This window comes from Paenibacillus donghaensis (genome assembly GCF_002192415.1).
Taxonomy (GTDB): domain Bacteria; phylum Bacillota; class Bacilli; order Paenibacillales; family Paenibacillaceae; genus Paenibacillus_AQ; species Paenibacillus_AQ donghaensis.
This window is the reverse complement of the sequence record NZ_CP021780.1, coordinates 6,629,078-6,744,420: the sequence shown is the minus strand read 5'-3', so window position 1 is coordinate 6,744,420 and position 115,343 is coordinate 6,629,078. Positions and strand designations below refer to the sequence as shown.

General features: G+C 52.9%; 108 protein-coding genes, 1 pseudogene and 2 riboswitches (2 of these 111 running past the window's edge). Of the genes and pseudogenes, 69 read left to right on the top strand and 40 right to left on the bottom strand.

Annotation, left to right across the window (positions count from 1 at the left end; all coding sequences use genetic code 11):
* Window positions 1-267, bottom strand: the 5' end (the start) of a protein-coding gene (locus tag B9T62_RS30535; protein ID WP_087918704.1) for a DUF4352 domain-containing protein. It extends 309 nt beyond the left edge of the window; only the first 267 of its 576 coding nucleotides appear in the window; it begins with the start codon at window positions 265-267; its stop codon lies beyond the left edge, outside the window.
* A gap of 230 nt (window positions 268-497) precedes the next feature.
* Between B9T62_RS30535 and B9T62_RS30530 the strand changes: the two genes are divergently transcribed.
* A complete protein-coding gene (locus B9T62_RS30530; RefSeq protein WP_087918703.1) occupies window positions 498-1,193 on the top strand; it encodes a hypothetical protein in 696 nt (231 codons plus the stop codon).
* 257 nt (window positions 1,194-1,450) lie between these two features.
* Here the strand turns inward: B9T62_RS30530 and B9T62_RS30525 are convergent, their stop codons facing one another.
* On the bottom strand, window positions 1,451-2,863 hold the full coding sequence (locus B9T62_RS30525) for a sensor histidine kinase (protein ID WP_087918702.1): 1,413 nt from the start codon (window positions 2,861-2,863) through the stop codon (window positions 1,451-1,453).
* On the bottom strand, window positions 2,853-3,566 hold the full coding sequence (locus tag B9T62_RS30520; protein ID WP_087918701.1) for a response regulator transcription factor: 714 nt from the start codon (window positions 3,564-3,566) through the stop codon (window positions 2,853-2,855). The genes B9T62_RS30525 and B9T62_RS30520 overlap by 11 nt, the downstream gene beginning before the upstream one ends.
* Window positions 3,567-3,729: 163 nt before the next feature.
* On the opposite strand from B9T62_RS30520, the gene B9T62_RS30515 reads away from it, so the two are divergent.
* The 7 genes from B9T62_RS30515 to B9T62_RS30480 all read left to right on the top strand — a co-directional run bounded on the left by B9T62_RS30515 (window position 3,730) and on the right by B9T62_RS30480 (window position 13,024).
* The gene (locus tag B9T62_RS30515; RefSeq protein WP_087918700.1) at window positions 3,730-5,310 is read left to right on the top strand and encodes an alpha/beta hydrolase; all 1,581 of its coding nucleotides are present in this window, start codon (window positions 3,730-3,732) and stop codon (window positions 5,308-5,310) included.
* A gap of 501 nt (window positions 5,311-5,811) precedes the next feature.
* Complete coding sequence (locus B9T62_RS30505) at window positions 5,812-6,519, top strand: response regulator transcription factor (protein ID WP_087918698.1); 708 nt, start codon at window positions 5,812-5,814, stop codon at window positions 6,517-6,519.
* A complete protein-coding gene (locus tag B9T62_RS30500) occupies window positions 6,516-7,517 on the top strand; it encodes a sensor histidine kinase (protein ID WP_087918697.1) in 1,002 nt (333 codons plus the stop codon). The genes B9T62_RS30505 and B9T62_RS30500 overlap by 4 nt, the downstream gene beginning before the upstream one ends.
* 107 nt (window positions 7,518-7,624) lie before the next feature.
* Complete coding sequence (locus B9T62_RS30495) at window positions 7,625-8,392, top strand: ABC transporter ATP-binding protein (protein ID WP_087918695.1); 768 nt, start codon at window positions 7,625-7,627, stop codon at window positions 8,390-8,392.
* A complete protein-coding gene (locus tag B9T62_RS30490; protein ID WP_087918696.1) occupies window positions 8,364-10,244 on the top strand; it encodes an FtsX-like permease family protein in 1,881 nt (626 codons plus the stop codon). Before B9T62_RS30495 ends, B9T62_RS30490 begins: the two co-directional genes overlap by 29 nt.
* Before the next feature lie 160 nt (window positions 10,245-10,404).
* Window positions 10,405-11,172, top strand: a complete 768-nt coding sequence (locus B9T62_RS30485) for an ABC transporter ATP-binding protein (protein WP_087918695.1) — start codon at window positions 10,405-10,407, stop codon at window positions 11,170-11,172.
* On the top strand, window positions 11,144-13,024 hold the full coding sequence (locus B9T62_RS30480) for an FtsX-like permease family protein (RefSeq protein WP_087918694.1): 1,881 nt from the start codon (window positions 11,144-11,146) through the stop codon (window positions 13,022-13,024). Before B9T62_RS30485 ends, B9T62_RS30480 begins: the two co-directional genes overlap by 29 nt.
* A gap of 22 nt (window positions 13,025-13,046) precedes the next feature.
* Here the strand turns inward: B9T62_RS30480 and B9T62_RS30475 are convergent, their stop codons facing one another.
* Window positions 13,047-13,475: a MarR family winged helix-turn-helix transcriptional regulator gene (locus tag B9T62_RS30475; protein WP_087918693.1), complete on the bottom strand. Its 429-nt coding sequence runs from the start codon at window positions 13,473-13,475 to the stop codon at window positions 13,047-13,049.
* Window positions 13,476-13,619: 144 nt separating this feature from the next.
* Here B9T62_RS30475 and B9T62_RS30470 point away from each other — a divergent pair, with 144 nt between their 5' ends.
* On the top strand, window positions 13,620-14,207 hold the full coding sequence (locus B9T62_RS30470; RefSeq protein ID WP_087918692.1) for an NAD(P)H-dependent oxidoreductase: 588 nt from the start codon (window positions 13,620-13,622) through the stop codon (window positions 14,205-14,207).
* Between the two features lie 98 nt (window positions 14,208-14,305).
* Here B9T62_RS30470 and B9T62_RS30465 read toward each other — a convergent pair whose 3' ends face one another.
* The 6 genes from B9T62_RS30465 to B9T62_RS30440 all read right to left on the bottom strand — a co-directional run bounded on the left by B9T62_RS30465 (window position 14,306) and on the right by B9T62_RS30440 (window position 20,333).
* On the bottom strand, window positions 14,306-15,391 hold the full coding sequence (locus B9T62_RS30465; protein ID WP_087918691.1) for an ABC transporter ATP-binding protein: 1,086 nt from the start codon (window positions 15,389-15,391) through the stop codon (window positions 14,306-14,308).
* A 16-nt stretch (window positions 15,392-15,407) separates the two neighbouring features.
* Window positions 15,408-16,190, bottom strand: a complete 783-nt coding sequence (locus tag B9T62_RS30460) for an ABC transporter permease (protein WP_087918690.1) — start codon at window positions 16,188-16,190, stop codon at window positions 15,408-15,410.
* A gap of 1 nt (window position 16,191) precedes the next feature.
* Window positions 16,192-17,049 carry an ABC transporter permease gene (locus B9T62_RS30455; RefSeq protein WP_087918689.1) on the bottom strand — a complete coding sequence of 286 codons (858 nt, stop codon included), beginning with the start codon at window positions 17,047-17,049 and terminating at the stop codon, window positions 16,192-16,194.
* Between the two features lie 41 nt (window positions 17,050-17,090).
* Window positions 17,091-18,182: an ABC transporter substrate-binding protein gene (locus B9T62_RS30450; RefSeq protein WP_087918688.1), complete on the bottom strand. Its 1,092-nt coding sequence runs from the start codon at window positions 18,180-18,182 to the stop codon at window positions 17,091-17,093.
* Window positions 18,183-18,254: 72 nt separating this feature from the next.
* The gene (locus B9T62_RS30445; RefSeq protein ID WP_157794069.1) at window positions 18,255-19,424 is read right to left on the bottom strand and encodes an amidohydrolase family protein; all 1,170 of its coding nucleotides are present in this window, start codon (window positions 19,422-19,424) and stop codon (window positions 18,255-18,257) included.
* A 258-nt stretch (window positions 19,425-19,682) separates the two neighbouring features.
* Window positions 19,683-20,333, bottom strand: coding sequence for a GntR family transcriptional regulator (locus tag B9T62_RS30440; RefSeq protein WP_169834453.1), 651 nt, complete (start codon window positions 20,331-20,333; stop codon window positions 19,683-19,685).
* Window positions 20,334-20,500: 167 nt separating this feature from the next.
* Between B9T62_RS30440 and B9T62_RS30435 the strand changes: the two genes are divergently transcribed.
* Both B9T62_RS30435 and B9T62_RS30430 read left to right on the top strand, forming a co-directional pair.
* A complete protein-coding gene (locus tag B9T62_RS30435) occupies window positions 20,501-21,052 on the top strand; it encodes a sigma-70 family RNA polymerase sigma factor (RefSeq protein ID WP_087918685.1) in 552 nt (183 codons plus the stop codon).
* A complete protein-coding gene (locus B9T62_RS30430; RefSeq protein ID WP_087918684.1) occupies window positions 21,027-22,094 on the top strand; it encodes a DUF4179 domain-containing protein in 1,068 nt (355 codons plus the stop codon). The genes B9T62_RS30435 and B9T62_RS30430 overlap by 26 nt, the downstream gene beginning before the upstream one ends.
* A 3-nt stretch (window positions 22,095-22,097) precedes the next feature.
* Here the strand turns inward: B9T62_RS30430 and B9T62_RS39585 are convergent, their stop codons facing one another.
* Together B9T62_RS39585 and B9T62_RS30425 are read right to left on the bottom strand one after the other, a co-directional pair.
* Window positions 22,098-22,247 (bottom strand): hypothetical protein, encoded by a 150-nt coding sequence (locus B9T62_RS39585; protein ID WP_157794067.1) that lies wholly within the window; start codon window positions 22,245-22,247, stop codon window positions 22,098-22,100.
* Between the two features lie 581 nt (window positions 22,248-22,828).
* On the bottom strand, window positions 22,829-23,581 hold the full coding sequence (locus B9T62_RS30425; RefSeq protein WP_087918683.1) for a YoaK family protein: 753 nt from the start codon (window positions 23,579-23,581) through the stop codon (window positions 22,829-22,831).
* A 155-nt stretch (window positions 23,582-23,736) separates the two neighbouring features.
* Here B9T62_RS30425 and B9T62_RS30420 point away from each other — a divergent pair, with 155 nt between their 5' ends.
* From B9T62_RS30420 to B9T62_RS30390, 8 genes are all read left to right on the top strand, one after another.
* Window positions 23,737-25,152, top strand: coding sequence for a hypothetical protein (locus B9T62_RS30420; protein ID WP_087918682.1), 1,416 nt, complete (start codon window positions 23,737-23,739; stop codon window positions 25,150-25,152).
* A gap of 45 nt (window positions 25,153-25,197) precedes the next feature.
* Entirely contained in the window at window positions 25,198-25,359 is a 162-nt protein-coding gene (locus tag B9T62_RS39580; RefSeq protein ID WP_157794066.1) for a hypothetical protein, read from the top strand.
* A gap of 40 nt (window positions 25,360-25,399) precedes the next feature.
* Window positions 25,400-26,239 (top strand): EcsC family protein, encoded by an 840-nt coding sequence (locus B9T62_RS30415; protein ID WP_087918681.1) that lies wholly within the window; start codon window positions 25,400-25,402, stop codon window positions 26,237-26,239.
* A gap of 96 nt (window positions 26,240-26,335) precedes the next feature.
* Complete coding sequence (locus tag B9T62_RS30410; RefSeq protein ID WP_087918680.1) at window positions 26,336-27,157, top strand: methyl-accepting chemotaxis protein; 822 nt, start codon at window positions 26,336-26,338, stop codon at window positions 27,155-27,157.
* Between the two features lie 261 nt (window positions 27,158-27,418).
* Window positions 27,419-28,159: a Bax inhibitor-1/YccA family protein gene (locus B9T62_RS30405; RefSeq protein WP_087918679.1), complete on the top strand. Its 741-nt coding sequence runs from the start codon at window positions 27,419-27,421 to the stop codon at window positions 28,157-28,159.
* A gap of 193 nt (window positions 28,160-28,352) precedes the next feature.
* Window positions 28,353-28,907: a TetR/AcrR family transcriptional regulator gene (locus B9T62_RS30400; RefSeq protein ID WP_087918678.1), complete on the top strand. Its 555-nt coding sequence runs from the start codon at window positions 28,353-28,355 to the stop codon at window positions 28,905-28,907.
* Window positions 28,908-29,036: 129 nt separating this feature from the next.
* Window positions 29,037-30,002: an NAD-dependent epimerase/dehydratase family protein gene (locus tag B9T62_RS30395; protein ID WP_211296369.1), complete on the top strand. Its 966-nt coding sequence runs from the start codon at window positions 29,037-29,039 to the stop codon at window positions 30,000-30,002.
* A 65-nt stretch (window positions 30,003-30,067) separates the two neighbouring features.
* On the top strand, window positions 30,068-30,424 hold the full coding sequence (locus B9T62_RS30390) for a nucleotide excision repair endonuclease (RefSeq protein WP_087918676.1): 357 nt from the start codon (window positions 30,068-30,070) through the stop codon (window positions 30,422-30,424).
* A gap of 100 nt (window positions 30,425-30,524) precedes the next feature.
* Here the strand turns inward: B9T62_RS30390 and B9T62_RS30385 are convergent, their stop codons facing one another.
* Window positions 30,525-31,514 carry a BadF/BadG/BcrA/BcrD ATPase family protein gene (locus tag B9T62_RS30385; RefSeq protein ID WP_087918675.1) on the bottom strand — a complete coding sequence of 330 codons (990 nt, stop codon included), beginning with the start codon at window positions 31,512-31,514 and terminating at the stop codon, window positions 30,525-30,527.
* A 117-nt stretch (window positions 31,515-31,631) separates the two neighbouring features.
* Between B9T62_RS30385 and B9T62_RS30380 the strand changes: the two are divergent.
* From B9T62_RS30380 to B9T62_RS30360, 5 genes and pseudogenes are all read left to right on the top strand, one after another.
* Window positions 31,632-31,938: pseudogene (locus tag B9T62_RS30380) on the top strand (epimerase); the annotation flags it as partial.
* A 256-nt stretch (window positions 31,939-32,194) separates the two neighbouring features.
* Window positions 32,195-32,917: a hypothetical protein gene (locus B9T62_RS30375; RefSeq protein WP_087918674.1), complete on the top strand. Its 723-nt coding sequence runs from the start codon at window positions 32,195-32,197 to the stop codon at window positions 32,915-32,917.
* 5 nt (window positions 32,918-32,922) lie between these two features.
* Entirely contained in the window at window positions 32,923-34,209 is a 1,287-nt protein-coding gene (locus tag B9T62_RS30370) for a polysaccharide deacetylase family protein (RefSeq protein ID WP_087918673.1), read from the top strand.
* A gap of 195 nt (window positions 34,210-34,404) precedes the next feature.
* Window positions 34,405-35,481, top strand: coding sequence for a dual-specificity RNA methyltransferase RlmN (gene rlmN, locus B9T62_RS30365; protein WP_087918672.1), 1,077 nt, complete (start codon window positions 34,405-34,407; stop codon window positions 35,479-35,481).
* A gap of 364 nt (window positions 35,482-35,845) precedes the next feature.
* The gene (locus tag B9T62_RS30360) at window positions 35,846-36,133 is read left to right on the top strand and encodes a DUF6509 family protein (protein WP_087918671.1); all 288 of its coding nucleotides are present in this window, start codon (window positions 35,846-35,848) and stop codon (window positions 36,131-36,133) included.
* A gap of 65 nt (window positions 36,134-36,198) precedes the next feature.
* Here B9T62_RS30360 and B9T62_RS30355 read toward each other — a convergent pair whose 3' ends face one another.
* Both B9T62_RS30355 and B9T62_RS30350 read right to left on the bottom strand, forming a co-directional pair.
* Complete coding sequence (locus B9T62_RS30355; RefSeq protein WP_087918670.1) at window positions 36,199-36,948, bottom strand: esterase family protein; 750 nt, start codon at window positions 36,946-36,948, stop codon at window positions 36,199-36,201.
* Window positions 36,949-36,961: 13 nt separating this feature from the next.
* Window positions 36,962-38,137: an ATP-grasp domain-containing protein gene (locus tag B9T62_RS30350; RefSeq protein ID WP_245864145.1), complete on the bottom strand. Its 1,176-nt coding sequence runs from the start codon at window positions 38,135-38,137 to the stop codon at window positions 36,962-36,964.
* Between the two features lie 174 nt (window positions 38,138-38,311).
* Here B9T62_RS30350 and greA point away from each other — a divergent pair, with 174 nt between their 5' ends.
* Window positions 38,312-38,791, top strand: a complete 480-nt coding sequence (gene greA / locus B9T62_RS30345; RefSeq protein ID WP_087918669.1) for a transcription elongation factor GreA — start codon at window positions 38,312-38,314, stop codon at window positions 38,789-38,791.
* A gap of 305 nt (window positions 38,792-39,096) precedes the next feature.
* Here greA and B9T62_RS30340 read toward each other — a convergent pair whose 3' ends face one another.
* Together B9T62_RS30340 and B9T62_RS30335 are read right to left on the bottom strand one after the other, a co-directional pair.
* Window positions 39,097-39,939 (bottom strand): aldo/keto reductase, encoded by an 843-nt coding sequence (locus tag B9T62_RS30340; protein WP_087918668.1) that lies wholly within the window; start codon window positions 39,937-39,939, stop codon window positions 39,097-39,099.
* Window positions 39,940-39,984: 45 nt separating this feature from the next.
* A complete protein-coding gene (locus tag B9T62_RS30335; protein WP_087918667.1) occupies window positions 39,985-41,220 on the bottom strand; it encodes an MFS transporter in 1,236 nt (411 codons plus the stop codon).
* Window positions 41,221-41,352: 132 nt separating this feature from the next.
* Here B9T62_RS30335 and B9T62_RS30330 point away from each other — a divergent pair, with 132 nt between their 5' ends.
* Entirely contained in the window at window positions 41,353-41,760 is a 408-nt protein-coding gene (locus B9T62_RS30330) for a winged helix-turn-helix transcriptional regulator (protein WP_087918666.1), read from the top strand.
* 133 nt (window positions 41,761-41,893) lie between these two features.
* Complete coding sequence (locus B9T62_RS30325) at window positions 41,894-42,052, top strand: S-layer homology domain-containing protein (protein ID WP_087920487.1); 159 nt, start codon at window positions 41,894-41,896, stop codon at window positions 42,050-42,052.
* 243 nt (window positions 42,053-42,295) lie between these two features.
* Here B9T62_RS30325 and B9T62_RS30320 read toward each other — a convergent pair whose 3' ends face one another.
* Both B9T62_RS30320 and B9T62_RS30315 read right to left on the bottom strand, forming a co-directional pair.
* Window positions 42,296-43,471 carry an ATP-binding response regulator gene (locus tag B9T62_RS30320; protein ID WP_087918665.1) on the bottom strand — a complete coding sequence of 392 codons (1,176 nt, stop codon included), beginning with the start codon at window positions 43,469-43,471 and terminating at the stop codon, window positions 42,296-42,298.
* 46 nt (window positions 43,472-43,517) lie between these two features.
* Window positions 43,518-45,449, bottom strand: a complete 1,932-nt coding sequence (locus tag B9T62_RS30315) for a response regulator (protein ID WP_245864143.1) — start codon at window positions 45,447-45,449, stop codon at window positions 43,518-43,520.
* A gap of 377 nt (window positions 45,450-45,826) precedes the next feature.
* Here B9T62_RS30315 and tnpB point away from each other — a divergent pair, with 377 nt between their 5' ends.
* The 24 genes from tnpB (at window position 45,827) to B9T62_RS30195 (ending at window position 69,646) form a co-directional block, all read left to right on the top strand.
* Window positions 45,827-46,906, top strand: coding sequence for an IS200/IS605 family element RNA-guided endonuclease TnpB (gene tnpB / locus B9T62_RS30310; RefSeq protein ID WP_087918664.1), 1,080 nt, complete (start codon window positions 45,827-45,829; stop codon window positions 46,904-46,906).
* Window positions 46,907-47,124: 218 nt separating this feature from the next.
* A riboswitch (purine riboswitch) is annotated at window positions 47,125-47,228 on the top strand.
* Window positions 47,229-47,402: 174 nt separating this feature from the next.
* Window positions 47,403-48,017 (top strand): xanthine phosphoribosyltransferase, encoded by a 615-nt coding sequence (locus B9T62_RS30305; protein WP_087918663.1) that lies wholly within the window; start codon window positions 47,403-47,405, stop codon window positions 48,015-48,017.
* Complete coding sequence (locus B9T62_RS30300; RefSeq protein WP_087918662.1) at window positions 48,011-49,333, top strand: nucleobase:cation symporter-2 family protein; 1,323 nt, start codon at window positions 48,011-48,013, stop codon at window positions 49,331-49,333. Before B9T62_RS30305 ends, B9T62_RS30300 begins: the two co-directional genes overlap by 7 nt.
* Before the next feature lie 379 nt (window positions 49,334-49,712).
* Complete coding sequence (locus B9T62_RS30295; protein ID WP_087918661.1) at window positions 49,713-51,056, top strand: MFS transporter; 1,344 nt, start codon at window positions 49,713-49,715, stop codon at window positions 51,054-51,056.
* Between the two features lie 60 nt (window positions 51,057-51,116).
* Entirely contained in the window at window positions 51,117-51,332 is a 216-nt protein-coding gene (locus B9T62_RS30290; protein WP_087918660.1) for a hypothetical protein, read from the top strand.
* Between the two features lie 26 nt (window positions 51,333-51,358).
* Entirely contained in the window at window positions 51,359-52,060 is a 702-nt protein-coding gene (locus B9T62_RS30285; RefSeq protein ID WP_087918659.1) for a hypothetical protein, read from the top strand.
* Window positions 52,057-53,259: a glutathionylspermidine synthase family protein gene (locus tag B9T62_RS30280; RefSeq protein ID WP_087918658.1), complete on the top strand. Its 1,203-nt coding sequence runs from the start codon at window positions 52,057-52,059 to the stop codon at window positions 53,257-53,259. The genes B9T62_RS30285 and B9T62_RS30280 overlap by 4 nt, the downstream gene beginning before the upstream one ends.
* A 6-nt stretch (window positions 53,260-53,265) precedes the next feature.
* Window positions 53,266-53,925: a hypothetical protein gene (locus tag B9T62_RS30275; protein WP_211296532.1), complete on the top strand. Its 660-nt coding sequence runs from the start codon at window positions 53,266-53,268 to the stop codon at window positions 53,923-53,925.
* Entirely contained in the window at window positions 53,922-54,314 is a 393-nt protein-coding gene (locus tag B9T62_RS30270; protein ID WP_087918656.1) for a DUF350 domain-containing protein, read from the top strand. Before B9T62_RS30275 ends, B9T62_RS30270 begins: the two co-directional genes overlap by 4 nt.
* 29 nt (window positions 54,315-54,343) lie before the next feature.
* Window positions 54,344-55,357: a potassium channel family protein gene (locus B9T62_RS30265; protein WP_087918655.1), complete on the top strand. Its 1,014-nt coding sequence runs from the start codon at window positions 54,344-54,346 to the stop codon at window positions 55,355-55,357.
* A 574-nt stretch (window positions 55,358-55,931) separates the two neighbouring features.
* Entirely contained in the window at window positions 55,932-57,062 is a 1,131-nt protein-coding gene (locus B9T62_RS30260; RefSeq protein ID WP_087918654.1) for a hypothetical protein, read from the top strand.
* Window positions 57,063-57,093: 31 nt separating this feature from the next.
* Window positions 57,094-58,632, top strand: coding sequence for a glycan biosynthesis hexose transferase WsfD (wsfD, locus tag B9T62_RS30255; RefSeq protein WP_087918653.1), 1,539 nt, complete (start codon window positions 57,094-57,096; stop codon window positions 58,630-58,632).
* Entirely contained in the window at window positions 58,632-60,197 is a 1,566-nt protein-coding gene (locus B9T62_RS30250; protein ID WP_087918652.1) for a hypothetical protein, read from the top strand. Before wsfD ends, B9T62_RS30250 begins: the two co-directional genes overlap by 1 nt.
* 15 nt (window positions 60,198-60,212) lie before the next feature.
* On the top strand, window positions 60,213-61,463 hold the full coding sequence (locus B9T62_RS30245; protein ID WP_087918651.1) for a glycosyltransferase family 2 protein: 1,251 nt from the start codon (window positions 60,213-60,215) through the stop codon (window positions 61,461-61,463).
* A gap of 39 nt (window positions 61,464-61,502) precedes the next feature.
* The gene (locus B9T62_RS30240; protein ID WP_087918650.1) at window positions 61,503-63,587 is read left to right on the top strand and encodes a cellulose biosynthesis cyclic di-GMP-binding regulatory protein BcsB; all 2,085 of its coding nucleotides are present in this window, start codon (window positions 61,503-61,505) and stop codon (window positions 63,585-63,587) included.
* Window positions 63,584-64,438, top strand: a complete 855-nt coding sequence (locus B9T62_RS30235) for a diguanylate cyclase domain-containing protein (RefSeq protein ID WP_087918649.1) — start codon at window positions 63,584-63,586, stop codon at window positions 64,436-64,438. Before B9T62_RS30240 ends, B9T62_RS30235 begins: the two co-directional genes overlap by 4 nt.
* A 283-nt stretch (window positions 64,439-64,721) precedes the next feature.
* Window positions 64,722-64,976, top strand: a complete 255-nt coding sequence (locus tag B9T62_RS30230; RefSeq protein ID WP_087918648.1) for a type B 50S ribosomal protein L31 — start codon at window positions 64,722-64,724, stop codon at window positions 64,974-64,976.
* Between the two features lie 150 nt (window positions 64,977-65,126).
* Window positions 65,127-65,648, top strand: a complete 522-nt coding sequence (locus tag B9T62_RS30225) for a YcxB family protein (RefSeq protein WP_087918647.1) — start codon at window positions 65,127-65,129, stop codon at window positions 65,646-65,648.
* A 94-nt stretch (window positions 65,649-65,742) separates the two neighbouring features.
* The gene (locus B9T62_RS30220; protein WP_087918646.1) at window positions 65,743-67,320 is read left to right on the top strand and encodes a sensor domain-containing diguanylate cyclase; all 1,578 of its coding nucleotides are present in this window, start codon (window positions 65,743-65,745) and stop codon (window positions 67,318-67,320) included.
* A gap of 69 nt (window positions 67,321-67,389) precedes the next feature.
* Complete coding sequence (locus tag B9T62_RS30215; protein ID WP_087918645.1) at window positions 67,390-67,827, top strand: hypothetical protein; 438 nt, start codon at window positions 67,390-67,392, stop codon at window positions 67,825-67,827.
* Window positions 67,828-67,842: 15 nt separating this feature from the next.
* Window positions 67,843-68,559: an HAD family hydrolase gene (locus B9T62_RS30210; protein ID WP_245864141.1), complete on the top strand. Its 717-nt coding sequence runs from the start codon at window positions 67,843-67,845 to the stop codon at window positions 68,557-68,559.
* Between the two features lie 30 nt (window positions 68,560-68,589).
* The gene (locus B9T62_RS30205) at window positions 68,590-68,868 is read left to right on the top strand and encodes a hypothetical protein (RefSeq protein ID WP_087918643.1); all 279 of its coding nucleotides are present in this window, start codon (window positions 68,590-68,592) and stop codon (window positions 68,866-68,868) included.
* A gap of 262 nt (window positions 68,869-69,130) precedes the next feature.
* Window positions 69,131-69,331: a cold-shock protein gene (locus B9T62_RS30200; protein ID WP_019914790.1), complete on the top strand. Its 201-nt coding sequence runs from the start codon at window positions 69,131-69,133 to the stop codon at window positions 69,329-69,331.
* An 84-nt stretch (window positions 69,332-69,415) separates the two neighbouring features.
* Window positions 69,416-69,646 carry a cold-shock protein gene (locus B9T62_RS30195; protein ID WP_087918642.1) on the top strand — a complete coding sequence of 77 codons (231 nt, stop codon included), beginning with the start codon at window positions 69,416-69,418 and terminating at the stop codon, window positions 69,644-69,646.
* A 122-nt stretch (window positions 69,647-69,768) separates the two neighbouring features.
* On the opposite strand, the gene B9T62_RS30190 is transcribed toward B9T62_RS30195, so the two are convergent.
* On the bottom strand, window positions 69,769-71,154 hold the full coding sequence (locus B9T62_RS30190) for an MATE family efflux transporter (RefSeq protein ID WP_087918641.1): 1,386 nt from the start codon (window positions 71,152-71,154) through the stop codon (window positions 69,769-69,771).
* Window positions 71,155-71,490: 336 nt separating this feature from the next.
* Here B9T62_RS30190 and hxlA point away from each other — a divergent pair, with 336 nt between their 5' ends.
* From hxlA to B9T62_RS30170, 4 genes are all read left to right on the top strand, one after another.
* Window positions 71,491-72,123 carry a 3-hexulose-6-phosphate synthase gene (hxlA, locus tag B9T62_RS30185; RefSeq protein ID WP_087918640.1) on the top strand — a complete coding sequence of 211 codons (633 nt, stop codon included), beginning with the start codon at window positions 71,491-71,493 and terminating at the stop codon, window positions 72,121-72,123.
* An 8-nt stretch (window positions 72,124-72,131) separates the two neighbouring features.
* Window positions 72,132-72,689, top strand: a complete 558-nt coding sequence (hxlB, locus tag B9T62_RS30180) for a 6-phospho-3-hexuloisomerase (protein ID WP_087918639.1) — start codon at window positions 72,132-72,134, stop codon at window positions 72,687-72,689.
* Between the two features lie 139 nt (window positions 72,690-72,828).
* On the top strand, window positions 72,829-73,221 hold the full coding sequence (locus B9T62_RS30175; RefSeq protein ID WP_087918638.1) for a winged helix-turn-helix transcriptional regulator: 393 nt from the start codon (window positions 72,829-72,831) through the stop codon (window positions 73,219-73,221).
* Window positions 73,222-73,348: 127 nt separating this feature from the next.
* Window positions 73,349-74,470, top strand: coding sequence for an NADH-dependent flavin oxidoreductase (locus tag B9T62_RS30170; protein WP_087918637.1), 1,122 nt, complete (start codon window positions 73,349-73,351; stop codon window positions 74,468-74,470).
* Between the two features lie 862 nt (window positions 74,471-75,332).
* Here B9T62_RS30170 and pepT read toward each other — a convergent pair.
* The 4 genes from pepT to B9T62_RS30150 all read right to left on the bottom strand — a co-directional run bounded on the left by pepT (window position 75,333) and on the right by B9T62_RS30150 (window position 80,383).
* The gene (pepT, locus tag B9T62_RS30165) at window positions 75,333-76,565 is read right to left on the bottom strand and encodes a peptidase T (RefSeq protein WP_087918636.1); all 1,233 of its coding nucleotides are present in this window, start codon (window positions 76,563-76,565) and stop codon (window positions 75,333-75,335) included.
* Window positions 76,566-76,649: 84 nt separating this feature from the next.
* The gene (locus B9T62_RS30160) at window positions 76,650-77,330 is read right to left on the bottom strand and encodes a sortase (RefSeq protein WP_087918635.1); all 681 of its coding nucleotides are present in this window, start codon (window positions 77,328-77,330) and stop codon (window positions 76,650-76,652) included.
* Between the two features lie 30 nt (window positions 77,331-77,360).
* Window positions 77,361-78,359 (bottom strand): hypothetical protein, encoded by a 999-nt coding sequence (locus B9T62_RS30155; protein WP_087918634.1) that lies wholly within the window; start codon window positions 78,357-78,359, stop codon window positions 77,361-77,363.
* A gap of 1,010 nt (window positions 78,360-79,369) precedes the next feature.
* The gene (locus tag B9T62_RS30150) at window positions 79,370-80,383 is read right to left on the bottom strand and encodes an LLM class flavin-dependent oxidoreductase (RefSeq protein WP_087918633.1); all 1,014 of its coding nucleotides are present in this window, start codon (window positions 80,381-80,383) and stop codon (window positions 79,370-79,372) included.
* A 362-nt stretch (window positions 80,384-80,745) separates the two neighbouring features.
* Here B9T62_RS30150 and B9T62_RS30145 point away from each other — a divergent pair, with 362 nt between their 5' ends.
* A complete protein-coding gene (locus tag B9T62_RS30145; protein ID WP_087918632.1) occupies window positions 80,746-83,706 on the top strand; it encodes an ABC transporter substrate binding protein in 2,961 nt (986 codons plus the stop codon).
* Between the two features lie 600 nt (window positions 83,707-84,306).
* Here the strand turns inward: B9T62_RS30145 and B9T62_RS30140 are convergent.
* Together B9T62_RS30140 and B9T62_RS30135 are read right to left on the bottom strand one after the other, a co-directional pair.
* Window positions 84,307-85,698 (bottom strand): aldehyde dehydrogenase, encoded by a 1,392-nt coding sequence (locus tag B9T62_RS30140; protein WP_087918631.1) that lies wholly within the window; start codon window positions 85,696-85,698, stop codon window positions 84,307-84,309.
* Window positions 85,699-85,764: 66 nt separating this feature from the next.
* Window positions 85,765-86,073 carry an ArsR/SmtB family transcription factor gene (locus tag B9T62_RS30135; RefSeq protein ID WP_087918630.1) on the bottom strand — a complete coding sequence of 103 codons (309 nt, stop codon included), beginning with the start codon at window positions 86,071-86,073 and terminating at the stop codon, window positions 85,765-85,767.
* Window positions 86,074-86,180: 107 nt separating this feature from the next.
* On the opposite strand from B9T62_RS30135, the gene B9T62_RS30130 reads away from it, so the two are divergent.
* Window positions 86,181-86,492, top strand: coding sequence for a hypothetical protein (locus B9T62_RS30130; RefSeq protein WP_087918629.1), 312 nt, complete (start codon window positions 86,181-86,183; stop codon window positions 86,490-86,492).
* On the opposite strand, the gene B9T62_RS30125 is transcribed toward B9T62_RS30130, so the two are convergent.
* Window positions 86,489-87,463: an aldo/keto reductase gene (locus tag B9T62_RS30125; RefSeq protein ID WP_087918628.1), complete on the bottom strand. Its 975-nt coding sequence runs from the start codon at window positions 87,461-87,463 to the stop codon at window positions 86,489-86,491. The genes B9T62_RS30130 and B9T62_RS30125 overlap by 4 nt on opposite strands.
* Window positions 87,464-87,556: 93 nt before the next feature.
* Between B9T62_RS30125 and B9T62_RS30120 the strand changes: the two genes are divergently transcribed.
* Window positions 87,557-88,171 carry a flavin reductase family protein gene (locus tag B9T62_RS30120; protein WP_087918627.1) on the top strand — a complete coding sequence of 205 codons (615 nt, stop codon included), beginning with the start codon at window positions 87,557-87,559 and terminating at the stop codon, window positions 88,169-88,171.
* A 94-nt stretch (window positions 88,172-88,265) separates the two neighbouring features.
* Here the strand turns inward: B9T62_RS30120 and B9T62_RS30115 are convergent, their stop codons facing one another.
* Both B9T62_RS30115 and B9T62_RS30110 read right to left on the bottom strand, forming a co-directional pair.
* Window positions 88,266-90,116 (bottom strand): flagellar assembly protein A, encoded by a 1,851-nt coding sequence (locus tag B9T62_RS30115; protein ID WP_157794064.1) that lies wholly within the window; start codon window positions 90,114-90,116, stop codon window positions 88,266-88,268.
* 76 nt (window positions 90,117-90,192) lie between these two features.
* Window positions 90,193-90,284: riboswitch (cyclic di-GMP riboswitch) on the bottom strand.
* Window positions 90,285-90,506: 222 nt separating this feature from the next.
* Window positions 90,507-91,607: an FUSC family protein gene (locus B9T62_RS30110; RefSeq protein WP_157794063.1), complete on the bottom strand. Its 1,101-nt coding sequence runs from the start codon at window positions 91,605-91,607 to the stop codon at window positions 90,507-90,509.
* A 317-nt stretch (window positions 91,608-91,924) separates the two neighbouring features.
* On the opposite strand from B9T62_RS30110, the gene B9T62_RS30105 reads away from it, so the two are divergent.
* From B9T62_RS30105 to B9T62_RS30090, 4 genes are read left to right on the top strand one after another with little or no spacing between them, the layout of a single operon-like run.
* Window positions 91,925-93,031: an ABC transporter ATP-binding protein gene (locus B9T62_RS30105; protein WP_087918624.1), complete on the top strand. Its 1,107-nt coding sequence runs from the start codon at window positions 91,925-91,927 to the stop codon at window positions 93,029-93,031.
* A complete protein-coding gene (locus tag B9T62_RS30100) occupies window positions 93,021-93,827 on the top strand; it encodes an ABC transporter permease (RefSeq protein ID WP_087918623.1) in 807 nt (268 codons plus the stop codon). The genes B9T62_RS30105 and B9T62_RS30100 overlap by 11 nt, the downstream gene beginning before the upstream one ends.
* On the top strand, window positions 93,824-94,648 hold the full coding sequence (locus B9T62_RS30095) for an ABC transporter permease (protein WP_087918622.1): 825 nt from the start codon (window positions 93,824-93,826) through the stop codon (window positions 94,646-94,648). The genes B9T62_RS30100 and B9T62_RS30095 overlap by 4 nt, the downstream gene beginning before the upstream one ends.
* Window positions 94,645-95,715: an ABC transporter substrate-binding protein gene (locus B9T62_RS30090; protein WP_087918621.1), complete on the top strand. Its 1,071-nt coding sequence runs from the start codon at window positions 94,645-94,647 to the stop codon at window positions 95,713-95,715. Before B9T62_RS30095 ends, B9T62_RS30090 begins: the two co-directional genes overlap by 4 nt.
* A gap of 636 nt (window positions 95,716-96,351) precedes the next feature.
* Here B9T62_RS30090 and B9T62_RS30080 read toward each other — a convergent pair.
* From B9T62_RS30080 to B9T62_RS30065, 4 genes are all read right to left on the bottom strand, one after another.
* Window positions 96,352-97,023 carry a hypothetical protein gene (locus B9T62_RS30080; protein ID WP_087918620.1) on the bottom strand — a complete coding sequence of 224 codons (672 nt, stop codon included), beginning with the start codon at window positions 97,021-97,023 and terminating at the stop codon, window positions 96,352-96,354.
* A gap of 155 nt (window positions 97,024-97,178) precedes the next feature.
* Window positions 97,179-98,024: a class I SAM-dependent methyltransferase gene (locus B9T62_RS30075; protein WP_087918619.1), complete on the bottom strand. Its 846-nt coding sequence runs from the start codon at window positions 98,022-98,024 to the stop codon at window positions 97,179-97,181.
* 46 nt (window positions 98,025-98,070) lie between these two features.
* Complete coding sequence (locus tag B9T62_RS30070; RefSeq protein ID WP_087920485.1) at window positions 98,071-98,910, bottom strand: 1,4-dihydroxy-6-naphtoate synthase; 840 nt, start codon at window positions 98,908-98,910, stop codon at window positions 98,071-98,073.
* 13 nt (window positions 98,911-98,923) lie between these two features.
* Window positions 98,924-99,601 carry a futalosine hydrolase gene (locus tag B9T62_RS30065; protein WP_087918618.1) on the bottom strand — a complete coding sequence of 226 codons (678 nt, stop codon included), beginning with the start codon at window positions 99,599-99,601 and terminating at the stop codon, window positions 98,924-98,926.
* Between the two features lie 282 nt (window positions 99,602-99,883).
* On the opposite strand from B9T62_RS30065, the gene B9T62_RS30060 reads away from it, so the two are divergent.
* From B9T62_RS30060 to B9T62_RS30045, 4 genes are all read left to right on the top strand, one after another.
* Entirely contained in the window at window positions 99,884-100,351 is a 468-nt protein-coding gene (locus B9T62_RS30060) for a MarR family winged helix-turn-helix transcriptional regulator (RefSeq protein ID WP_087918617.1), read from the top strand.
* Between the two features lie 215 nt (window positions 100,352-100,566).
* Window positions 100,567-100,971, top strand: a complete 405-nt coding sequence (locus tag B9T62_RS30055) for a DoxX family protein (RefSeq protein WP_087918616.1) — start codon at window positions 100,567-100,569, stop codon at window positions 100,969-100,971.
* A gap of 238 nt (window positions 100,972-101,209) precedes the next feature.
* Window positions 101,210-102,160 carry a ring-cleaving dioxygenase gene (locus B9T62_RS30050; RefSeq protein ID WP_087918615.1) on the top strand — a complete coding sequence of 317 codons (951 nt, stop codon included), beginning with the start codon at window positions 101,210-101,212 and terminating at the stop codon, window positions 102,158-102,160.
* Entirely contained in the window at window positions 102,157-102,759 is a 603-nt protein-coding gene (locus tag B9T62_RS30045) for an alpha/beta hydrolase (RefSeq protein ID WP_087918614.1), read from the top strand. The genes B9T62_RS30050 and B9T62_RS30045 overlap by 4 nt, the downstream gene beginning before the upstream one ends.
* Before the next feature lie 880 nt (window positions 102,760-103,639).
* Here the strand turns inward: B9T62_RS30045 and B9T62_RS30040 are convergent.
* Window positions 103,640-105,388 (bottom strand): glycosyltransferase family 39 protein, encoded by a 1,749-nt coding sequence (locus B9T62_RS30040; protein WP_245864140.1) that lies wholly within the window; start codon window positions 105,386-105,388, stop codon window positions 103,640-103,642.
* 203 nt (window positions 105,389-105,591) lie between these two features.
* Between B9T62_RS30040 and B9T62_RS30035 the strand changes: the two genes are divergently transcribed.
* Window positions 105,592-106,497, top strand: coding sequence for a DMT family transporter (locus B9T62_RS30035; protein WP_087918613.1), 906 nt, complete (start codon window positions 105,592-105,594; stop codon window positions 106,495-106,497).
* Window positions 106,498-106,735: 238 nt separating this feature from the next.
* Window positions 106,736-107,593, top strand: coding sequence for a nitroreductase family protein (locus B9T62_RS30030; protein ID WP_087918612.1), 858 nt, complete (start codon window positions 106,736-106,738; stop codon window positions 107,591-107,593).
* Here the strand turns inward: B9T62_RS30030 and B9T62_RS30025 are convergent.
* Window positions 107,590-109,470: an ATP-binding cassette domain-containing protein gene (locus B9T62_RS30025; RefSeq protein WP_087918611.1), complete on the bottom strand. Its 1,881-nt coding sequence runs from the start codon at window positions 109,468-109,470 to the stop codon at window positions 107,590-107,592. The genes B9T62_RS30030 and B9T62_RS30025 overlap by 4 nt on opposite strands.
* Window positions 109,467-110,279 carry an energy-coupling factor ABC transporter ATP-binding protein gene (locus tag B9T62_RS30020; RefSeq protein WP_087918610.1) on the bottom strand — a complete coding sequence of 271 codons (813 nt, stop codon included), beginning with the start codon at window positions 110,277-110,279 and terminating at the stop codon, window positions 109,467-109,469. Before B9T62_RS30020 ends, B9T62_RS30025 begins: the two co-directional genes overlap by 4 nt.
* Window positions 110,280-110,403: 124 nt before the next feature.
* Between B9T62_RS30020 and B9T62_RS30015 the strand changes: the two genes are divergently transcribed.
* The gene (locus B9T62_RS30015; protein ID WP_087918609.1) at window positions 110,404-111,015 is read left to right on the top strand and encodes a biotin transporter BioY; all 612 of its coding nucleotides are present in this window, start codon (window positions 110,404-110,406) and stop codon (window positions 111,013-111,015) included.
* A gap of 1,216 nt (window positions 111,016-112,231) precedes the next feature.
* On the opposite strand, the gene B9T62_RS30010 is transcribed toward B9T62_RS30015, so the two are convergent.
* The 4 genes from B9T62_RS30010 to B9T62_RS29995 form a co-directional block, all read right to left on the bottom strand.
* On the bottom strand, window positions 112,232-113,746 hold the full coding sequence (locus B9T62_RS30010) for an alpha-amylase (RefSeq protein WP_087918608.1): 1,515 nt from the start codon (window positions 113,744-113,746) through the stop codon (window positions 112,232-112,234).
* A gap of 191 nt (window positions 113,747-113,937) precedes the next feature.
* Window positions 113,938-114,783 carry a DUF72 domain-containing protein gene (locus tag B9T62_RS30005; protein ID WP_087918607.1) on the bottom strand — a complete coding sequence of 282 codons (846 nt, stop codon included), beginning with the start codon at window positions 114,781-114,783 and terminating at the stop codon, window positions 113,938-113,940.
* A gap of 167 nt (window positions 114,784-114,950) precedes the next feature.
* Window positions 114,951-115,124, bottom strand: a complete 174-nt coding sequence (locus B9T62_RS30000; protein ID WP_087918606.1) for a CsbD family protein — start codon at window positions 115,122-115,124, stop codon at window positions 114,951-114,953.
* Window positions 115,125-115,247: 123 nt separating this feature from the next.
* Window positions 115,248-115,343 carry the 3' portion of a histidine kinase N-terminal 7TM domain-containing diguanylate cyclase gene (locus B9T62_RS29995; protein WP_087918605.1) on the bottom strand. It continues 1,491 nt past the right edge of the window, so the window shows 96 of its 1,587 coding nt (coding positions 1,492-1,587); its start codon lies off the right edge, out of view; the stop codon is at window positions 115,248-115,250.

Genomic DNA, 115,343 nt, shown 5'->3' with positions numbered 1-115,343 from the left:
TTCTCCATCTTTTATTTTTTTTGTAGTCGAGATCTTGTTTACCTTAAAGACGACATCCCCTACTTTTAATTCCTCACCAATAGCCGCTAACTTTTTTTCTTCTGTTTTCTTGTCTTCGGATTTTGTATTACTGTTAGATGCTGAAGAATCTTGTGTTGGAGCCTTGTTTGTTGTATCGTCGTCATCAGTGGAGACAATATTAATTATTATGACTAAAGCAATTAAAGCAATAAATCCTAAACAGCCCATCTTGAACAGCTTTTTCAAATAAAACCCTCCTGGTTAGGTAATTTTACCTAATGTAATAGATATCCAATATATCGGCAGGAAAATAAAGATATTTATAGGAAAAAACCCTTTTTTTAAAATTATTTTCATTTTTGGAGTGAAAATAGGAGGGGAATGTGCAAACTCTACTTAGTGCTAACGATAGAACGTAACCTTTCCGATTCATAAGCGTCGGATAGGGTGAATTTCAATTAAAGAGGAGGGGTACTATGTATCTTATAAAAAGATTGGGATTGACCATTTCCATAGCAGCGATGCTGCTGCTTGCCGCTTGCAGCGGGGAGCCGGAGGCCACCCCTGAACCGTCACCAACACAGACGCCGCAGCAGACGGCGGCACCTCAGGAAACGGCTGCACCGACCGCGACTGCGGCAGCAGAAACGGCAGCACCTGAAGAAGGCACACCACCTACGGTGACGGAGGCCGCGACCACGATTATGCGAGCGATTAAGGGCAACGATATGCAGCAGCTGTCAGCATGGGTGGATGTGGAGGAAGGCGTACGCTTCTCGCCGTATGCTTCCATCGACAAGCAGAACGATCTGATGTTCACTGGAGAGGAATTGGCTGCATTGCCGGAGGATGCCACCAAGCTGGTATGGCGTACGCTGGTAGGGTCGGATCAGGTGATTGAGCTGACTTTTGCAGACTATTACAAGCAATATATTTATGATGCTGACTTCTTTACAGAAGGTGAAGTATCAGTCAACAAGCCGCTGGGTGAAGAAGCGAACATTGGCAATCTGCGTGAGATTTATCCCGCCGAGAGCTATGATTTCGTAGATTATCACATTGCTAGCGATGGCACGGATGACAGGGATTGGCGCACGCTGCGTTTAGTTCTCAAAAAAGTAGGATCTGACCACTCACTGGTGGGAATCATCCACAACCAATGGACTCCGTAAGGAGGCTGGTATGAGACATAAGACGGGGTAGTGTTCAAAAAAGGCCGCAGCATCATGAGATGCTTTGCGGCTTTTTTTGTGTGAAGTGGGATATCGGTTGTGTTAAGATGTGCCTGGTGTATGAAGGCATATTTGGGTGTTTAGCGGACTCCAGGGTCCGCAAGTCAAACATTCACTCACCACGCCCTACGTTACGGACTCCACAGCCGCTATTACGGCAAAAACCAGTGTGTTGCTGCTCATTTGAGGAATAAGGGCTAACCCGGACCACTCTCCGGCAGCACAAGCAGGAACCGCGTCCATCCGCCGCCTGTCTCCAGACGCAGGCTGCCGCCATGCTTCTCCACGATATGCTTCGCGATGGTCAGGCCGAGTCCAGTGCCGCCGTCGCTTTTGCGGGCGGCATCACCGCGGACGAAGGCATCGAATACCTTGTCCTGCAGATGCTCGGGAATCCCGATTCCGTTATCGGCAATCTCGATAATCACCTGATCCCGCGCCTCTTTCAGTGCAATCCGTACCTCTGTTCCGGCCGCGTTGTACTTCAACGCATTGGCAAGCAGATTCGATACGGCACGGTAGAGCAGCTTGGCGTTAAACGCTGTGGTAACCTCCTGTGCGGGAATGTCGTATTCGAATCGGAAGTGCTGATCCTCAAACTGCTCATAATAGTCAACGGCTATCTGCCGCACGAATTCAGCGATGTCAGCTGGGGTCTTAGTCAGCGGATAGTCGGGGCTTTCCAGCTTGGACAGCTCAAACACATCATCGATCAGCTCGGTAACGAGCTGGCTTTTGTCATAGATAAGGTTTATCGTCCGTTGTTTCTTGGCTTCCTCCTCAATCATGCCCAGCTGCAGCGCCTTCGCGTAACCTTGAATAGTAGTAATCGGTGTCTTGAGGTCATGGGAAATATGCACCAGCATCCGCTGCTTGCTCTCCTCGAGCAGACGATTGCCGGTCTCCGCCTTATCCAGCCGCTCAGCCATCAGGTTGAAGTTCTCCTGAATCTGCGACAGCTCGTAATTGGCCTTGAAGTGAAGCCGCTCATAATATCGCCCCACAGCAACGCTGCGGATCCCTGCGGCAATCGCACTTAGCGGATTCGTAATCCGGACGGCTGTAAACCGGCTGTAGACATAGACATTAAGCCCGAACAGCAGCAGAAACAGCACACCGGTCTCCAGAGAAGTGCGCCAGAAGATACGGCGGTTCTCCGCTGTCGACAGATTGACCGTCACCTCGACCACAACCTTGGATTTCGGCAGCTTCACCATGTAATAACGCGATTGCCCCTCTTTAGTAAGGTATGGCGTGATCGAGGTATAGTAGAGGTTCTCCTTCAAGTCATATAACAGACGGTTCATCTCCTCCGCACTATACGCAAAAGGACTATCCAGCTTATCCCCGTGTACCTCAATCACCTGCCGCTGATCATTGAGAATTTCCACCCAGCCGTGAAAGTCGGCGATTGTCTCCAGGGGGATGTTCAGGCTGCTCTGGCTGATCAGCTCGGCGGCCCGCAGCCGCGACAGCTCCTTGCCGGGGATTCGCTCGTCGGTGCGGGCGGTGAAGAAGAGCAGCAGCAGGAAGGCACAGATGCCCACCGTGAGCGAGAAGAAGATGTAATTAAGGACGAGACTGTCAAAAATCTTCCGTTTACGGCGCATTCAGCTCATCCTTTTTGGCAAACCGGTAGCCCAGTCCGCGCACGGTGATCACATAAGCCGGCTCCCGCGGCGTATCCTCAATCTTCTCCCGCAGCCGGCTCATCTGCACCATAATCGTATTGTCATCAGCCAAATAAGGATCAGACCAGACATTCTCAAAAATCTGCTTCTTCGTATAAATTCGTCCCGGCTTGCCCATAAACAGCTTAAGCAGCTTGTATTCTATGGCGCTGAGCGCGATCGGCTGCCCCCGTTTATAGAGCATGCAGGCTTCATGGTCGAGGACCAGCTCGCCTACCCGTGTTTCAGAGGGCGGTTCCTCCGCCACCCTATCATTAAATTCATAGCTCCGGCGCAGCTGGGCCTGAATTCGCGCAACCACTTCGAGCGGGTTAAACGGCTTGGCAATGAAATCATCGGCTCCGAGGCCAAGCCCGGAGATTTTGTCAGTGTCCTGATTCTTGGCCGAGAGCACGATAACCGGCAGCTTGGAACGCTTGCGAAGCCATTGCAGCAGCTGAAACCCGTCAATCTGCGGCATCATAATATCAATCACGGCCAGATCGATGTCGTGGTTCGAGAACAGCTGAATCGCGGCCTGGCCATCTTCGGCGGTAAGCACCTCGTACTCCTGCTCCAGAAAAAGCTTCAGGATTTCCACGATATCCGGCTCATCGTCGACAAGTAAAATGGTTTTGCGCATCAAAATACCTCCTGTTTCAGTCTAAATCTAGTTCGATCTGCACAACCTATCTCCTGCACTGTAAGGATAATGTAAGAAAAGTGAAAGTGGAGGGAAAGGGACGGCCGTTATAATGAAACCTATTATACAGATCAAGAACTACGGATAGAGGAGAGGTTATGAGATGTCAAAAGCGGGATTCAAAACGGCAGGCCGGCAGCCGCGAAGGTTCAGCCGCCATCCGCTGGCGGCAGGATGGGCAGGCTGCTCGCTGGTGTTTGCCCTTGCCGCATTTGTGCTGGGGATGGCAGAGGAGGCTGGGCTTCCCGGCAGACGCGGCACCGGCAAACCGCTGAGCCGATGGATTGGGAAGATGCTGCTGGGGATTCTTGCGGCGACTGCTTTTGCGGGTATCTTCAACGTGGCTGATGCGGTTCCTTCAACGTATATATGGTTCGCCTTCACTTCAGTAGGCTTACTGCTGCTAACTTTCACCGGTCCGGTACAGCTGCTGCTGGTGGTTCTCCTCTCACTGTCCATCACCTGTTCGGTCACCGGAGTGTTCCTCCAGCGGCTGCTCGGCTGGATTTGCCGCCAGGCCGTATTCTCCGCCGGATTGCTGGCCTCGGGGCTGGCGGCCATGAAACCGGAGTCCGGCGGAAGCGGAAGATACTGGCTGCTGCTGGAGCCTGATCGGGCAACGGACACGGAGCCTGGCGCCAATCAGGCCGCCACATGGACATATGGCGGCGTAGACAGCTATCGTAAGGAATTTACCGCTGCGAGCTCACTTCCAACACCGGCGGTGGACGGATCAGACCTGCTGGCGGCCTGGTCGCCTGCCCGCCGCGCCTTCTTCGGATTCGGCCCCACGCAACTGCCGCTGAACGGAAGAGTCTGGATGCCGGAGGGTGAGGGGCCATTTCCGCTGGTGCTTGCCGTTCACGGCAATCATCCGGCCACCGAAGCTTCAGATCGGGGATTAGCTTATCTGGGTCAGCTGCTGGCGGCCCGCGGGTATATTTGTGCGTCGATTGATCAGAATTTCCTGAATACCCTGCCGAATGATGAGCTGTACACACTTGAACAGCTGAAGCGGGAGATCGGGCTGCGGGGAAGGCTGATTCTGGAGCATCTGGGTCTGTGGCAGCACTGGAATGAGAGCGAAGAACATAGACTATGCGGCACTATCGACCTGAGCCGGATTGCACTGATTGGACATGGACGCGGCAGCGCGGCGGTGATTGCAGCCGCGCTACAGAACTATGTCTCCCGTAAGGCTGCCCATGAAGCGGCCACCTGCTTCGAGATTGCTTCCGTAGTCTCGCTGGCAGGGACGGATGCAGATTGGCGGCAGGAGGGTACGGCACTGGAGGAAGCGGACTTCAGCTTTCTGGCTCTGCAGGGCAGCGAGGACATGGAGGTCAGTCCGCTGTGGGTGGAGCGCCAGTACCGGCGGATCGGCAGCTCCGCCGAACACGCGGGCTGCAAAGCCTTGATCAATATCCAAGGCGCAGACCACAGCTCCTTCAATACGGTATGGGGACGGCCGGACGGCCAGCGGCGGCTGGCCGCGAAACGGCTGCTCTCCCCGGCTCGGCAGCAGCAGGCTGCTGCGGTGTTCATCTCCGCTTTTCTGGATGCGACTCTGAGGGGAGAGGATTCGGCCCGCAGGGTATTCAGAGATTCAGGTAAAACCCGGCAGCGGCTACCAGGCTTTAGGTATTCCTGTAGAAGTGAGGGGTTCACTGAAACGAACAACTAAACAGCGATGCTCCGTGTACAGGGGCGCCGCTGTATTTTGTATGGGCTTCGTTCGTAATAAGGGTCTTTTCGGTGTTCTACTGTAACACCTGCACATGCGTCAACTTAATGCAGAGGAATACCTGCAATAATGCAGGTATTTAGCCGTGATCTCACTGCACCGCAACAATTCCTGCAAAACTGCAGGAATTTCGTATACAAACCGCAAATGGAAGCTCATCTGGCCGAAAAGCCTGCAGATTCGCAGGTATTCATCGCTGTGAGGCATCTATCCAACTAAAACCTGCAGATTTGCAGGCTTTTGCTCCGCTGATCCCAGCCGAGTCCGTTGGTCCTTGCTGAGTCCGCTGAGTCCGCTGAGTCCGCTGAGCCCGCAGAGCCCTGCTGATCCCTGCTGAGTCCGCCTGCATTCGCAAGTCGGAACGAGTTGCAGCTTACAACTCTGTCCGTGATATAATTTTCCATAACTGATATCTGATACCTTACAGGGGGAACGACTGAGATGCAGAAGATTATGATTGTCGAAGATGATCCCAAGATTGCAGAACTGCTGCAATCTTGTATTGAGCAATATGGTTATGAAGCTACACGGGTTACCGATTTCGCCCATGTGCTTGAGGCGTTTCAACGGGCGGAGCCGGATCTGGTGCTGCTGGATATCAATCTGCCCAGTTATGACGGCTATTACTGGTGCCGCCAGATCCGCAGCGCTTCCACCTGTCCGGTCCTGTTCATCTCTGCCCGGGACGGGGAGATGGATCAGATCATGGCGCTGGAGAACGGCGGGGATGACTACATCACCAAGCCGTTTCACTCCGGGATTGTATTGGCTAAGATCCGCAGTCAGCTGCGCCGCGCTTACGGGGAATATGCGGCCAGGAGAGAGGAGCGGGTGCTGGAGCAGGGCGGATTGCGGCTCTATCCCGAACGGCTGGAGCTGAAGCTGGGCGAGCAGGTGGTGGCGCTGACGCGGAAGGAGTCCGATCTGATCGAGAGCCTGATGGAGCGTTATCCGCGTGTAGCCAGCCGCGAGGCGCTGCTGGAGAAGCTGTGGGATGAGCAGCTCTACGTGGACGAGAATACGCTCAACGTCAATATTACCCGTGTGCGCAAGAAATTTCAGGAGCTGGGTGTGGAGGATGCCGTACAGACGGTCAGGGGCAGTGGCTATCGGCTGAACATCGGCTGGCTGAAGGAGGAAGGCCAGTGAAGCTGTTCCTGCGCGAGCATCTGCTGCTGATTGCCGTTCAGCTGGTCCAATTCGTGGCCATCCTGTCGCTTTGCGGGCTGGATGGTTATTTTAATGTCTGGATTGCGCTCTATGCGATATTTATCGGATTCTTCTTCCTAGGCTGCTATCTGTGCTACCAGTTTGTCAGCCGCCGCCGTTATTACCAGCGGCTCAATCAGCCGCTCGAAAGCCTGGATGCGTCCTATCGGAGGCTGGAGAAGACCCCGGTGTCCGATGCGCTGGAGCAACTGCTGCATACCCAATACCGCTATTACATGCAGCAGCTGGAGCAGTTGATCAAGCAGCAGGAGGAGCACCTCACCTTCATGGACCAGTGGGTGCACCAGATGAAGACCCCGCTGTCCATTATTGAGCTGACGGTGCAGAATATGGATGAGCCGGAGTTCGCCAGTATCCGCGAGGAGCTGGAGCGGATGCGCTCAGGGCTGCAGACGGTGCTGTATATGGCTCGGCTGCGGGCCTTCGAGCAGGATTTTCATGTGAAGTCGGTGGGACTGGAGAGAATTATTCGCGCTGTTGTCCATGATAACAAACGTCTGTTCATCCAGAACCGGATATACCCGGAGGTTCATGTCGCCGAGTCAGGCATTGCTGTGGAGACGGATGAGAAGTGGCTGTTCTTCATGCTAACCCAGCTGGTGACCAATGCGATCAAATATTCAGCGGGTCAGGCCGAGGATGGCGGCAGAATTGTCATTTCCTGCGGAATACGTGGCGAGGAAGCCTTCGCTACGGTGAAGGACCGGGGAATCGGAATTCCGGCAGCCGATCTTAAGCGGGTGTTCGAGCCGTTCTATACAGGAGATAATGGCAGAACTGCCCGGGAATCGACGGGAATGGGACTGTATCTGACGAAGGAGGCGGCGGCAAGGCTGGGACATCGGGTGGACTTGTCCTCCGAGGCAGGCAGCGGCACTGAGGTGAGCATTGTGTTTGGTTCTTTCCATATGGCTTAGCTTACAGGCGTGTAATAAAAGTGAAAGTTAAATCGATAGTTACACCCGGCCGACCGCAGTACACTGGTCTCATATCAAAGGCTGCTTGTTTGAAAGGGGATTTACGAATGCTTAATGTAAGTAAGGTAAGTAAGATTTATGATGGCAAGCTCGCCTACCGCGCGCTGACAGATATCGACTTAACGATAGCCGGCGGTGAATTTGTAGGAATTATGGGCCCTTCCGGGAGTGGCAAAACAACACTGTTGAACATGATTGCCACGATCGACCGGCCCACTACCGGTGAGATTACCATTAGCGGCAAGGATACCAGCAAGCTGGACCGCAATGAGCTGGCGGTCTTCCGCCGCCGGGAGCTGGGCTTCGTATTTCAAGATTTCAACCTGCTGCATACGCTGACCGTAGGCGAGAATATCGTGCTGCCGCTGACACTGGACGGGAGCAAGGTCAGTGAGATGAAGCAGAAGGCAGCGGCTATCGCGGACAGGCTGGGTATCACTCAGATCATGAATAAACGGGTCTATGAAATATCCGGCGGCCAGGCCCAGCGGGCGGCGATTGCCCGGGCGATGATTCATTCCCCCAAGCTGCTGCTTGCCGATGAGCCGACAGGCAATCTCGATTCCAAGGCGGCGAAGGATGTGATGGAGCTGCTCGAGAGCATCAATCAGGAGCAGCAGACAACGATGATGCTGGTCACGCATGATGCGGTAGCGGCCAGCTATTGCCACCGGGTGGTGTTTATTAAGGACGGCAGGTTCTACACAGAGATCCACAGGGGAGACAACCGCCAGGCCTTTTTTCAGAAAATCATAGATTTGCTTTCGTTGTTAGGGGGATATAGCCATGACCTTTCGTCAATTCGCCTTTCGTAACGTTACGCGGAATAAACGGCTATATGCGGCGTATTTTCTGAGCAGTTTGTTTACTGTCATGGTGTTCTTCACCTTCGCGGTGTTTGCGTACCATCCGGTGATTGGGGGGAAGGATATGCATCGCAGCGCGGCGACAGCGCTGTCGGCATCCAAGTGGGTGATTTATGTATTTTCCTTTTTTTTTGTACTGTATTCGATGAGTGTATTTCTGCAGTCGCGCAAGCGTGAATTCGGGCTGCTGATGATGCAGGGGATGTCCACGGTTCAGCTGCGGAAGATGATTTTCCTGGAAAATATGATGATCGGCTTCATGTCCATTCTCGGCGGCATCGGTCTGGGGCTGGTGTTCGCGAAGGGGATTCTGCTGGCCGGGGAAAATGTGCTGAGGATCGAAGAGGAGCTGTCGTTCTACTTCCCGCTGCGCGCTATCGGGCTTACACTGCTGGTCTTCCTGGTGCTGTTCGTGTTGATCTCGCTGTTTATTTCGTCAGTTCTGCGCAGTAGAAAGCTGATCACGCTGATTAAGGCGGACCGCCAGTCCAAGGGAGAGCCGAAGGCGTCTTTCCTGCTCTCGGTGTTGGTAGTGGTGTTGCTTGGAGTGAGTTACTTCCTGGCCCTGAAAGCCCAGGGAACGGCAGCATTGGCACTGCTGCTGCCGATTATTGGCATGGTCAGCCTGGGAACGTATCTGTTATTTACACAGTTTAGTGTGTTTGTTCTGCGCTTGTTGAAAAGGCGGGAGTCTTTCTTTTGGAAGAAAACCAATATGCTGCTGTTCTCGGACCTGACCTTTCGGATGAAGGACAATGCACGCACGTTTTTTCTGGTGGCGATTATTTCGACGGTCTCCTTCTGTGCGATAGGTGCGTTGTATGGCTTCAAGACGATTATCACCGAAGGGGTAGCCGAGAAGAATCCGTACTTATTCACCTATCTGGCGATGGATCAGGACAAGGCAGAACAGTCTCATGTTCAGGATATTGAGCGCACGCTGGAGAAGCATGGGCTGAATACCCGTCAAGGAACGCTTAGGCTGGATAATTTCAGCACGGCCGGCACCGGGGAGAAGCTGAAGGTTGTGCGTGAATCCGATTATAATACGCTGGCTGCATTAATGGGAGTGGATGAAGTGCAGCTGAAGGCGGACAAGGCGGCCGTAGTGGATTTCGGAGTGTCCCGGGAAGGAGAGCGGATGCTGAATCTGCCTGTACACCTGGTCAATGGTGCAGTTCTTGAAGCCGACCAGGCGATTCTCTCCCCTGCGATCCACGGGGTCAGCAGCTACTTCGTCGTAGACGATGACAGCTATGCCAAGCTGGGAACACCGGACAACACCTACCATTATTATGCATGGCATGGTGCGGCAGGGCAGTCCGGAGCCGAGCAGGCCGGTGCCGAATTGATCAACCATTTGCCTTATTCTGAGCAATATGAGTTCTATCCACTGGATTATCGGAATGTGCAGTTGGAGAAGGGCTTCGCCCCTGCTATGTTTGTCGGCTTGTTTATCGGCATTGTCTTCTTCGTCTCGGCGGGGAGCTTCCTCTATTTCCGCCTCTACAGCGATCTGGATGAGGATAAGCAGAAATTCAAGTCCATCTCCAAAATCGGGCTCAGCGACAAGGAACTGACCCGGATTCTGAACCGGCAGATCATGCTGCTGTTCTTCGCCCCAATCGTTGTAGCGCTTATACATGGGGCGGTCGCCTTGACCACGCTCTCGAACATGTTTCATTATTCCTTATTCAAGGAATCACTGCTGGTGCTCGGGGTCTTCACCCTGATTCAATTTCTCTACTTCTTTATTGTCCGGTTCTTCTATATCAAGCAGGTGAAGTCTGCACTTCCTTGATTTCGAAGCCGCTATATGCCGCTTAATAGTTTGGTTCTTTCCATATGGCTTAGCTTACAGGCGTGTAATAAAAGTGAAAGTTAAATCGATAGTTACACCCGGCCGACCGCAGTACACTGGTCTCATATCAAAGGCTGCTTGTTTGAAAGGGGATTTACGAATGCTTAATGTAAGTAAGGTAAGTAAGATTTATGATGGCAAGCTCGCCTACCGCGCGCTGACAGATATCGATTTAACGATAGCCGGCGGTGAATTTGTAGGAATTATGGGCCCTTCCGGGAGTGGCAAAACAACACTGTTGAACATGATTGCCACGATCGACCGGCCCACTACCGGTGAGATTACCATTAGCGGCAAGGATACCAGCAAGCTGGACCGCAATGAGCTGGCGGTCTTCCGCCGCCGGGAGCTGGGTTTCGTATTTCAAGATTTCAACCTGCTGCATACGCTGACCGTAGGCGAGAATATCGTGCTGCCGCTGACACTGGACGGGAGCAAGGTCAGTGAGATGAAGCAGAAGGCAGCGGCTATCGCGGACAGGCTGGGTATCACTCAGATCATGAATAAACGGGTCTATGAAATATCTGGCGGCCAGGCCCAGCGGGCGGCGATTGCCCGGGCGATGATTCATTCCCCCAAGCTGCTGCTTGCCGATGAGCCGACAGGCAATCTCGATTCCAAGGCGGCGAAGGATGTGATGGAGCTGCTCGAGAGCATCAATCAGGAGCAGCAGACAACGATGATGCTGGTCACGCATGATGCGGTAGCGGCCAGCTATTGCCACCGGGTGGTGTTTATTAAGGACGGCAGGTTCTACACAGAGATCCACAGGGGAGACAACCGCCAGGCCTTTTTTCAGAAAATCATAGATTTGCTTTCGTTGTTAGGGGGATATAGCCATGACCTTTCGTCAATTCGCCTTTCGTAACGTTACGCGGAATAAACGGCTATATGCGGCGTATTTTCTGAGCAGTTTGTTTACTGTCATGGTGTTCTTCACCTTCGCGGTGTTTGCGTACCATCCGGTGATTGGGGGGAAGGATATGCATCGCAGCGCGGCGACAGCGCTGTCGGCATCCAAGTGGGTGATTTATGTATTTTCCTTCTTTTTTGTACTGTATTCGATGAGTGTATTTCTGCAGTCGCGCAAGCGTGAATTCGGGCTACTGATGATGCAGGGGATGTCCACGATTCAACTGCGAAAGATGATTTTCCTGGAAAATATGATGATCGGCTTCATGTCCATTCTCGGCGGCATCGGTCTGGGGCTGGTGTTCGCGAAGGGGATTTTGCTGGCCGGGGAACATGTGCTGAGGATCGAAGAGGAGCTGTCGTTCTACTTCCCGCTGCGCGCTATCGCGCTTACGCTGCTGGTCTTCCTGGTGCTGTTCGTGTTGATCTCGCTGTTTATTTCGTCAGTTCTGCGCAGCGGGAAGCTGATCACGCTGATTAAGGCGGACCGCCAGTCCAAGGGAGAGCCGAAGGCGTCTTTCCTGCTCTCGGTGTTGGCACTGGGGTTGCTTGGAGTGAGTTACTTCCTGGCCCTGAGAGCTCAAGGCCAGGAAGCATTGGCACTGCTGCTTCCAATCATCGGGATGGTCAGCCTGGGAACGTATCTGCTGTTTACGCAGCTTAGTGTCTTTATCCTGCGCTTGTTGAAGAAACGGGAGTCTTTTTTTTGGAGGAAGACCAATATGCTGCTGTTCTCGGACCTGACCTTTCGGATGAAGGATAATGCGCGCACGTTTTTTCTGGTGGCGATTATTTCGACGGTCTCCTTCTGTGCAATTGGATCATTGTATGGCTTCAAGACGATTATCACCGAAGGGGTAGCTCAGAAGAATCCGTACTTATTCACCTATCTGGCAATGGATCAGGACAAGGCAGAACAGTCTCATGTTCAGGATATTGAGCGCACGCTGGAGAAGCATGGGCTGAATACCCGTCAAGGAACGCTTAGGCTGGATAATTTCAGCACGGCCGGCACCGGGGAGAAGCTGAAGGTTGTGCGTGAATCCGATTATAATACGCTGGCTGCATTAATGGGAGAGGATGAAGTGCAACTGACGGAGGACAAGGCGGCCGTAGTGGATTTCGGAATGTCCCGGGAAGGGGCGAAGAAACTGAATCAGTCTGTACACCTGGTCAATGGTGCAGCTCTTGAAGCCAACCAGGCCGTCCTCTCCCCGACAATCCGCGGAGTCAGCGGCTACTTCGTCGTAGCTGATGACAGCTATGCCAGGCTGGGAACACCGGACAGCACCAATCATTATTATGCATGGCACGGCGCGCTGGGACAGCCCGGTGCAGAGCAGGCCGGTGCCGAGTTGACCAACCGCCTGCCTTATTCTGAGCAATACGTGTTCTCTCCACTGGACTATCAGAACATTCAGGTGCAGCAGTGGTACGCTCCGGCTATGTTTGTCGGCCTGTTTATCGGCATTGTCTTCTTCGTCTCGGCAGGCAGCTTCCTCTATTTCCGCCTCTACAGTGACCTGGACGAAGATAAGCAGAAATTTAAGGCCATCTCCAAAATCGGGCTGAGCGATAAGGAGCTGACCCGGATTCTGAACCGGCAGATCATACTGCTGTTCTTCGCCCCAATCGTTGTAGCGCTTATACATGGGGCGGTCGCCTTGACCACGCTCTCGCACATGTTTCATTATTCCTTATTCAGGGAATCACTGCTGGTGCTCGGGGTCTTCACCCTGATTCAATTTCTCTACTTCTTTATTGTCCGGTTCTTCTATATCAAGCAGGTGAAGTCTGCACTTCCTTGATTTCGAAGCCGCTATATGCCGCTTAATAGAATACTTTGCTGTGCAGGAGATCGAGCGCTCGCTCGATCTCTTTGCGTTCCTCCCCGGACAGATGTCCAATCCGGTCCTCGAGCCGGTTCTCGATCTTGGCGAACGCCTCATTCATCATCGCTTGTCCATCCTGGGATAAGCGGATGAACTGCTTGCGGCGGTCCTCGTCGTCGGTGATTTTCTCGCAGAGCCGCTGCTCGGTTAATTTGCGCAGCTCGCGGCTAGTATTCGGCATCGACATATGCATACATTCGCTAATCTGGCTCAGGGTTACCGGCTCGCTGACTGCAATGTATTCCAGGATCTTGTATTGAACTGGCGTAAGCGCCGCAGATCGGACATCTACGCTCATGTCATTGGTTATTTCGTATACGGAGGCCGTGAAGGCCACAAACTTCTGAAACAAGCTGGCTTGGTTCATAGGATCACCTCTTCCTGCAACGATAACAAAATAATTATCAAAATACAATTATCAAATAATAATTATCAATTGACAAGTAAATCGATGATATGTTACTGTTTGGTTATCAAATGATAACTAATGATAACTAAGGGAGTGTCCACGATGAAAATTTTAATGATATATACCCATCCCAATCACCACAGCTTAAGCTATGCCTTTCTGCAGGAGGCCATTCGCGGTAGTGCGGATCATGCTCATCCCCCGGAAGTGAAGGTGCTGGACCTGTATGAAGAGGGCTTCGATCCTCTGCTCGTGTTCAACAAGACCAAACGACGCAGAGATATGCATGCCGAGCCGTCGCTGGCGGTCTATCGGGAGCAGCTGCTGTGGGCGGACCAAATTGTGTTTATCTATCCGATATGGTGGGGGCGTCCTCCGGCGATGCTGCTGGGCTACATTGACCAGATGTTCTCCTCAAATTTCGCCTACAAGGACAAGGGTGGCCTGATGCCGGAGGGACTACTGAAGGGGAAATCGGCCGTGGTCATCTCCAGCATGAAGGGACCGGCACTGTATCCGCTGTTCTGGCTGAACAATGCCCACAAGGTTCTGATGCGCCGGGCGCTGCTGGGGTACGTGGGGATCAAGAAGGTGAAATTCTTCGAGTTCGGCAATATGGAGAGCAAGAAGGGCAAACAGAAAGAGAAGCTGGAGCGGATCTACCGATACTTTAAGACTGCGGCCTTCTAAAGAGAGGGAAGCTTGCTTGCGAATGATGTTGTACTATACGTAAACAGGCCATCCTATCTGCAGGATGGCTTGTTTACTGTAATATAAGAGCTTTCCTGTTAGAAGGTGAGGGTTTCGTGAACCGGCCACTCAATTAACGCCTGCTCACCGATGCGCAGGTCCAGCTCTTTTCTTGTATTCTGCAGCCGGACAATGAATTGCTGCTCTAACTGCTCTATGGCTACCCCGACCAGATAAGAGGAGCCTGAGTAATTAATATAGGTCACCTCTCCGGTCAATGTGTTTACATCCGCACTTGCCGGGATATCAGCTCCCGGGCTGCGGCGCTGCACAACGGCCGATTCCGGCCGGATCATTACATATGTCGGAGGCGGGGCATCGCTGCTCCTCTCGGCGGTAAGCCGATGTCCTCCGGCCAACTGGAATTGCCATAACTTATCCTTGTTCTGCACATGGGATACTGGCAACAGGTTGGATTCGCCTACGAAATCTGCCACGAACGGATCGGCGGGATGCAGATAGATTTGCTGGGGAGAGCCAATCTGGACAATCTTCCCGCCGTTCATAACAGCGATCCGATCTGAAATGACCATGGCCTCCTCTTGATCATGGGTGACGAAGATCCCTGTGAAGCCATACTCCCGCTGCAGAACGCGAATCTCAATGCCGAGTGCCTGTCTTAGCTTGGCATCAAGGTTGCTGAGCGGCTCATCGAACAGCACGAGTGGAGGCTTGAGCACAAGTGTCCTAGCCAGTGCGACCCGCTGCTGCTGGCCGCCGGACATCTGCCCCGGGAAACGTTCGGTGAACTCTGCTAATTGCACCGACTGCAGCGCTGCCAGCACGCGCTGTTTAATCTCCGGCTTCGCTACGCCGTGGCGTTTCAATCCAAAGGCAACATTCTCAAATACATTTAGATGAGGAAATAAAGCATAGTTCTGGAACACTAGACCCACGTTGCGCTTGTGGGGGGCAACATGGGTCAGATCCAGCCCGTTCAGCTCGATGGTCCCGGAGGTGGGCGCGTGCATACCGGCGATCATACGCAGCGTTGTTGTCTTGCCGCAGCCGCTGGGACCGAGCAGGGAGAGCATTTCCCCGCTTTCCACCGTGATGTTCAGATTCTTGACCACCGTGTTGCTTCCGTATTGCTTTACAAGGTTGTTGATCTTCAATTGACTCATGTCTGTACCTCCCGTCTTAAGTTTTCTGGCTCCGGCGCATGACCGCAATGCCCAAGAGGCCGATGAGAATCGTGCCGGCAATGATAATGGAGGATACGGCTGCGAGCGAAGGCGAGAGATTAAACTGAATGTCAGAATAAATCGTCATCGGGAGGGTGTGAATCCCCGGACCGGTCAGAAACAGTGCAATCACAAGCTCATCGAAGGACAAGACCAGACTGAGGAAAGCACTCGCCAGCAGCGCCGGTCTCGCCAGCGGCAGAGTGACCAGGAAGAAGGTTTTGACAGGGGAAGCCCCCAATATAATAGAAGCCTCTTCCACAGCCCGTTCCATCTGCGAGAATCCGGCCAGCATTGTCCTTACCACATAAGGAATAATCAATACAATATGGGCCAGCAGCAGCCTCAGGAAGAACATCCGTACGCCCAGATAGCTGAAGAAGATAAGCAGTCCGATTCCAAACAGCAAGGTAGGGATTACCAGCGGGGACAGGAACAGGCCCTGCAGCGCGCTTTTGAACCGGAAATCAAATCTCTGGATTGCATAGGCGATCATGGTGCCCAGAGGCAGGGCGACTACGGTGGTCGCAATAGCCAGCTTAATGCTTGTCCAGAACGGTTCGGTATAACGTCCGCCAGTCAGAACCGCTTCATACCAGCGCAAGGAGAAGCCTTGAAACGGGAACACCAGATATTCACCCGGGTTAAAGGACGAGATTACGATGACAAGCAGTGGCGCCATAATAAACAAATAAATCAGTGTATTTACGATTGTGAGCAGTGGGAATCTTCGTCTCATATTAATGGACTCCTTCCGGCTTACGGCCTGCCAGTACCCGTCTGTAGAGACTTGTAACCAGCAGCATCGTCAACAGCAGAATTACACCCATGGCAGAGGCATATGGCCAGTTAAGCAAATTTATGGTCTGATTATATATTTCCGTAGCCATCAGCTTCACCTTGGCTCCCCCGATTAGGGACGGAGTGACAAAAAAGCTTAATGTGATCGAGAACACCAGCAGGGTGCCTGCTATAATTCCCTGCTTAGACAAGGGCAGGGTTACGAACCAGAAGATCTTCCAGCTTGAAGCTCCCAGATTGGCAGCGGCGCTCTCCAGTGTGCGGTCTAGACCATCCAGCACCGAATACAGTACAAGCACCATATAAGGAAGCATGACATGAACCAGCGCGATAATGACTCCAGTCGGTGTATACAGCAGATCCAAGGGCTCTTGGATGATGCCGATCCCCTGCAGCGTCTGATTCAGAATGCCTTTGCGGCCCAGAATAATAATCCAGCCAAAGTTGCGGATTACTGCGCTGGTCAACAGTGGAAGGGCGATCAGCATCAGCAGCATGAACCGGTGTTTGCTCTGGGAGCGGGATACGCCATAAGCCAGGCAATATCCCAGAACCAGACAGATCAGGCTTACCGCCACACCAATATAAACCGAGCGCCATAACATTTGGAGGTAAAAGGGATCAGTGAAGAACCTGGTGTACTGGTCCAGCACAGCTGCGGCTTCCATTGCCCCTGACGGGTCCGTCTTGTAGAAGCTCAACACCAGCAGGCGACCCAGTGGCAGAACGAACACAAGCAGGAAGATCAGCAGCCCGGGAGCGAGCAGTATCCAGTAGGGGGGTATACGTTTCAACACCGTTATGCAGCTCCCTTCATTGTTAATGGTTCAGAATGTTCTTACTCCGTAATAAGTTTGCTCCATTGCTCCATCCACGCTGCTTTGTTGGCATTGACCAGCTCCAGGTTAAGCCGGGTCAGCTTGTTGAAGCTTTCCTCGCTGCTTGGAATGATGGCTTTAAGGTCTTCGGACAATTTAGCTTGGGCGTTGGTTGGAGAGTAACCGCCGCCTTCAGCGGTGAGCTGCTGGATCTCCGGACGGAGCAGGAAGTCAATATACTTCTGGGCCAGCTCAGGGTTGCTGCTGCCCTTGACGACCTGTGCATTGATATAAATGCCGACGGCCCCTTCTTGCGGTGTGGCAAAATGAATCGGGATGCCCTGCTTGCCGAAGGTATAAGCATACCCGGAGTCAAATGGAGCAATGGAGGCTTCGCCTTGGGCGAAGAGGCTGCCTACCTCGGGGCTGGATTTTACAATCGCAGCTGCATTTGGCAGCAAGTCTTTAATTGCATCCAGCCCAGGCTGAATGTTGTCTTCGCCGCCGCCGTTCATTTTGGCTACAGCTACAAGGAATTGGTTTCCGTAGGTGTTGGAAATATCCACAAGGCCGACCTTGCCCTTATATTCCTCTTTCCAGAGGTCCTTCCAGGAGGTGGGTGGTGTAGTAATATCTTCGCTGTTATAGATCATGCCGAGCGCCTCATACCCGAAGGTAGGCCCATACCCATCGGCACTTAGCGCCTGCGGATAGAGGTCATCCAGATTCTCCATCGCCGCCGGGTCCAGCTTGGCAATTAGATCCTCCTTAGCGGCAATCTGCTCCTGTCCGCCCGAGAACAGCACGACATCAATCGTCTGGTTGTTCTTCTCGGCGCGGATCTTGGCCAGTGCATCTGCTGAATACAGCGTCACCACTTCAACCTCGGCGTTATATTCCTCTTCGAATTGTTTAATGTAGGCCCGCTGCGTTTCCTCAATGGCCCCGCCGAAGGAGGTGACGACCAGTTTGCCGCCTTCCTGAACCTGTCCGCCCGATGCGTTATCGGATGCCGATGGAGCCGGCTCGGCTTGGCCAGCGCCACAACCTGTTGCCGTAATCAATAGTGCCAGAACGCCCGCCATCGCTTTTCCATACAACTTATTACGCATCGTATATATCCCCTTATCCTGTAGTTTGTTGTTCCTTCAATGCAGATGTTGATCTTGTTACCTGTTTAATATCTATCCGTTTGTCCGTCTGTCCCAGTTGCGGAGATAGAGGTTGCGCGCGTTCTCCGAGAGAACCAAACCGGCGGCTGTATAGGCATAGTCTTCACTGATCAACTGGTCCTCAACTAGGTCATTCAGGAACTTCCCAAGCTCTTTCTTGATTATTCTGCCCCCTAGCCAGCTGACCTCGGGAATGTTGAAGCCGTCCGAGCCATACATCACTTTGGTGAAGGGAGCCATCTCAAAGATCTGGCGGAGCTTAGGCTGAACCCCGATGCTGCTGAACGGAATCATGGACGACAGATCGAGATACACATTGTGATATTGATTAACAAGATAACCGGCTTCTTCGACGAACGGGTAAGCGGTATGGATGAAAATAATCTTGACCGCCTGGTAATGGGGATCGCTGACGATATCATGCATCAGGAGTGGACTCGACAGCTTCACATCCAGCATGGGGGCATCCCCTGCGCCGGAATGCATCTGAATGGGGATGTCGTATTCCATGCACAGCTCAAAGGCAAGCAGTACCAGGTAGTCGCGCACATCCTTTTCAGCAGCCAGATCGTCAGGCGTATCCAGAAACTTGCTATAGCTTGCGGTGGCCTGTGATCTGCTGATCTTGTTCATTTTTAGACCTGTGTGGTAGGCAATCACCGTCTTGAAGGCGATAGCCCCCTGGTGCTCCACCTCATCACGCAGCTCGCTGATATACAGTTCCTCCAGCTCTTCGAAGCCGACCCGCTCTTCGAACAAGCGGTGATAGGTAGCTTCCACGCGATGAATGCGGCGAGTGGGTACAGAGGATGAAGTCTGGTGGAACCAATCCAGCTCATCGGCCGACAAGCGCGAGCCCATGACCGGAAAACCGTAATCTACCAGCAGCGATTCAAGCCCGATATCCTTGAACAGCATATCTACATAGGCTTTGGGATTGCTTCTGTACCGTTCATTTCTGTGCCTGATCAGCTCATCGTCGGTGATGGCCGGGTCGAGCTGCAGCAGAGAGATCATTTCTTTGCGGACCATTTTGAACAAAAGCGTGTTTCGGGTATCGATACTCTTCGGAGGAATGAGGGAAAGGGTGAAACAATTGTCAAAGTCCCTTTTCTCCCGGGTTGGCATAAACGGATGACAGTGGTCGTCAATGATTGGCAGCTGGCTGATATCGATAGTCATGGTGTAATCCCCCTTGATTTCTTTTATAAACATATTGTTTTTGTTATTGTATACAATCTAAACCAGATGCTTATGTCCTGTCAACAAAAGTTACATAAGAGGGGTGAAAGAAATTATTTATGGGTGATTTGCGTCAGGTAAAGTAACATAATAGCAAAAAAGCTGTTTTTTCGCATCGCCCAAAGGTGGGGGATGTCGAAAAAACAGCTTTGCTCCGTATCCAAAGTATGATCAACCTCGTCTATTGCCAGATCTGATTTATAAGGGCTTGTCCCCGTAACCATAATTCACAAGCTCATGTCGCGCTCTGCTCCAGTTCTGCTGGGTGTAGTGACGCGCCTGCTCGCTGTCTCTCTGGATAATAGAGTCAACAATGGCCTGGTGCTCCAGGGTTGCCTTCTCCAGATTCACACCGCTTACAAATTGTGTCTGGATCTGATAGGTTTTATGGAACAGCTTCTCCACGTGATAAGTCAGCAGCTTGTTGGCACACATAAGGTGCAGCGTACGGTGGAACTGGATATCATATTCCTTCCACTTATGAAAGTTGGACAGGCTCTTCTGCTCATTCATGCTAATAATAAGCTCTTTAAGCAGGTGAATATGTTCCTCCGAGGGCTGCTGAGCGGCCAGATAGGCGATCATCCCTTCGACGGCTTCCATCATCTCATAACAATCATTCACATCCTGTGCGGTCAGCACACTGACATAAGCCCCCTTGCGGGGATAGACTGTAACGAACCCCTCGACAGAGAGAATCCGTATAGCTTCTCTTACGGGAGTCCGGCTCATTTCCAGCTTTCTGGCGTATTCTTCCTCTATGATGGGCTGGCCTTGAGTTAGCTGGTTCTCCTGGATATCCCGAAGAATGCTGTTATACGCAATCTGCGCCTGATTCTGCTTGCCCATACACACAGTCTCCTTCACGGGTTCATTCATCAATAGAACAATACGCCCATTATAATACTATTTGTGCAGATCATCTGTAAAGTTTGGAGCAACAGTCATCATTTATTTCTTTGAAACGTTTCGCATCTCCGGCTGCTCTAATAAGGGAGATGAGGAGGGAGTAGCCATTGAACAATAAGACCGATTGGGTCCCGCGTGCCATTCAGGGAGATGCCGAGGCCTTTCAGGAACTGATGCACGAAGAGAAAGAGAAATTATATAAGCTGGCCTATGTGTATATGCGCAATGAAGCCGATGCCCTGGAGGTGTTTCAGGAAACGGTCTATAAGGCATTCCTGTCCATATCTACACTCCGCAAGGAACAATATTTCTCCACCTGGGTGACGCGAATTCTGATCTATACCGCCATTGCCCAGCTGAAAAAAAAGCAGAAAATCATCCCCTTCAGCCCCGAGCTGCTGATGGAGTATGAAACTTCACCCGCCGCAGGCGGGCATGAAGAACAGCTGGATCTGCTTGAGGCCATGGATCAGCTTGAGGAGAAATATAAGACGGTGCTGCTGCTGCGTTATTACAAGGATTACTCAGTTAAGCAGATTGCGGGTATGCTGGACTGCCCGGAAGGAACCGTGAAGACCCATATTCACCGGGGATTAACGGAGCTCAAGAAACGATTAAAGGGGGCTTATTACGATGACCGAACCGATTCGCTCATTTAAGCAGGACATCGATAGAATAGAGGTGCCGCTGGATAAGCTGGATGCCATTATTACGCAGACGGTGCAGCAGCCGCAGCAGGGCCCGGCAGGCCGGGTGCCGGTGAAGCGGAAGAGATGGGCACTCAGAATTGCCATGACAGCGGCCGTTTCTTGCGGACTGCTGCTCGGATCGGCTGCGGTTTCTCCAGCTATGGCCGGGCTGGTGTCGCAGATTCCGCTGCTTGGCTCCATCTTCAGCCAGTCGGAAGACATCGGATTGAAGCAGGTCAGCGATCAAGGGCTGAGCACGGCCGTGGGACAATCGCAGACCTCGGGTGATGTGTCGCTCACGATCGATGAAGTTTTCTACGACGGAACCAGATTCACGATCGGCTATTCTCTGCAGTCGGAGAAGCCGCTGACCAGCTTGAACGGGTTCTCGAGAATGGACGTCACGGTTAACGGCAAGGCCCTGGGTTTTGCAGGAGGGGACAAACGGACGGAGCTGTCTCCGAGCTATGTGGCCGGGATTTTTGATCTGGATGCTTTTGATGGTCTGCCTGAGCGCTTCATGCTGGGCCTGAGCTTTCAAGGCGAAGGAGGCAAGCAATGGGACTTCTCGCTTCCTGTCAGTCTTAGCGGTGACGTTACCCGTCTAGCCATTGACCACAAGCAGGAGGCCAGTGGGATAGAGCTTAACATCTCCAATCTGAAAATAGGACCAGCCGGCATCAGACTCTTCTACCAGACAGTAGCCGATGAGACCAGCAGGGCCGAAGACCTGGAATTCCGTATCGTGGATGAGCATGGCCAGGAGCTGCCATCACATTCCGGAGGAAGTACAAGTGAACGGAAGGCTGGAATCGAATACGGCAAGGGTTCCCGGCTGTATGATCCGGCTGCGGCAGATACGAAGGAGCTGACCATTACCCCTTATCTGACAAAAGCCACGGACGGGGGCGGCGTCGCGCTGGATGATGCCGGGCAGGCTACCCCGGTCGAACGCATGCCCGGGACGGCAGACGATATCACGTTCCAGAGCTTCACCGTCACGCTGCCTTAGGTCCTACGAATCCATTATTTCTTGCTGCTGTCCACAGGGGAACGCTTGGGCGCTGGATACCGCCACATCGCTGATGCTATAGCCCTCTTCCCCGGGAACCGGGATGGAACCGGCAATATTAAGGAAGGCCTGTGGCTTCACCGATTGGTTCACTGAAAGTATCCATAGAATTAGTTGCGAAAGTGCATCTAATTCAGGGTTATGAGCATCAGATGATCGATTTACTCGAAATTAGTTGCAGAATCACACTTAATCGCCTAATTACTGACGGTTTGGCGGAATTTAGTTGCACTTTCGGTTACTACTTAGGGCCCCAGCCATCCCCAAGTAGGTTTGCGCCTTCGGAGTACAACAGAGGTGGCTATGGGGAAAAACTACCGTTAAAACCTGGCTCATGCTCGATTGTCGTGTCTTATAGGGAAAAGTTACCACTACATCGTCCATTTAGGGATTTTCGGAGCGGATAGGACCTCATTAGTGGTAAAAATTCCCTATAATCTCACCAGAACGCCCAACCTTCGTCCAACTAGCGGTAGAATTTCTTGCCTGGACCTAAGTAGTAACCACTTTCGCATCTATTTGTTCTGAACGTTTCAGGGCAAGATTATAAATGCTTGCTGTGACCCGAGAAATTCCCCGAATTCTTATAGAAAAGAAAAAAAGCACCGTCCCTGGTGACCTCCGGGGACGGTGCTTTTTTGAAAATATAATCACCATAATTTATCCGTTTCTTCTTATCCGGCCGGAGCATTCTCCGCAAGCTCGCGGTTGTACAGCAGCAGGGTCAGCAGCAGAATTCCGGCGGCAACCCAGATGGCCCGGTTGCCAAGATAGAGCGAGGAGAACGTTCCTGTGAAGGCTCCCGCCAGAAAGCTGGCGATGATCGTAGCGAACCGCAAGAAACGCTCGGCAGCTTCCCGGTCGCGGGCGATCCAGGCCTGGTAAGCGGCCTGGGTAGCAGTACGCAAATTCCCGGTCGTCATTGTGCTGCTGTAAGGCCATTTGATCAGCCTGCTGAAGGCAGAGACTTGAATCGAAGCGACGAAGGAAATAGCAACGGTAACGAACATATCAGGTACATGCCGCGGCAGCAAGCCGACGATCAGGAGGACCGCAATCTCCACCAGCAGCACGGCCCGGGCAGGTTCACGCAGTACAGATTGCAGTGCAGGCCGTTTGAGGGTCTCGGCTACCGCAACCCCAAGCATAAAAGCCAGGATGGGCGGCAAATGGAGCAAGGCCTGGCTCCACTGCCCCAGCGCTGCCTCCACGCCAAACAGCACCACATTGCCCGTCTGGGCATTGGCGAATATCCCATCCCGGGTAACGAAGGTGTAGGCATCCAGGAATCCGCCGACAACGGCGAGAGTGGCACCCAGGCTGACTGAGTCTGAAGAAATGGAAGGTACTTGCCTGAGCCGGGCCAAGGACAGTCTGCGCTGAGAGATGCCATCGGTTTTCTCCTGATTTGGTTCTGAATGTTTCATGGCTGTTCTCACCCGATCTCTTTGAGATTAGACTGGGCAAATTGTAACACTGCTCCCGCTGCGCAGCAAGTTTCCTGCCCAGCGAACCTAAGCTCATGCCTACGCATAGCATATAGCACCAAACTGGTATACGGGCTTTGGGGGAGGGTGCTGAAATGGAAATCCAGCTGGCTGCGATCCATTGGGTCTATCTGGTGTTTATTGTATTTATTATGGCGCTGTTGGTCCGGCGGCGGGATACGACGATGATTTGTGTAGTAGGTATATTTTCTCTTGGGCTGCTGGCTACGGCTACTCTCAGCGGGTCCGTATCGGGAATCTTTAATTCTTTTATCTACGCTACCAAGGAACTGATAGGCACCATTATGATTATTTCCATTATTGTGGCGATGAGCCGAATCCTCATTGTCACCGGCATCAATGAGACGATGGTTGCACCGCTTACCCGGTTCCTGCGCACGCCGGCGATGGCCTTCTGGGGAATCGGATTGATTATGATGGTCACGTCGTTCTTCTTCTGGCCTTCACCCGCTGTCGCTCTAGTAGGCGCAGTGCTGCTGCCGGTCGCAGTCCGTGTGGGGCTGCCTGCGCTGGGAGCAGCCATCGCGATGAATCTGTTCGGCCACGGAATTGCGCTCTCCGGCGATTATATTATTCAGGGCGCACCCAAGCTGACGGCGGATGCCGCAGGTCTGTCAGTGTCGAGTGTAATGGAGGCGAGTATTCCGCTGGTTATCGTTATGGGCGTGGTTACTACGGTGAGTGCCTTCTGGATGATGCGCCGGGACCAGAAGAACGGAAGCTGGAGAGACGGTTTGGTGTCTGCTCAGGTGGTCTCGGCAGCACTTGGAGACCGCAAGCCCGGGGAGGATGCGCCGGCAACGCTGTCTCCTAGGCTTAGAGAGGTGCTGGCGATTCTAATTCCGCTGCTGTTTCTGGCAGACCTTGCGGCGATGTTCGCCCTTGGGCTGCAGGGCGGCGATGCCACTGCGCTTGTCGGCGGGACCGCTGTACTGATATTAATCGCCGTGACCCTGCTGGCCCACCGGAATCAGGGGCTGGAGAAAATCACTGCTTATCTGATTGAAGGCTTTGTCTTCGGGTTCAAAGTATTCGGTCCGGTGATTCCGATTGCCGCTTTCTTCTATCTTGGCGATTCCGCCTTCACGGAGCTGTTCGGAAATGTGCTGCCGGAAGGCTCGCATGGCATAGTGAATGACCTGGGTGTAGCGCTGGCGGGGCATGTTCCGCTTAACGGAGCAGTGGGTGCTATTACGATGACCGGCGTTGGTGTCATTACGGGTCTGGATGGCTCTGGCTTCTCCGGCATCTCGCTCGCCGGGTCAATCGCCCAGCTGTTCGCCACTGCGATTCACTCCGGCGCGGCTACGCTGACTGCGCTTGGGCAGGTAGCCGCGATCTGGGTTGGCGGTGGAACGTTGATCCCCTGGGCGCTGATTCCGGCAGCTGCAATCTGCGGGGTCAGTCCGTTTGAGCTGGCCCGGCGCAATCTGAAGCCGGTGCTGCTGGGGCTCGCGGCCACGACTGTTACGGCTATGTTTCTGGTGTAGCGGCAGCCGGTTATTGTATTACAGGCATTTCACGCAGCTTCGCGGATGCCTGACATCTCAGCCCTCGGCCTGGCTGTAGTGATTACCGTCCCTTGGCGTATGTGGCCTGGCTGCAGTGATCACCTGCCCTTGCCGCGCACTGCACTGGGCGGGACAGCCGGGAATCGAATGGCGCTAATGGGGCATTATGTTAAACTGAAGCTATAGGAGAATAAGACGTATAGTACATCATAAGGGAGGTATAATTATGTCCGAGGAGATTCCCCCGTCTGCACCGCTTGAAACTGCGGACGAGCTGCGTGCCGCATTGGCCGAGGTAGCCAAATGGGAGAAGGAACAGAACAAGCTGATGATCTGGGACCGGATTGCCCGCCTGCCGTTTAAGCTGCTGGATAAGATCACCCCTAAGTTCATTCATGACAAGGTTGGCCAGCTGCTGGACGAGCTGGGCAATTATGTCCAGAATGGAGGCAATTATCTTGTGGCCGGCCGCAAGGTGGATTCGCTGATGGCGGAAGCCAGCCGCGCTGCCGGCGGTTCTGAGACTGGGCCCTATCGCTTGGCGGTGATGGACGCAGCGTCCCGCCAGCTGGCACACAGCCGCCGTAATATGGCGACTGCCCAGGGAGCGACCACCGGCTTCGGCGGGGTGTTTACACTTGCTGCCGATATTCCGGCTATTCTGGGCTTGTCGCTGAAGGTGATTCAAGAGATTGGTCTCTGCTATGGCTATGATCCCAGAGATAAGGCGGAGCGTGTATTCACGGTAAAGGTAATGCAATTCTCCTCTTCGGATGTGGTGGGGAAGCGTACGCTGCTGAAGGAGCTTAATCTGCAGGCGGGCGGCAATGGCGATATTACTGCCGGTACCAAGGAAGCCGTCTCCAAAATTCAGGGCTGGCGTGAAGTAATCACCGTATACCGCGACAATTGGGGCTGGAAGAAGCTGTTGCAGGCGGTACCGGTGGCAGGGATGTTTTTTGGTGCCTACACCAACCGCAAGGCGCTGGAGGAAGTGGCCGAGGCCGCGCATATGCTGTACCGCAAGCGAAGAATTCTGGAGCGGTTGGCCGGCGACACTGCCTGAAGGCGAGAGATATCATCTGTAATATAGTTCCTCTTCACTAACGAAGCCAAAGTGTCGATAACATTTCATACACACTTTCTTCAAGGAGATGAACAGATGAACGTTATAGATGCCTTAGTCCTTACCGCGCCTTATTTCAAGCTGATTCACACACAGGATATTATGATTGGTGTTACGGACAGAGAGATGTTCCACTATTATGCTCCCAGTAAGAATATCGACCTTGGACTGGACAAGGGCAGCCCTGTGGTGAAAGAAGATCCTACTCTAATGGCTGCGCTGGAAGGACGTGCAAGTGTGAACCGTGTCCCGGCAGAAGTCTATGGTCATACTGTAATCTCGTCCGGCGTACCGATCTATGGATCTGATGGAACCATCGTCGGGGCTTTAGCGATTGCCTATACACTGGAGAATGAAGCGAAGCTGGGACAACTGACCGATGAGATCAACGAGGTTACCGGACATCTGGTTGACATGGTCCAGACTGTAGCCGCACAGGCTGAGCAGTTGTCAGCTACCTCCTTGCAGATTCTGGACAACTCCCGCAAGGCGGTGTCCGATTCTCAGGAAGTGAACAAGGTGACCGGCTTCATCCGCGAGATCTCGGAGCAGACGAACCTGCTGGGGCTCAATGCGGCCATTGAAGCAGCGCGGGTGGGAGAGCAGGGAGCGGGCTTCGGTGTGGTTGCGAAGGAAGTGCGTAAGCTGTCCGTCAATACTAAAGAGGCCACGCATAGTATCGAAAGTGCGCTGAGCAATGTGCAGCAATCCATCAAGCAGATGGAGCGAGAGATTGAATCGATTGCGGATTCCTCCAACACACAGGCCGAACTGGTGACCGATTTCAGCGAGGTCATTGAACGGTTAAATAGAACAAGCAATGAAATGACGGAATTTATCCGGTCCATCATCCAGTAGATTCAGCGGCCGGTTAGCGCAATTGCTGCTGCAGACAAACCCAAGACTCCCGCAGGGGGTCTTGGGTTTGTTCGCCAGAGGATGAATTCAGTCAGGGCCGGAAATTGGCGGTCCTTTTTGACGGTTCAGTAGCATAGTCTTAAATGGCAGACAGGCGTTGACTGTAATATTTGGAATAGCGATGGTATACTTATACTTTAGCGAGGCAGACAAGAGTAACTAACTATTTTCTCCAAAATAACTTGGTGAGGTGATCGGCTTATGATAGGCCGCAGCGGTAATCCCGCGCTTAATGACAAAACGTTCGAAGAAGCCCGTCCTTCCTCCGGGCAAGCACAGATGACACTTGGCGGAACGGTCAACAAAGCCTTTATTACATTGATCATTCTGCTCGGCGGCGCGTTTAGTGCCTGGATGATGTATTTTAACGGGGAGAATGTATTTCCTTATATGGTGGGGGGCGCAATCGCAGGTTTCGTGCTGGCCCTGATCGTCAGCTTCAGACCCACAGCCGCGCCTTATCTGGTGCCGGTCTATGCGATTGCTGAAGGAGTATTCCTGGGGGCGCTCTCAGCCAATTATGAATCGTTATACAACGGCATTACGCTGCAGGCTGCCTTGTTGACCATTGCTGTATTTTTTGCGCTGCTGCTGGTCTACCGTACCGGTGTGATCAAGGTCAACAACAAGTTCAGACTAGGAGTGCTGGCTGCTACCGGAGGCGTCGCACTGGTGTACCTGCTCAGCTTCGGGCTGGGGATGTTTGGTGTGAACGTGCCTTATCTGCATGATAACAGCCTGATCGGGATCGGAATTTCCGTGGTTATCGTGATCATCGCCGCGCTTAATCTGGTGCTGGATTTCAATTTCATCGAGAATGGTGTACAGCAGGGTGCGCCGAGATATATGGAATGGTATGGGGCCTTTGGCTTGATGGTTACGCTAGTGTGGCTGTATGTGGAAATGCTGCGTCTGCTGTCCAAGCTGTGGAGTCGTAATTAGCAGGGAGCAAGGCCTGATAATAGCAGATTATGTTTCAAGATAACGTCCTCGTCGGGCCATTCGGTTCGACTGAGGACGTTTTTTTGACTTGCATTTTCCATCGTGCTGATTTATACTCCATTTAAATAGTGATTGATCAATAACCAACCAAGGAATATACCGAGAAACAGATGATTTGCCAAAGGAGGCCTTCATGAGTAAAGAAACCAGCTCCGTCCGCGCCAAAGGAGAAGAGGCCGTGTCCGTGAACCGCCGGGAGCAGATTCTGGAGGCTGCTGTTGTTGTTTTTGCCGAGCATGGCTATTACCGGGCTACCACTGCGCAAGTCGCAGAGAAGGTGGGAATCTCCCAACCCTATATCTTCAAGCTGTTCAAGAACAAGGAGGAATTGTTCGTCGCTGCGCTGAGCCGGGCGTTCGAGCGGATCAACACCGCATTCAGCAGACTGGATTCTTCTGCGGATGACATTGTCCAGGAGGCTATTGGGGTATATGAAGCACTGATGCAGACCCATCCCAATGAGATTATTCTGCAGGTGCAGGCGCTGGGCATTCGCGATCAGCTGATCCGTGAGACGATGCAGCGGGGAATGGGTGGTATTACTGAGCTGATGGAACAGCTCTTCACCGCAGCGGGTCTGGAGCATCCCGATGTAGCCGTCAGCACATTTATGGCGAACGGCATGCTCTGTAATATCTCGATGGCACTGGAGATGCCGGCATTGAAGCCGAAGCATCTAGGGCAATAACAGCAGCCGCTGCTGTAATCCGTTCTGTTAAGGAAGGGGACAGCTGAGAAACGGTGGGGCGCAAGCCCTTCTCTTTTTAAGCATTAGTTAGTGATTGATAAATAACCAAACTATAAGGAGGAATATATTATGGTAACAAAAGCTTTGGTGTTAGGCGCAACGGGGGGTACAGGCACAGTAATTATTGCGGAGCTGCTGAAGAGAGGCATAGAAACGGTTGCCTTTGGGCGTTCGCTTCCTAAGCTGGAAGGGCTGGCCCGAAGCCTCGGCCATCCCGCCGGGCTGTCTCTGAAGACTGGAGATGTCTTCAGACCCGAGGATATTGTTGCCGCTGCCGATGGGGTGGACCTGATCATTCACAGCGCTTCGGTGCCGTATAACGAAATGAGCGCACAGCTGCTGCCGATGGCGGAGTCGGTGATGCAGGCGGCATCGCAGCTGGGGAGTAAGGTTATCGCTGTGGATGGGATTTATCCCTATGGACGCCGCACGAATGAGCAGCCGATTGAGGAGCATTACCCGAAGAACCCGCATACCCGCAAAGGCCAGGTGAAGCTGGCCTTCGAGCAGCTATTCTTCAGCCCCCGCTGGGAACGGAGCCCGCGGATGATCGTGCGGCTGCCCGATTATTACGGACCTACGGCCAACGAAGCCTCCTATCTCGGATCAACGCTTGCGGCGATTGCCGCAGGCAAGCCGGCTTTCTTCATCGGCAATAAGAGCGTGCCGCGCGAATATGTCTACTTGCCTGATGCGGCCGTAATGATCGTGGAGCTGGCTCTGCGTGAGGAAGCATACGGGCAGAATTGGCATATTCCCGGCGGCGGTGTGATCTCCGGCGAGGAAATGGTGCGGATCGCCCGGCAAGTAAGCGGCAAGACAAAGCCTGTGATTCCACTGGGCGCAGCAAGTTTATCGCTGCTGGGTCTGGGGGTGCCGGTCATGAAGGAGATTGTGGAGATGCTCTATCTCACCCGGGAGCCGCTGCGCTTAAGCGGCCGGAAATATGAAGCGCTGGTCGGCCCGGTGCCGTCCACCTCTTTTGAAATAGGAATTACGGAGACGGTTAAAGAGATAATGAAACGGGGAAGATAGAAATGGTCACACAGCTGGATCTATGATACTATTTACTCCTATATACAATGAGGAAGTGAACCTTAATGATCAACATTACCATTCCTACAGTGGATGTTTCCATTACGAAGCAAGAGGCTCCGGTACTGAGCAATATCTACGGCTTCACCGATTTCCATCTGATTCCCCGTGATTATGGCGGCATCTTCATGTTCTATAATGCACAGGAGGAGCTGTTGTTTGTCGGCAAGGCCAGAAAGCTGAGACCGCGGATCAAAAAACATTTCGAGGATACCGTATCGCCAGTCAAGGAACACCGCAATGAAATCACCAAGATTGATGTGTGCCTGATCGAAGATCCGGTCCACAGAGAGATCTATGAGACCTACATTGTCAATAAGCTGAGAGCTAAATACAATGTGGACAAAGTGCTGTACAAATAAGCGTCAACCATAAGGGTGCCCTTCAGCCGGTTTCATGGCTGGGGGCACCCTTATGGTTTGGGAGGAGGCGGGTTATGTTGCCCGCAGAAGCATAATAGAGTCAGGGGCGGGTGTGGATACTGCGGCGCAGATTGTCCATTACAGCAGGGGCAGGGCGGATTCCGTCCGACAGTTGGCTGATGGCGTACAGCACGGAGCCGGTCACCGGTGAGAAGACGGGTGCAGGCAGGGTGTAGGTCTTATGATTGCCGCAGGCTAAGAGGGCGGTGAGATTGTCTTTGAAATAGGGGCTGTTGATCACACTTCCGATGAAGGCAACCGGCACCGTCTCTGAGCTGAAGAGAAGCGCCAGCATTTCGATCCCGATCTTCATCTGCTGGATGCAGCGGTCGCAGACCCGCTGAGCCAGCGGGCTTCCCGCCACTGCTGCTGCAGTAATGCAGGGGGTGAACTGCTCGAACCTGCGGTCGCGTTCCTTGGCCCCGGGCATGAAGCCTGCCTTGCCCAGCACAGCAAGCTCCATAACGGTCGCAACCTGCCAATGCTCCAGCAGCTGCTGAACCAGCAGGCTGTCGGCGGGTGCCGTGTTGCCGGCCAGCACCTCATACACGGCATTATAGGAGATGAACCGGGAGCCGCTACCGGTATAATGATGGAAATCATAATTTCGGATCGACTCACCGGCTTCGGTAATGGCGACAATTACCGATCCTGTGCCAGAGAGGACGACAATGCCCGGTTCTGTCAGAAGCGCGCCGTAGTGGGCCGCTACCGCATCATTGAAATGCCATCGCGGACAGTCCAGCCCTTCCACGGCTGTCAGCGACTCCACCCATTGCAGGTCTTCTTCCTTGTCGTAGCCGGCAATTCCGGCGGCAATCCCACTTACCTCAGCTGCGGTTCTCCCTGCCGCAGCCAATGCCTCACGGATCGCTTCATGCACATTATCCCGTGCCAGCGGGTCTCTGTGGATGGAGGCGCCGCCTTTTTCCACATAAGCCAGCACATGACCTTGCCGGTCACTGACCATCACCCGTGTGCGTGTACCGCCGCCGTCTATTCCAATCACAAGCTGTTTGGTATTTAACATCTGTAACATCCCTCCGCCAGTCATCATACATATTATTCCATTGTATAATAAACGAAGGTGTATTTGCGAATCTGTGCCTGGAGGGCAGCAGGATTCCGAACTCTATACATCATGCGGAACTATCTGGGATCAACGCTTGCGGCGATTGCCGCAGGCAAGCCGGCTTTCTTCATCGGCAATAAGAGCGTGCCGCGTGAATATGTCTACTTGCCTGATGCGGCTGTGATGATCGTGGAGCTGGCTCTGCGTGAGGAAGCATACGGGCAGAATTGGCATATTCCCGGCGGCGGTGTGATCTCCGGCGAGGAGATGGTGCGAATCGCCCGGCAAGCAAGCGGCAAGACGAAGCCGGTAATCCCTCTGGGGGGCAGCGGCGTTGTCGCTGTTGGGTCTAAGGGTGCCCGTCATGAAGGGGATTGTGGACAAAGTACTATATAAATAAATGCGTTTACGAAAAAGGCGTGGTCCCAAAGGACTACGTTTTTTTGTTGGCGTAAGGTGAGGCATAGGGGAAATTAGTCTAAAGACATGGGGATGATCGCTATTTTAGGTGAACTAGGCCTTTGGATACATTTAGGAAAGTTAGATACTAAGGCTCACTTACGCATCGGATAAATCAACTATAATAAATTCGTACATGCTCGACATATTTTGACATTTATAATGAGGTGATTATATAGATGGCTGCTCCTTTTTTTAAGAGGAAAGATTCTGCGGACAAATCAGTCAAACCGGGAATGGTTCAAAAGGTACAACTAGCCGAACTTCCATCCGAGGATAGCGAGAGTTATGAGAAGGCTGACAGTGCACCCGGCCTTGTGTCCATCGGCAAAGCGCAACTGGATAAGAAGTCTCTGGATCTGGTCTTTGCGGTTGAACAGATGATTCAGGCCAGAGCGCATGCCGAAACGAACAATCATGAGCTGCAGGACCGGCTGAATCATTCCAGCAGTCATGTGGAACGGCTGGGCAGGGACCTCAAGAACCTGAACAAGGTGATTGAAGAACGGGAGAAGAGTATCCTGGAGCTTGAGCACAAATTAGTGGAGAAGAATCTGAAGGTGGATCAGGTGCTGGAGGATTACCGTGAGCTTCACACGACCCTATCGGGGGAAATGGATGAGCTTAAGAGCACGATTGATCTGGAACAGCAGAAATATGCCAATCTTGTACAAAAGCATAACGATGCCATCTCGGAGAAGCTTAAGCGGATGAATGAGCTGGAAGAGAAAATCGGGCGTCTGGAGACAGAGAACGGTCATCTGAAACAGAAATACGACACGGTTCGGCAGGAGAAAACCTACCTCTCCAGCATGATCAGCGATTTCACTAACCGCATGACAGTACCCTTTGGCGGAAGCACCCCACCGGCAGAGCGTAACGACAGCAATGGAGATACATAGGATCTATGTCAGTACACCCGGCGAATGCTGCTCGGATGATAGAGCTGCTGTCGCTTGAGCAGAGGCAGGACGTCTATCGGATGGAGGTAGGTTTAACCCACAGCAGCGGTTTCGCCCGCAAAATGCTTATCATCGATGAATATACATATATGCAATTGAACCAGCTAGGCCCCTTTGAGGGGCGAAGAGTACGTTTGTCTCCCTATCCCAAGTGGGACCCCTTCCGCCGCACCTTTTTCAGCTCCCTTATCAAAATGAACAAAACCTTCAGCGAAACGCTGTATTTTGCCTGCTCCAGCGATTATGCCTCGCAGCTTGTTGGATTCTGGCCGGAGGAGGAACTCCCGTCCGATTCGGAACCAACGTCATTGACACCGGAAGTTCCGCCACCAGCGCCGAGTCCGCTGAACCGAAGAAGAAGCCTGCGGCCTGCCCGATTAGTGCTGCTGATCGGTATTCTCTTCGGCTGCCTCATCGCTTTGTTTCTCCTGCGCATGGACGGCAAGCTGTTCAGGAACAGCGCCGAAGCCTATGAAGATTCCGTTCAGGCGGCGGAAGTTTCAGAGTTCAGCGTCCCGGCTCCTTATGTGCCGGTTATTCAGGCGGCAGAATACCAGAGCAGCCAGATGCAGGCTGTCCCGGAGGACGTGCAATTGAGGCAGCAACACCCGGCGGAAGCTCAGAAGGAAGAGGATAAGCTGTATGAAGAGATAGAACTGGAGGGGGACAGCTATCAATATAGCCTGCCTCAGGGCTATGTAGCCTTGTCCTTTGACGACGGTCCCTCGAAGTATACCCGGCAGATTGTAGACATTCTGCAGGAGCATGGAGTGGCGGCCAACTTTTTGTTTATTGGACAGAATGCCCGGCGGTATCCCGCAGAAGTCAGATACGCCGATGAGCATGGTATGCCTGTAGGCAACCACTCCTGGGATCACAGTGATATGACGCGGAACAGCAGTCAGGAGAACCGGGAGAATCTGGAGAGAGCCACCCGGGAGCTTGAGCAGAACATGTTATCTGCTGTAACTGTGTTTCGCCCGCCTTATGGTGCGGTCAATGATGAACTGGCCGCAGAAGTCGGTCGGCAGCAGATGAAGCTGTTGCTCTGGAACCGTGATCCTGAAGATTGGAAGGCAGGCAATGCGGAGCAGGTTCTCCGTTACTTCCAAATGACGGACCCGTCAGGTGGAATGTATCTGCTGCATGAAAAAGCAGTTACCGTGAAGGCGCTGCCGGATATCATAACGCACCTTAAGGCGAAGGGGTTGAAATTCGCCATCTTTAAATAAGCAGCAAGAAGCGTATCCTTAATGCAGCGGGAACGCTTTTTGTTGTGTGTTTATATTGAAACAACTACGGAATCGGCTGGAATTCCCCTTGTTTTAATAAACGAAATTTGAGACAATAAGTTATTGTTGTTGCTAATGTTCCCGCAAGGTAGAATAGATTGATTGAACTTTTAAGTTTTGAAAAGAGGATATGAAATGAATACAGAATCCATTTATGGATTAACTTTGGATCAAATGACGGCTTGGCTGTTGGAATACGGTCATAAGAAATTTAGGGCGACCCAGATCTGGGAGGGGCTGTACCGCAAGCGGATCTCCGAATTCACGGAATTGCTTGCGCTTGACGCCAACCCCGAGTGTGTCCAGCTGATTGCGGACCATTTCGCCATTCATACAATGGAAGAGCATGTGAAGCAGGAATCAACCGATGGAACGGTGAAATTCCTGTTTCGGCTCAGAGACGGCAACCTGATCGAGACGGTGCTGATGAGACAGAAGTACGGTCTGTCGGTATGCGTCACCACCCAGGTAGGCTGCAATATCGGCTGCAGCTTCTGTGCCAGCGGACTGCTGGCTAAGAGCCGCGACCTGTCGAGCGGCGAGATTGTGGAGCAGATTATGAAGGTGCAGCAATACCTGGACCAGGCCGGTCAAGGGGAGAAGGTCAGCCATGTGGTGGTGATGGGCATCGGCGAGCCTTTTGACAACTTCCGCAACCTGCTCGATTTCCTGGCAATCATCAAGGATCACAAGGGACTGGCCATCGCCGGAAGAGGGATCACCGTGTCCACAAGCGGTCTGGCCGGCAAAATCATCGAATTCGCCGATGCGAATATGCAGGTCAATCTGGCGGTTTCTTTACACGCGCCGAACAACGAGCTGCGCACGCGGATTATGAAGATCAACCGGGCGATTCCTATTGAGCAGCTGATGGAGTCGATCGATTATTATCTGGCTAAGACGAAGCGCAGAATTACCTTGGAGTATATCCTGATGAAGGATGTCAATGATCAGAAGGAGCATGCCCTGGAGCTGGCCGAGCTGATTGGCGAGCGCAGACAGCTGGTGAATGTGAACCTGATTCCTTACAATCCAGTGGATGAGCACAGCCAGTATCATCGCAGCGAGCTGGAATCGATCCGCGGGTTCTTCGATACCCTGAAGAAGCAGAATGTCAGCGTCAGCACCCGTCTGGAGCATGGAGTCGACATTGATGCCGCCTGCGGACAGCTGCGCAGCAAGCAGATCAAGAAATCGAAGGCGGTTGTCTAAGCGGTAGCGGCTGCACCGTCTGAAGCCGGCATAGGAGAAGGGAAGCGCGCCCCTCGCGGGTGCGCTTTTTGTGCGTAATCTGTACCTCCAGAGGGTTAAATCGGCAGATTCATGGAGAAACTGCTCAGTAAGGGCAGACAAGTAGAAACGGCTTTGCCGTCCTCAGCAAAAGCGTATGCTTCCGAAGCAGCGATACTACGTATCGCTTTTAGGCATCCGTTTCTGCGAGAAATAGAAGGATAATTGCTGGAGTGAAGCCTATAAATTCTTATATTTTAAAGAAAAACGAAACGCGAAATCATTGTCTATGTATTTGTGTTACAATAACCTGTGGCAGTTATTAGGAAATGAGGCTGATGGAGTTATGCTGAAATTTACGAGTTACAAAGTGGACAACCTAAAGGATCCTTTTGGTATTCTAACCGGCAAAAGATATGAGTTCGTCATTAATCTCGATGTTCCCGAGGACGATGAGCTGTATTTGGAAAATGGGGTTTCCGCACGTGTGATTGTTAAAGTGGAGGACGAAGAGACCAGCATCGTCAGCTACGATCTGCAGGAGACAACAACCGGCAATGTGCTGGAGTTTGATTTCGAAGAGGACGAGGAAGCCGCGCTGGTATTGTTCTGCAAGGAGCATTTGCCGGAATAATCAGAGGCCGCAGGCGCTCCGGGAGACATGCTCCCAGAGGCTGCGGCATCCGTGAAGCAGATCCTTTATAAGCAATCGGCCATATAATAAGCGATCTGCTTATTCCACCAAGGCCAGTCATGATCGACATCCTTGCCCCAATATTCGATGCGGGCAGGGATGTTTTTGTGCTGGAGCAGGTCCTGAAGCAGGCGGGTCTCATGCAGCATCTCATCCTCATAAGCGCCCTGTCCGCAGCAGAGAATGATTCGGCTGTTCCGGTACTGCTGAAGATAGTGTTCATCGTGAAGATCAGGCAGATAGCGCAGCGGCGAGTTGTAGTAGACCTGTTCACTGACATAATCGCCGAAGAAATATTGTGTGGAATAGACCCCGCTCAGTGCGATCAGAGCATCGAAATAATGCGGATAGCGGAAAAAGAACCCTGCGCTGTAATAAGCCCCCATCGAGCAGCCGGAGATCAGAATCTTCTGGTCGCTGCCGCCGTTGTTCTGCTTGCTCTGGTGAAGAATCGCGGGGATGAGCTCCTGTGTGATGTATTTATCGTATTGCTCATGGCGGTTGATCTTGTCCTCGATGTTCCAGTGCCCGGAGAAGAAGGTCTCCTCATCTATGCTGTCGCAGGCCCAGATCTGCAGCTTGCCGGCGTCGATGAAGGGCCGCAGCGTGTCGACCATTCCCGAATCCTCATACTGGTAGAAGCGGCCGAGCGAGGTGGGGAAGACCAGCATCGGTTTGCCGGCGTGCCCGTAGACTTTGTACTCCATCTCCTTGTTCAGCCGATGGCTGTATTCCTTATGATAGCTGATCCGCATGCCTGACCCCTTCCTATCCTTCTTCTAGTTGAATGTAGTTCACGATCTCTCGGACCTGATCCAGCGATGGGGAACGGAATTGATAAGCGCTGTTGCCCATCGCCCGGCTGAACACCTGCTCAATCTCAGCGTATTTGACGATCAGATTCTCGTAAGTGTTAAGAATATCGCCGTGGCTGTGGACATAATGCTTGTGCTGCTTGCGGCTGGCATAGCCGGTATAATATTGGCCTTCATAAGGTCCGCCCATCTGATCGTTGACGATCATCGCGGCCCATTCCTTGTAGATGTCGACGTCATAGCTGAAGTTGATGGCATCGGTCATCCAGGCTCCCGGCGGGCGCATATTCACTTCAAGCGCGATGATTCTGCCATCCTTATTCGATTTGAACAATTCAATATGGAAGAAACGCTCCTTAATCTCAAAAGCCTGCAGAATCCGCCGTCCGGCATCCTCCACCTCGGGGCTGATATCCTTCAGGCAGTAATAATAAAGATGGTTGTCCGTGTTCACCACATCCATCACACTTTGCTCAAAGAGATGGCTCACCGCGAACTGTACCTTGCCGCTACGGTCAATCAGTCCGTCGTAGGTCAGGATAACGCCGTCGATAAATTCCTCCATAATAAAGGCTGTATCCTCAGGTTTGGTAGCAAAAAAATAATCCAGCTCCTCCGTATTGTTCAGCTTGTAGGTCTGGCTGGCTCCGGAGCCAAGGTCCGGCTTGACGACCAGTGGATAACCGCAGGCGGCGATGAATTCCTCTGCACTCTCGCGCGTAGTTCCCGTTGAGAACTGTACGGTGCTTACACCGCTTTTATGAAAGAAATCCTTCATCTTGGACTTCTGCTTCAGGTTATACACGAAATCTAGCCTTGTGCCATAGATGTTGAAATCGGTGCGGATCGCCGCATCCAGCTCCAGCCAGTGTTCGTTCAGCGATTCGAACCGGTCGATCTTCCCGTATTTATGGGTGAAGAAGCCCACGGCCCGCAGCACTTCGCCGTAATCTTCCATACTGTGAACCTTGTAATACTCCGTCAGCGAGTCTTTCAGCTTGTCCTCCAGCTGGCCATATGCAAGATCTCCGATGCCCAGAACCGTAGCCCCCTGCTGCTTCAGATGGAAACAGAAATCGGCGCTGTTCTGCGGGAAATGAGGGGAGAAAAAGATAAAGTTAATGATCAACGACCCCTTTGCTGAGTGTTTAATTCCGAGTTAAATACTGAGAATAATGATTAAATTCAATCTACCAGTTCCCTTAAGATTCGTCAATCTCCAGCTGTGGTATTCATTCTTTTCGCATGTTTGGGGAATATCATGTAGAATACAATAATGGCAGGCCAAATAGGAGTTGTAAATATGTCCAATGAAGAAGTATTTTTGACCAAAGAAGGGCTAGCGAAGTTAGAGGAAGAGCTGAAGGAGCTCAAAACGGTGAAGCGCAAGGAACTGGCCGCCCGGCTTAAACTGGCGATCAGCTACGGCGACCTGAAGGAGAACAGCGAGTACCACTCCGCGAAGGACGATCAATCGTTTATGGAGACCCGGATTTTGATTCTGGAGAAGATGCTGACCAAGGCCCGGGTTGTGGACGAGAGCAGCATGGACACCACTAAAGTCAGCGTAGGTTCCATCGTTATTCTTAACGATGTGGAATACTCGGAGAAGATTGAATATAGAATCGTCGGCCCGGCCGAAGCGGATGTGCTGGACAACAAGATTTCCTACGAAAGTCCCTTGGGCAAGGAGCTGCTGAACAAGAAGGTAGGCAGCATTGTCAGCGTCAATGCACCGATGGGTATTATTAAATATGAGCTGCTGGAAATTAAATTGCTGTAAAAAGGGCTCGAATTCAATTAGCGGTAGACCGCATGTGAAGAAAGGCCGCTACGGGTTCGGGGGGTTCTTGCGATCGCTGTTAAAGCCCGATTTCCTGATTGTAAACTGATTATAGGTTGAAATCAGTCTTTAAAGGCGAACACTATCGTTTCTCCAGAATCCCCCCGACCCTTCGCTCTGTTCACTCGTATAGTCAACCGCTGATTTTTGATTGAACCCTAAATGGGATACCAAGAAGCCTCTCCCCACCTGAAACTCGGGAAGAGGCTTTTTGGCATGTGGAGCAGCATGAAGAAGAGGCTGCCTCAGAAATCAAAGTTGTCGGGATCGGGTCCGACCCGCTGCCCGATATCCAGTGCGGCGATCTGCTCCATCTCTGCGTCACTCAGGCTAAAGTCAAACAGCGAGGCATTCTCCGCAATCCGCTGCGCGTTGGTCGACTTGGGAATCGTCACAATCCCGCGCTGCAGATCCCAGCGTAGAATCACCTGGGCCACCGATTTGCCGTGGCGCGCGGCGATAGCCTGCAGCACCGGCTGCTCCAGCAGTTGGCCCTGCATCAGCGGGGACCAGGCTTCGAGCTGGATGCCTTCTGCCTGGCAGAATTCCAGCAGCTCCTGCTGGACCAGGTTCGGGTGCAGCTCAACCTGGTTGACCATGGGCTTGATTTCCGCGTCCTTCATCAGCTCCTGCAGATGATGGATCTGGAAATTGCTGACTCCGATCGCTTTCACGCGGCCCTGCTTATATAGGGTTTCCAGCGCTCTCCACGCTTCCTTGAATTTCCCTGCCACCGGCCAGTGGATCAGGTAGAGGTCCAGATACTCCAGCTCCAGCTTGTTCAGACTCTCTTCATAGGCCGCAAGTGTGGATTCGTAGCCCAGATCGGCATTCCACACCTTGGAGGTGATGAACAGCTCCTCCCGGGTCAGCGTATTCCCGGCCAGCGCCTCGCGGATGCCCTGCCCCACACCTGCCTCATTGCCGTAAATGGCAGCCGTATCGATACTGCGGTAACCGTGAACCAGCGCAGTCTTAACAGCCTGGACCAGCTCGGCCCCTTCCTCTACCTTGAATACGCCAAGTCCCACCCAAGGCATATTTACGCCATTCGATAATGCAGTAGTATCCTGTAAATGTTTAGCCATAATAAGTGTACCTCCTGAAATTAAATTAAGTTGTATTGTAAAAGATTATTTAGCAATGGAAGCCAGTCCGCCGGCTTGTGCTGTTTCGGAATGAAGCCGGCGCTGGTCCTTCTGCTCGAGCGCCCTGCTCCATGCGGTCAAGAGGACCGCGCCGGCGACCATGATACCGCCCACCCAGGCAGTATGGATCAATCCCAGCCGCTCGGCAACGCCGCCGCCAAGGTAGGCGCCTATGGCGATACCTGCGTTAAAGGCTGCAATATTAACTGCAGAGGCGGTATCTTTGGCTCCCGGCGCATACCGCTCGGCAAGCATGAGCACATAGATCTGCAGACCGGACACATTCATGAAGGCCAGCAAGCCCATGAAGAAGATCGTGGCCAGCGCTGCTCCTTTGAAGGGAGCGGTGAAAGCGAATATAAACAGCACTACGGCTTGCAGGGCAAACATGTAGAGCAAGGCTCTCAGCGGATTGCGGTTGGCGACCTTGCCGCCGATCACATTGCCGATGGCAATGGCAATTCCGTACACAAGCAGGATGGCGGCGACGGTGCTCTCCTGAAACCCGCTTACCTCATGCAGCAGCGGAGACAGATAAGTGAAGACCACGAAGGTGCCGCCATAGCCCAGCGCCGTGATGGCAAAAGCCAGCAGCAGCCGCCCATGGGTGACCAGCTTGATCTGCTCGCTGAGCGGTGTGCGTGTTCCCCGGCGCAGGCCGGACGGCACCAGCAGCAAATTGGCGATCAGCGCCACCACTCCGATGGCGGCAATCGCCAGGAAAGCAGCGCGCCAGCCCAACTGCTGCCCGAGATAGGTTCCCAGCGGAACCCCGGTGACGGTGGCTACGGTCAGGCCGGTGAACATGATCGAGATGGCGCTGGCCCTGCGGTTCTCGGGGACGAGATCTGCCGCAAGGGTGGACGCAATCGACATGAACAGGCCGTGGGACAAGGCGGACACCACACGTGCCGCCAGCAGGATTGCCACGCTGTCTGCAGCGGCGGCGAGGCTGTTGCCCGCGATAAACACCAGCATAATCAGCAGCAGCAATGTTCTGCGTGAGATTGTGGTGGTGAGAGAGGTTAGGACGGGAGCGCCGAAGGTTACCCCCAGGGCGTACAAGGTAACGGTCAATCCGGCTGTCGCCACGGATATGTTCAGGTCATCAGAGATCAGGGGCAGCAGCCCCACACTGATAAACTCGGTTGTTCCTATTGCGAACGCGCTGATTGCGAGTGCCAGCAGCGCAAGGGTACTTCTTTTATGATCCAAGGACATGTTTTCCACTCCTATGCTATGGTAATTCCCGGCCGGTAAGTGCTATTATGAAGCACAAGGGAAATTAAGAACAGTACGTACTTTTTAGTACTATAGGTACCAAAAAGTACCCATAGACTGGAGTGAAATGAGATGAGCAAAAAATATAATATTTCTGTGGAAGCCACACTGGAGGTCATCGGAGGGAAGTGGAAATGTGTGATTCTATGCCATCTGACCCATGGCAAGCTGCGTACCAGTGACCTGAAACGGCATATGCCGCATATCACGCAGAAGATGCTCACCCAACAGCTCAGGGAGCTGGAGCAGGACGGGATTGTGAACCGGATCAGCTATAACCAGGTGCCGCCCAAGGTGGAATATGAGCTGAGTGAATACGGCCGCAGCCTGGAATCTATACTGAATTCTTTATGCGCCTGGGGCGAGATGCATATTATTAAGGAATATGGCGACAAAGCTGCTGTGCTGGAGGACAATGTACTGAACAATCTGAATCCGGCTGTACCTGTGTCCCCAGCTAACATCGAGTCTGTAAGGTGAGTGGCCGTTTGCTGCAACCTTTACCTGTTTATTCCGTCAGGGTGGTAGAAGAAGCTAATATTTCAGATTCAACTACTCCAGAAGAGGTGAACAGGCTGATAGCGACCAGCTCGAGAACGGTCGCGACGGCAGCATTCAGCTGGCGATTTCCACCAAGATTGCCAGCCTGGATGAGCAGGGCAACTTCCATCCGGCCGAGGACATCACCCGCGCCGAAGCGGCCGTGATGCTCTATAACGCCCTGGAATATATCGAAGCCCATCCGGCACCGGCCGGTGGGTACCCGGAGTAAGCAAGGGTATCCCGCATTGTTGTGCCGTACGGCTGAACTCACACAAACCAGCCCTTTCGTTTCCCGCCTAAGGATACGAAAGGGCTGGTTTGTGTGTAAATATAAGAATTTATAGGTTTCACGCTATCCATAATCCTTCTATTTCTCGCAGAAACGGATACCTGAAAGCGATACGTAGTATCGCTGCTTCGGAAGCATACGCTTTTTTAAGGGCAGCGAAGGTGTTTTTACTTGATGGGCAGTTTAATCCGGCTGTCCCTGCTGCACCTGAATGGTAAATACAAACACCGCTCCCTGCGCAATATCCGGTTCCGCATAGATGGTGCCTCCCATTAAATCGACCAGCATTTTGCAGATAGAGAGGCCCAGCCCGGTGCCGCCAAACTTGCGGTTCATGGTGGAACCGATCTGGGTGAAGGGCTGGAACAGATAATTCATCTTGTCGGCCGGGATGCCAATGCCGGTATCCTCGACCCTGAACTGCAGATGCAAGCTGCCGCTGACCGGCTGGATCTGTTTGACCGTTACCTTCACGCCACCGGCGGAGGTGAACTTGATGGCATTGCCGATCAGGTTGTTCAATACCTGCCGCAGCCGGTTCGGATCACCGACCAGCAGAGAAGGGATGGCCGGATCAATATAGGTTTCCAGACTCAGGCTGCGCTCTTTGGCGAGCGCTCTGAACAGATCTACAGTCTCCTTCAGACAGGAGCCCAGATCAAACAGCTCGTAGTCCAGCTCCATTTTGCCCGATTCAATCTTCGTAAAGTCTAGGATATGGTTAATTACCGACAGCAGGGCATGTCCGCTCGTATGGATGATTTCGGCCATCTCCTGGTCATCCTCCTGCAGATTTGAAGATCTAAGCACGTCGGACATGGCGAGAATGCCATTGAGCGGGGTGCGGATCTCATGGCTCATCATAGCGAGAAATCCGCTCTTAATCTGCAGTGCAACCTCGGCCGTTTCCTTAAGCTCGGTGAGCACCTGGTTGGCAGCCTCAAGCTCCTGAGATTTGATCTGCAGCTCTTTGCGGGCCTGATAGAGCCGGACGAAGCCATCGATTTTGCTCTTGAGCACCGTAGGGTGAAACGGTTTGGTCAGGAAATCAATCGCGCCGGCCGAATAAGCCATCATATAATTCTCCAGCTCAGAGGTGAGCGCCGTCAGGAAAATAATCGGAATATCTCCTGATTTCTTGCGCATTTTAATCCGTTTGGCGGTCTCAAAGCCGTTCATGTCAGGCATCAGCACATCCATAATAATGAGGGCAACCTCATTCTCCAGCAGGCATTTCAAGGCTTCCATCCCGGAGCTGGCTCCGATCAGATGATAAGGTGTATCTGCAAGCAGCGCCTGGATCGACAAGAACTCGTCCGGCCGGTCATCGACCAATAAAATATGAACTGGATATTCCATAATTCCTCCCGCAGCAAATAAGTTAAACATATTAGATCTGAGAAAATCACTTAATTAACCAGGCTTTAAGTACAGAAACGAGCTGCGTGGTGTTAATTGGTTTGGAAATATAATCGGATGCCCCGGCCTGAAGGCACTTGAGCCGGTCTTCCTCCAGCGCCCTGGCGGTGAGCGCAATAATAACGAGCCGATCAAACTGCGGAGCTGCCCGGATATGCTCCATCGTCTCATAGCCATCCATCTCCGGCATCATAATATCCATAAACACCAGTTCTACTTCAGGATGCTCATGCAGATGACTCAGCGCCTCCTTGCCGTTCTGGGCGAAGCTAATATTCATATTATACCCTTCAAGCACACTGGATAGTGCATAGATATTACGCATATCATCGTCTACAAGCAGAATGCTCCGTCCTTCAAAAGCGGCCTCCGGGTTATGCAGCTTCTCAATCAACCGCTGCTTGTCCGGCGGGAGATCGGCATGCCTGCGGTGCAGGTAGAGCGCAGTCTCATCATAGAGACGCTCCATCGATTTCACATTCTTGATCACGATGCTCTCGGCATAATGCCGCAGCCGCTGCTCATCCCCTTTGCTGAGCTCTTTGCCTGTGTAGATGATAACGGGCAAGGCCTGCAGCTTGCGGTTGGTCTTGACCTGCTCCAGCAGATCGAAGCCGCTTATATCGGAGAGGCCCAGATCGAGCACCATACAGTCAAAATAATGGCTTGCCAGCTGCTCCATGGCTTCCCGTCCGGTGCCAACCGCTACAACTCTGACATCCGGGTGGGCGATGAATTCCACAAGACTGCTGCGCAGGTCTTTGTTGTCCTCCACAATCAGCAGGCTCTTGATTGGCCGCCTGATGTAGGTCTCGATCTGCAGGAAGGAAGCCTCCAGCTCAGCCTGGTCACTCGGCTTCTTCCAGAAGGCCAGTGCGCCCATCGCGAAACTCTGCTGATTCTCCTCGGCTGTAGAGATTACATGCACCGGAATGTGGCGCAGCTCCGGCCGGCTCTTCAGGCGGCTGATAATCGACCAGCCGTCCAGTACAGGCAGATGCAGGTCCAGCAGGATGGCCGTGGGCTTGTAGGCATGGGCCAGCGCCAGTCCCTGATCTCCCTGAAAGGCCACGATGGCCTTGAAGCCGCGGCTGCGGGCCAGCTTCAGCAGGATGGCCGCGAATTCGGCATCATCTTCAATAATCAACAGCAGGGAATCGTCGGGCTGCAGGTCGGCCCGGTCGTCCTCCATCTCCGAGAACTGCAGCAGCTTCGGATTGGAGATGGAGATGTCGGGAATGAAGGACTCCCGGAAGGCTGGATTATCCTTGCCGGGATGGCCCGGCGCTGCTGATTCTGTGCTTGCCGAAGCAGCCGCTGCAAGATGGGCGTCGGCATCCGGTTCAACCGCCGGAATAAGCAGGGAGAAGGTGCTGCCCTTGCCTTCTGCGGACTCCACCTCGATGCGTCCGCCCAGCAGCGAGGCCAGCTCGCGGCAGATCGTCAGGCCCAGACCCGTGCCGCCATATTTGCGGCTGGTCGTTCCGTCAGCCTGCTGGAAGGCTTCGAAGATGCTCTCCAGCTTGGAGTCGGGGATGCCGATTCCGGTGTCGCTGACAGAGAAGATGATGTCCGCACCGGCGGTACGGATGGATAAGGACACGGAGCCTTGCGCCGGGGTGAATTTCAGCGCATTGGACAGCAGATTGTTCAGGATCTGCTGAAGCCTGTGGCCATCGGTCATGATATTGTCGGGCAGCCTGTTGTCCGTGTGAACATCGAAATGAAGCTCTTTCTTCAAGGCAGGCTGCTCAAAGTGGCGGAACAGATGATTGCTGATATCCTGCAAGGAAACCGGCTCCAGCACAGCGCTCATCTTGCCTACCTCCAGCTTGGCCAGATCGAGAATTTCATCGATCAGCTGCAGCAGGTCTTTGCCTGCCGAGAAGATGGTGTGCACATATTCCAGCTGCTTCACGCCCAGGTTGCCTTCCTTATTCTCAGCAAGAATCTGGGAGACCAGAAGGCAGGCAGTATGCCCGCAGCGCCCAGAGCGGCAACCAGTATGGACGAAATACCCTCTAGATATAAGAAGGAGATCAATATTATACATGCCATCAGCAGGGTCGATATCCCCGCTGTGAGCTTTATTTGTTGTTTCAATGTCATGCTCTACCACCTTTGCTAGTGTAGGAAACTATCGTATATTTAACCGCTAGTTGTCAGAATTCCCCCACTTCTAAAGTGGTGGGATGAATGTCAACGGTCTTTCTAATTCAAAGGAAATCAACTTCCATGAATACGAACATTTGTGCTATAATGGATTCGTAAATTCCTGGAAAGGAGTTGCGTAGCATGTTAGTACTCCAAGCGTATAAGTACCGCATCTATCCAAACCCTGAGCAACAACAATATCTAGCCAAGGTGTTCGGATGTGTCCGTTTTATCTACAACAAAATGCTTGCGGATAAGATCGAACACTATCAACAAACGGAGAAAATGCTCCGTAATACACCTGCCAGGTACAAGAAAGCATTCCCGTGGCTGAAAGAAGTGGACAGCCTTGCATTAGCGAACGTCCAGCTCAACCTGGAGAAAGCCTATACGCATTTTTTTCGGGATAAGAACGTTGGTTTTCCTACATTCAAAAGCAAGAAGACGAACAACAACAGCTTCACAACGAACAATCAGAACGGTACGATAGCCATTGAAGATGGAACGATCAAAATTCCGAAATTAAAGACAAGAATCCGAATCAAGGTGCATCGTCCATTCACGGGGCGAATCAAATCCTGCACCATCTCCAAGACTCCATCGGGTACCTATTTTGCTTCCGTTTTGGTTGAAACAGAACGAACGCCATTGCCGAAAGCCGACAAGAAGATTGGCGTGGATCTAGGACTGAAAAACTTTGCGATAACTTCGGGTGGTGAAGTGATCGCTAATCCTAAGCATCTTCGTACATCTGAACAACGATTAGCCAAGCTGCAAAAGAACTTGTCGAGAAAGAAGAAAGGAAGCCATAACAGAAATAAGGCAAGGCTGAAGGTAGCCAAGCTTCATGAAAAAATAACGAATCAGCGTAAAGACTTCTTGCACAAAACGTCAACCCAAATGATACGCGATAACCAAGTGATCGTGATGGAAGACTTGCGTGTAAAGAACATGATGCAGAATCACAAATTAGCTAAAGCCATTTCAGAAGTATCGTGGAGCCTGTTTCGAGCGATGCTCGAATATAAGGCAAAGTGGTACGGGAGAACCTTGATGATAGCACCCAAACACTTGGCAAGTAGCCAACTATGTTCCTGCTGCGGCTACAAAAACGCAGAAGTGAAGAACCTTGCTGTACGTGAATGGACTTGTCCTGAATGTGGTGCCCCACACGATAGAGATGTAAACGCAGCTAAAAACCTACTAAAATTAGCCATATAAGATGGCAACGATTGGGCTAGGAACTAGCCTATAAGCTTGGGTAAACTTGGAGCAGTAGCTCTATTGACCAAGAAGCACCCACCTCTTAGGTGGCGTGTAGTTCACTTATACGGGCAATAAAGTGCAGACGATAGAGGAAACAAAGGGAAACCTGCAGGTATGCTGAACTTTTTGCTTGAAAGGAATGTACAGAGCGTGTAAGATATACAAAGGTTTTCAACTGTTTATACTTTAAAACTCATATAATCTTGGGAATATGGCCCATAAGTTTCTACCGGATAACCACTGAAATTATCCGACTATGAGTGAAATAGCGCATCTAGGGTTCCGTTTTTTTGCTGACGTGAAGAAGGACTGGTCCAAGCGATGCGGACACTGCACAGTGTTACACCACCCAGGGACAAAAACCCAGAAGGACAGATTCACTTGAGAGAAGCCGCTCAAGGAATCTGTCCTTTTTTGTTGTTCACATGAAGAAGGAGCGATCAAGATTACGATGAAACAACTTCAAGAACGAATTAGACAGGAAGGCCTGATCCTATCGGATACAGTGCTGAAGGTGGATTCCTTCCTGAATCATCAGGTGGACACGGAGCTGGCCCTGCAGATTGGACAGGAGTTTAAGGCCATATTCGGGCACCAGCCGATCACGAAGGTTCTGACGATTGAGGCCAGTGGGATCCAGTTTGCCATGGCCGCCGGCATTGCACTCGGAGTTCCGTTCATCTATGCCAAGAAAAAGAAGGCGGTAACCCTTGCGGAAGCCGTGTATTCGGCGCCGGTGCATTCGTTTACAAGGCAGGAAGATTATCTGATCAGTATTTCGCAGAAATATCTCGGGCCGGAGGACAAGGTACTGATCGTGGATGATTTCCTGGCAACGGGAGCTGCGCTTGTCGGACTGGTGGATATCGTGAAGCAGGCTGGCGCCGAGCTGCTGGGGGTAGGGTGTGTGATTGAAAAAAGCTTCCAGGAAGGGCGCAGCCTGCTGGAGAGCCAAGGCATTTCCGTTCATTCGCTGGCCCGGATCGCCTCGATGTCTCCGGGAGAGATTCATTTTATAGAGAACAGTCAAACCTTAGAACCAGTAAAGGAGAGTGCGGGATGTTAAGCAAGCAGAAGATATTCACTTTAGGGCTTCAGCATGTGCTGGCCATGTATGCCGGAGCGGTTATTGTACCGCTGATCGTAGGAGGAGCGCTGGGACTGAACGGCACGCAGATGGCCTACCTTATCGCAGCCGATCTGTTCACCTGCGGTTTGGCAACCCTGCTGCAGATTATGGGCACCAAGTATTTCGGCAGCCGCCTTCCGGTCATTCTCGGCTGTACCTTTACTGCCGTCGGTCCGATTATTGCGATAGCCTCCGCCCACAACCTGGCGACCGCCTATGGAGCCATTATCATCTCTGGTCTGTTCGTGGTATTGGCGGCTCCACTGTACGGGAAGCTGCTGAAGTTCTTCCCAACGGTGGTTACCGGTTCCGTGGTAACCATCATCGGACTGTCCCTGATTCCCGTGGCTATGAACAATGTTGCGGGTGGTGAAGGCAGCCCTGACTTCGGAGAACCCCGCAATCTGCTGCTGGCCCTGATTACCCTGCTGGTTATCCTGGCTGTCAACCGCCTGGCGACAGGATTCCTGCGTTCCGTGTCCGTGCTGGTAGGGCTGCTTGTAGGAACCGCCATCGGCTACGGCATGGGTATCGTGAATTTCGCTGCCGTAAGCGATGCCTCGTGGCTGAGCATTGCCAAGCCGTTTTATTTCGGCTGGCCGCAGTTCAGCCTCACTGCTATCCTCACAATGATTATCGTGAACATTGTCAGCATGGTGGAGTCTACGGGCGTTTATTTTGCCGTAGGCCGTGCAATTGATCAGAAGGTGGAGCAGAAGCAGATTGTAAACGGACTGCGCTCGGAAGGACTGGCCATTATGCTGGGCGGGATATTTAACGCCTTTCCTTATACCGCCTTCTCCCAGAATGTTGGATTGATTTCGCTGACCCGTGTGAAGACACGCAATGTTATTTTTGCCGCCGGGGGAATTATGATTGTGCTTGGTCTGCTGCCTAAGCTGGCTACCTTGACTACGGTCGTGCCGAACGCAGTGCTGGGCGGCGCCATGATCGTGATGTTCGGTTCCGTCGCTGCTTCCGGCATGTCGATCCTCTCCGAGGTAGACCTGCGCAAGGACAGCAATCTGCTGATCGCCGCCTGCAGTATCGCTGTCGGCCTTGGCTCGGCTACCCTGCCGTCCATGTTCGACCAGCTGCCGGAATTCGCCCGGATGCTGCTGCAGAACGGCATCGTCTCCGGCTCAATTACGGCCATTGTGCTTAATATCTGCCTCTCCAGAGGGCCGGAGAATGCAGCCGCTCCCGCTGCTGCGCCTGCCGCTGTCCCTGTAGTTGCTTCAGAAGCACAATAGCCTCACAGCTGGCCAAGCACCTTCTATGAGATGCTTCACACCCCGGCTGATCGCCGAGGCTATTGCCGATTACTGGATGACACGGGAAGGACGTACTGGCGCAACTTCATAAACAGAACCAACTAACCCGCAGGCATTTATCCTGACGGGTTAGTTAAAATAGAAGGTTACTACTGGAGATGAATGGACTGGAGGCGGCAGAGCATATTATAGAACTGGACCGCAATATCCGTATTGTCTATATCACGGCAGCAGCTTGAACAGCAGACCGCCGCCGCTGCCTCCATCTATTCCATCTATTCCAATTGCCAAACTAATTGCAGAGGCATAGAATTAATAGATGGGTATATAGATAAAGTAATAGATGGGATGAAGTAGAATGAACGATAGAGCAGTAATGCCGTTATGGACCTTTTGCCTGTTTATCGTGGTGATGAACACCACGATGTTTAATGTGTCACTTCCCACAATTATTCACGATCTGGACATTTCCGCCGATCTGGGTTCGTGGGTAATTTCTAGCTATTCGATAGGTTATGCCTTATCGACAGTGATTTACAGCAGGCTGTCGGATACCGTGCCGATCCGCAAGCTGCTTATGGTGGGTCTGATGACTCTTGGCTTGTCTTCTCTGTTTGGACTGTTTGCCCACAATTTTGTTATGCTGCTGATTACAAGAATTGTCCAGTCGGCCGGCGCAGGAGCGATGGCTGGCCTGGGCCTTGTGCTGGCCAGCCGTTATGTGCCGCGGGAGAGACGGGCCGGAGCCATCTCGATGATCTCGGCGGGCAGCGCGATGGCGTTCGGTCTAGGCCCTATTGTGGGCGGGGTCATCAGCCAGTATTTCGGCTGGAATGGATTATTCGGCATTACCTGTCTGGTGCTGATCGTCTTGCCAGTGCTGCTGCGGCTGCTGCCTGCAGAACAGCCGAAGCCCTCCACCTTCGATCTGCTCGGTGCGGCGCTGACGGTTGTGAACGCAGCCAGCCTTCTGGTAGCCGTTACGACCCAGTCGCTGATCTGGCTGGCGGTCAGCGTGATCTCCTTCGCTCTTCATGCCTGGCAACTGAAGCGGGCGAAGGATTCGTTCATCAATCCGCTGCTGCTGAGAATGCCCGGCTACCTGAAGCTGGTCGCCATCGGATTCTGTATTCTGGTGCTCAACTTGGGCAATTTATTCCTGATGCCGCTCGCGCTCGCCAATCTGTTCGGCAAGTCAGCGCTCGTAATCGGACTTTTTATAGCGCCGGGGGCGATTTTTTCGGCTTTTATGACCCGCTATGTCGGGCGCTGGATCAACCGTTACGGTAGCCTGCGCTTCCTGTTGATCGGGCATGGGCTGCTTGCTGCCGTGATGGCGGTGTATGCGCTGGATCTGGCCGCCTCACCGTTTGTACTGCTGATCGGCTATTTATGCTTCTCTCCGGCATTCTCGGCCACCATGGCCTCGCTCAACAATGAAGCCACATCGGTGCTTCCGCGGGAATGGATTGGCTCCGGGATGGGGCTGCTGCAGCTGGTTCAGTTCTTTGGAGGTTCGGTTTCGGTGGCGTTTTGCGGGCTGCTGCTGCATGCCCAGCGTGATCTGGCGCCTGCCAGGGCCTACCAGCATATCTACGGCTTGCTGCTGGTGATATGTCTCTGTTCTCTTGGCGTGCTGCTGCTCTACAGCCGTTCCAAAGCGAAGCATACCGCTGGTTCATCGGCCCAAGTTCAGGGATGAAACGAAAATTCTCCAAATCCGTATCACAAGGAGAACATAGAGGAGAAAGGATGGGTAATAATGGACAACGGGCTAAGCGTGATCCTGTTTGAGAAGATGCCGGAAGGAGAGCTGCGTGTCATTGAAGAGCGTGTCTGGAGTATGAATATGGTTGCTGCTCTGGAGCATGTGAATTATCTGGTGGTGAGCGGCAAGGAATACGAGACGGTGGAGGGTCGGCTGAACGTGGACGAAGGGAAGCTGGAGCTGCTGCTGGTGCCGATGCGCACTGAATAATCAGATCAGGAAAGGAGGACCTCACGTTGTCTAGAGACAAGGAAAAAGATGAGAATGCCAAGCAGCCGGGTGGATCCAGACTGTTCAATGCGGACGGCAAGCCGATCCGTGTGCTGTCAACGTCGCTTGGCATAGCGCTGCTGGCCAATGCGATGTTTATTCCCGGAGGTACGGCCGCAAGCGCCAGTTCGTCCGGTGAGGAGCCGCAGCTGGTATCATGGTCCACGGAAGAGGTTAAAGCTTATTTTGACAAAAATGTAGACTGGAACATTCCTTATCCCGAGCAGGAAGAGGTCGTGGAGGAAGGACAGGGTGCCGTCACCTCGGGCGGAACAACGGTAGTCAACAATTACGGAGGCTATAATTCCGGGTTCGGCTGGGATGATCTGCTGCTGTACCACATGCTCTTCAACAGCGGCTCCAACTACTCTTCGCGGGGCTGGTACAATGATCGGCCGACGTATTATGGAGGAACGCGGACCACTTACAAACCGCCGGCCTACAGCAGCGAGAAGTTCCAGAATAAGAAGGTTCCCGGGTCAGTGGTTAAGCCGAAGACCTCCACTTCCTCTACCGGGTCAATTACACGAAGAGGCTCTACCTCGAAAACAGGGGGCATTGGCGGCAATTCGAGCGGACTGGGTTCCAGCAAAAACTCGAAATCGTCCTCCGGGTCAAAATCCTCCTCGCGTTCCGGCTCCAGCAAGAGCGGCGGTTTCGGCGGATGACCGGCAGCTACTCTGTATTTGAGCTGCTGGACCAGTCCTCGCGGGAGCGTGCTCCCCGGGTAGCGGAGCTGCATAAGCTGGGCTTCACCTGGGCAGATCTGGAGGATGAAGAGTATTGGCTGGATGCCATCGCGGTGATGCGCAGAGAGACTTATCAGGAGCTGGAGCAGGCGGCCGTGAAGTTATGGACCATTCTGGATAAGGCTGTGCGGTATGTGCATGGCAGACATGATCTGTACGATCTGCTCGGAATCCCTGATGTACTATGGGAGATGCTGGATACATCGCCGCTTCCCGAACCCGGACGGATCAGCCGGTATGCGAGATTTGATTTTGCCGTATCGGATCAGGGGGTAATCAAGCTGCTGGAGCTGAATGCGGATACACCAACGGGTTATGTGGAGGCTTCGATCGCTACTCCTTGGATCTGCAAGGAGGCCGGTATCGACAGCCCTAACACCGCCATGAAGGAACTGCTGGCGGCAGCCTGGCAGGAGGAACGTCCGGACACGGCAGCCTGTGTTGCCTACGGCACCCATCTTGAGGATTCCGGCACCATTGAAGCGCTGGTCCGCCACAGCGGGCTTGATATTCAGTGTGTGGATTGCCTGGATCTATGGATTGATAACGGAATTGTAAAGGACGGGCAGGACCGTGTTATTAAGCGGATGTTTGCGCTCTACCCGAAGGAGTGGATGGCCGTAGACGAGGGCGGAGATGCGCTTGCCTATGCTGTGGAGAAGGGGCATCTTCAACTGTTCAACGGTCCGCACAGCATTCTGCTGCAGTCCAAGGGACTGATTGCTGCCGTCTGGGGCATGTATGAGCTGGGCCTGCTATTTGACCCAGTGGAACGTGAGGCGATTGAGCGGTATATTTTGCCTACATACAACAAACCCGTATTCTCCGGCAATTTTGTGTCCAAATCGGTGTTTGGCCGTGAAGGCGGCTCTGTCCGTCTCTTCGATGACAGCGGCCGGCTGGAGCTTGAGGATGAAGACGGCTTCGACGGCAGTGTGATGTTCCCGACGGTATATCAAAAAAGGGCGGAAATGGCCCGCATCATGCGGCCGGAAGGCGAGCTTCACCTGCTGACAGGATTATTCGTACTGAACGGCAAGCCTTGCGGGCTGCTGGGCCGCGCCGGTGGACCGATCACAGGCAATACCAGTCATTTTATCGCGCTAGGAGTGAGATAATTGGAGATGAACAACGGTAGAAAAGAGCGCAGCGCAGGAGCGCGGCCACCCCGGCTGATAGCTGGCTTGTGTCTGCTGCTCCTGTCGGTGCTGCTGCTGAGTGCCTGCTCCGGGAAAGCGGACAGCGTGTTCAGCACACAGCCGGCAGAAACGTCGGACAGCGTATCCCGTGTCCCTTGGGATTACCGGGTGGTGGAGAGTACGGTGGGCGATCTGATCGGCAGCGATATGACCGTGCTGCCGGATAACGAGCTGCTGCCCAATGACGGCAATTATGCAACAGGAGACAAGATCTGGACCCTGCAGTTTATGGATGCTGAGCTGACAACAGATGCGGAGCAGCGCAATGAGATCCGCTTGTCCTCCTGGTCGACGATCAAATCGTATGCAGATCAGAAGACTGCTGCCAACGATCTGACCAACCTGAAGGTGTCGATTACCACCGATGTGGATCTGGTAGGCGTATACAAGACTAAATATAACGACAAGACACGGAACTTCGCCGTGCTTGAGCTGCCTTCCGGTAACCGGATCAAGCAGCCGATTGACGATAAGCGCTACACCGCACTGGAGAAGGCCAAAACAGCTTCCGTAGTGCTGGAGGAAGTCCATGATTTTGCCGATTATGATTCGGCTTATGCTAAATTTCGGGGGTGGGCAAAGTGACAATTGTTGTGAATCTGGCGGTAAGCATACTTGTAATTATTGTGCTGCAGCTGCTCGGTATGTTCATCTTCAGTCTGATGACGCCATTTAAGGATATGGAGGAGCTGAAGCAGGGAAATGTAGCAGTAGCCCTCGCTCTGGGCGGCAAGTTTCTGGCTACGGCCATTATTCTTGGTGTAGCGGCCTATACGAATACCTCCATCTGGTTCATGATGCTCTGGTTCGCTGTAGGGTATCTGTGCTTGGTGGCGGCCTACTGGATTTTTGAGCTGGTAACTCCCGGATTCACCATTTCCGAGCATCTGCAGAAGGGCAATGTCGCTGTGGGCGCCTTTCTCTGCCTGGTATTTATCGGAACGGCCTTTGCCGTCAGCAGTCTGATTATTTAATTGTCCGAAAGAGTGACGGGGGTGGGGCAGTGCATTTCTTCCTGAAGCTATCCACCAGAATGATGCGTATGCGCAAGCGGTCGATCGGACTGGTAATTCTGGGTTTTATTGTGCTGAGCGCGAGCGTTGCCTTTCTGCTGGAGCCGGATACCTTTCATAATTGGTTTAACGCCTTCTACTGGGTTATGACTACAATGGCTACGGTCGGGTATGGCGATTATTTCGCGGCAACGCCTGTAGGCAAGCTGTTCACCATGTTCCTCTATATTTTTGGCATCGGGCTGCTCAGCTTGGTGATTGGCAAGGTGATTGATTCAATTTCAGAGCTGCAGCGAAGAAGGGGGGCGGGAACGTTGACTTTCCGTGGCAAGGGTCATGTTGTATTGATTAACTGGAGCAAAAAAACACAGTCTGCCGTAGAAGAAGTGCTCTGCTACATACCTTCCTGCCAGATTGTCATTATTGATGAGACCGGACGGCATCCGCTGGAGCAGCTGGAGCAGGTCCATTTCATCAGCGGAGATGCCTCCAGCGACGAGGTCCTGCAGCAGGCCAACATTGCTGAAGCCAGGGCGGCGATTGTGTTTGGAGACACGCGGATTGACGAAGCTTCGCTGATCGACGGCAAATCGCTTTTAATTGCCTCCAGCATTGAACGTATGGCCCCGCAGGTGCATACTACCGTGGAAATTATGCTGGAGAAGAATATCAAGAACTTCCGGCATGTGCATGTCAACGAGTTCGTGTTGTCCCATGATGCCATCTCCCGGCTGGCTGTCCGCTCTGCGCTGCAGGAAGGCAACTCTGAGGTGATTACCCAGCTGCTAAGCCGTCAGCATGGCGATGATATCTATGAAATTCCGCTGGAGCGGAGCTGGAAGACCTATGGAGATGCTTTTCAGCAGCTGCTGCTGCAGGGGGCGACACTGTTGTCGGACCGTAATGATCTGGGGATCAACCGCAAGCTGGATCAGCCGATCCCGGCGGATGCACGCCTCTACATCGTGGCGGATGAAGCAACGTATCGGCGGATTAAGGGGTAAGCTAGGCTAAGCTAAGTATTACTTCGAACAGGAGCGGTTAGCGGAGGTCTCGGACAGAGGCTCTGGCTACCCGCTCTTTTTGTTGTCTGAATCATAACTTGAACTTTAGGTAGCCCACTCTACTGCGTCTCCCCATGGCCGCTATTTCCTGATTCCTGCGGTGTTTTTAATTCTTGCGGACTGTATAGCCGCTATATCGTCAAAACAGGCTCCAAACAGAGGGGTTTCGCTGGGATAAGGGCTCCTCAGTCCGTTAAACCTGCAAAACCGCATTTTTGCGGCAAATAGGGGCTCCTGAGTCCGCAATCGTCCGAAAGTTAAGCGCTGGTTATTGGCGACGGTCTTCATTGGTTAACTTTGAAAGGGGCCTAAAGAGTAGCCCTAAATCAACCAAATACTGAATAAACTATGGGCTATCTGAATACGGTGAGAATCTAAAGTTGATTTTGTATAAAAAAGTAAAAAAGTCACCGAATAATCATATTCATAGTAAACTTTGTGATTTATTTTACCGTTATATAGATATGAAGAATATATATGAAGAATATATTCGTATGCTGAAGGAGGTGGCGTCTTGAGGTACAATGGAAAAGCAGCCCTTCCGCTGCTTCTGATCCTGATTCTGCTGGCAGCCTGCAGCTCGCCCACCCCCTCGCCGCAAGCCGGAGAGCCGACTTCAGCACCAGTAAGGCAGGAGCAAAAGGACGAAAACAATGTGCACAATGAGCAGCAAGCCCTAATGAAGTTCATTCTTGCAAAACTATCCGGCACGCACGGAATCTATACCAATCTGCTGGAGACGGACCAGTCGGCTGAGGTGGCTACCGGACATGAGGTGCTGAGCGAATCGTCGGGTATTCTGATGCGGGTGGCTGTGCTTGAAGGCGATGAGGCGCTGTTTGCAGCCAGCTGGAAGCAGGCGGAAGCTACCTTTGCACAGAAACAGGGCTTCAGCTACCGCTACAGCCCCAAGCTGGACAAGCATTATCCGCTGAATGCGGCAGTTGATGATCTGCGATTGATCCGTGCGCTGGATGAAGCGGGACAAACGTTTGGGAATGTCGCTTACACCAATGCTGCCAAGAAATATAGCGAAATATTTTATGAAAATAATGTGATGGATGGATATATGTATGATTTTTATGATTTCAATTACAAAGTAACCAATGAGTTTATTACTTTATGCTATACTAGTTTGGGCTCTTTACGAAATTTGTCAATTGATGGTGAATTACGTGATACATTAAGCCGAAATATGAGCCGGATTGTGCAAGAAGGATACCTGGGTGATACCTTCCCTTTCTATGAAACCAGGTATAACTATAAGACTGGTGAGTACAGCTCCGAGCCTATCAATACAGTGGAATCGCTGCTGAGCATCCTCTCGCTGGCGGAAGTTGGATTGCAGAAGCCTGCCAGTATTCAATTCATCCGAACTCAGGTAGAGGCCGGAACGCTGTATGGACAATATACCCGCGAAGGTGAACCGGCGAATGACATTCGTTCCACGGCTATTTACGCCATTACTGCAATGATTGGTGTGGAGATCGGTGATCCTGCTCTTTACAGCAGCAGTATTGCCAGAATGAGCGAGTTCCAGGTGACCACGCCCGGCAGTGAGCTTATGGGCGGATTTGGCAATGAAGCTGACGGACAAGCCTATTCTTTTGACAACCTGATGGCCTTGCTGGCTTACGCCTATTAATTAAAACCGAAAGTAGTGAAGGTGAATCCTCATGAGAGACATCCCTTTGAACCCGCGTCTGCTGCAGGGCCTGACACTAGTTAGCTTGAAATTATCGCCTGCCGTCATTGCAGCCTTCGGGGTACTGCTCATCACATCGATTGCCTTATTCACCGCACCTTATCTGGGGATGGCGGATAACGGCGACTTTTTCCGCAATATATACAGCAATGGAATCTACTTCAACCTTCCTGATTACGACAGCAAATACTTTGGTTATTTCGTGAAGCAATATGGCATTTATCAATACTTCAATGAGAACGGGGCGACGCTGGATTCCTCCCAGTCCCTGTTTATCAAGCTGGCACTTGGAATCAACAAGCTGCTGTTCAGCAGCGAAGTCTTCGACATCCGCATTCAGGCTGCCATCTATACACTACTCTATGTGATTGCAATCTATCTGCTGATAGAAGTGATTACCTGGAAAATGACCCGCAAGCAAGGACTCATTACCGCGGCGATGGCCATTGTCATCTTCGGCGATACCGGATATACGGCTTATTTCAATTCATTCTACAGTGAGAGTGTAGTCATGATCATGATGATCTTCGTGTTCGCGGCTTGGCTGTCGCTCTACCGCAGAAGATACAACGATTACGCCATGCTGGCGCTGCTTGTAGTCAGTAGTCTGTTCCTCACGACCTCCAAACAACAAAATGCGCCTGTGGGCATGATTCTTGCCGTGCTTGCGCTTACGCTGCTGTGGATTCGGCGGGATTCCATATTCCGGATTCTGACGGTTATCTCGGTAGGGCTGATGATGTTTGCCGGGATTGCCACCTATCTGAACATCTCGAAGGAATTCGTGAACATCAACCAGTATCATGCCATGACCCGCGGGGTGCTGAAAGAAGCATCCAACCCGGAGAGCGCGCTGAATACCTTCGGAATCAATGAACAATACGCCATTCTCAAAGGAAATATTTATTATGAGCAATACGGTACGGTCGATGTCGATTCGGACATTCTGGATGAAAATTTCTACAGCCGCTATGGGTTTGGCTCCATTTTGAAATATTATCTGACCCACCCGGACCAGCTCGGCTCGATTCTGAATGTGGCAGCCAAAAGCGCCTTCTCCATTAAACCGGCCGCCATGGGCAACTATGAGGAAGCTGCCGGCAAGGAGTTTCGGGCGCAGAGCCATTTCTTCGCCACCTACAGTCTGGTGAAGGAGAAGCTGGCTCCGAAGACCTTCGGATTCATCGTGCTGTGGATGATCGTGATCTGCAGTCTCTATACGCCATCGTTTGTGCGGGCTATCAAGGCAAGGGACTACCGTGGAATGCAGCGGATGGTGCTGATCCTGGCTGTGATGGGCATGGGATTATCCGGCATTTTGGTATCGATTATCGGAGCGGGCGATGCCGATATCTCCAAGCACGAATTCCTGTTTACCCAGTCGTTCGATCTGGTAACCTTCCTGGCGGCTTCCAGTGTAATCAAGCGCAGATGGTCGAGACGCCGTGAACCTGCCGTGCCGAAGCAGAACAACTTCCCGGCAGAGGCTCAAAAGGGTGTGAGCATCTGATGGGCAGAAGATTTGCACTATGGCTGCTGGGGCTGGCTGTGCTGCTGCTGATACAAGCTGCACCCGTGGCTGCTGCCAGTGAGGGTACTGCCGTGGCAGCTGCGAAACCGCCGCAGCAGGTGCTGCTGCTGTTCGACAGTCTGGCCAAGGGCACGCCGAGCGAAGGCAATGTAGCAGAGATTCAGCAGCTGCTAGCTGCCTACCATGTTCAGGTGACGCTGCTTGCTCTGGATCAATATACGCCGGGAATGATGGACGATTACTCCAGGGTGATCACAGTACTTAACGCGGCTGACCTGACTGTCGATAACCAGGCTTACCTCCAAGACTTGCTGCAATTCAGCGGACAATACCTGCATGTCGGCTATCATGCGCCGCAGAACCTGAAGCAGGAGTTGAAGCTGGAAGAAGGAATCGGGTACGGAGTAACCGCCGAGCTGGAGATCGGGGAATTCAAGGGTGAAATTCAGCGGGTGACACAGCTGCCGTATATCAAGGCAAGTACAGCGGTCCGCACTTACGGTACGCTGTCGATTCGTGGCAGCACCCAGCCGGTGCCCTATGCCGCAGGCAACGGGCGATATATCTATGTGCCTTACCTGGAGCAGAGCAATATCAGTGTGCTGGGTATGGCCTATGTGCTGAGGGACTGGCTGGGAGCAGAGGCGGCGCCGCAGACCTATCTGATGCTGAAGGAGATTTATCCCTTCTCTGATCTGGACCTGCTGGAAGAAGCGGCTGACCGGTTGTATCAGAACGGCATTCCCTTTATTGCCAGCGTACGGCCGGTGTTCAGCAATACCGATTATCCGGCCATGCAGCGTTATCTCGAAGCACTCCGCATGGTGCAGTCACGTAATGGCAGCATCTTGGTGAACTCACCAGTGGTTATGCCATCGATTAATAGTAGCGACCATACGCTGCAGTCCAAGATGAACGGATTCATCAATCTGCTGGTCGATAATGGCATCACGCCGCTTGGGATCGGCGCGGAGCGCCACTGGGCTTACGATAAGGAGTATGCCTCAGCCGGGATGGGATTCTTCGACTCTGCGGTGCTCTACCCGGATGACCGGGTGATGCATATGGAGCCGACCAACCAGTCCAAGGCGTTCAGCTCCTCTCTCTACAGTCTGCCGCTGGAGTTTCTGGAGCAGGTTGAGCCGTCAGGCAAGCGGATGCCATCTTTTCCGCTGGATGCCGCCCTCACGGTTGATTTCCCTGAGGATGAGGCAGGGCTTGAACAGCTGCTGGCGGCGGTGGAGGGGTACTGGATTTCTTTTGCCGACTATAAGCAGGGGGATCATAAGGTTGTAACCGACCTTAACACCATTACTTCCTCCCAGGGCAGTATTTCTGTAAACGGGCAGCCGCTGAACATTGATTATGCTCCCGAGACTGTCGACAACGACTATCAATACAAGGAAGAGCAGCAGAAGAGCTTCTCCAGACTGTTTAACGTCCAGAATCAGTTCTTTATTGTTGTGATCCTGATTTCCCTGCTCTTCTTTGGCGGACTGCTGATTATCGGTTACCGGATGTACCGCAGAAAATATCTGAAATAGGAGCTTAAGACAGCTATGACAATCCCTGACGTATTGATGGTAATTGCGGTAATCTGCATCTGGTCCCTGCTGCTGGTCAATGTGACGCTGATTATTGCAGGCTACCTGTATTACATCAAAATTGAGAATGAGGACATGCCAGAGATTACAGGTGAAATGCCGTTTGTGACGATTATGGTTCCGGCCCATAACGAAGGGGTAGTGATCAGTAAGACGGTAGAATCGCTGCTGGAGCTTGATTATCCGCACGACCGTTACGAGATTATTGTCATTAATGATAATTCCTCCGACAACAGCCATGAGCTGCTGGGCCATATCAAGGACCGCAATCCGGGGCGCAATCTGATCATTATCAATACGGACGCTGTGACGGGAGGCAAAGGCAAGTCCAACGCCCTCAACATCGGCTTCACCCACAGCCGGGGCGAGCTGATTGCCATCTACGACGCAGACAATACTCCGGAGAAAACGGCGCTGCGTTATCTGGTGGCCGAGATCGTCAATGACTCCAGCCTGGGCGCTGTGATTGGCAAATTCCGCACCCGCAACCGGGATGCGAGTCTGCTGACCCGGTTCATCAATATTGAAACCCTGTCCTTTCAGTGGATGGCGCAGGCGGGACGCTGGAAGCTGTTCAAGCTCTGCACTATTCCCGGCACCAATTTCATTATGCGCAGATCCATTGTCGAGAGCATCGGCGGCTGGGATGTGAAGGCGATTGCCGAGGATACGGAGATCAGCTTCCGAATCTACATGATGGGCTACCGGATCAAATTCCAGCCGAAATCGGTCACCTGGGAGCAGGAGCCGCAGACGCTGAAGGTCTGGTTCAAGCAGCGCACACGCTGGGCCAAGGGCAATATCTATGTGATTGTCAAAAACATTCCGCTGCTCTTCAATCCGGCAGCAGCCAGAATCCGCTTCGACATTCTCTATTACCTGTCGATCTATTTCCTATTGTTGATGTCGCTGCTTACCTCGGATACACTGCTGATCCTTAATGCGCTGGGGTATGTTCATACCACCATCGCCGGGCTGAGCAGCTTTCTGTGGCTGCTGGCCATCGTGCTGTTTGTAGTAGGCACCTTCATTACATTGACCACAGAGAAGGGCGAGATGAGCCTGTCCAATCTATGGATTATATTGCTGATGTATATATCCTACTGCCAGCTCTGGATGCTTGTGGCGGCCTACGGCTTATACACCTATCTCAAAGACCTGTTCTTCAAACGGGAAGCGAAATGGTACAAGACCGAGCGCTACTAGCGCCTGAGTAAGAGAAAATGAGTACAGGAGTATGAGAACATGAAAAAACAAATGGCAATATGGACGCTCTGCCTCTCCCTTTTCTTCATTCAGCTTCAGACGGCCGGTGCTGCGCCGGCCCCGCAGGATGGCCGGATGAGCTATGAGACAGCCTTTACCGGAACGGATACCTCTCTGACCGGCTCCGGCTCCCGGCAGCAGTATTTCGAGGTGATGGACTATTGGAACGTCGATGAGCTGCGGATCAACCTCAGCTTTCAGGTGTCCCAGATTACCGACGAGCAGGACTCCAGCATCACGCTGTCATTAAACGGCAGTCCGTTTCACACTTTCAGGCCGAAGCTTGGGAACGACGGCAAGCAGCAGCTGAGCATTCCGGCTCCGAAGGGATTCCTGAAGAAGGGGACCAACACCTTGTCCATTCAGGGGTACCTGCGGACAACGGCGATCAAGGATCAGCTCTGTTATGTCGACAATGCGCCGGATAATTGGCTGCATCTGTTCAACACCTCAAGTGTGCAGGTGCTGTACACGAATCAGGCGCTGGATGGAGGCATCCGTGATTTCACACAAAGATTCAGCGGGATCGATACCTTGCAGCGCGCAGAGAGCATTCTGACTGTGCCGGAGGGTGGTACCGGAGCAGAGCTTGAAGCAGCAGCCTATGCTCTTTCCGGTTTCGTGCAGACCAGCAAGCTTAAGGAGAAGCCCATTCCGCTGCTGCCTTACCGGGCAGATACGGTTAAGGATAAACAGGCGGTAGTGCTGGTTGCGATGTATGACCGGGTGCCGGCAGCGCTGAAGGCCCAACTGAGCAAACAGGACGACTTGGGCGGTCATGCGCTGATTCAGCTGGTCCATGCAGCTGGGCAGCCCACGCTTGTGGTCACTTCGAAGGATGAGAGCCTGTTGATCAAAGCAGGCAGACTGCTCGCCAATGCCGAGTTGACCAGCCAGATCAGCAGTGAGCTGAAGGTGGTGGACGATACCACGGAGGTGGCTACGCCGCCGCTGTCCATCAGCTCGACCATCACCTTCACCGAAACGGGTGATAAGCTGAGCGGGCCGTATCATCAGGAGCAGACCTATTTCGTCTCGCTTCCTTCCAACCGTTCGCTTGCCGATTCCGGCAGAATCAGCCTGGATTACCGCTACGCGCAGAATCTGGACTTCGACCGCTCACTCGTTACGGTAAGCATCAACGATACGCCGATCGGCAGCAAGAAGCTGGCGAAGGAGCTGGCCAATGGTGATACGCTTAATTTCACGGTGCCTAAGAGCCTGAATATATCGGGAAACTTCTCGGTTACGGTTGCCTTTGATCTGGAGCTGGCAGGTGCGATCTGTACCCCTAATACAGAGCAGATGCCGTGGGCCTATATCAGCAAGGATTCGGTGCTGCAGCTGAATACGAAGGACCGTACCGATCTGCTGTTCAACAACTATCCCTACCCGTTCCTGCGCGATGAAATCTTCAACCATGTAGCCGTTGTACTGCCGCAGGAAATGGACGACTATTCCTTTTTGAGCTTGTCCAATGTGTTTAATCTGCTGGGTCAATACGCTTCAGGCAATACAGGTGACATTCACTTCTACAGCGATAGTGTGAGCGAAGGCAACCTGAGCAATAATAACATTATTGCTATCGGCTCCTACAGCAACAACAAGCTGATCCGGGACAACAATGACAAGCTGTATTTCCGGTTCAGCAAGGACGGCTCACGGCTGGTCTCCAATGAGAAGATGAGTATTGAGGACAGCTACGGAGCGCAGCTGGGTACACTTCAGCTGATCGAGTCGCCTTACGCCAGCGGACGCGGGCTGCTGGCCGTAACCGGCGCCAGCACGGAGAATGCATATGTCGCCTCCAGGCTGATTGCCAGCGAGAAGGATAAATGGAAGGTGTTTGGCGACGGCGTGGCTGCCGATAAGGACGGAAATGTCAGCGCACACCGCTTCAAGACGATTTCCGGCGCCGCTGACGATTCCATCGTCCGGCAGGTCATAGAGCGCAGTGATGTAGTTGGCTTTATCGCGGCGCTGCTGCTGGTGCTCACCTTGGTCCTTGTGTCGCTGATTCTGCTGCTTCGCAAACATATGAAGAAACGTGGTGATGGTGCGTGAGACGAAACCGCAGCAGTTTATTATCAGATGTGGCCTTTCTGGGTTTCCTGGTACTGATCTACATCTGTGCCATCTTCATTGCAGGGGCTCCGGATCACTATACCCAGAATATTATTATTCTGAATGTGGCGTTTCTGCTGGCTGTCATCACTTATTTCACGAATGTGACAGTAGGTCTGGTATTGAATCTGGCCTTCATCTTCCTCTATGGGTTCTTCGTCCTGTACCAGACCGTTTCGGAGGGAGCTACTATTGGCGTCAATACGTATTTCTGGCTGCTGATGACGCCGCTGCTTACCATGGCTGTCTGGATCTTAACGCTGGGCAACCGCCAGCTTCAGGAGGAGAATGCGGTCCTGCAGAAGAAGGCAGCCAGCCTGGCAAGTGTAGATGAGAACACCGATCTGCGGAACAATATCTCCTTCCAGAAAGATGCGGTGCTGTTCATCGGCATCTCTACCCGCTATCAGATTCCGCTCACCCTGCTGGTGGTGAAGGTGAAATATTGGAAAGAAATCCGCCGCCTGATTCCTGAGGATCAGCTCTCGGAGGCGATCTACGATGTTTCCCAACTCAGCCAAACCAGCATCCGTACCAACGATGCGTTGTATCTGCTCGATAAGGAGGATGCCACTTGGGGGCTGCTGCTGTTCACAGACCGCGACGGGGCCAAAATCGTCATTGAGCGCATCAAATACAAGCTGCAGGAGCTGAATGATACCGGGTTCTCCAGCAAATACAAAGTGAATCTGGGACTCAAGATCGGAGCTGTGGAATATCAGGCCGACAACATCGAGAATCCATTCGACTTCATTGTCCAGGCCAAGAAGCAGCTGGAATATGACGTATAAATTTCTGTTCCAAGTAGAAACGGCTTCGCAGTCCTCTGCAAGAAATAGAAGGATAATTTATAGCGTGGAACATATAAATTCTTATATTTTAAAAAAATGCAGGGAGTCGAGTTTATAGGTTGACTTTGGTGCTCCATTTCACTTATGATAAAGTGGTGGCCTAAATCGTAAGATTTGGCGTTTTCCTACGTCTTAATAGGTTATACTTATAGATAAACCTAGAGATCAATTGGTTAATTACCATAATAGATCCAAACAATTATTACAGAAGGAGGACTTTACAATGAGAGAAGGCATACACCCTAAATTCAACCAGGTTATTTTCCTGGATGCCAGCGTAGGCTTTAAATTCCTGAGTTCATCGACCAAATCATCCGGTGAAACAATGGAATGGGAAGACGGCAACACTTACCCGGTTATCCGTGTAGACGCAAGTTCCGCATCCCACCCTTTTTACACTGGTAAACAAAGAGATGCAGAAACAGGCGGTCGTGTTGACAAGTTCAAACAGCGGCTCGCAGCTTCCCAGAAGAAGTAAGCATCACGAGTTCATAAGGGACAACCCCGCTAGAAGCGCAGCTTCATGGGTTGTCTCTTTTTTTTGTATACTCAAGGAATCAAACATATCTTCCATAAATAATGGTAAAATCAGTCTATATATCATTTTTGCCGCCAAAGGAGCATTGGAATGGATAATCAAATCAATGTAGAAACTGCCCTCAAGAGTACGGACTCTCAGGAGTTTAACCTGTGGTTCAGTCTGAACAGCAGAATTATTCTGACTGCCTTTACCGTTGCCGCCTACTTCGCAGTAATGCTGCTGATTACCAAGGATTACAGCACCCAGAGCCTGACGATCCTTACCGCTACGTCTGTGGCGCTTGCACCGGTCCTATGGTGGATTAACCGCTCCAGCATAGTCAAGAAATCCAAAAAAGCATTTGAGAGCGATGCCCTCGCCCAGCAGCCGCAGAGCTATACGATTACCGAAGAAGGCATCCATTATGAATCCGAGGCAGGCTCGGGGCAAGTGAAATGGGAAGAGATCTTCAAGATTGGCGAGACTGTCAATTTATTTGTTTTTTTTGTGTCCTCCAACCGGGCGCTGATTATACCGAAGCGTTTTTTCAATTCGGAGCAGGATAAGGCTGGCTTCAAGGACGTGGCCCGGAAGCATATGTTCTCGAATCGGGTCAAGTTTAAGTCCTGATGTCAGGCGGTCATAGGTCACAAGAGGATTCAACTGAAGATACAGGCAGGCTATAATGAAGCAACCTGAAGCTGAAATATAGGAGAAATAAGACATGCCATGGATGCAGGGATATCCGTTTTATCTGGTAATGGGCAGTATTCTAAGTCTCTACATGGGCGGCAGCTCCTATCGTCACCGCAATACTCCAGGAAGGCGTTATTTATGGCTCCTGCTGCTGCTCGTCAGTCTGATGTTTGCCGCAACCGCAGGGGAAATTATGTCGGATTCCTTTCAGGCCAAGCTGTGGTGGAGAAATGTGCAGCAGGCTCCGCTCTTCTGGAGCACACTGCTTACCTATGCCGTTGTTAATGAATACGTATCACTGTCATCGCAGCATCTGTCGCGGAGACTTATTATTTTCTCCATACCGATTGTAATCGATATTCTGCTGATCTTTACCGATTCCTATCATCATCTGATGCGAAGCGAAGTGGGAATCGTTACGGTGGCGGGCATTAGCGGTATTTGGGTACAGCCAACCTTGCTGAGCATGGCTCTGATCGCCTATGACCAGTTCTTCGGACTATATGCGGCTTTTTTGCTGGCGGTTTCTCTGCTGAATGCGCCCAAGCTGTATTTCAAACGAAATTTGCTGCTGCTGGGCGGGCTGCTGGTGCCGGTGGTTTCTGTCTTTCTGCTGCCGGTGCTCAAGATCACAATTACCGGGTTCACGGCCTTCACGTATCTTCCGGCGGTTATCGCTGCTTACTTCACGATCTTCAGTGATCCGCGCGTTTCGCTCTATCCCCTCGCCAAAAGCAAAATACTCGACAACATGAAGGACGGAGTAGTGCTGACGGACCGTTACGATAACATCATCGATGTGAACGAAGCCGGGGAAGTCATACTGTCGAAGCTGATAGGAGAGCAGCCCAAGACCTGGAGAGGCGCCGATATTCAGCGTCTGCTGCAGCAGTCTGACGATGTCCGCTCCCATTATGAACGCAGGCTTGAAGGCCACTTCGAAATGGATTGTCCCGGAACGGACGATATCTGCTACGGTGTATCCCTGATTACTACGGAACACGCGCAAGCTGGTGCTACGGGAATGCTGATGGTATTCAGTGATCACAGTGAGAAGAAACGTTATGAGCGCGAGCTGCTGCATCAGGCGACGGTGGACGATCTGACCGGCCTCTACAACCGCAGGCATTTCATGAGCAAGGTTCAGGAGCATGCTTTGCAGGAGGGCGAGGGCATGGCGCTGCTGCTGATGGATATCGACGACTTCAAATTAATTAACGATACATACGGACATTTAGCGGGGGATCAGGCGCTCGTGAACTTCTCTAACAAAATCCTTAGTATTTACACCACAAGCGGTATTGCCGGAAGGATTGGCGGAGAGGAATTTGCCGTCTGCTTCTTCGCCAGCGACGAGCAGGCCGCACTCCGGGAGGCCGAGCATTTCCGTGCCACGATGAATGATCATCATGTGATTCTCAGTGAAGGGCAGCGCATTCGGCTTACCGTCAGTATTGGTATTGCTTTTACGCAGCGCAGTGATGTGACCTTCGAGGATCTGTACCGCCAGGCGGATGAGGCGATGTATCAATCCAAGGCTACAGGTAAGAACCGGGTAACGCTGGGGCGGGAGCCGCTTATTGGACGGCTGGAGGACAGTGGCTAAAGACCAGGCTCGGATGATACATTATTGGGCTGCAGGGTGTCTTCCCTTATAAGGAGGCGACAAGTCCATATGAAGAAGAATAAGAAGGCTGTCCTGCTTGCCGTGTGTTCCTTGGCGCTAATCGGCCTATTCATAGGTTCTGGTCTGCTGCTGGCGCATTCAGACTTCATGAAGCAGTTCCGCAGCTTCAGAGTAACCGTTGCTAACCAATCGAACGGGGAGATTACCGTAGTAGAGCTGGGGATTGCAGGGTCTTATGAAGGGAACAAGCCCATCAAGGGAGATTCCAGACATCAATTCATGCAAACGGTCGGAATAGGGGAGCAGGTAACACTGAAGCCGGACCTTGCCTTGATAGGCGAAGGTGCGGTATATATGGAATACACCGGTTCACAGGGACAAGTGATCCGGGAAACGGTGTGTGGATATACGGAGTCTCTGACCGGGTTCTCCGAGGTTGCCATTACTAACACCGGTTTTACGGATATAGTTCAGAAGTGCTGGTGATGCTAAGGAGGGCTAATGATGTATCAAACGTATATATTTGATCTGTACGGGACATTGATTGACATCCATACCGACGAAGAGAACCCTGAGGTGTGGGCCCGTCTCGCTCTGCATTTCGGTTACCAGGGAATGTTCATATCTGGGCAAGAACTGCAACGGCAATTTCTGCTGGAGCGAGATCGCCAGTTGGCTGAAGCGGCCAAGCGCTGCCAGTTCGCTGATTTCGTGATGGAGGAGGTGTTCCGGGCAGTGGCCCTTCAACTTGGCGGCAATCCTGGACAAGCCTGGCTGCATGAGACGGTAAGATGGCTGCGGACCCTCTCTATGCTGCATATTGCTCTTTATGATGGTGTGGAGGAGATACTCAGGTCGCTGCGGGCGCAAGGGAGCAAGGTCTATCTGCTCTCTAACGGACAGCGGACCTTTATTGAAGCAGAGCTGACCATGTTAGGCATCCTGCAGCTGTTCGACGGCATTGCCATCTCCTCCGAAGCAGGAGTAAGCAAACCGGACCCTTTGTTCTACCGCTATTTGGTTGACAATTACGGAGCAGATCTAAGCTCCGCGCTGATGATTGGCAATGATCCGCGCACCGATATAGAAGGGGCGCGGATTAGCGGAATAGATTCGTGTTATATTCATACAGCTACATCGCCGACTGACATGGCGGTTCAGAGCACATTCCAGATCTGGGATGGTGATTTGCGCAAAATTCCCGGCTGGCAACAATAATCTATCTCACCCTAAGGAGCGACATTAATTATGAGCGACAAGGTAAATGAAAAGGAAATGGTTGAGGTGATCTCGACTCAAACGAAGGTTGAAGCGGAATCGATCAGGCTGGTGCTGAAGCATGAGCAGGCCTTCATTAACAAGGCTCAGGCCAATGCCGAGGGCGAGGTGGATATCGACAATGATGAGCTGGTCGACTATGTCATCGCCCAGCGTGACGTCAAGCTCGATGAGCTGACTGTAGAAACGATACTCGATGCCGAGATGGATTACCTGATGGATAAAGGGCTGGCGGGTTACGTAGATTAGCTTCAGGCACTCTGGCTCACAGCCTATGGAAGCCGTTGTGAGCCGGGCAAATAATTAAATTATAAAATATTTGGCTTATCCTTTGCTTTCGCAAAATAAGTGTGCTACAATGAAGTCAGTCATAAAAATAACCTTAATTCACATATTGTAAAGGGTTGTCAATGTGAGTGTGAAGCCTTTTCCAATGTGTGAATTTTTATTTGTTCGTACAATACGTAGGAATAAAAGGACATGTGTTAAATAAAATTTTGGAGGTAATAACATGCAAACAGGAACAGTAAAATGGTTTAACGCAGACAAAGGATTTGGTTTTATCGAAGTTGAAGGCGGAAGCGACGTATTCGTACACTTCTCCGCAATCACTGGCGACGGCTTCAAATCTTTGGACGAAGGCCAACGCGTTGAGTTCAACGTAACTCAAGGCGCTCGTGGACCACAGGCTGAAAACGTTGTAAAACTGTAATTTCGAACATCAGACTGCCCTTAACACAAGTTAAGGGCAGTCTTTTTTTATGGTTAATGCATTGCAAAATAGGAGGGGTATTTTATGTATTTTCGTAAAAAAGCGTTAGAGGATCTTCCGCAGGAAGACACTGCCATCTGGTCATGCACCAAAGAGGATTGTACCGGCTGGATGCGGGATAATTTCGCCTTTCAGTATGTGCCGACCTGCTGGCAATGTAATTCTCCTATGTCCAGAAGCATGAAAATACTTCCTATGCTTGTAAACACCAATTTCGAAATGAAAGCAATTAAAAAGGGCATTACGATTACGTAATAGCCCAAGGGAAGAGATAACTCGCCTGTCCTTTTATTGGACAGTCTTTTTTTTGTCCATTTTCATGACAAACTGGATCATTGAAGAGGTATGCGCAAGAGAGAGGTTCGTGCGAACGCCGGTTAATGGACAGCCGCTGCCACGGCAGGGCTGCCTTCGGTCGGTTCGTGCTCCAACAGGCCATGCTTCTGCCAAGCTCTGCTCTTCCAGCGGAAATACATAATGATGGCTCTTACCCATTCGTCGACAGCGGTAGCAATCCAGACACCGGCAAGGCCAAGGTGCAGCTGGAAGACGAGCAAATAACCCAGCGGCAGACTCATGCAGACCATGGAGATCAGCCCCATGTATACCGGGAATTTCGCGTCGCCGGAAGCACGCAGTGAATTGATAATAACCAGATTGCAGGTACGCCCGGTTTCGAGGAAGAAGCTGAGCAGAATGACCTGCGCTCCCATAAGAATAATGTTCTCATTGGTTGTGAAGAGGCCAAGCAGCGGCAGGCGGAACATAATCACCAGCGCATCAATAATGACTGTAACCAGCAAGGCCCACTTCACACTGGCGAACACCCGCTTATAAGCTTCCTCAGGACGTTTCGCCCCGACCAGATGACCGACGATAATGGAGGTTCCCATGGAGACGGCGACACTGAACAGGAAGATATAGCTGGAAATATTCAGCGCATACTGGCGGGTAGCCATCGCTTCGGCGCCCAGATAGGTGATATATAAGGTGAAGACCAGCTGGCAGGATTGATAGATGACAGACTCAAAAGCGGACGGGATGCCGATTTTGAGGATTTGCTTGACGTATTTTTTGGAAAGATGAAGGTAAAAAGACAAGTGGACCTTAACCTCTGATACACGGCCCAGCAGCAGGAAAAAGAGAATCAGGCAGATGAAACGACTGATAACGGTGGACCATGCCGCACCTTCCACACCTAGCGCGGGCAGGCCGAAATGGCCGTAGATCAGCAGATAATTACCCGCCACATGAATCAGATTCATTAGCAGAGAGACAACCATCGTTTGTTTCGTGAAGCCGTGGGTGCGAATCGTTGTAGCGAGCGCATTGATTAAGGCCTGCAGAAAAATAAATCCCCCGACAATGTTCAAATACACTCTGGCGTGCTCAAGAATGTCCCCTTTCACATTGAGCGCTGTCAGCAGATTCCCGCCAAACAGCAATAGGATACTGCTGAGGATCAAACCAACCGCAAGGTTCAAGGTAATTGCATTGCCGGTCACCCGAGCGGCTTCAAGCGGCTTCCTGGAGCCGAGATATTGTGAGACAACCATGGCTGCGCCATTGCCGATTACACTGAGTACCAGAATAGCCATGGTAACAATCTGATTGGCCGCACCTACGCCGGCTACAGCATTGTCAGACACCGTACTGATCATGAATGTATCCACACTGCCCATCAGCATGAACAGAAACAGCTCTAGAAATATAGGCCAGGTCAATTTTACGAGCTTGAATTCCTGGTGTGTGTTTTGCTCCATTATGCACCTCTTATTAGTAGACTGAATAAATGTCGAAATGATCCAAACAAATTGTAATATTAGCACAGCTTCCGCTAAATTGCAGTAACTTTACTGAAATAAAACAATTTAAAATTCAAATCGTGTCAAAACGGTCAGAGGGATAGAATAGGCCGCTAAATATCATAATAACTTAGGGCAATATTGGCTGGGCATTTGCCGCAAAGCCAGTGATGGCACATTAGTATCCTTCAGGTAACTACAACACAATAAAGTGCCTACTTCCTTTTTGGATAGTAAGGACCTACAATTAGTACAACACTTACTAAAATATACTGACGAGGAGACCTGTTAACTATGAAATTACAGCTGGCATTGGATCTTGTAGATATTCCCGGAGCCATTGAAATTGTTACTGAGGTGGCAGAATATATAGATATCGTGGAAATTGGTACACCGATTGTGATTAATGAAGGGCTGCACGCGGTAAAAGCGATCAAGGAAGCATTTCCGGCCCTGACCGTACTGGCCGATCTGAAAATTATGGACGCGGGCGGGTATGAAGTGATGAAGGCAGTGGAAGCGGGCGCTGATATCGTGACTGTATTGGGTGTTTCCGATGATTCCACCATTAAAGGTGCCGTTGAAGAAGCGAAGAAGACAGGCAAGGCTGTTCTGGTTGACCTGATTAATGTAAAGGATCTGAAAGCGAGAGCGGCTGAAGTGGATGCGCTTGGTGTAGATTATGTTTGTGTGCACTCCGGATATGACCATCAGGCAGAGGGCAAGAACTCTTTTGCCGACCTGAAGGCGATCAAAAGTGTAGTGAAACAAGCCAAAACAGCGATTGCCGGCGGTATCAAGCTAAGCACATTGCCGGAAGTGATATTGGCCCAGCCTGATCTGGTGATCGTGGGCGGCGGAATTACGGGAGAAGCCGACATGAAAGCGGCGGCGGCAGAGATGAGACGCTTGGTTAGCCAGGCCTAAGGCTTATTATGGATACAGTGGATTATGCACAAGAGATCCTACGGGAGCTGCAGCACTCGCTGTCACAGCTGAAAGCCCAGGAAGCGGAGCAGATGGCTCAGCTGCTGCTGCGCTCGAAGAAGATATTTCTGGCTGGGGCCGGGAGATCGGGACTGATGGGCCGAGCTTTTGCCATGCGGCTGATGCATGTAGGCAAAGAAGCTTATGTCGTTGGCGAGACGGTGACTCCGGGTATCGAAGAAAGCGATGTGCTGGTGCTTGGCTCCGGCTCGGGTGAAACCAAAGGGCTGGTAGCGATGGCCAAAAAGGCCAAGTCGCTCGGCGCGTCCGTGGTAGTGGTGACCATTACCACGGAATCGACGCTCGGACGGTTGGCGGATTTCACGGTGCAACTGCCGGGTGCGCCCAAGGATCAGGCCGGTGGCAGCTACCAGACGATACAGCCGATGGCCTCTCTCTACGAGCAGACCCTACTGCTGTTCTACGATGCGGTAATCCTGCGCCTGATGGAACTGACCGGTCAGACTACGTCGCAAATGTTCGGCAAGCATGCCAACCTGGAGTAACGGGGAGCGGTTTGAATCAAGAAGATAATCTGCAGAGAAACGAATGCCGCCCCTGCCTGGGAGGTTATTCGTTTCTCTGCGTATATGCGGCCCTGGGAGGATGTGTAGTATGATACATAGTGAGGGGAGGCCGCTAATCATGGCTACGGAAATTAAAGACCGCATTAACCTGAAGGAAATTAATTGTGAGAAGGAACTGACCCTTGCTGTAATAGGCGGGAAGTGGAAGCTGATCATCCTCTGGCATCTGGGTCATGAGGGAACCCTACGTTTCAGTGAACTGAAGAAGCTGATTCCCCATATCACGCAGAAGATGCTGACTAATCAGCTGCGCGAGCTGGAGGAGGATCAGCTGGTGCTGAGAAAAGTGTATGCCGAGGTACCGCCGAAAGTGGAATATTCCTTGACAGAATATGGTCATAGTCTGCTGCCTGTCCTGCGCATGATGTATGATTGGGGCAAAAATTACGGAGAGAAGGTCATCTGGAAGGATGCTCCTCCGGACGTTGAGCCCTGCGAAGAGATAAACTAAGGATTATATATAAGATGAACTTAAGAGTGGAGTAGTGGAGTTGCCGGAAGGCTGAAGCACAGGGCTTCCTGGCAACTCCATATGTAACATTCTTAAATTCGCGTTCTATAATGGAGGGATTGCCGTTATGTTAAAAACAGATTATAGTCCATTGCTGGACTCCTTTACGTTCAGGAATGGAGTAGCCTTGAAGAACCGCGTAGTGATGGCTCCGATGACCAATTTCGCCTCCTTGCCGGACGGCACGGTGTCGGAGGAGGAGTTGGCCTATTACGTGCGCCGGTCTGCAGGCGCAGGTATGGTGGTGACCGCTTGCGTGTATGTGAACGCAAGCGGGAAGGGATTCCAGGGCGAGTTCGGCGCTGACCGCGACGAACTGATCCCGAGCCTGCGCCGCCTGGCGCAGGGAGCCAAGGCGATCCTGCAGATCTTCCACGGCGGGCGCCAGTGCCCGCCGGAGCTGCTGCCTGACCGGCAGACGGTCAGTGCAAGCGATGTTGCGGCGGTGCTGCCGACCGGCGGCAACGGCCCGGTTCCGCGTCCGCTGAGCGATGCGGAAATTGTGGGTATCATCGCCGATTTCGGTGAGGCGACGCGGCGGGCGATTGAAGCGGGATTCGATGGCGTGGAGATTCACGGTGCCAATGGCTACCTGCTGCAGCAGTTCTTCTCCCCGCATTCCAACACCCGCGAAGACCGCTGGGGCGGAAGCCAGGAGAAACGGCTGACGTTCCCGCTGGCGGTGGTGGATGAAGTCACGCGCGCCATCAAAGAGCATGCCAAGGCGCCGTTCCTGGCAGGCTACCGCTTCTCGCCGGAAGAGCCGGAAACCCCAGGGATTACCATGGCGGATACGTTTGTGCTGGTTGATGCGCTCAGCAGCCGCGGGCTGGATTACCTGCATGTCTCGCTGCAGGATTTCTGGGCACTGCCCCACCGGGGGACGGAAGACACCCGCCCACGTATCGAACAGCTGATGGACCGTGCCGCGGGCAAGCTGCCGGTAATCGGGGTCGGCTCGCTCTACACTGCGGATGATGCGCTGAAGGCACTGCAAAGCGGAGTGGGGCTGGTTGCACTTGGCCGTCCGCTGCTGGTTGAGCCGGACTGGGTGCAGAAGGTTGCCGAAGGCCGTGCTGACGAGATCAAGACGGAGCTGGACCCTGCTGCCCAGGCCGAGCTGGTGATTCCCGATTATCTCTGGGGTGCGCTGCTTAACACCCCGGGATGGGTGCCGATAAAGGCTTAAGGGACATAAGAAGAAACGAAGAAGAAATGAAGAAGAAACGGCTAGGTAGTCCTCTACAAGGGGCGGGGAGTCTTATCTTATGAAAAAGCCCTGCCAGAGTCCGATGGATTCTGGCAGGGCTTCTTGGGGTATAACCGGCTAATGACGGCGGATTCTTTGCCTATGCCGTTGGCAAGCCGATTGAACTAGTTGCACTTTCGGTTACTGCTTAGGCTTCGGCATGTTCAGAACATCGAAGATTCTCCCAACGTGGTTTCAGTGACTTCGAATGATTGATTAGTTGCGAAAATGCACTTAAATTGGCTGCTTTCTGCCGTTTGAGAGGAAATAAGTGCGAAAAGGGTTACTACTTAGGACCCTGCGACACTCCAAGCCCTTGAACTAGGTAACCTGCATTCTAGCGGACCGTATAGCCCCTATTTCCTCTTATCTGCGATCTTTTGACGTCTTACGGACCGTATAGCCCCTAAGTCGTCAAAACAGGCTCTAAAGCGAGGGTTTTCTGTGATATAGAGGCTCCTGGGTCCGTTAATCCTGCAAAACGGCCTATGTACAGCAAATAGAGGCTCCTGAGTCCGCAACCATCTGAAATCGAAGCGAGGGTTACGAGCGAAGAGGGCTAGGGGACCTAAGTAGTAACCGAAAAGGCATCTAATTTGAGCTTCTGAGCAATATAGGACTGATTTGCTTAAGATTAGTTGCAGATTTGCACTTATTCACCCTCTGATGGCGGATCTGGAGGCAATTAGTTGCAGTTTCGCATCTATTTACTCCGAACGCTCCAGGGTAACCTTCTTAATCCTCACTAGGACCTAAATAGTAACTATTTTCGCACCTAAAGGCTCTGAAGACTCGGCATCCTTTATGCCTTCTGCTCAAACAGCTTGGCAATCTCGACGATTGTCTGTACGGACTTCAGCATATTGTCTACAGACACATATTCAAACTTGCCGTGGAAGTTCTCGCCCCCGGTGAAAATATTGGGTGTAGGCATGCCCATATACGACAGCTGCGAGCCATCGGTACCGCCGCGGATCGGGCGGATGACCGGGGTGATGCCAAGGTTCTCCATCGCTTCTTGGGCAATGTCGACGATGTGGCGGACCGGTTCGATTTTCTCGCGCATATTGTAATATTGGTCATTCATTTCAAGCACGACGCTGCTGTCGCCATAGGTGGATTTGAACTCGTCCACAATCGCGGCCAGATGGGCTTTGCGTGCCTCGAATGACTGGCGGTCGAAATCGCGGATAATATAGCTTAGCTTGCTGTGCTCAGGGGTTCCCTGAATGGAGATCAGGTGGTAGAACCCTTCATAGCCTTCCGTGAATTCCGGGGCTTCCCCTGCAGGTAGGCGGAGATGGAAGGCCATGGCGATTTTGGAAGAGTGGATCATCTTCCCTTTGGCCGTTCCGGGATGCACGTTGACTCCATGGAAGGTAACCTTGGCGGCAGCGGCGTTGAAGCTCTCATATTCAAGCTCGCCCAGCGGGCCTCCATCCACTGTATAGGCATAGACTGCGCCGAAGGCGGGCACATTGAATTTATGCGGACCCCGGCCGATCTCCTCATCGGGAGTGAAGGCGACCCGGATCTTGCCGTGTTTGATCTCAGGATGCTCCAGCAAATAGACCATCGCTGTCATTATCTCGGCGATTCCTGCTTTGTTGTCTGCGCCCAGCAAGGTAGTGCCGTCGGTAGTTATCAGTGTGTGCCCTTTGTACTCGGTAAGCTCAGGGAAGCTGCCCGTTGAGAGCACCACATTCAAGGCCTCATTCAGAGTAATATCGTTGCCATCATAGTTCTCCACTACCTGCGGATTGACGCCAGTGCCTGTGAAATCGGTCGCTGTATCCAGATGGGCCAGGAACCCAATGACAGGCACTTTCTTACTGGTGTTGGAGGGGAGTGTGGCCATTACATACGCATGCTCGTCCACCTCTACCTCCGTAAGTCCTATGGCCTTCAGTTCCTCCACCAGCTTGTGGGCCAGCTCCATCTGCCCCGGGGTGGATGGACAGGTGTCATTGTCTTCATTGGATTGTGTATCCATCTTCGCATACGATATAAAACGTTCCATAAGCTCTTGCTTCAATTGGGTTCATCTCCTCTTTGTTATCGTATGTCTATAGTATCACGATCTGCTGCAGGTCTCATCCCTGCGAGTGAGATTGCCGGGTTAACGTGATTGTGGCGGCTCCTGCCCGATTAAAGCTGCTGTCAGCAAATAACGCTCCGGTGCCGGCCCGACATAAGAGAACGGGTAACACGTAATTAAAGTGAGCACCGGGCTGTCGCTGGATAGGATGGCTCCCCGTTCATCTGCATCGACGATAACGCTGCCGGTGACTTCGTACGTATAATACCCGACGGCAGTTTCGAGCTTAATGAGGTCTCCCGGCATCAGCTCCCCCAGACCGCTGAATACCGTATCGCGGTGACCAGCCAGAACGCTGTTGCCGGACATGCCCGGCTGTGCGCTGCCGGCATAATGCCCCGCTCCCCTGTCCAATTGCGGTTCTTCCGTACCCTCGAGAATCGCAGCCTCTTGCCCAAGTCTTGGGAAAGAGATCATGCCAAAGATTTCGCCGTCTTTATACTCGATATTGCCAGTGTCAGTCTTCGCCTCTTCCCCTGCCTTCGCCCCACTCTCAAAAGAGATCATTTCAGCGGATAAGGGAACTTCAGTTTCTTTTAGGAGTACATTTCCAGCTTCCTCCCTCTTTTTCGTCCACTCCTGGACGGCCTGGCGGGCTTCCAGCGGGGCTTTGACCACCTGGATGATGGAATAGACAAGGACAACCAGAGAGAGCATGAAGACCAGCTTCACGGCAATCAACCAACCGGTATGCTTCTTCATGCTCTCACCTCCAGACAAGGGTTAAATGTTCTATTTCTTCGATTTCAGCTTGCGGATAAGCAACAGGCAGAGAATTCCTGCCGCCAGACTGATCAGAATCAGGTTATACCAAGGTTCAGCTGTGCCCGGCAGCCTGTCGCCTGCTTCAGGTCCGGCCAGGGGAAGCTCTTCATTGGGTACGATGAGATCTGTGTCCTCTTCCGGGTCGTTGCTGCCGTCAGGCTCTCCTGTGGCTGCTGGCGGAGTTGCCGTGGCGCTGGCGTCCGGCGCCGGGCTGCCTAAGCCGCCCAGCGGAATCTGTTCATCGACAACCGTGTCATCGGGAGTCGGTGAACCTGTGGGACCCGGTGAACTTGGCGGCGCAGCCGTTGCGGTTCCGCCCGGACCCGGAGTTGCGGTAGCTGCAGGAGTAGGCCCGGGAGGTGAAGCGTCCGGACTCGCAGAGGCTGCCGGTGAAGCGGTCGGCCCGCTGCTTGGCTGTGACGACGGCAGCGGAGACGGTGCTGCTGTCGCGGTAGCCGTCGCTGTAGGCTCGGCGCTAGGCTGGGGTGACGGGCCGGTGGAAGCTCCAGCCGAGAATTCAAAGGCAACGGTGCTGGCCTTGCCCTGATATTCATTTCCGGCTTCAGCCGGGAAGGTCACGTCCATCCGCAGGTTATGCTGTCCACCGGAAGCTAAATAACCTACAGTAATTCGTCCGGCTGCTTCGCTCATTTTGCCGGAATAGAGCGTTGCTCCCTCTTTTTGCAGCGTCAGGGTCAGAATATCATATAAATCCGTATCGCCGGATACAAACTTGAAGTCCACCTCATAATCAAAGCCTCCATTGCCTTCATTAATGATGGTATAGTCGGAGCGCATCCGGTCTCCGGGTTTCATATTGTCCATGGTTGCCGTATCGGTTACCTGGTCATGCACCTTAAGCTTAATGGTTTCCTCAGCACTTGCTCCTCCGGCTTGCCAGATAGCGCCGGTTATAATTATCAGGATATAGGCAGCGATAACGGCCGGTTTGATCATCCTCTTCATCGTTTGTGCTCCCTTCCTTCTTGTACCCGATCAACCTTCCGGCCGCTAGGATTCGCGCTCTTGCGGCATAAACAATCAAAAAAACATCCAATATTCGTTTGTAGCTTGTCGAATGTAGTGGTTTTTTGTAGTACCACTATTTATTAAATGGATAAATAGGTGACCGGATGGATTGCTTAAGCCTAAGTTTGGAGGAGTGTCATTAATGAGAGCAAGTAGCAGCCGTTAGTCAAGCCAACAAACGGAAATACCACAATTGTTCGTTATAACGAATAATATCCTTAGTATAAGGAATAAAGGAAACAAATAAAACTTGAATAAGTGACGATTTGAAGTGATATTGGGCCATTATAATTACATTATTCTTATTTATCTATGTATTACTCCTTCAGAGTCTTTATTTAGCGGATTATCAGCGTTTAGATATCTTATAGAGAACATTCGATGTGAAAATAAAAAAGGCAAGGAGCCAGGCGTGGACGGTATTCCGTCCTCCTGTCTCCTTGCCGCTTCATCTATTCAAAGGCTGTACTAGTACAACGTTTCAGAAGTTCTTACCCGTCATACGATTGAACTGTAAAGTAGGGTGGAGTGTAAGGGTTGAAACTTGCACTGGCGAGGCACGGCATTTAGAGCAGCGCGGACAGCTGGCTTCAAGCTCGGGCGGGACATCACCCTGTCCTCTCCAGAACCAAATTCCTGCAATTGTGCAGTTTTTTGTGTGTACAAACATCCTTTGGGACCCAAAGCCTGCAAAAGTACAGGTATTTACACCACCAAGGCCGGTTCAAAGCCCGAATGGCTGAAAAACCTGCACTATTGCAGGCATTCAGCGAAAAAGGGACAGCGGAGAAGAAATACCTGTACGATTGCAGGAATTTCTCTCCGCTTCCGTCTTCTGGCGCTTTGTCTCTTCAGCGGGGTCTTGGAAACGGAGAGAACGGGAAAGGAACTTATGAAACGGGCTACTAGCGTAACCTTACCGGTAACGATCATCTCGCCGGGCAAGCTTAACAGTTAATAGCTTCTGCCACGATCTCATAAGACCGCAGCCGTGCGTTGTGATCATAAATCTGCGAGGCGATAATCCATTCGTCGGCCTGTGTCTCCTCATTCATCTGCTGCAGTCTTTCCTTCATGGCGGATTTGTCTCCTGCGATGGAATAATGCGACTTATCAAGCAGGATTGCCTGCTCCTGCGCAGACCACAGCCCATCCATGCTGTCCACCGGCGGCTGAAGCTTGCCGGTGCGTCCGCGGATGATGTTCAGGAATTGCTGCTGCTGGGAGGTGGCCAGCCAGCGGGCCTGTGCTACAGTATCGGCGGCTGTAATGCCCAGGCCGACCATTACATACGGTTTGTCCAGCGTGGCTGAAGGCTTGAAGCTGCTGCGGTAGAGATCCAGCGCCGGAAGCAGATATTCCGGGGCGAAATGGCTGGCAAAAGCGAAGGGCAGTCCCAACTGCCCGGCCAGCTTCGCGCTGAAGCCGCTGGAGCCAAGCAGCCAGATCGGTACATTCAAGCCTTCGCCGGGAACGGCCCGGACTCCCTGGGGTCTGGCCTCTGTGCCTTCAGGGTCGAAATAGGCTCTCAGCTCGCTGAGCTGCTCGGGGAACTCGCTGCCATCGCTGCCAAGACCGCGGCGAAGCGCCCGTGAGGCGGCCTGGTCGGAGCCGGGGGCCCGGCCCAGTCCCAGGTCGATTCGTCCCGGGAACAGGGATTCCAGTGTTCCGAACTGTTCGGCAATGACCAGCGGGGCATGGTTGGACAGCATAATGCCACCTGAGCCTACACGGATCTTAGACGTACCTGCCGCTATGTGGCCTATAACTACAGAAGTGGCCGAGCTGGCAATACCTGTCATATTATGATGCTCTGCCAGCCAATAACGGTTATACCCCCAGGCTTCGGCATGGCGGGCTAAATCAAGTGAATTATGCAAAGAATCCGCAGCGGTACCGCCCTCCACAACAGGGGCCAGATCCAGCACGGAGATTGGGATATCACGCAATTGCTTCAAAATAGTGCCTCCATTCGTGATGCGTGCGCATCATCTTCAGTATTTGCAGGTTGAGTCCTGTCTACCCGCCTATTATACCATGATTTTTAATAATTTACACACTTTAAGTAAGTGTTAGAGAAAGATAGTATCCTTGATGTTGTCCGCCTAAATACCTTGTGTTGATTCCGTTATGGAACAAGCATGGGGAATTTGTGTCTTCCGTTTAGTTCAATCTATGAAATATCATAGGATGAATCTTTTAAAAAATAAGCTTTCCCCCTATAATTAGAACAGATGATGCCAGAATCCGGCTACTGATTGCCGAATTTTCCCGAACAGGAGTTTGAAGCATGACTTTGAGCTAGAGGAATGGGAGTGTGCTTATGGGTATCGAAGAAATTCCTGGCCGGTTCTATAAAAGCGGGCTGGTAGTGCTGCTGCTCGTATTATGCCTGGGGCTATATGAGCCGTTGCCGGCTGCCGCAGCGCCCGGTCCGGTCCAGAATGTGCTGGTGCTGCATTCGTACCACAAAGGATTCGCCTGGACGGATGATCAGCAGGCCGGAATTGAGGAGCAGCTGAAGCAGGCAGTGAATGTTCCGGTCATTTACACGGAATACATGGATTGGAAACGATACCCTGGCATCGCCAGCATGGAGCAGTTCTACAAGACGATCAAATTTAAATATCAGGCTGTTCCGATTGATGTGATTATTGCCACGGATGACAGCGCAGTAAACTTCGCACTACAATACCGCAAGGAGATTCTGTATGACGCTCCGATTATTTTCAGTGGCCTCAATCAGCTAGGCGCAGAAGAATTGCAAGAAGAGACCAACCTCACAGGTGTCATTGAAGACATTGATCCTTCGGAGACGATACGCATGGCCCGCGAGATTAATCCTTCCCTTCGCGAGGTGTATGTGGTGTTTGATAACTCCGAAAGCGGGCTGTCCACGGGTAGAATAGTGACGGAGAAGCTCTCCGCCCTGGACTTGGGGCTGCAGATCAACCCTATGAACCGGCTCTCCAATGAACAGATCCTGTTGTCTGCCGCTACCCTCCCCCCGGATAGCATTATTCTTCTGACTACATACCATAGTGACTCTACAGGCAGAATTACCGAATTCGACCGTTTCGCCAGCAATCTGAGTGCAAGCAGCAGCGTCCCGGTCTATCATCTGTATGATTTCGGCCTGAACCAGGGGGCGTTCGGGGGGAGCTTGATCAGCGGCCGGATTCAGGGCAGGGCAGCGGCCGATATGGCGGAGCGTATTCTGCTGGGGGAAAGTGCCGATCAGATTCCGGTAATCTCCAAGGATACGTCGCGTCGGGTGTTTGATTATAAGGAGCTGGAGCGTTTTGGCGTTTCGCTTGATCAGCTGCCGGAGGGCAGCGAGGTTATTAACCAGCCCTTTTCCTTCTATAGAACGTATAGAACCCTTGTGCTTGCCATAGCCACTGCTTTTGTTGTTCTGGTGGCCTTTATCCTGATTCTGCTGTTCTATGTGCAATTGGTCAAAAAGATCAGAAATAACCTGGAGCGCAGCAATGAACGCTATAATGTGGCTATGTACGGCTCCGACGCGGTGATCTGGGATGTCGATATGTCTGCGATGATCTATTATTTCTCGGACAGCTGGTACGAGCTGCTTGGTTATGAACGGGATGAAGTAGATGAGAGTCATGGGGGCTGGAGAACCTTGATTCATCCGGAGGATGTGCAGCTGGAGGAAAGCTCGCGCACCCAATATCTGAATGGCCTTTCCTCTTATTATTATTGTGAATATAGAATGCGAAGCAAGTCGGGTGAATACAAGTGGTTTCAGGCCAGGGGCAAGGTGCTGCGGGGAGGAAATGGCGGTTATGTCCGTTTCGCCGGCTCGATGGTCGACATTACTGACCGAAAGGGGTATGAGAGCCAGCTGCAATTAAGCTATCAGGAGCTGGAATCTACCTACGAGGAGCTGACGGCTCTGCAGGATGAGCTGCTGGAGCAATACAACAAGGTCGTCGAGAACCAGACACTGCTGCAGACCAGTGAGGAACGTTACCGGCTGCTGGCCTATAATGATGTACTGAGCGGGCTTCCGAACCGGCTGTCTCTTTCTGAGGAGCTGCGGAGGTTTATTTCCGAGCATGCGGGTGGCCAGGCCGCCTTGTTCTTTCTGGATATCGACAACTTCAAATACATCAATGATACGATGGGCCATAGCTTCGGTGACCAGCTGCTGGCCTGTGTGGGCGAGCGGTTGCTGGGGCTGGCGGCCGGCCAGGCCAAGCATTTCCGGTTCGGCGGAGATGAATTCGTGATCCTGCTTAAGGAAACCGCCGGTATTGACCAAGTGATCGATTATGCCGAAGCATTGGTGCAGGTGTTCAAGGAACCTTTTGAGCTGAATACCAGTGTGATACATATCTCGAGCAGTATTGGGATTGCCTGTTACCCGCAGAACGGCAGCAATGCTGAGGAACTGCTGAAGAACGCCGATATTGCGATGTACAAGGCCAAAGAAGCGGGCAAAGGGACTTATGTGATGTATGGGCAGGCGATGCAGCAGCATTTCGATGAACGGATGATTATTGAGAAGCATCTCAGAAATGTGATCTCTAACAACGAGCTGTCGCTTCATTATCAACCGCTGGTGGATATTGCCTCAGGCGAAATCTGGGGCTTCGAGGCCTTGATCCGCTGGTATAGCCCGGTACTCGGCTTCGTCTCCCCGCTCTCTTTCATCAAGATTGCCGAGGACAGCCGCCTGATCGTGCCGATTGGAGAATGGGTGCTGCGCTCCGCTTGCCGTTTCATTAAGACGCTGCAGGTGCAGGGACTGGAAGGGTATCATATCTCGGTGAACATCTCGGTAGTTCAGCTGATGCTGGATAATTTCACGGAGATGGTGATGGGGGTGCTGCAGGAGACTGGCTTGTCGCCGGAATTCCTGGAGCTTGAGATTACGGAGTCGATCTTCATCGAATCCTTCGAGGTGATTGTCAACAAGCTGAAAGCGCTGAGACAGCAGGGGATCGGCGTCGCATTGGACGACTTCGGCACCGGCTATTCCTCACTCAGCTATCTGCAGCAGCTGCCGATCACCACGCTGAAGATCGACAAGTCGTTTATCGACGGGATCGATTCGCCGCATAATATGTCGCTGGCCCGGTCGATTATGACCATCGGGCATGACATGGGCCTGAAGGTCACCGCTGAAGGGGTGGAGACGCCGGAGCAGCTTGCTTTTCTGCAGCGGACCAGCTGCGACAAGATTCAGGGGTACTACATCAGCAGGCCGATTCCGGAGAATGAGGTGGCCGGCTGGGTAGCCGACAGGAAGGCCGGATAACAGCAATATGGAAGAGTCAGCACAAGTAAAGGGGGTGTCCCGCAAGCCGTGAAATGGCTGCTGAGACACCCCCTTTTTTTTGGGAAAAGCGGCTGCGTGTGATGAATCAGAGGCCTTTATGCCTTTGATTCGTTACTACTTAGGTCTCCATGAGGATTTAGAATGTTACTCCGGAACGTGATGGCGTATATAGATGCAAAAGTGCAACTAATTTCAGCTGAAACCCCTGTCAGGAGGCGATTAAGTGCGATATTGCAACTAAATTCGAGTAAAGCAAGCTTATTACGCTCAAAATCCTAAATTAAGTGCGTTTTCGCACTTATTTCCTCCAAAACAGAAAAAAACGGCTAAATAGATGCAGTTTCGCAACTAATTCTTTGGATTGGACTTATGTGGCGATCAGACTTTGATGCTCCTATCCTATTGGGTCCTAAGTAGTAACCACTTTTGCAACTAATTCAATGGCTCAGACTTAGGAAACCACTACGAAGTTAAATCTTCTATGGTTCTCATCATACGGAGGCCTAAGCAGTAACTTTAATTCTGATAAAAGCGGCAGCGGACGGTGAAGCAGAGGCCTTTATGCCTCTGGCCGCTACTCTACTTCAGAATTCGGCGCGCGAGCTTCACCTTGTTGCCATAAGGCGGATACACGATTCCGAAATCGAGCCGCGAGCTACGTTTGACGATGCTCTTGCGGTGGGAGAAGACGTCGAAGCTGTGTTTGCCATGATAGCCGCCAATCCCCGAATGGCCGACTCCGCCAAACGGCAGATGGGGGCTGGCTACATGCGAGATCGTATCGTTGATGCAGCCGCCGCCGAAGGAGACTCTGCCCAGCACCTCCTGCTGAACCTGCGAATCTTCACTGAACAGATAAAGGGCGAGTGGCTTCGGGCGGTCATTGATCAACTTAATGGCTTCATCCAGCTGGCGGTATTCCATGATCGGCAGCAGCGGGCCGAAGATCTCGCCCTCCATCGAAGCATCCTCCCAGGTTGCCGGATAGAAAAGGGTAGGTTCGATATACAGATCGTCTGCTGCTGTGGTGCCGCCCATAACGATCCGTTTGCGGTCCCGCTCCACAATGTCGGCCAGTCGCTTGAACTGGTTTTCATTGACGATCCTTCCGTAATCCGGGCTGTGCTGGGCATCCTGGCCGTAGAACTGGCCAATATGATGTTCGATCCTTGCAAGCAAATCGCCTGCAACCTCATGATGCACCAGCAGATAGTCCGGCGCAATGCAGGTCTGTCCGGCATTGACCAGCTTGCCCCAGACGATCCGTTTCGCGGCGACGTCCAGGTTCGCGGTCCGGTCTACAATGACCGGGCTTTTGCCGCCCAGCTCCAGGGTGACTGGCACCAGGTTGGCCGCCGCGGCCTGCATGACAATCTTGCCGACCGGTACACTGCCGGTGAAGAAGATATAATCAAACTTCGCATGAATCAGTAAGTTGGTGGTTTCCTTCTCGCCCTGAACTACTCTCACATACCGCGGCTCGAAGGTCTCCCCGATCAGCTCTTCAATCACGGCCGAGACGGCAGGCGTACTCTCCGAAGGCTTCAGCACGGCGCAGTTTCCCGCGGCAAGCGCGCCGATCAGCGGTTCAATCAGTAGCTGGAACGGATAATTGAACGGGCCGATGATCAGCGCCGTCCCGTAAGGCTCACTGATGAAATAGCTGCGCGAAGGAAATAGATGCAGCGGCGTTCTGACCTTAACCGGCTTGCTCCAGCGTTTAAGGTGCTTCATCATATATCCGATGCTGTCGAGGATAAACCCTACTTCGGTAGCGTAGGCTTCGAACTCGCTTTTGCGCAGATCCTGGTGCAAGGCAGTGATAATACGCTGTTCATATCTGCGGATGTTGTCCCTCAGCTTCTGCAGCTGTTGCAGCCGGAATTGAATGTCCTTGGTGCTTCCGCTATCAAAAAATTGCCGATGCTCTTCAAGCATATGACCAATACTCTCAGTGGTTTGTGGTATCATGGGCAGCCTCCATTTCGATGGGTTTAAACATATTGACCTTTAAGGCATAGCCAGGGACTGCTGGCTTCAAGGCTTGATACAGTCCCGTTCAACGATAAACAGCAGTTGTTTCAGCAAGGCTACCGAGTCTTCCAGCGCCAAAGAGTAATAACGCAGCGTGCCTTGTTGCTCCACCGTAACCAGCCCTTTGTCTTTCAGCAGCTTCAGATGATGAGAGATAGCGGGCCGTGATAATTGCGAATAATCCGTAATTTCATTAACCGTAAGCCGCGAATGCTCCGACAGCAGCAAGAGGATATCCTGGCGGTGCGGATCGCTTAAGGTCTGAAAGACCGGGATGCATGTGCGGAACAGCTCAATAGCTTCTTTACCCATAATTATGTCTCCTGACCTGAAAAAGATTACATTAAGCACGAGGTGCAGCTTATGTTCGAATGTTTAAACCTTAAATATGATTGCATCATACTGCAGAGCAAGGCCTGATGTCAAACAAGGTCGGGCTTCAGCACACTGAGGATAATCCGGCTACCAGATATTCACGCAAGCGTTCTATAAAGGAAGCGGTAAGCTCCCTGTCGGCAATGAATCAGGGCGGCGGCTACCTGATGGGTGCGATGGGCCCCTTGCTGGTCGGGCAAATGCATGACTGGTGGGGCGGCTTCAGACCCGCCCTAATAGTGCTGGCGGTACTGGTCGTGCTGCTGATCGGCGTGCAGCTGCAGATCGGACGAAGCGCCCGTCTGCAACAGCACTTATCCAACTCTGCCGCTGCGCGTTCGCCGAACGCTGGCTAAGGCAGCCGGTAGAAGGCGAACGGCTCGCCGGAGCGAAATTGCTGGCTGGCTTCGTCCAGCTGGCCCAGCGTGGCTTCATCCAGCGTAAGCGCAAGGCTCTGCGCATTGTGCAGCAGCTGCTCCGTCTGCGACGCGCCTACAATGACGGTGGACACAGCGGGCCTGTCCATCAGCCAGGCCAAAGACAGCATGCTGGGAGACACGCCCTGTTCTGCTGCTATCCGGCTAACCTCTGCTCCAAGTAGTAGCCGTTCCTTGCTGAGAAAGCGGCCGAAATGGGGGTCTTTATCCGCTCTTGAACCTGCCGGAGCCGGATCGTCTGCACTGTATTTGCCTGTCAGAATGCCACCCGCCAGCGGAAAATACGGGATGATACCGACCCCCTGATCCAGGCAGAGCGGCAGCAGCTCCTGCTCCGGTGTGCGGTCAGCCAGCGAATAACTGCACTGGATCGAGCAGTATCTGGACAGCTGGCGCAGCTCGCTGATGCCCAGAGCTTTCATGAGCTCCCAAGCGGCATAGTTGGAGGCCCCGATATAGCGCACTTTTCCCGAGGAGACCATGTCATCCAGCGTACGCAGCGTTTCTTCCAGCGGGGTATAAGGATCAAACGTGTGGATCTGGTAGAGGTCGACATAATCCGTCTTGAGGCGTCTGAGGCTGCCTTCCAGCTCTTGCATCAGGTGGCGGCGGGAGGAACCGCTTCCGCCCGGTCCGTCATGGCGCGGCAAGCCGGCTTTGGTCGCCAGCACGACCTCCTGCCGTCTACCCTCCAAGGCAAGCCCGATGATCCGTTCCGATTCACTGCCCGCATAAATATTGGCTGTATCGATAAAGTTAATTCCATGCTCCATTGCAGCGTGAATAATGGTGATGGAGGTCTCCTGGTCGGCGCGTTTGCCGAAGGCATTCGTGCCCAGTCCCAGCGCAGACACCTGCAGCCCGCTGTTTCCCAACCGGTTGTATCTCATAATATTCACTCTCCTTCTTGCGCTATGCTACAATTCACAAATAGTTTAACATGGATTTAGGATGTAGAAGTACGAGTTACAGGAGGAGATCATATGTTTATTCAAACAGCCAACCAGTCCGTTCATGACAATTACAAGCTGCTTATTGGCAGCATTGTACCAAGGCCCATTGCGTTCGTGACTTCCATCAATGAGCAGGGGGTAGTCAATGCCGCTCCGTTCAGCTTCTTCAATATTGTCAGCGATGATCCGGCTATGGTGATGTTCTCCTGTGTGCGCAAGCCGGACGGTGAAATGAAAGATACAGCGCGTAACATTATGCATACTAAGGAATATGTCGTTCATGTTGTGGATGAGGAGAACGTAGCGGCGGTTAACCATACCTCGATTAACGCCCCTGCCGGGGTCAGTGAGCTGGAGCTGGCCGGATTAACGCCGGTTGCCGGGCAGCTGGTGAAGGTTCCGCGGGTTCTGGAATGCCGGATTGCCATGGAATGCCGCTTGGTGCAGCAGCTGGATCTGGGGCATTGCGATATGATCATCGGTGAGGTTGTCGGCTTCCACATTGCAGAGGAGCTGTATGAGAACGGCCGGATCGATATCAGCCGTCTGAAGCCGGTCAGTCGTCTGGCCGGGGCTTCATATGCGGCGGTTGGGCGGATTTTTGATATGGACAGACCGGTGTACCGGCCGGAAAGCGAAGGCTGAGACCGAGGCAGATAAGCAAGTATTTCGCCTGTATCTGAACCTTCTGGTTCTCGCAGCAACGAAAGCCGCTCCCTTCGGGGGGCGGCTTGGCCTATTACACCCGCCGCATGCTCTGGACGGTAAATACGGTATTCTCGACAGGCACGATAATTTCCTCCGAATATCGTCCCACCGTAACCCGGCCTTCATACATCCGGCGGACGGAGATTTGCTCTCCGGCCTTCAGTGCCGAGGGGGCACTCGACTTGCCGCCTACAGTCTGCGCCGTTATGGTTCCGGCAGCTTCCAGGCTGGAGCCGCGGCAGACCGCATCTTCCCCCGCGAACGAAATGTCGCCTGAGGAGAACAGGCTGCTCTGCAGAATGCCTTCCTTGTGAATATAGATATCCCCGTTTGACTTAAGCGTGCTGTTATTGCACTGCGGGATATCAATCTGCACCTTGACCTCCTGCATGCGGGCAACCCCGCTGTACAGATCCTTCAGCAGCTTCAGGAAGGCGGAAAGCACGGAATCCTGGAAGAAATCGATATGCTGCGTCGGCCGCAGAAAAACCTCAAGCAGCTGCTTAAGTTGGTCAGTGTCCTGATGATAGGTGTTCCTGATATTGGAGAGCACGTTCAGCAGATCATGAATCAGACCCGGAATCATATTGAATTTGCTTTCCAGCAGCAGCAGGATCACCTGCCCGTACTTTACCGTCCGCCGCTGCGACTCCAGTGTCTCCGTCAGCACACGTGCGGCCTCGCGCAACAGACGGCTATCCTCAAGCAGCAGCTTGGAGATTGTATAGAGGCGGTTGTACAGGACCCCGAAATACCCGGAATACAGCTGGCTGTTAACGACATTGCCGCGTACAAGGATACTGCCTGTAGCCGTAATGGTTGAGTTATAGACATTTCCATAGATATAGATGTTGCCCAGCGATTCGAGGATCATATTATCCTCAACATCGTTATGTACAATGATATCGCCCGAAAAAACAATATTGCCGGTCTTGATGTTCACATTGCCGGGAATAACATAAGCTGTGGAAATGTCGAAATATTTCACATGATTACCCGTTATCCGGGGTCTCCCTTCCCTAAGCGCTGTAATCTCGTTGCTGGGAAGCAGCAGGGTGTGATCTTTGGCAACCACCTTGATATCCGTGGGTGGGGCTGCAGGCAGAATCCCGCCAAACACATCATACCCGGGGAGGCCCGCTTCAGGAGGGTGCTTGCGTGCGATCACATCACCTCTTTGGGCAGAGGGAATCCGCAGATGGTTGCGGTAGTCGACCGAACCTTCGATTTCACAGAAGGCGTTCTCCACCGTTTCCGCAAAAAACAGCTCCAGTCTGGCATCCGCTCCAGGAACAGGAGCCTTGCCCATGGCTATGCAAACGGGCTGATGGGTGGGGCTGCTCAGCTCCGCGTAAAGTGCAGGAATGTTAAGAGTATGAGAGATGGAGGTTTTCTCGAAATCAGCGATTACCTGTTCGAGGGTAAGCGTGGAAATCAGTGACCCGGAATCCTGTTCTGCCTGGACGGAAACATGGCTGCCCGCAGGGCAATCGACCAGCCTCCAGGCGAAGCGGTCCTTATGATGCAGGGTGAAGAAGGCTTGCAACTTATCCTCTGAGACCGAAATGCTGTATTGCGGCGGCTCTTCAATTGCCCAGCTGAGCCTGCTGACAGAAGTAACTGCGGCAGGTTCGAGGACAGGCTGCTGGTCGATCTTCAGGGTCACAGGCGCAATGGCGGTAATGACAGCCGGCTTGCCGCCGGATAGGGGGGAGGTGATGAAGATTTGGTTGTTCTGAATGACGATCATCCCATTGGCGGAATCATCGGTAGAGGGGCCGTCCGGCATAGGGGAAGCGGCATCAGGGCTGGAAGCGTCGTCGTCGATCTTAAGCTGGTCAATGAGTTCATTTAAATACTCTTCCGAGACGGGCTGTGGCATGTATATTCCCTCGCTTTGTCGTATAATCATGGCATCCGGACATAAAGACACGCAGTAATCTGCGGATGTTCGTCTTCTTGGCGGCTTGGCAGCCATGAATGCCTTGTTGGCATCTTTAGGCCCATTGCTTTGCGTCCTACTCTTTCAAGTAGTTTGCCTTTGAATAAATGGATCAATCCTATACTCAGCACAACCATTTTCCGACTGAAATCGACATTTTTGATGGTATATCTGGTACAAAAGCTATATTGAATTCTTGTAAACATCCTTTATTCTAGTTCTTTAGTCGCTAATTTACAAGTTGCAATCTTGGATTATATAACAAACAGGCGTCTCCGGTGTGGAAACTCCAGAAACGCCTGTTGCTGCTCTAACAACTTCTATGCGATACTACAGCTTATGGGACAGACCCTTCTTGAGGAAAAAGAGGGCGCGCGCAGCTTCCGCTGCGACCGGCCGCGGCACAATCTGGGTGGCGGCGTATTCGGCGCGTTCGATTTCGTCCAGCACCCGATTGAGATGAGAGAAGACTGCGCCGAGATCGCGGATCGAATTCAAAGAGCAGTTCCCCTGAAGATCTGCGAAGCTCTGCTGCTGCAGAGCGCGGGCCTTGCGCAGGGCATCAGCCAGCGGCTGTTGGTTATCCGCACCGCCGAAGGCTGATGTTGCATAATGACCGATACAGTCGGCGGTTGCCTGCAGAACCTCAGCCATCCAGTCCGATGCGGCATGATGTCTGGGCAGAAGCTTCATCTCGGTGTGAATGTCCTGAACGTAGGTCTGAACGACCTTCATATGGCCTGTAGTAATGGAGAGGCGGCTTAGCTGGCCCCGGCACTGCACATGGGCTACCGTGAAATGCATTTCCTTCTGCTGCTGCACACTGCGCGAGAGCCGAGCTCCGGCCTTCGCGAGTGTCTCTTTGGCCTGCGCAGCGTCCCGGCTGCCGGGTACCAAGGCACGCAGCGCATCCGCCAGCAGCAGGCTTCCATCCAGCACGAGGCTTTTGACTTTGATGAAGCCCTTTGGCGGAACCACAATCATATTTATAGCCAATGCGATCAGCACGCCGATCAAGGTTTCCGCGACCCGCCACATGACATAGTGGTCCTGGTAGAAGGTGAGGGCAAGCACGGAAGTGACGCCAACCTGGGACACGGCCTGGATATTAATCCGGCAGGCTGTGGCCACCCCGATGCCGATCAGCAGAATCAGTAGAATCGAAAGAGCGCCCACATCAAGGAACTGGCCAACGACCAGGCTGACCACACCGCCCAAAATGATGCCGATCATGCGGTAGATGCCTTTCTCGAAGGAGGCCTTGACCGTGCTCTGGGTAATCAGAATCGCCGCCAGTGGCGCGAAATACAAATAACCGTCACCATACAGGCTGTGGACTGCAATCCAGGATAACGAAGCAGCCAGTGTAATTCGTATCATATACAGGGATAATCCATATTTTTCAAGGCGGTCTTGTAACCCCTCGTTCATCTTAGTCAGCTTCTTTCGCGAAAAATTTAGATAAAATGCACTGTTTTCATACTTTTTCATTATAGCACTCGAATTCACGGCAAAAAGGACTAATATTTTACGAACTTGTTAAGAATGAGCCGGTGAATTTGACATTGTAAACTATGGCATATCATGGAGCAATCCTATATGCTATAACTGATACGGCGTGCCCTGATGGGACAGGCCTATGTTGTTTGCTTAAGCAGGCTGCGGCTGCACCCCGGATTGCCGCCCGCAGGAAGCGGGTAAAATAAGATGTATTACATAAGTAAGGGAGGTTGTTAGCTATCGCTGCAATGGAGGAAACGATCATATCCTTTGAAGAGGTTGTCAAGCAATATGACGATGAGGAGCCGGTACTGAAGAGCGTCAGCTTCGAGATTGAGCGGGGCAAATTCTATACTCTGCTGGGACCCTCGGGCTGCGGAAAAACAACCATTCTACGGCTGATTGCCGGCTTCGCCGAGCCAACGGCCGGTTCGATCTATCTGAATGGCAAAGTAATCAATCACATTCCCGCCAATGAGCGGCAGGTTAATACAGTATTTCAGGACTACGCCCTGTTTCCGCACCTGAATGTATTTGAGAATGTGGCTTTTGGACTGCGCATCAAAAAAATGAAGAAAGAAGTGATCGCCCAAAAGGTGCAGGAAGCGCTGCGTTTCGTTAACCTTGTAGGCTATGACCAGCGCGGCATTACGGAAATGTCCGGCGGCCAACGGCAGCGCGTGGCGATCGCCCGTGCCATCGTCAATGAGCCGCAGGTGCTGCTGCTGGACGAGCCGCTGTCGGCGCTTGACCTGAAGCTGCGCACGGAGATGCAATATATTCTGCGGGAGATGCAGCAGCGGCTGGGCATCACCTTTATCTTCGTTACCCATGACCAGGAAGAGGCGCTGGCGATGTCCGACTGGATCTTTGTCATGAACAAAGGCAGAATCGAGCAGAGCGGCACACCGAACGACATCTACGATGAGCCGATTAACCGGTTCGTGGCCGACTTCATCGGGGAGTCCAACATCGTGCCTGGCGTGATGATCGACGACTATCTGGTCGAGTTCAACGGACACCGCTTCGAATGCGTCGATGCCGGGCTGAAGCGCAATGAGTCGATCGAGGTTGTTATTCGCCCCGAAGACCTGGAGATAGCTACTGTAGAGCAGGGCAAGCTGAAGGTGCGCGTGGATTCCCAGCTATTCCGGGGCGTACATTACGAGATCAGCTGTTATGATGAGTCCGGCCATGAATGGCTGGTGCATTCTACGCGCAAAGTAACGGTGGGCACGGAGATCGGGCTTTATTTTGACCCGGAAGCCATTCATGTTATGCGTTTCGGTGAAACGGAGGAAGAGTTCGACAGACGACTGGAAGCTTATGCCGAGGTGGAGAGCCATGAACAATAAGGGCAAGCCGGTCTATCTCATCCCTTATTATTTATGGATTGCCTTGTTTGTCATAGCTCCGGTAGTGCTGGTAATCTACTATTCCCTGTTCGATCTGGACGGCAATTTCACGCTGAACAATTACGTCAACTTCTTCACACCCGTCTACCTGCGGATGACGCTTAATTCGTTCTGGTATGCGTTCCTGATCACAGCGTTCTCGCTGCTGGTGGCCTATCCGGCGGCCTATCTGCTGACCCGTACGAAGCACAAGCAGCTGTGGCTGCTGCTGATTATTCTGCCCACCTGGATCAATCTGCTGCTCAAAACCTATGCTTTTATCGGGATCTTCGGCACTTTCGGACCGGTTAACGCTTTCCTTGACCTGTTTGGAATGGGGGAGCAGCAGATTCTGTTTACGGGCTTCAGCTTTGTCTTTGTGTCGGTTTATATCTTCATCCCGTTTATGATTCTGCCGATCTACAGTGCGCTGGAGGAGCTGAATCTGTCGCTGCTTGATGCGGCCCGCGATCTGGGCGCTTCCGGGTGGACGACGTTCCGCAGGGTTATTTTTCCGCTGACGATTTCGGGTGTGCGATCTGGCTGTATGGCGGTGTTCATCCCCGCGCTGTCGCTGTTTATGATTACACGCCTGATTGCAGGCAGCCAGGTTATTACGCTGGGAACTGCGATTGAGCAGCACTTCCTGGTTACCCAGGACTGGGGCATGGGTTCAACGGTTGCCGTGTTCCTGATTGCCATTATGGCGCTGTTCATGATTGTAACGGGCGGTTCGCGGAAAGGGGTGCAGAAATGAGAAAACAAAACCGGTTCGCCCATCTGTATCTGGTTCTGGTGTTTGCCGTTCTGTATGCGCCTATCTTCTATTTAATGTACTATTCGTTCAACAGCGGGGGTACGATGCACGGCTTCGAGGGCTTCACGCTCGATTACTACCGTGAGGTGATTCAGGATACACGGCTGATTATTATCGTAATTAATACGCTGGTGATCGCGCTGCTGTCTTCTTCGATTGCGACGCTGATTGCTATTGTAGGCGCGCTGGCGATCCAGCGCATCCGCAGCCGCCGGGGCAAAAACTCGCTGCTGTCACTGAACAACGTGCTGATCGTCAGCCCTGACGTAATTATCGGGGCTTCGTTCCTGATCCTGTTCACGATTGCCGGGGTCAAGCTGGGCTTCGTCTCCGTGCTGCTGTCGCATGTGGCCTTCAGTGTACCGATTGCCGTGCTGATGATTCTGCCGCATCTGCAGGAGATGAGCCCGACGCTGACGGATGCGGCGCGTGATCTGGGTGCAAGCCGCCGCGATGTGCTGACCAAGGTCATTCTGCCGATTATCAAGCCGGGGATCTTCAGCGGATTCTTCATGGCGCTGACCTACTCGCTGGATGATTTCGCGGTCACGTTCTTCGTCACAGGCAACGGCTATTCCACCTTGTCGGTTGAGATTTATTCCAGAGCCAGACAAGGGGTGTCCCTGTCCATCAATGCGCTGTCGACGATGATCTTCCTGTTCACCATTCTGCTGGTGGTCGGCTATTATTTCCTGACCCGCCGCAAAAGCCGTCCGGCCGCGGTATCCGAATCGGTTGCCGAAGTGGGGGTGCCTAGATGAAACAACTGGTAAACACGTTTCTGGCCATCTTTATCGTGGCCTTCGCGCTGATGTATCTCGGCTCCTGGATGAACAAAAGCGAAGGCTACTCCGGCGGCAACACGCTGACCATCTACAACTGGGGCGATTATATCGAGCCGGAGCTGCTGAAGGAATTCCAGGAGGAGACCGGGATTACGGTCATCTACCAGACCTTTGATTCGAATGAAGCGATGCTCACCAAAGTGGAGCAGGGCGGAACTACCTTTGATGTGGTGATCCCGTCGGACTATGCAATTGCCAAGATGAGAGAAGAGAAGCTGCTGCTGCCGCTCGACCATAGTAAACTGAGCAACCTCGGCAATATAGATCCGCGTTTCATGGATCTGTCGTTCGACCCTGGCAACGAGTTCTCAGTGCCGTATTTCTGGGGGACGGTGGGGATTATCTACAACCCCGGGCTGACCGAAGGGATTGATTTCAGCAGCTGGGATTCACTGTGGGACAGCAGGCTGAAGAACAAGATTCTGCTTGTCGACGGTGCACGCGAGGTGATGGGCATGGCGCTGAACAGTCTGCACTATTCGGTTAATGACCAGAATGAGCAGCATCTGCAGCAAGCGCTCAGCAAGCTGAACACACTCTCGCCGAACGTCAAGGCGATCGTCGGCGACGAGATCAAGATGCTGCTCGCCAATGAAGAAGCCGCTGTAGGCATTGTCTGGTCCGGCGATGCGTCCGAGATTATGGACGAGAACGACAAGCTGGATTATGTGGTGCCGGAGGAAGGCTCGAACAAATGGTTCGACAATATGGTTATTCCGCGCACCGCCGCCAACGTGGAAGGCGCGCACCAGTTCATCAACTTCATGCTGCGCCCGGATGTGGCCGCCAAGAATGCCGACTACGTCGGTTATTCCTCGCCGAACCTGCCCGCGCTTGCGTTGCTGCCGGAGGAGACCTCGGGCGATACGCGCTTCTATCCACCCGCCGAGCTAACCGACCGCCTGGAGGTATACGATAACCTCGGCAAAAAAATGCTCGCCCATTACAACGAGCTGTTCCTGAAGTTCAAGATGCATAAGTAGAATGCGGCGGAACAGTCTGGGGAAAGTAGCGGTAAGAGCAGGAGCAGGAGTAAGAGCAAGAGCAAGAGCAAGAGCAAGAGCAAGAGCAAGAGCAAGAGCAAGAGCAAGAGCAAGAGCAAGAGCAAGACTGCAGGCTTATATGGAGAGCACCCCACCGCGATTTTTGCGGTGGGGTGCTCTTTTGGGAGCTAAGAACAAATCCGTCGCTTCCTCGCACAATCGGCTGCCGTCCCTATAAGGACGGCAAAGCCGTTTCTTCTTGCGATGGTCAGCCTCACGGGGGTGGGGTTTGAATGAAGGGGAAGGGACGGGGCGGCAGATGGGCCTTACGTAGTAACCTATACCTCATCAAATAAGCCTCTCTTCCGCTATAGGAAGAGAGGCTTATTCTCACATTTCGTTACTGCTTAGGATTCAGCCAGGATTTAGAGTGTTGCCCTGGAACCTTCGGAGTAATTAGATGCGAAACTGCAACTAATTTCAGCCGAAACGCCCATTATCAGGATAATAAGTGCATATCTGCAACTAAATTCGAGTAAAGTAAGCTTATTACGCTCAGAATACCAAATTAGATGCCTTTTCGCACTTATTTGCTCCAAAACGGAAAAAACCTTCGAATTAGATGCGTTTTTGCAACTAATTCAAGAAGTCTACCATTCCATGCATCAGCTCATATTTAACGATACGCTGCCGGTTGCCTTGCTGGGCGGGACGCATCCATCCTTTCTCGCACAGGCTGTGCAGCAAGCTGGCCGACGTCCGGTAGTTCAACCCGAGATGAAGCTTAACGTCAATGGGGCGAAGGGGACGGGCGAGGCTGAGGGCCAGTTTTATAAGCTCTTTCTCCATAAGCAATACGCGGGAAGTGGGAGCCTTGCCAGTCTGATGTCTGCCGAGGGCCAGGCGAAGCAAGGTGATGCAGAGATCAGGCCGCTGCTCGACATCGTCGTAAGCAAAGGAAAGCACCTGATAGCCCATCGCGTACAGAAACGTTTCCCGGTTCAACTCGCTACAGTATTTCTGCCGGTCCATATCACGTACATGTGTGGCGAAGCCTTTGATTTCGAATAGAAGACGTACGTTGCCCGGCAACCAGGCGAAGTCGGCGAAATAGGATCGGCCTCGCCAGTCACTCACCTCATACTCGGGATGCAGATGCTCCAAATGGCCCATCAGCGGCCACCAGACATTGCGCAGAAACAGGGTTTCCGCATGATGATGCCCCCGTTCCAATCTGCCTAACCGCTCCCCGGCTCTGCCGGCAAGATGCTGCTGCATAAAGTTACTGTGTGCTTGTTCAAATTCCATGGCGTTCACCCTTTGCTGGAGAATAGAAAAAACGCCCCGGAACACCTCGCTGGAGGCGTATCCGGGACGTTCTTCGTCTGTAATTGTAAGTATAAGGGAATCTGCAGCGGTTAACTGGTGTTTTATGTGACAATTTTTAGGCGGTGTGGAGCAAATTATTTCTGACCGATCCGCATGCGGTAGCTGACCATAACCTTAAGTGTGCGTCCTTGAAAATATTGCTCCACCGCAGCAGTGAACTCGGCAATGTCGGCGTCCAGCAGGGAGGAACCGTGCTTCAGCACAGCCTGGATGCCGCCCTGACTGAGGGTCAGCCCCACATAACGTTCGGCGTCACAGGCCTCGTTGTTGTGAAATACAATCTCCCTGCTGAAAGAAAACCAGCCGCTGGCTTCGATCCTTGCTAAATGGCCTGCTTTATCCCACTTATGCGCTCTTTCTTCTGCGGGCACTAGCTGTGAGAGAACGTCGTCAGCCTTGGTGATCAGGCGATTGTAACGCAGCTCGATATCCTGCTGCAGCGGCAGCGGCCAATCACAGTCATAGGCGGCAAATACACCGCCGACTCTAAGGCAGCGGGCAATTTCCTGCAGGGTGCTGACCGGCTCCATCCAGTGGAACGACTGCGAGCAGGTGACAATGTCTACACTGTCGGACTCCAGCTGCAACTGGTTGGAGTATCCTTGGACGAAGGATAAATTCTGCGGGGCGGCTTCGTCGCCGTGCTTGTCCAGCTTCTCCAGCGCTTTGCTCAGCATGTCGGGATTAGGCTCGACGCCAATCACGGAATCGGCAGCTGGTGCCCACAGTACAGTGGACAGTCCGGTACCGCAGCCTACGTCAACAACCAGTGAAGGTCGGGAACCCAGATAGGCAGTCAGCAGGTCGATGATTACCGCCGGAGCTTGTGGACGGTAACGGTCATATTCATGCTGAAAGCCAAGGAATCTGTCGATGTTTGATTTGCTGTTGTTCGTGGGGATAGGGGGTTGTCCGCTCATATTCATCCTCCTGAGATTCGGATTGTAAAGCGCTGCCCTTGTCGCCTTAGCGCAGCAGGGCTGGATCTACGGCAGGGACCAGTCCTTCGGCGGCAGCCCGTTCCAGCAGCGCTGAAATGGCGGCATATCCGTCGTCTCCGAGGTCCATCGAGAAGTTGTTCACATATAGATCGATATGAGACTTGGCTACTTCTGGTGAAAGCTCTTGCGCATGGCTAAGCACATACTCTCTGGATTCGGTGGGATGATCCCAGCCATATTGCAGCGAGCTGCGGATCCAGCCGGTAATCGCATCCGTATCCAGCTCGCGGCGGGCGATGATGGCGCCAAGCGGAATCGGCAGTCCGGTGTCCTGCTCCCACCAGCTGCCGAGGTCAGTCAGAAGCTGCAGGCCATAGTCCTTGTAGGTGAAGCGGGCTTCATGAATGACCAGTCCCGCATCTATCCTGCCATCTCTGACGGCAGGCATGATCTCGTCAAAAGGCATCACGACGATCTCGCCGATGCCGCCCGGCACGTGCCGGGCCGCCCATAAGCGGAACAGCAGGTAGGCTGTGGAGCGTTCGCTGGGCACGGCAATCCTGCGTCCGGCAAGTCCGCCCGGACGTTTAACGGTGTTTGGTCCGCCTGCGGTCAGCAGCAGCGGTCCGCAGCCCCGGCCCAGCGCACCGCCGCAGGGCAGCAGCCGGTAGCGTTCGAGCACCCAGGGGAGGGCGGCGTAGGAGATTTTGAGTACCTCGGGTCCGGCCCCGTCCGAGGCCAGCGTGTTCGTAATGTCGATATCAGCATAGGTCACATTAAGCTTGGGAGCCTCCGGCACAAGCCCGTGAGCCCAGGCATGGAAGACAAAGGTATCGTTGGGACAGGGAGAAAAGGCAATGTTCAGTTCAGTTGTCATGCTATAGCACCTCCAGTAATATTGCGGACGCTGCGCTCAGCGCCTCCAGCGCTTCGCCGATCTTCCAGGCGTCGCGGTCGCGGGGACCGACCGCGTTCGAGATCGCGCGCAGCTCCAGCACGGGGAGCCTGCGCGCTTCAGCGGCCACGGCGACCCCGTGGCCTTCCATCGCCTCCGCCACCGCGCCCGGGTGGCGGGCGGCGAGCCGCGCGGCCGTCCCTGCGGTGCCGGTCGCGGTGGACACTGTAAGCACGCTGCCCGTGCTTACGGCAAGGCCGGCCGCTGCCAGCGCGGCCGCAAGGGCCTCCACCGTGCCGCGGTGCGCCGGCACGGACACGCTGCCGAAGCCGAGCTCGGCAGCGCTGCGGAAGCCCTCCGGCGTCTCCGCCCCGAGGTCGGCGGCAATCATCTCGCTGGCCAGCACCAGCGAGCCTACCGGGGCCGCCCCCGGGAACCCGCCGCCGATCCCGGCGCTGATGACGCAGCCGTAGGAACCGGCTGCCAGAGCGGCGGCTGTGCCAGCCGCCGCCGCTGCGGTGCCCGCACCCGCAGCCACCACATCGAACCTGCTGCTGCCCCGCAGGCCGTGCAGGACCGCGTCCCGTTCCGCCGCGACCGCGGTCACGATCAGGATACGGGACGCCGGAGGTTGTCCCTCCATGGCTTGAGTTGAAGTCATGTTGCCCTGCCTTCTTTCTATAATAAGGTATACTCTGGAATCCAGGAGTTTCTTCCAATGTCTCACGGGCAAGCAGCTTTCGCCTGCCCATCGGCGGTTCCCCCAAAGGATACGCCGTTTTGCAGGACAGGTCAATTCCACCGCCTCCAGCCGCTCCGACAGAAAGGATGAACAGAAGTGTTGACAACGGAAGTGGGAGGTAGTATATTTATCTTAACTTAAAGATAATTAACTTAAAGACATTTAAGTGAAATCATAAAAACAACGAAGAAGGTGATCCTAATGGGTGATTCCGAACCTGCAGTTAACAGCATCAGCGGTCAAGACAAGGAGCAGGCGGCTTCGCTGAAGTTGTTCGTGGTTCTCTCCAAGGCTTACCGGAGCCTGATGGACCTGGCGGTGAAGGATATGAGGAGCCATGGCCTGGCCTCGGCGGAGTTCATGATTCTGGAGGTGCTCTACCAGCGGAACCGTATTCCCTTGCAGCAGATCGGGGACAAGATTCTCGTCACCAGCGGAAGTATTACCTATAATATCGACAAGCTGGAGAAGAGAGGCCTTCTGAAGCGTGTACCCTGCAGTGATGACCGGCGCGTTACCTATGCAGAGATTACAGAGGCGGGCCGCGAGCTGTTTGACGAGATTTTTCCGCAGCATATGTCCACCATTCACAATATGATGGGCGGGCTTAACCCGGAGGAGAAGGATCAGGCTATCCTGCTGCTGAAAAAGCTGGGCAAAGGCGTATAGATTGCAGGCTTTAATTGACTGATGCCGCCTTTTGCTGAGGATGGAGAAATCGTTTTTTCTTGAAATATAAGAATGTATATGTTTCACACGATACTTATCCTTCTATTTCTCGCTGAAACGATACCGTCCTTATAAAAGGACGGCAAAGCCGTTTCCACTTGCCTGATATCTTAACGTTAAGATAATTAAAACAAAGAGAATGGAGCGTGTTCACAATGGTTAGTGTAGGACTATTAATGATTCGGTTGGTTATCGGGGTTGCTTTTATCGGGCATGGAGCACAGAAGCTGTTCGGCTGGTTCGGCGGCTACGGTCCCAAAGGCACAGGCAGCTATATGGAATCGATCGGGATGAAACCCGGGGTGGCGATGGCGGTGCTGGCCGGTCTACTGGAGTTCGGCGGAGGTCTGCTGTTCGCTGCAGGGCTGTTCACTCCTCTGGCTGGCGGATTAATTGCTGCTGCGATGCTGGGAGCGATCGTCAAGGTTCATGGCAAAAACGGCTTCTGGGCCACCGCCAACGGCTACGAATTCCCTTTAACCCTGCTGGTAGTTGCCGTTGCTGTCGCCCTGACGGGTGCAGGCAGCCTGTCACTGGATGCATTATTCTTTAAAATATAAGAATTTATATGTTTCACGCCTTAAATTATCCTTCTATTTCCCGCAGAAACGGATGCCTGAAAGCGATACGTAGTATCGCTGCTTCGGAAGCATACGCTCTTGCTGAGGGCAGCGAAGCCCTTTCAACTTAACTAATACGACGGATTACGGATTGTTTACGGACTAAATTGCTAATTGATTACTATAGGTAGCCACTGCTATTCACAAATTTTCCTATCCAAGAAAGGGGTCTTTTCAAATGACACTTCAAACTTCAGGTATTCACCACATTACAGCTTTTGTAGGTGATGTTCAGCGCAATGTGGATTTCTATGCGGGCATTCTGGGCCTGCGGCTGGTCAAAAAAACGATCAACTTCGACGCACCCGAGGTCTACCATCTGTATTTCGGCAATGAAGGCGGCGCACCGGGTACCATTATTACCTTCTTCCCGTGGTCCACGGGCCGCAAGGGCCGGATTGGCGGCGGACAGGTGGGAGTGACCACTTACGCGGTTCCTGCCGGATCGCTGGCCTTCTGGGAGCAGCGGCTTGCCGCTTACCAGATTCCGGTGACCAAGGTCACCCGGATCTCGGAGTCTTACTTGTCCTTCGCCGATTACGACGGGCTGAGAATTGAGCTGGTAGAGCGGGAAGAGGGTGCACTCAGCACGTGGTCCTTCGGGGGAGTACCATTCGAGCATGCCATCAAAGGCTTCGGCGGAGCCGTACTCTACAGCACCGATCCGGCGCATACTGCTGACACACTGAGCCGCACATTAGGTATGGAAAAGATTGCCGAAGGCGACGGCTATATCCGTTACAGAACATCTGCAGACATCGGCAATATCATTGATCTGAAGGCTACCCCGGTTCCGATGGGTGCCGGAGGCACGGGCACAGTCCACCACATTGCCTGGCGTGCAGTGGATGATGAACAGCAGCTCGATTGGGGCCGCCATGTGCAGAGTCACGGCTACCAGCCTACGCCAGTGCAGGACCGCCAATATTTCAACGCGATCTACTTCCGTGAAGAAGGCGGAATCCTGTTCGAGATTGCGACTGATCCTCCGGGCTTTGCCCGTGACGAAGCCCCGGATGCTCTGGGACAAAAGCTGATGCTTCCAACCTGGTTCGAGCCGCACCGTGCGGTGATCGAAGGGAATCTGACTCCGTTTGAAATCCGTGAAATCGAGGTGAAGCAGTCATGATCCATGTCTTCCGCAAAGGAACAGATGATACGAAACCGACGCTGATTCTGCTTCACGGCACCGGCGGCAATGAGCAGGACTTGCTGCCGCTGGCTGATCTGCTGTCGCCAGGCTCGTCGGTGCTGGGCATTCGCGGCAATGTGCTGGAGAACGGAATGCCCCGGTTCTTCCGGCGGTTGGCTGAGGGCGTATTCGATGAGGAAGATCTGGTGTTCCGTACGCAGGAGCTGAAGGCTTTTCTGGAGGAAGCGGCGGTGAAATACGGCTTCGACGCTGCTAATCTGGCGGCAGTCGGATATTCCAATGGAGCTAATATAGCGGGCAGCCTGCTGTTTCATTATCAGGATATCTTCCGCAGCGCCGTGCTGCTGCATCCGATGGTTCCCCTGCGCGGCATCAAGCTGCCGGACCTGGCAAGCACAGCCGTATTCATCGGAGCAGGCACGAATGATCCGATTGCAGCCGCAGCCGAAACAGAGGAGCTGGAGGGCCTGCTGCAAGCGGCAGGAGCCAGCGTTACCACCTATTGGAGCAACCAGGGCCACCGTCTGAGCAGTGGCGAAGCCGAAGCGGCCGGAGATTGGCTGCAGCAGCGGTAGTGTATGGTTGCAGGAACAGCACTTAATTGCCCGCCGCAGCCTCATTTGGCGAAATGAAGTGCAGAATCACATTTATTTGACGGCGGTACCGTGGCAGATCCAGCAATAGTTTGGAAACTAGCAAATTCCAAGCACACCAGGCTAACAAAAAAGGACCGGGAAACACACTTCGATGGAAGTGTGCCCCCGGTCCTTTTTGAACAAATATGAGGTTACTGCTGGAGCCTCCGTAGGATAAGCGCATCAAAGCTTAGCTTCTTAATCGCCACCTAGAGTTCAATCCACCGAATTAGTTACGAGAATAGTTACTACTTAGGACTCTGCGACGATGTACCCGAACAACTCTCCACTTGAATTTTAGGTAACCTACTCCCTTGCGTCCCCCCAGAGCCGCTATTTCCTCGTTTCTGCGATATTTTTAATTCTTGCGGACTGTATAGCCGCTATATCATCAGAACATGCTTTACACAGAGGAGTTTCGCCGGAATAAGAGCTGCTGAGTCCGTTAATCCTGTTTAACAGCCTTTTTACAGCAAATAGGGGCTCCTGAGTCCGCAACAGTCTGAAAGGTAAGCGCTAGTTACTGGCGACGGCATTCATTGGGTATGCTTAGCCTACTTGTCTCGCGGTATTGTATAGAGGTTCGGACGAGTAACACTGAAAAAAGCGGGACCTGTGTAGTAACCACATAAAAATCTATAAGTTGCACTTTATCTAGCTATAGAACGTGAACTTAAGAATGTTATATTCGGAGTTGTCCGATCGTCCTATGCACCAGGCTTTCTGACAATCCACCGTTTCATTCTTAAATTCATCTTATAGATGTCTCGCAAGTGGATGCCGTCCATTCAGGCATGGCTGAGCCGCTTAATCTTATCATTTACTGTAAAAGTGTCGGCGATTGTCCTGTCAGGGACACCGGCACAGAGTCCGGCAGCATAATGTCATCTGCGGCAGGAGGAGCCACAGTGCTTGCCGCCTGCGGGCGGCGGGACAGCTCCCACATCAGCTTGCCCAGCAGCAGGCACATGGCCAGGTTGAGCAGCGAAGCTGTAAACATTGTGAATCCGTAGGTACTGCCCCGACTGAGATAACCGTAATAGACGGCATAGGTATTCAGGAACACGGTCGCACTGAAGCCGAAGCCCAGCCACAGCAGACGTCTATCCCGCCAGCAGGCATAGGCGAGAAGGGAGAGGGCTGCCGCCGGGAACAGGTATCTCTCATGTATGCTGGAGGAGAAGGTGAACACTCCGGCGATCTGCATCAACGCTCCAAGTATGACGAATCTGGCATCCCTGCTGCGTAGGTACATCCAGCCGGTATAGAGTGTAACCAGAACAATAAAAATCATGCCCCAGGTATGGTAGCTGAACAAAGCCAATGTGGAGGAGGATTCGGTATAGTTGGCTCCGATCAGCGCAAACAAATTATAGGCGTTGACTGAGGCATAGGGATATTCGTTCACAGTGCCGGTGTACAGCTGGTACAGCCAGAGCGGACCCTGGCCGGAGGAGAAGGGCAGCACAACGATCAGCAAGGTGAGGATACCGCCTGCCGCAGCCCGTAGCCACGATTTCAGCGATCCCGTAAACAGCAGTGCGAAGAACAGAACGGGCACGTAGATCATCCCCTGCGGTTTCATCAGGACGGACAGCGTGAGAAGGACAGTGGCCCATCCGAATTTGCGATTGACCAGCAGCCAGATTGCCGCAGCTACAATCAGGGTGAAGAAGGAGTCCACCTGACCCCAGAAGGTGGAGTTGATCAGCACAGCCGGATTGAACATATAGAAGGCTGCGATCAGCAGACCGGTTTCTACCGTAAAATAACGCCGTGCCGCTGTATAGAGCAGATAAGCGGTGGCTGCATCGGCCAGAATCGAAGGAAGCTTGATCAGCGGCAGCAAATAGGGGGCCGCCAGGGGCAGCTCGACGATTCTGCCGGTAAGGTAGAGCACATAGATGTACAAGGGCGGATAGTCGCTGGAGCTGTTCAGATAGAAGCTGCCGAGGCTCTCCGCGGCTTGCGTAGCCCAGGTCTTGAAGAAGTTGATATCAGTCACATATCCGTCGATCCAGGGGGCGGCCGCAATCTTCAGGCAGAGCCCTGCCGCCAGCAGCAGGCCAAGGATCACCCCCGGTCGGCTCTCCTGAAGGCGCAGCTTCCCGCGCCGCATGCAATAGAAGGCTGCGGCGAATAAGCCTGCGAACAGCGCCGCATACCAGCCGAGCAGCGTGCCGTATTGCCCGCTGACGGCAAAGCCGAACCCACCTCCGCCGCCGGGGCGGGTAAACCCGGAGCCGGGCGTGCCCCGCCCGGCGTCACCCTGGGCGGCGTCCTCCCCGCCGCCCGTTCCGCTTCCTGCCTCCGGCGCTGCACCGGAGGCATCTGAACCGGGTGCTGCCGATCCCCCGGCAGCACCCTCCTCCCCGGCTGCGCCAGGCGTGCCGGGGACGGTCCTGTTGCCCGGGCTGAATCCCCCGGGCCTTCCACCTCCCCCCGCGCCGAAGGATGCGGAGGAGACGTCCGGATCAACATGGGCCAATGAATAGAGGCTTAATCCAAGGGAGAACAGCAGAACCAGGCTGAGGATGATTTTGAGCTTGTGATGATGGATGAACGACAATGAATTCCGCTCCTCTCGTACCGTACCGAATTGCCGCCGGCATGCGGGGCTGGAGCCTATTATGAACAGTCCAGCTGAAAATACCCTGAAGAGGGGGTGTGGGTGCTGCGGTATGTTACTATAAGAATACTTGTGCCGGGGAGGGCAGCAGTTTATGGCTCTCCTGTCCGGCAATCTACTAATTTAAAAGAGGAGAGTGTAAAGTGAGCCGCAAGGATTTGTCTATTCTGATATCGCTGGCCCTGGCCTGGGGCGCTTCTTTTCTGTTCATGCGGATCGCCTCTCCTGAGTTCGGGCCGGTCTTTACTACGGAGCTGCGGGTGACGCTTGCTGCTGCCGCCCTGCTCCTGTATGCTCTACTGACCCGGCGCAAGCTGGGGATTCTGAAGCACTGGAAGTCCTTTCTGATCCTGGGGGCATTGAACGCTGCACTGCCGTTTACGCTGATCTGCATGGCCGAGCTGCACCTAAATGCCTCGCTGGCGGCCATTCTGAATGCGACCACCCCGATGTTCACGGCATTGGCAGCCTGGGGCACCCTGGGGGAGAAGCCCGGCTGGTCCCGAATCATCGGTCTGATCATCGGCATGACCGGTGTGGCGGTGCTGGTCGGCTGGAGTCCGGTTCCGCTGGAGGGCCGGGTGCTGCTGTCTGTGATCTTTTCGCTGGGAGCTGCCTTGGCTTATGGCTTCGGGGGCTTGTATGCCTCACGCATGGGCCGGGGACTTGAACCGTTAAGCCTGGCCATCGGCCAGCAGTTGGGAGCCAGTGTGGTGCTGCTGCCGCTTGCGGTGATATTTGTTCCCCGGGAGATGCCTTCCTCGGCTGCTATTTTGTCGGTCATTGGGCTGGCGCTGCTGTGCACCTCGGTTGCCTATCTGCTGTATTTCCGGCTGATCCGCAGTGTGGGGGCGGTCAAGACAGTAAGTGTAACTTTTCTGGTACCGGTATTCGGAATTCTGTGGGGAGTGTTGCTGCTGGACGAGCCGGTGTATGTCAATACGGTGGTTGGGTTGGTCATCATCCTGCTCAGTGTAACGCTGGTGAATCGGCCAAACCGCCCCAAAGGCGGCAGTCTCACCGAGACCCAGAAACAGGCCGGGCGTTAGCCTCACTTCCGCTTTCTGAATGTATACAGTAACTATTTCAAATGTTAAGATTAGGATGTGGAAATAATTACATAAAATCAATGAAGCGGCAGATCGATTCTGTGGTGCTGTCAGCGAGCGGTGCAGCGGACTGCCATAATGATTTGGTGCGAGGACGGCTCCTGCTTGATGCGGGGGCTGTTTTTGTAAAATAGGGGAATGAACAGGTTGAGCCGGATCGATGAGGAGGGGAATAAGGATGGCAATCTCGGTAATTGAAATGATGGAGAAGCGCAAATCCGTACGGACGTATGAACCACTGCCTATCAGTGAAGAGGTGCGGAATTCGGTTAAGGCATACCTGGGGGACGAGGAGAATCTGCGTGGTCCGCTGGGCGGGAGAGCCCATATCGAATGGGTTCCGGCTAAAGGGTCGGACAGCGGCAAAGGGATTAAGCTGGGGACGTACGGTGTGATCCAGAATCCCCAGGCGTACCTGGTGGGCAGAATTCGCAACGACAACCAGGGGCTGATGGAGTTTGGTTATATTTTTCAAAAACTGATCCTGCACGCAACCGCCCTGGGTCTGGGCACTTGCTGGATCGGAGGCACCTTCAGCCGCAATTCCTTCGCCCGCGAGATCGAGCTTGCGCAAGATGAGATTATCCCCTGCATCACTCCGGTAGGTTATGCGCGCCAGAAACAGCGGCTGCTGGATTCGACGATGCGTTATGTGGTCAAGGCCGATCACCGCAAACCGTGGCAGGAGCTATTCTTCGATGCCGCATATGGAACGCCGCTGCTTCCTGAGCATGCAGGCTCCCTGGCAGCGCCACTGGAGATGGTTAGGCTTGGCCCGTCGGCTTCCAACAAGCAGCCCTGGAGGCTGGTGATCTCTCCGGACCGGCGGCAGATTCACTTCTATTTAGTGCCCAATCCGAATTATGGAGGCAACAAAATCGGATTCGAGATGCAGCGGATTGATATCGGCATTGCGGTCTGCAACTTTGATCTGGCCTGCCGCGAGCTGGGCATCGCAGGTGTCTGGAGCGTAAATGATCCGCAGCTCGGGCAGAATCCGCTGGCAGAATATATTGTGAGCATGAAGCTCAGCTAGCCAGCCAGCGATAACCAGCGCAGCAGGGCGGCAGCGAGCAGGATGGATACGGCTGCCACAGTATCTGTCCGCCTCCAGACCAGAATATAGGAGGGGGTGCGTTTCTTGCGCGGATCATATCCGCGTGATTCGATGGCGGAAGACAGCTCATCCCCCATGCTAATGACAAGGATCAACAGCGGCACCAGCAGCAGGAAGACCTGCCGGGGCGTCCAGCGCTTCAGCCTGCTGCCTTGTCTGCCGCGGGAGTTCAGGGCGAGCTGCAGCTGTGACAGCTTGCCGAGAATCCAGGGCACGAACTGCAAGGTGATGGAGACAGCCAAGGAAACGTTACGTACGGCAAGCCCCAGCTTGCCCAGTGGAGCGATCGCCCATTCCAGGCCTTCGCGCAGCGGAGAGCCGGTTGTAGTCTCGGTGAACAGGAAGCCGAGACCGATCAGCAGCAGAAACCGCGAGATGCTGATGCCTCCCTGAAGGAAACCCGACGTGGAGAAGCCCAGCGGGCCTATACTGAAGTCGGGCGACCGCCAGGACAGCGAAGAGAGGATCCAGAGGAACAGGAACATGATCACAAAAGGGCGGAAGAACCAGACCATCCGCCGCCAGGAAATGTCTGCGGAACTCAGCAGACCGGCCAGCAGCGCTGCGGCACCCAGCAGCGGAAGCAAGCTGTGCATCCCCAGAATCACCAGCGAGAAGAGGACCATCCCGAGCCATTTGACCCGGGGGTCGAGCCGTTGCCACCGTGCTGTGCCGGTGGTTTTTGGTGCTGGCTTGGCGTGGATGGTTGCGGGTGCCGGTACATCTGCCGGTGCGGGTACAGATGCCGGTGCGGATGCTGAAGCTGATGCAGATGCAGTTGTCGAAGCAGTCACCGATGCAGATGCCGGTACAGATGCTGAAGCAGGTATAGATGCCGCTGATGGTGCGGATGCCAAAGCAGGAGCAGATGCAGTTGCCGAAGCAGTCACCGATGCAGATGCCGGTGTCGGTACCGAAGCAGGAGCAGAGGCAAGGCTGTCCGCAGCGGACGATGAACGGACCGCTGCAGGGGGCGTCCCGGCAGCAGCCGTGCGCGGAATTGGCTGCTCGCGCAGTGCGGCGAGCAGCTCCGCCGTGCTGCCGGGTTGGCCGGCCAGCAGCCCGCGCTGCCGCAGGGTGTTGCCGATCCGCGCATAGGCGGGCAGCTCCAGCCCGGCTGTGCCCAGCAGCGCAGGGTCAGCGGTGAGCGGACCTGCGGGGCCACTGTAGTAGACGGAGCCCTGCGACATCACAACCACCTGATCGGCCAGCGGGAAGAAGCTCTCCAGATCATGGGTGCCGACTACGACAGTTAGTCCGTTCTGCTTCAGCCCGGCAATCATCTCCAGTAGCGATTGGGCGGCCTGGGGATCGAGGCCGGCTGTTGGCTCGTCCAGGATCAACAGCTGCGGATTCGCGGCAATAGCTCCGGCGATGCAGAGCCGTCGTTTCTCGCCTCCGCTTAGCAGAAAGGGCGAACGTTCGCTGAACTCCTCATAGGCAAGCCCCACTTTGCCCAAAGCGTTTCGGATCAGCTCCGGGCGGCTCGCCTTCGGCACCTTGCGCTGCTCCAGACCATATTCAATATCTTTATAGACGGTGCCTGCAAACAGCTGGGTTTCGGGCTGCTGGAACACAATTGAAACCACACCTGGGTCTCTTGGCCCGTCTCCATAGGTTACACTTCCCGCAGCGGGCGGCACCAGTCCGGAGATCACGCGCAGCAGCGTGGATTTGCCGCTGCCGGTAACTCCGCAGAGTACAGTCAGTCCGCCCTCGGGAAGATCCAGGCAGATTGTGTCCAGAGCGGTCCTGCCGTCATACCGGAAAGTTACATCTTGAATCCGAATACTCATAACAGCGCCTCCAGATCTGCTTCCGTCAGGGGCAACTGCTGCTCAGGCCAGCCCTGTTCCAGCAGAAGCTGTCCGATCTGAACGGCGGTGGAAGTCTGCCAGCCCAAGGCCTGCGGCAAGTCGGAGCTATAGAACAGCTTGCGCGGCTCGCCATCGAACACCAGCCGGCCAGCTGTCATCACGGCAACACGCGGGCTCTGCGCCAATTCCTCCATCCGCTGTGTCACCCAGAGCACCGTGGTGCCCTGCTTCCACAGTTCATGGGCCAGCGCAGCGATCTCCCGCCGACCGGCCGGGTCCAGCATGGAGGTGGCCTCGTCAAAAATCAGCATCTCCGCCTCCAAAGCCAAACAGCTGGCGATAGCCAGCCGCTGCCGTTCACCGCCGGAGAGCGTGGACACAGACTCGTCCGCCTTATGCTCCAAGCCTACCTGCCGCAGCACCTGCCTGATGCGCTTTCCCATCTCTGCTTGCGGGTAGCCGCGGTTCTCCAGGCCGAAGGCCACATCCTCGAACGGAGTAGAGCCGACAGTCTGCGCCTCCGGGTTCTGGAACACCAGCTGGATCTGCTGTTTGACCGCCATGCGGTTCTTCGGCTCGCGCAGATCAAGACCTGCGGCAATCAGACTGCCGGAGGCCGGTAGGTTCAGCCCGTTAAACGTGCGGATTAGCGATGATTTACCGCAGCCGTTCGAGCCGGTGAGAGCGACCCACTCCCCCCGTCCAATATGTATTGTAACTCCTTGCAGAACCGGCAGCTTCCGCTGGCCATCCCTGAAGAAGAGTGTCAGATCTTTTGCCTCAATCATACTCGTGCCTGCTTTCCACCACAGCTGTAATCAATAATTCTAACGATTATAACAAAAATTTAAAGATTGCTGTATCCGGTAATGGATGATATATTGTTCCTAAAAAAATGGGGGTAAACCTGTAATGAATAAATGGACGACCCGCGGCCTGATCTTCAGCGCCTTATTTGCCGGAGTGATGATCGCCATGAGTTATCTGAAATTCACGTTGCCTTTCTCCGCGGTGCCGATTACCCTGCAGACTCTGGCTGTGATGCTGGCAGGCTCCATTCTCGGAGCGCGTTATGGCACGCTGGCGATACTGATCGTAATTGGACTGGCCGCAGCCGGATTTCCAGTCATGGGCGGACAGGGAGGGTTGGCTGTGCTTGTGGGACCAACCGCCGGATATATTTTTTCGATGCCTTTTGCAGCCCTGTTTATCGGCTGGTGTGCGCAGCGGATGAAGCAGAATAAATATACGTTCTTTAAGCTCGCCGGCGTTAATCTCATCTTCGGTGTGCTGCTCGTTTATCCTGGAGGCGTGAGCTGGCTGGCGCATTCCGTTCCGGGCATCGACACGGTATCCAAGGCTCTGACCGCCGGCATGTGGCCGTTCCTGCCGGGTGATATCGTCAAATCGCTGCTGGGCGCTTCCGTTGCCGCAGCCGTGTGGAGAGTATATCCTATCGAGCGTATCTTAAACAGTGACACCGGTGGATGGGGCAGTCAGGAAGAGACTCCGGCCAGCCGCTGATGCCGCGGCCTAACCGCCACGGACACCACTAAACCCAGCCGCCAACCGATAGGGCTAACAACTGACGTGATCTCTAAACTAATAATTTCCAAACCATTGCATACTGCATCTCATCATCCGCAGCCAATCGCAACAAGTAACCGATAATCCCGACTCCGCAATGAATGTTTTTTCGAAGGAGAATTTAGTTGCAAAAGTGGTTACTGCTTAGGTCTACTGAGGATGTGAATGCTGCACTAGATCCTTTCAAAGAAATTAGATGCGAAAACGCACTTAATTTCAACGCAAACGGCTGTTAGAGGGTAAATAAGTGCGAATATGCAACTAATTACGAGTAAATTGCTTGTTCAGCGCTCAGAATCGGAAATTAAGTGCATTATGGCACTTATTTGCTTCAAAACGGGGAAAATCGGTGAATTAGGTGCAGATTCGCAACTAATTCCGTGATTGGACTGATGTGGCGATCAAAATTTGATGCTCCTTTCCTATGGGGTCCTAAGTAGTAACCAAAAGTGCATCTAAATGGTGGGAATTTTGCGTTTTGGAAGAAATAAGTGTGAAAAGGCATCTATTTCGGAGTTTTGAGCGTGAGAGGCCTGATTTATCCGAAATTAGTTGCAGTTTGGGTTACTACTTAGGACCCTGCGAGACTCCAAGCCCTTGTAACTAGGTAACCTGCATTCTAGCGGACCGTATAGCCCCTATTTCCTCCTATCAGCGATATTTTGAAGTCTTACGGACCGTATAGCCCCTAAGTCGTCAAAACAGGCTCAAAAGCGAGGGTTTTCTGTGATATAGAGGCTCCTGGGTCCGTTAATCCTGCAAAACGGCCTATGTACAGCAAATAGAGGCTCCTGAGTCCGCAACCGTCTGAAATCGAAGTGAGGGTTACGAGCGAAGAGGGCTAGCGGGCCTAAGTAGTAACCAGTTTCGCATCTATTTGCTCCGAACCGGAACGCTCCAGGGCAATCTTCTTAATCCCCACTGGGAATTAAGTTGGATGATGTAGTTAGCGAAAGTACAACGATTCTTGTCACTTTAGGCTTGTACGCAAGCGTGCGAGGTAGATGAGTTGCAGGATCAACACTCCCATCCATACTTACAGAAAGGAGCTGTCCCAGCCATAACCATGGCCTGTGGGACAGCTCCTTTCTGTTTACCGCCAGCGGCTAGGAGCAGCATGAATATACTCCTTCCAGCAACACTCAGCAATGGCCTAAGCCTGCTTCGGTATCTCCGGCTCCTTCGCAGGCACCGGTGCTTCCTCTTGGACGGGGTCTGCAAGTCCCCAGACAGATACGCTGCCGCCGTTTACGGGGAACACGGCCCAGCCGTCTTCGCCGATTACAACGGTCTCCTCGCCGCGGTTATGGGTGAAGTCGATCCATGTCTCTCCAGCCCGTTGCTTACCTGCGAACATCCGCTTCTCGCCGTTGTCTCCGTTGGAGATGACCACCGCGCAGCCCGAGCGCTCGATCTCTTCCACGCCGCGCCGGACCCAGCCAATGGTGTTGGGATGGTCGAAATAATCCTCCTGCTCTCCGTACGCCTTATTTACGCGGGCATAGAGCAGGGGATCAATCGCCGATTGTTTGCCTTCCACTGGAGATGGTCCGCCAATGCCGTAATAATCTCCGTAAAAAACAACCGGATATCCATCGCGGCGCAGCAGGGTGAGTGCATAGGCGCTTTGCTTGAACCAATCCTCTACCCAGGATTCCAGGGCTTCATGAGGCTGTGAATCGTGATTGTCCACGAACGTTACGGCATGGGTTGGATGAGTCTGAACGAGCGTGTCGTTGAAGATCTGGGTCAGATTGAAGCTTTTGCCCGCCATCGAAGCGGCATGCAGCTTGTAATGAAGGGCAACATCGAACAGATCGATCTGGAAATCAACTGTGTTCAGGAATTCCCGGCATGTCTCCAGATCCGATTTCCAGAACTCGCCGACAATGTAGAAGTCCTCGCCGCGTTTGCGAGTCATCTCCGCCGCAAATTCCTTAATGAATTCATGATTGATATGTTTGATCGCATCCAGCCGGTACCCGCTGCACTGCAGTGTATCCACCAGCCATTTGCCCCATTCCAGCATTTCCTGCTTGACCTCAGGGTGGCGGTAATCAATATTGGCGAACATCAGATAATCATAGTTGCCGAATTCGTCATCCACATTCTCATTCCAGCTTTTATTCTCTCCCACCAGACGGAAGACGCCGCTATGGTCTGATTTGGCATCGAAGTCCGTACCGTTGAAGTGGTTGTGATTCCATTTGAAGGAGGAATATTGATCTCCGCGCCCAGGAAAAGTGAATTTCGTCCAGCCTTCGATTTCAAAAGGCGCCGAGATTTCCTTGGTACGGTTATTGGGATCGACCTCGATCACCTGGAACACCTCTTTTTCATCCGCACCCGCTTTATGGTTCATAACCAGGTCTACATATACGGCAATGCCGTTCTTCTGGCATTCGGCGATCGCTTCCACCAGTTCTTCCTTGTTGCCGTATTTGGTTCCGATGCCGCCCTTCTGGTCGAACTCGCCCAGATCGTATAGGTCATATACCCCATAGCCGTTATCCTGCGGGGAGACCGCTTTGGTTACCGGGGGGACCCAGACCGAGTCAATGCCCATAGCCTTAAGCTCGGACGCTTTTTCTGCAAGGCGTTTCCAGTGGTTGCCGTCTGCAGCTACATGCCATTCAAAAAACTGCATCATCGTATGATTTCTCTTCATCCTTGTAGCCTCCTTCGTGACTTAGGGCATATAGCGATAGATCTCCGGCAAAGCTGCTGTATAAGGAAAATGAAGAGCTTGATATGTAATTCACAAATCGGTTCAAGTTTCCTAATCTTTTAATAACCTTCGGGATACTCCGGCTAATCATCATTTAAAAAAGTTATGTCTGCCATTATGCCCAACTTGCGCTAGGAGAATAAGTCCAGCTGGCGCGGGGCCAGTCCTCCGTCCAGTCCGAGCAGCTCCTGCAGCTCTTTGGCGTTGTCTGTAGCGTCGCCGCCTGAGTTGTTATTAAACACCACATATAGCTCGCGGGTGGACTTGCTTAACGCAAGCAGCCGGTCGCGCCACTCGGTCAACTCCTCGGTGCTGTAGCGGTACAGGTACCGCAGCTTGCGCCAGTCCGGATGGCTGCTCTGGTTCCAGCCCCCGGCATTCCGGCCGTGCAGCCGGACATAGGTCTTCTCCGCAGAGGTGGCGACGGCTACGATCGGAATAGAGCCTGTCCCTGCCTGAGGCTCATCGACGACCGTATGAATCCAGCCTTCACGCTCCAGGAATTGCAGGGTCCGCTCGCGCATCTCCGGACTGTACCAGCTGTTATTGCGGAACTCCAGAGCGCAAGGAACATCCAGCATTAGCGCCTTGGCGGTGCGGAGCAGCTCCACGTTTTCTTTGGTGCAGTCGAACCAGGACGGAAATTGAAAAAGGGTCATAGCCAGCCTGTCGGCTTCTCTTACAGGCTGAATGGAAGCGTGAAAAGCGTTGAACATTTCTGCTGTGGTGTCGAAGTAATTTTTCTTGCCGCGCAGATGTCCGGTCATCCCCTGATAGGCTTTTACAATAAATTGGAAGCCGTCCGGGGTCTGGCTGACCCATTTGGCATAATTGCGTACAGGCTGAACGGCGTAGAAAGAGCTGTCAATCTCGACGATGGAGAAATGGGCGCTGTAGGCGGGCAGGCGGTCTCCGGCAGGCAGCTTGCCATATAGCTCTTCATGGTCGCCGAATCCGGTTAATCCGATTGTGATCATAGGCTCCTCCCTTGGATGGGCAGATTTGGCCTGTTCAGGGGCCGTGTCTGGCAGTCAATTAGAATTAGCTGCGCATCACGCAGCAAAAACTCCCAAACTGTATAACGGTTTGGGAGTTGCTTATTGGTGCAGGACGGGTGCCGCCAGTTGGCTGCATAAGCTAAAGCTTAATCCTTCAACTCACCGATTTTCTGCTGAACTTCGCCCTTTAGCTTATCCTTCTTGCCTTCTGCCTGGAGCGATTTATTGTTAGTGGCATTTCCAATCTGATCTTTAACTTCACCTTTGGCTTTGTTCACGCCGCCTTTGATTTTATCGCTGAGTCCGTTTGTATCTGCCATTATCTTTCAGCTCCTCTAAGTAGAATTGGGTTGGTTCATGTTCGTATTATTACTTTACCCTCTGCGTTACAATTTAAACAAACTGGCAGCGCGCAGTGAGGTGAACCTGCCATAACCCTAGGTCTAGATAGAGCTGAAATGAGTGATTGATGATCCTCTGGAGAGATGGACAGTGTTGCGTCCGTTGCGCTTGGAGGTATACAGCGCATGGTCGGCCTC

Coding starts and splice junctions, on each gene's coding strand:
- B9T62_RS30530 (WP_087918703.1), top strand. CDS start 498: ATGTATCTTATAAAAAGATTGGGATTGACCATTTCCATAGCAGCGATG.
- B9T62_RS30525 (WP_087918702.1), bottom strand. CDS start 2,863: ATGCGCCGTAAACGGAAGATTTTTGACAGTCTCGTCCTTAATTACATC.
- B9T62_RS30520 (WP_087918701.1), bottom strand. CDS start 3,566: ATGCGCAAAACCATTTTACTTGTCGACGATGAGCCGGATATCGTGGAA.
- B9T62_RS30515 (WP_087918700.1), top strand. CDS start 3,730: ATGTCAAAAGCGGGATTCAAAACGGCAGGCCGGCAGCCGCGAAGGTTC.
- B9T62_RS30505 (WP_087918698.1), top strand. CDS start 5,812: ATGCAGAAGATTATGATTGTCGAAGATGATCCCAAGATTGCAGAACTG.
- B9T62_RS30495 (WP_087918695.1), top strand. CDS start 7,625: ATGCTTAATGTAAGTAAGGTAAGTAAGATTTATGATGGCAAGCTCGCC.
- B9T62_RS30490 (WP_087918696.1), top strand. CDS start 8,364: ATGACCTTTCGTCAATTCGCCTTTCGTAACGTTACGCGGAATAAACGG.
- B9T62_RS30485 (WP_087918695.1), top strand. CDS start 10,405: ATGCTTAATGTAAGTAAGGTAAGTAAGATTTATGATGGCAAGCTCGCC.
- B9T62_RS30480 (WP_087918694.1), top strand. CDS start 11,144: ATGACCTTTCGTCAATTCGCCTTTCGTAACGTTACGCGGAATAAACGG.
- B9T62_RS30475 (WP_087918693.1), bottom strand. CDS start 13,475: ATGAACCAAGCCAGCTTGTTTCAGAAGTTTGTGGCCTTCACGGCCTCC.
- B9T62_RS30470 (WP_087918692.1), top strand. CDS start 13,620: ATGAAAATTTTAATGATATATACCCATCCCAATCACCACAGCTTAAGC.
- B9T62_RS30465 (WP_087918691.1), bottom strand. CDS start 15,391: ATGAGTCAATTGAAGATCAACAACCTTGTAAAGCAATACGGAAGCAAC.
- B9T62_RS30460 (WP_087918690.1), bottom strand. CDS start 16,190: ATGAGACGAAGATTCCCACTGCTCACAATCGTAAATACACTGATTTAT.
- B9T62_RS30450 (WP_087918688.1), bottom strand. CDS start 18,182: ATGCGTAATAAGTTGTATGGAAAAGCGATGGCGGGCGTTCTGGCACTA.
- B9T62_RS30445 (WP_157794069.1), bottom strand. CDS start 19,424: ATGACTATCGATATCAGCCAGCTGCCAATCATTGACGACCACTGTCAT.
- B9T62_RS30440 (WP_169834453.1), bottom strand. CDS start 20,333: ATGGGCAAGCAGAATCAGGCGCAGATTGCGTATAACAGCATTCTTCGG.
- B9T62_RS30430 (WP_087918684.1), top strand. CDS start 21,027: ATGACCGAACCGATTCGCTCATTTAAGCAGGACATCGATAGAATAGAG.
- B9T62_RS30425 (WP_087918683.1), bottom strand. CDS start 23,581: ATGAAACATTCAGAACCAAATCAGGAGAAAACCGATGGCATCTCTCAG.
- B9T62_RS30420 (WP_087918682.1), top strand. CDS start 23,737: ATGGAAATCCAGCTGGCTGCGATCCATTGGGTCTATCTGGTGTTTATT.
- B9T62_RS39580 (WP_157794066.1), top strand. CDS start 25,198: ATGCCTGACATCTCAGCCCTCGGCCTGGCTGTAGTGATTACCGTCCCT.
- B9T62_RS30415 (WP_087918681.1), top strand. CDS start 25,400: ATGTCCGAGGAGATTCCCCCGTCTGCACCGCTTGAAACTGCGGACGAG.
- B9T62_RS30410 (WP_087918680.1), top strand. CDS start 26,336: ATGAACGTTATAGATGCCTTAGTCCTTACCGCGCCTTATTTCAAGCTG.
- B9T62_RS30405 (WP_087918679.1), top strand. CDS start 27,419: ATGATAGGCCGCAGCGGTAATCCCGCGCTTAATGACAAAACGTTCGAA.
- B9T62_RS30400 (WP_087918678.1), top strand. CDS start 28,353: ATGAGTAAAGAAACCAGCTCCGTCCGCGCCAAAGGAGAAGAGGCCGTG.
- B9T62_RS30395 (WP_211296369.1), top strand. CDS start 29,037: ATGGTAACAAAAGCTTTGGTGTTAGGCGCAACGGGGGGTACAGGCACA.
- B9T62_RS30390 (WP_087918676.1), top strand. CDS start 30,068: ATGATCAACATTACCATTCCTACAGTGGATGTTTCCATTACGAAGCAA.
- B9T62_RS30385 (WP_087918675.1), bottom strand. CDS start 31,514: ATGTTAAATACCAAACAGCTTGTGATTGGAATAGACGGCGGCGGTACA.
- B9T62_RS30375 (WP_087918674.1), top strand. CDS start 32,195: ATGGCTGCTCCTTTTTTTAAGAGGAAAGATTCTGCGGACAAATCAGTC.
- B9T62_RS30370 (WP_087918673.1), top strand. CDS start 32,923: ATGTCAGTACACCCGGCGAATGCTGCTCGGATGATAGAGCTGCTGTCG.
- rlmN (WP_087918672.1), top strand. CDS start 34,405: ATGAATACAGAATCCATTTATGGATTAACTTTGGATCAAATGACGGCT.
- B9T62_RS30360 (WP_087918671.1), top strand. CDS start 35,846: ATGCTGAAATTTACGAGTTACAAAGTGGACAACCTAAAGGATCCTTTT.
- B9T62_RS30355 (WP_087918670.1), bottom strand. CDS start 36,948: ATGCGGATCAGCTATCATAAGGAATACAGCCATCGGCTGAACAAGGAG.
- greA (WP_087918669.1), top strand. CDS start 38,312: ATGTCCAATGAAGAAGTATTTTTGACCAAAGAAGGGCTAGCGAAGTTA.
- B9T62_RS30340 (WP_087918668.1), bottom strand. CDS start 39,939: ATGGCTAAACATTTACAGGATACTACTGCATTATCGAATGGCGTAAAT.
- B9T62_RS30335 (WP_087918667.1), bottom strand. CDS start 41,220: ATGTCCTTGGATCATAAAAGAAGTACCCTTGCGCTGCTGGCACTCGCA.
- B9T62_RS30330 (WP_087918666.1), top strand. CDS start 41,353: ATGAGCAAAAAATATAATATTTCTGTGGAAGCCACACTGGAGGTCATC.
- B9T62_RS30320 (WP_087918665.1), bottom strand. CDS start 43,471: ATGGAATATCCAGTTCATATTTTATTGGTCGATGACCGGCCGGACGAG.
- tnpB (WP_087918664.1), top strand. CDS start 45,827: ATGTTAGTACTCCAAGCGTATAAGTACCGCATCTATCCAAACCCTGAG.
- B9T62_RS30305 (WP_087918663.1), top strand. CDS start 47,403: ATGAAACAACTTCAAGAACGAATTAGACAGGAAGGCCTGATCCTATCG.
- B9T62_RS30300 (WP_087918662.1), top strand. CDS start 48,011: ATGTTAAGCAAGCAGAAGATATTCACTTTAGGGCTTCAGCATGTGCTG.
- B9T62_RS30295 (WP_087918661.1), top strand. CDS start 49,713: ATGAACGATAGAGCAGTAATGCCGTTATGGACCTTTTGCCTGTTTATC.
- B9T62_RS30290 (WP_087918660.1), top strand. CDS start 51,117: ATGGACAACGGGCTAAGCGTGATCCTGTTTGAGAAGATGCCGGAAGGA.
- B9T62_RS30280 (WP_087918658.1), top strand. CDS start 52,057: ATGACCGGCAGCTACTCTGTATTTGAGCTGCTGGACCAGTCCTCGCGG.
- B9T62_RS30275 (WP_211296532.1), top strand. CDS start 53,266: ATGAACAACGGTAGAAAAGAGCGCAGCGCAGGAGCGCGGCCACCCCGG.
- wsfD (WP_087918653.1), top strand. CDS start 57,094: ATGAGAGACATCCCTTTGAACCCGCGTCTGCTGCAGGGCCTGACACTA.
- B9T62_RS30250 (WP_087918652.1), top strand. CDS start 58,632: ATGGGCAGAAGATTTGCACTATGGCTGCTGGGGCTGGCTGTGCTGCTG.
- B9T62_RS30245 (WP_087918651.1), top strand. CDS start 60,213: ATGACAATCCCTGACGTATTGATGGTAATTGCGGTAATCTGCATCTGG.
- B9T62_RS30240 (WP_087918650.1), top strand. CDS start 61,503: ATGAAAAAACAAATGGCAATATGGACGCTCTGCCTCTCCCTTTTCTTC.
- B9T62_RS30230 (WP_087918648.1), top strand. CDS start 64,722: ATGAGAGAAGGCATACACCCTAAATTCAACCAGGTTATTTTCCTGGAT.
- B9T62_RS30225 (WP_087918647.1), top strand. CDS start 65,127: ATGGATAATCAAATCAATGTAGAAACTGCCCTCAAGAGTACGGACTCT.
- B9T62_RS30220 (WP_087918646.1), top strand. CDS start 65,743: ATGCCATGGATGCAGGGATATCCGTTTTATCTGGTAATGGGCAGTATT.
- B9T62_RS30215 (WP_087918645.1), top strand. CDS start 67,390: ATGAAGAAGAATAAGAAGGCTGTCCTGCTTGCCGTGTGTTCCTTGGCG.
- B9T62_RS30210 (WP_245864141.1), top strand. CDS start 67,843: ATGATGTATCAAACGTATATATTTGATCTGTACGGGACATTGATTGAC.
- B9T62_RS30205 (WP_087918643.1), top strand. CDS start 68,590: ATGAGCGACAAGGTAAATGAAAAGGAAATGGTTGAGGTGATCTCGACT.
- B9T62_RS30200 (WP_019914790.1), top strand. CDS start 69,131: ATGCAAACAGGAACAGTAAAATGGTTTAACGCAGACAAAGGATTTGGT.
- B9T62_RS30195 (WP_087918642.1), top strand. CDS start 69,416: ATGTATTTTCGTAAAAAAGCGTTAGAGGATCTTCCGCAGGAAGACACT.
- B9T62_RS30190 (WP_087918641.1), bottom strand. CDS start 71,154: ATGGAGCAAAACACACACCAGGAATTCAAGCTCGTAAAATTGACCTGG.
- hxlA (WP_087918640.1), top strand. CDS start 71,491: ATGAAATTACAGCTGGCATTGGATCTTGTAGATATTCCCGGAGCCATT.
- hxlB (WP_087918639.1), top strand. CDS start 72,132: ATGGATACAGTGGATTATGCACAAGAGATCCTACGGGAGCTGCAGCAC.
- B9T62_RS30175 (WP_087918638.1), top strand. CDS start 72,829: ATGGCTACGGAAATTAAAGACCGCATTAACCTGAAGGAAATTAATTGT.
- B9T62_RS30170 (WP_087918637.1), top strand. CDS start 73,349: ATGTTAAAAACAGATTATAGTCCATTGCTGGACTCCTTTACGTTCAGG.
- B9T62_RS30160 (WP_087918635.1), bottom strand. CDS start 77,330: ATGAAGAAGCATACCGGTTGGTTGATTGCCGTGAAGCTGGTCTTCATG.
- B9T62_RS30155 (WP_087918634.1), bottom strand. CDS start 78,359: ATGAAGAGGATGATCAAACCGGCCGTTATCGCTGCCTATATCCTGATA.
- B9T62_RS30145 (WP_087918632.1), top strand. CDS start 80,746: ATGGGTATCGAAGAAATTCCTGGCCGGTTCTATAAAAGCGGGCTGGTA.
- B9T62_RS30140 (WP_087918631.1), bottom strand. CDS start 85,698: ATGATACCACAAACCACTGAGAGTATTGGTCATATGCTTGAAGAGCAT.
- B9T62_RS30135 (WP_087918630.1), bottom strand. CDS start 86,073: ATGGGTAAAGAAGCTATTGAGCTGTTCCGCACATGCATCCCGGTCTTT.
- B9T62_RS30130 (WP_087918629.1), top strand. CDS start 86,181: ATGTCAAACAAGGTCGGGCTTCAGCACACTGAGGATAATCCGGCTACC.
- B9T62_RS30125 (WP_087918628.1), bottom strand. CDS start 87,463: ATGAGATACAACCGGTTGGGAAACAGCGGGCTGCAGGTGTCTGCGCTG.
- B9T62_RS30120 (WP_087918627.1), top strand. CDS start 87,557: ATGTTTATTCAAACAGCCAACCAGTCCGTTCATGACAATTACAAGCTG.
- B9T62_RS30115 (WP_157794064.1), bottom strand. CDS start 90,116: ATGCCACAGCCCGTCTCGGAAGAGTATTTAAATGAACTCATTGACCAG.
- B9T62_RS30110 (WP_157794063.1), bottom strand. CDS start 91,607: ATGAACGAGGGGTTACAAGACCGCCTTGAAAAATATGGATTATCCCTG.
- B9T62_RS30105 (WP_087918624.1), top strand. CDS start 91,925: ATGGAGGAAACGATCATATCCTTTGAAGAGGTTGTCAAGCAATATGAC.
- B9T62_RS30100 (WP_087918623.1), top strand. CDS start 93,021: ATGAACAATAAGGGCAAGCCGGTCTATCTCATCCCTTATTATTTATGG.
- B9T62_RS30095 (WP_087918622.1), top strand. CDS start 93,824: ATGAGAAAACAAAACCGGTTCGCCCATCTGTATCTGGTTCTGGTGTTT.
- B9T62_RS30090 (WP_087918621.1), top strand. CDS start 94,645: ATGAAACAACTGGTAAACACGTTTCTGGCCATCTTTATCGTGGCCTTC.
- B9T62_RS30080 (WP_087918620.1), bottom strand. CDS start 97,023: ATGGAATTTGAACAAGCACACAGTAACTTTATGCAGCAGCATCTTGCC.
- B9T62_RS30075 (WP_087918619.1), bottom strand. CDS start 98,024: ATGAGCGGACAACCCCCTATCCCCACGAACAACAGCAAATCAAACATC.
- B9T62_RS30065 (WP_087918618.1), bottom strand. CDS start 99,601: ATGACTTCAACTCAAGCCATGGAGGGACAACCTCCGGCGTCCCGTATC.
- B9T62_RS30060 (WP_087918617.1), top strand. CDS start 99,884: ATGGGTGATTCCGAACCTGCAGTTAACAGCATCAGCGGTCAAGACAAG.
- B9T62_RS30055 (WP_087918616.1), top strand. CDS start 100,567: ATGGTTAGTGTAGGACTATTAATGATTCGGTTGGTTATCGGGGTTGCT.
- B9T62_RS30050 (WP_087918615.1), top strand. CDS start 101,210: ATGACACTTCAAACTTCAGGTATTCACCACATTACAGCTTTTGTAGGT.
- B9T62_RS30045 (WP_087918614.1), top strand. CDS start 102,157: ATGATCCATGTCTTCCGCAAAGGAACAGATGATACGAAACCGACGCTG.
- B9T62_RS30030 (WP_087918612.1), top strand. CDS start 106,736: ATGGCAATCTCGGTAATTGAAATGATGGAGAAGCGCAAATCCGTACGG.
- B9T62_RS30025 (WP_087918611.1), bottom strand. CDS start 109,470: ATGAGTATTCGGATTCAAGATGTAACTTTCCGGTATGACGGCAGGACC.
- B9T62_RS30020 (WP_087918610.1), bottom strand. CDS start 110,279: ATGATTGAGGCAAAAGATCTGACACTCTTCTTCAGGGATGGCCAGCGG.
- B9T62_RS30015 (WP_087918609.1), top strand. CDS start 110,404: ATGAATAAATGGACGACCCGCGGCCTGATCTTCAGCGCCTTATTTGCC.
- B9T62_RS30010 (WP_087918608.1), bottom strand. CDS start 113,746: ATGAAGAGAAATCATACGATGATGCAGTTTTTTGAATGGCATGTAGCT.
- B9T62_RS30005 (WP_087918607.1), bottom strand. CDS start 114,783: ATGATCACAATCGGATTAACCGGATTCGGCGACCATGAAGAGCTATAT.
- B9T62_RS30000 (WP_087918606.1), bottom strand. CDS start 115,124: ATGGCAGATACAAACGGACTCAGCGATAAAATCAAAGGCGGCGTGAAC.